The organism is Pseudomonas sessilinigenes, assembly GCF_003850565.1.
Classification (GTDB): domain Bacteria; phylum Pseudomonadota; class Gammaproteobacteria; order Pseudomonadales; family Pseudomonadaceae; genus Aquipseudomonas; species Aquipseudomonas sessilinigenes.
The window spans coordinates 3235673-3351015 of record NZ_CP027706.1 but is presented as its reverse complement, the minus strand read 5'-3'; the positions used below and the strand labels follow the sequence as shown (position 1 = coordinate 3351015).

Here is a 115343-nt window from a genome sequence, read left to right as displayed (position 1 = left end):
TGGGTTGCGATCATGCAGACAGAATCGTGCCGCAGTCCCCAGTGCGCTACCGAGGCGATGAGCAAAGGTTGTAGTGGCTGCTGCTGTCATGATCTATGTCTCGAGTCCGTAAGAACACCATATTTTCAGGTATACGACACCTTTGATGTTTTAGCAAGGGACATGGCGTAAAATGCCATGCCACCCATCACGTAGGACACTCTCATGGCCACACACAACGTCATAGTCCCCAACCCCATGGAACAGTCAATCGACCAGCTGGTAAGGGATGGCCGCTACCAGAACTTCAGCGAGGTCGTGCGCGCCGGCCTTCGAATGCTGCTCGAGCATGAAGCATCGGAGTCCGCCAGGCTCGAAGCCCTGCGCAACGCTACATCGATCGGCATCATGGAGCTTGAGTCTGGGCAGTTTGATGCTGTAGCTGTTGAGGATCTGGAGGCTTACTTCGAGAACCTGGGCCAGCTGGCAAGCGAAAAAGAATGAGCCAGCTCCAGGTACACATTTCGAAGCAGGCCCGAACTGACGTCATAGACATCCTACGGTACACAGAAGTGAGGTTTGGCGAGGGTGCCCGTCGTCGGTACCAGAGTCTCCTGCAGAACACTTTTCGATCCCTTGGAGAGGAGCCTGAGAGGTTGGGCAGCGTCACTCGCGAGGAGATCTCGCCAGGCCTGCGAAGCCTGCACCTGTTCTTCTGCCGATCGGAGAATACCGAAGGCCGAGTGGTAAGGCCCAGGCACATCGTGTTCTACCGCTCCAATGAGGATCAGGTCGTTGAGGTCGTGAGAGTCTTGCATGACGCAATGGAGCTCACACGACACTTGGGCTACCTGCAGAAGCCCTAAAATCGAGCTGGGCGAGTGTGTTTTGAGGTTGTTTATAATTTTTTCCTGCTCGATCCTGTAGGCCAAAGCGGCCTGTTCCTACCGACAAGGCCCGCGCATGGCGGGCTTTTGATCGGCGGCGAACTCCTACTTGTTCGGGCTTTCGCAGATTCGATGAAGTGACAGGGCACTACCCAACACAACACCGAGGTAAACGGCGCCATTTGCACCAAGTGGCAGGTCAAGGCTGAGGCCGAAAAGGTGCATAACCCCAAGTGCAAGGGCCAGGACGACACAGCCGAACATCAGATACATCAGTGCTTTTGCCATCACGAATTCCGTTATTGGGTGTACCTGGGCGAATTCCCTTAACTTGCGACCTTGGCGGCGATGCCTGTCGAAAACTGTTCTGTGCAAGCATCATCTTTGAACTGAACGTGGGTGCCGTCGAAGCTGAATGGCAAGCTGGAAACGTTATTGGGTTTTCCCAACTCGGAAACCAAGTGCTTGCGAGCTAAGCCGATACCGTAATGATCCATGTCTGCAGGAAACATGCTGACCAGAACCAGCTTTTTCCCGTTCGTAAACGACTCGGCCTCAAGGGCTTGAATTGCGGAACAGATCGAAGCTCGATCCCAGTTACCGACCTCATCAACTACAACGGCAGCATGGTTCGCCCAGTCAACAGCAGACAGGTCGAACACATCACCGCTGAGGTTCACGGGCCGAAAGAGCTGTACGGAACCCTTGTGCTTTTTCACAAACCGATCAAGAAGAGTGGACTTCCCAACCCCTGTGCGACCGGTTAGCAAGATTACGCTGCATTTGTTCTTACTCACGGTTCAACCCTCTACCACTACATGTTGTGTTTGATCAGCTGGTCAGCGACACAAGATGGGGTCTACTACCTCGGCCCAGCGCAGGGGCTGGGCTTGGGCATCTCTCGCATGCGAGAAACGATTTCCTAGACATGTGGGCTTTGGGTCATCTGCGATGCCTTGAGTACCCATGCAGCAAGCTGCGCGCCTTCTCGCTGAGAGTGCTCAAGGCAGCGGGACCATTCTTGTAGGTTGCTGGGTCCGGTGGCCTTTAGCTGTTCACGGGCCTGAGCGTAGCTTTGGAGAGCGGCAATCCCTTCAGCACCTAGTGTCAGCGTCAGCGATGCCCCCTCGCAGGGAGTGATGGTGTCCTCCAGCTCGATCTCTGTTCCAGGTGCTGGGGCATTACCGTCCACAATCACAAATCGGCCACTGCCGATTTCAGCGTCATAGTCCATGAGCATGCTGTCTCGGTCCCACATCCAAAGCGAGTGGGACAAAATATCGTGCGCTGGATAGCCAGCCCCACAAGGCTTGAGCTGAAACCATCCTCGACCGGCGCCGGCCCCAGGCACGAATCGCCCTGGCAAATTGCCGTCGCCGTTGTTGGTCTTGGTCATGACCATAGTCATCGTTCTAGGCATAAACTCTCCCTTTAAACACAAGATGTTCTGTTCAATCAGCTGCTCATAGGTACTAAATGTTGTGCGCCGTGTCGGTGGCGGGGGCTTTTCAGTCGTGCAGGTAGCCGCACCCGCGCAGCGCCACACTCAGTTGAAACATCACCTGATTAACCACATTAGCGAGCTCAGTTTCCAGCGCCTCCAGCACCGAGTGATCGTAGCCAGACGGACCAAACACCAGGTCATGCACCTGGCGGTCGATGGTTTGAAAGCGCTGCACCAGCTCCACGCAACCCGGATCAATATCAATGCCCACCGCCCGCTCCAGACCCAGCCCAGGGCGGGGCTGATGGCGCGTCGACACGCCGTCGGCATCGGCCGCTTCGGCCGCTTTCTGCACGTACTCCAGTTCCACGGCTACCGCGCTGCTCAGGTAGCTGAATACAGCGCCGCTGATCTGGTTGCGCTTGTCGAGATTGGCCAGGTACGCGGTCAGCTCGTCACGCGCCGCACGCAGGTGTTGGGCGAGGTCGTGCCCTCGCTGCGGGTCCAGGCCCGCCGGTCAATCTCGCGACGGGCCGCCTGGATCACGGTTTGGCTGTCGTAGGTGGCAGGCTTGTTCAGGAAGTCGCGCATGGTGCGGGATCCTTCTATTGAGAGGGGGGAATTCATCTGCAGCTGCCCAGCAGGTGCTGGGCTGGGCGGTGAAGCTGAGAACACCCTCGCCGAACAGCTGATTCAGCGCATTAGAAAATGATTAGTTGAATAGGCTCTCATTTTTAGAGGTCGACGGGCGGAAGGCTTCAATGACAGTGAACCGTCCAGAGTTGCTCTAGTCGTGTGGTGTAGCTGCGGCTCATCATCTCTCTGCGCATGCCCCAGGCAGGTTCTTGGGAGTCCTCTAAAGGGAAATGGCCCAGGGACAAATGGAGTTTAACGGCTAATGGAATGGATCAGAATGGTAAAAGCCCTATCCAAAATGGCCGCTGCCAGCGGGTAAAATGGAAAAGCTGATTTTTAAAGGTACCGTAAGCACCTGTAATCATCTTCTTCGAAGTCCAGGCAGACCGTACCGCCGAGCACACTCCCCCCTTCGATCAACTACCGCGACTAGCCAACTTAGGTTAATAGGCGGCGAAGGCCTCAGATCGGTTCTGTGCCGGCTAAATACTCTGGCAGGAGCCCGTTGCCGCTGTACAGCGGGTAGTCTCTGCCTACGCACCGAACCTGCTGGGGGACGCTCAGCTCATGGGATGGCTTCCTGTGGACTGACCAGCATCATCTGCAGCGCCTGCAGGTGCTGTGCCGTAGCCTCCATCAAGCTCGTGGCAATCTCGTCCACATGCCGCCGCTGCCAGGATTCCAGGGGCGTGCCCTTGACCCACTGGTTGAAGGCGCCGAGCGCCGGGCCGGTCTGTACCTGATAGTTGGCCTGGTCCGCGCTTTCGCCGCTGAAGGCCAGCTTGGTCGAGTAGGCGAAGTACCAACGAAACACCCGGGCCATGCGCACCTTGGGGTTGCTTCGGGCCAGGGCCAGGTCTGCTTCGCGGCCCTGGGCCAGCAGATAGTGCTCGCACTCTTGCCAGACCTGCTCCAGCGTGCGCTTGAAGAACAGCCGCTCCAGCACGCCGCGAATGTTATGCGGTATCGCCTCGAGGCTCTCGTAATGACAGTAGAGCGCATACAGGCGGTTGGCCCGCATGGGAAACAACACCCCTCGCTTGAGTACCTGCACCCTGCTCCCCCGCTCGAACAGGTCCCCCGCCGGGGCATAGGCCATGTCGTGGATGCTCACGTCCTGCAGCATGGTCTTGACCAGGTCCGTGGCGCCCGACTCGACCGTACACTGGTTGATCGACCCGGTCAGGATGAAGTCGGCCCCCATCGCGAAGGCCGCCGCCGCGGCTGCGGGAGTGCCGATGCCCCCAGCCAGGCCGAGGCAGATGGGCTCGGCATACCCCGCCCGGGCTTGCAGTGCGTCGCGCAACTGCAACATTGCCGGCAGCACGATGGTCGGGATACCGCCATCGGTATGCCCGCCGGAATCGGCTTCGACGCAGATGTCATGGCTCATGGGTACCTGCCGAGCCAGTTCGGCCTGCTCCTCGGTGATATCCCCGGCCCTGCGCAGCGCCGCCACCAGCGCCTCCGGCGCCGGGCTCATGAAGGCTTCGGCCACCTCGAGCCGCGAGACCTTGGCCAGCACCCGGTGCCTGCACACCAGCGTGCCGTCGGCGTCGCGCGCAAGTCCGCGCAGCCGGAACAGCACCAGCGGCAATGTGATCTCGATGAAGGCCGCCGCCTCGATATTGCGAATGCCGCGGGCCAGGTACATCTCCACCGTCGCTCGCTCATGACGAGGATCGTCGTACTCCGCCAGCAGGTTCAGCCCGTAGGGCTCGCCCGCCGGCAGCGCGGCTTGCAGCGTGCCGATCGCCTGTTCGATCTGCGCCAGGCTCAAGCCTCCGGTCCCCAGGTAGCCGAGCAGGCCGGCCCGGCCCAGGCGGATCACCAGCTGCGGTGAAGCAGTGCCGCGATACATGGCTCCGGCGACATAGGCGTACTTCAAGCCGTAGCGCCGGCGGAACAGCGCACTGCCCAGGTCCTGCCCGCCTTGGCGCCGTTCGCTTGTCGCGGTGCCGACCATCCGTGTCATTGGGTCGGGAGCATTTCCCATATCCATGTCCTCGATCAAAGTCAGTTCCTAGATCAACCCGGCATTGGCCAGTTCCTTCAGGTAGCCCGAAATGAACTTCCGATCGATCGGCGCCAGCCAGTCCTGGGCCACCGGACCGTCGATGAGCGAGCGGGTGCGTTCGGCAAATCTGTGGCTGTCGAACTCGGGCTGGTTCAATACCTCCTGTAATTCGTCCAGTTGATAGATCGATGAATACAGGCTGTAGGATCTTGGCCGGGCGTCCAGCGCTTGCAGGCGGGCCACGAACTCCTGGCTCCAGGCTTCGGAGCTTCCCAGCTTCTCGAGCGGATAACCCAGCTCCCGTACCCAGTCCACCAACACGTCCAGGCTGGGGGCGTCGGGCGCGTTGCTCTGGACGTGGTAGATGGAGTACCCGGCCTCCACGCCCAGGCTGATCTGGGCAATCGAACGTGCGGCCGCATCCACCGGCAACCCGCGAAATATCGGGGTCATGGAGCGGGAACTGTCTAGATGGAAAGACGGCGGAGCAATAGCGGTTTGCACCAAGCTGACCAGAAAGCGCGAGAAGATGTCGGCGAAATTGACGAACCCAGGCTGGGTACTGTGGGGCAACAGCATGCCGCAACGGAACACCTTGACCGGTATCGCCCACTTCTCCCATGCCTCCTGCAAGAGTACCTCCCCGGCCCACTTGCTGGCCGCATAACCGGCGGCGTAGCGCCCTGCTCCAAGGCAGTGGTCATACAGGTCCAGAGCCTTCTCACTCTCGTGGATCGGCTCGTTCCGGTGCACCGCACTGCCCACGGCGATGCTCGAGATGAAGTTGATGGCCTTCTTCTTTCCCGAAAGCGCCAGACGTATCACCTCGGCAGTGCCGTGGACATTGGTCCCGTGCAACTGGTTGTAGGCCAGCATGTGATTGACCAGGGCGCCGTTGTGCACGATGGCCTCGACCTTGTGCACCAGCATGTCCCAGGTCGGTTGCGCAAGGCCCAGGCGCGGCTTGGTCAGGTCGCCCGCCAAGACCACCAGACGTCCGGACCGCTCCAGCGCGACCAGGCGTTGTTGCAGTTCGGTGGACGCCGCCAAGCTCTCGAGCAGGCGCTGCCGCGCTGCTGCATCCGAAGTTGCCCGCACCAGGCAATACAGGGTCCCCGCGCGTGGAGCCAAGCCTTGCGCCAGGTCCAGGGCAAGGAAGCGCCCGGCGAACCCACTGGCCCCGGTCAACAGGACCTGGCTTGGTGGTAGATCGGTGGGTTGCGCAAGTTTCGCTGCCGCGCGCAGGATGTCCGAACCGATCAGGGTGTCCAGTCGAAGCTGGTTCGCCAATACCCGCGATGGCGATTCAAGCTGGTGGCCGGCGGGTGATGCCATCGCAGCCGATACCGGAGCCGGATCAAGCGATGGCTGAGACGGAATCGCTGCTCGCTGGGGCGCGCTTGCCACCGGCTGCGGCGTACCCGGGACAACGGGCGACTCGGTGCCTCGTAGTTGGCCGACCAGGGCCGCCAGCTGTCTGATAGTCGGGTGTTCATAGACCTGGCTGGTATTGATCGAGATCGAGTAACGCTGGTTTATCTCGCGGATCCACTCCACGGCGATAATCGAATCCAATCCATGTTCGGCGAGCATTTCCTCGGGATCGATTTCCTGGCTGTCGATGCGCAAGGACTGGGCAAGGCTTGTCGTCAATTCCTGCTCCAGCGCACCCTGGTCGATCTGGTTCCGCAAGGAGGCCGAAGCTGGCGCGGCGACCTGCGGCTGCGACTGGATAGCGATCGTCGCTGCGCGCTCCATCTGCGTCGCCCCCAAAGACTGGCCGGAATCCTGCTCGTCGGCTGCGGTATTCAAGGCAACCGCCCTCGGGCGTTCCCTGGCTTGTTGCACCAACTTGGCCATCTCGCGAATCGTCGGGAATTCATACACCTGGCTGGTGTTGATCGAGATCGAATACAGCCGATTGAGTTCACGAATCCACTCCACGGCGATGATCGAATCAAGACCATGTTCAGAGAGCATCTCGTCAGGGTCGATTTCGTTGACGTCAATCCGCAGCGCCGCCGCCAGGGTTTCCTTGAGAGTCCGCTCCAACTCATCCAGCCCAGCGTTCTGCTGATGGAGATCCGCTACGGTGTCGATATCGGAGATGCTCCGGGGTGCCTGCGTGAGCGCATGGGCTGCGGCCACCTGCACCGTGGAATGCCCGCTCGACGCCCCGCCCTGGGAAGCTACGGCCCGTAGCTCGGCGCGCTCTTCCGTCGCCCGCAGGCGCAGGCCCCGTGGCTTGCCGGGCAACGACGCAATCGGCGCAGGCTCGCGGTGCGGCTGGCTAGCGCGCGGTTTGGCGGATGCTTGCACCCAGCATCGCTCCAGGGCGAAGGGGTAGGTCGGTAAGCTGATCCGCCGCGGCCGCTGCTGGCCATACAGGCGCGTCCAGTCGATCTCCAGGCCCAATACCCACCACTGCGCCAGTCGCCCCAGCTTGCCCTGGGCGATCAACCTGCTGGCGGTTTCCTGCAGGTCCTCGTCCGCCTGGAAGATCATTTGCAGGCCCGGGTCGCGCTTGATATCGCCATGGAAAATCTCGCCCTGCCCACCCTCTTCGCCCAGGTAAGCCCGCAGCCGGCTGCGCAGGTTATCAACGGAATCCACCACGCAAGCCAGGCGCACCTTCATCGCCTCGCGCCCTACCTGCAGGGTGTACGCCAGGGATTGCAGGTCCACTTCACGGTGCTCCATAAAGGCCAGCAGTTGCTCGACCCGCGCCTTGAGTCCTGTGGCGTTCCGGGCCGAGAGCAGCACCAGCACCGGCTTGGCTTGGGCCGTTTGGGCCGGGAGCGACTGCGGCCGATACTCCTCCAGCACCACATGGGCATTCACCCCGCCAAAGCCGAACGAGCTGACCCCGGCGCGCCTGGGCAGCACGTTGCCCCGGCCATCGACGAGCGCCGGCCAGGGCCGCTTGGCATCCACCACATAGAACGGACTGCCCGCGAGTTCGATCTGCGGGTTCAGCGGCAGGCTGTGCAGGCTCTGGACCAGGCACCCATGGCGCATCTGCAATAGCACCTTGACCAGCCCCGCCACTCCGGCCGCCAGTTCCAGGTGGCCGATGTTGCTCTTGATGGTTCCCAGGCCGACGCTGTGCTCGGCCAACGCATCCTTGCCCGCCAGCTTACGGAACGCCTGCTTCAGGCCCTTGATCTCGATCGGATCGCCCAGCTCGGTGCCGGTGCCATGGGCCTCGATGTAGCCGATGCTAGCCAGGTCCACCCCGGCTTCACGCAGCGCCGTTTCGATCACCTTGGCCTGGGCCTGCGGATTGGGTGCGGTCAGCGAGTTGGCCTGGCCGCCGTGATTCTGCGCGCTACCAAGGATCAAGCCATGGATGTGGTCGCCGTCACGCTCGGCCGCGGACAGTGGCTTGAGCATCAGCATTGCCACCCCTTCGCCCCGTACATAGCCGCCAGCCTGGGCCGAAAACGCCCGGCATCGCCCATCGCCGCTCAGCACCCCGGCATGCATGAAGCTCTCATGGGCCTCTGCTGAAAGCAGGGTGTTGACGCCACCCACCACCGCCTGGTCGCACTGCCCAGTACGTAACAAGGTCACGGCCCGATGCACGGCCACCAGGGAACTCGAACAGGCGGTTTCGATGGGCTCGCTCGGCCCATGCCAGTTCAGCCAGTAGCTCATGCGATTGGGGCCCATCGATCCAGCGGTGCCCACTGCCAGTGCCGCGGTCACGGCCTCGCCGGACTGGGCCAGCAGCTGGGCATAACCCGTGGCGCAGGTACCCACCAGCAGCGCAGTATTGCTGCCCGAGAGGCTTTGCACCGAGTACCCCGCATCCTCGATCACCTTGTAGACCTGCATCATCAGCAAGCGGTGCTGGGGGTCCATGCCCTGGGCCTCGCGGCGTGAAATATTGAAGAAGGCCGGATCGAACCCATCCAGGTCTTCCAGCACTCCGGCATGGCGCAAGGTAGGCTCTGGCCCGGCGCCAAACCGCCCCAGGGGCAACTCACCGATGCAGTCGCGGCCCGCCTCAAGGTTGCGCCACAGCGCGTCGATGTCCTCGGCCTCAGGGAAACGCCCGCTCATGCCGATCACGGCGATCGGTTCGGCGCCCGCCTTGGTCAGGCCGGGCTCGCCCCCCGGGCCTTGGGCTACATGATCGACCCTGGGTGCGGCAACTTTCGGCGCGCTCGCCTCGGACGCTCGGGGCGCCTGGGCCGGGGCAAAGAGCGGCTGCAGTTCGGCCCGGTACTCCTGCGCCAGGTAGCTGGCCAGCGCGGCAATCGTCGGGGTCTCGAAAAACTCCGAGGGCGCCATGTCCAGGCCATAACGCTCATTGAGCAGCCGGGTAAACGCCGTCGAAGCGATCGAATCGAAACCGAACTCGCCAAAGGGCGTATTTCGATCCAGCTCTTCACGGGCGATCTTCAGGTAGTCGGAAATCATCTGGGTGATCGCCGCTTCGACCTGGGTCGCCAGTTCCTGGGCATCCAGGCCGGACGGCGCCGCAGGCGGCTGGGCGCCTTGCGCTTCAGTCGTGGGCCCGGCAGGTGCGGCGGAAAGCGGTTCGATAGGCGTGACGGCATGGCGCACGACGCCGTCGCTGATGGCCAGGATGATTTCCTGGCTCAGGGCCTGGGTCGTGCCGCACGGGATGTCCACGCCATAAAATCCTTGTGTTTGCAGCACGCAGCGCCAATTGGCGGGAGTCAGCATCGGCGTGCCCGGGATACGCAGCTCTGGGTCCTCGGCCAGCCACCACCCGGGCAGCAGGCCGAACGTCAAATGCCCGAACAGGTGTGCCTGGGTGGCCTCGTTCAAGAGCAACAGTCCGTTGCCCTTGAGCAAGCTCTTGACCTGTCCCAGGGTCTGCGTGATGTCTCGGGTCGCGTGCAGCACGTTCGCCGCCACTACCACGTCATAGCCTCCGGCCTGGAAACCCTGGCTCGAAGGGTCCCGCTCGATGTCCAGCAAGCCGGTTCGCAGGTAACCAGCCCGGGGCGCGTAGTGCTGTTGGGCATGCTCGAGAAAGACCGGCGACACATCGGTATAGGCGTACTCGTCGATCTGTCCGGCGTATGGCGCCAGGCGCGCCAAGAGCCCGGCACTGGTACCGCCGGTCCCGGCGCCGACCTCCAGGATCCGCAGGCGCGCCTGGGGCTCAAGGCGCAAGCGCTGCTCGACATAGGCCTGCAGGCGCTCACCCAGCACTGCGTTGAAGTGATCTGCCACCGGGTGATCCCGATACAGGGCTTCGACCCCATCCAGTCGCCCTTCGGGGAACAGCACCTGGGTCGCCTCCCGCTCGCCACGCAATATCGCCGGCAATGCCCGCAGCATCTGGTCGAGCAGGCGTACCTGGGTCTCCAGGCCGCGCGGCTCGGTTCCTGCCAGTACCTGTTCGCAGTAGGCCTGCCACTGCGACCACTGCCGGTCCCAACCGGTATCCGCCTCGGGATGGCCGGCCAGGCGCAACGCCGCTGCACGCCAGCGCTGGTATTGCGGTGCCAGTCCCTGCTCGGTTGCCAACCAACCGTGTTCTTGCAGCAGGCTGTACAGCAGTGGCTTCAGGCGTTGCTCCAGCGCTTGCCAGGCACTGGCCGCAGTGACCGGCGGGGCAAGTAGCGGCGGTACCGGCAGCGACACGACAGGCACCGCGGGCATGAGTTCTGCCACTTCATCGCTGGCGATGCCCCAGGCGGGGGCAACCCTGGCCAAGTCCAGCTTGGCGAACCCAAGACGCTCCAGTGGGCCGGCCAGCCAGTTTTCCAACCACGCCATGGCCTGTGGGGCCTCGATCGAGCCGATTCCGACCTGGGTCATCCGCGCCCGGTAGTCGGGCGATGCCACCACGCCGACCCCACCCCAGTAACCCCAGTGCACCAGTTTTACCGGATAGGGACGTTGCGCATTGCGGGCAAATTCATCGACGAAGCAACAGCCAGCGGCGTAGTTTCCCTGCCCCGCCATCCGCGCGAAGCTTTGCAACGACGAGAAGTACAGCATCAGGTCCAAGGGTTCGTTGCCGAAGACCGCGTCCAGGTTCAGCGCCGTTTCCTGCTTGGCCGCCAGCGCCGCCTCGAAGGTCTGTTCATCCATCTGTGCCAGGCTGCGATCGGCCAGCACCAGCGCGGCGTGCACCACGCCATGCACGGCGCCATAGCACCCGTGGATTTCGCTGAGCGCCGCTTCCAGGGCGGCGCGATCGCGGCCGTCGGCCTGCAGGTACAGGGGCGCCGGGCCCAGCGCCGCGAGGCGTGCACATTGATCGGCTATCGCCTGGTCCTCGCTGCGCCGGCCCAGCCATACCACCTGGGCCTGGTACTGGCGGATCAGGTACTCGCTGAACGCCACGCCAATGCCACCGGCGCCGCCGAGGAGTACATATACCCCCGCCTGGCGGAAGGCCGGTTGCGCCGGTGCGGCGAGCTGGCAGACCAGCAAGCGTTGGCGATAGCCACGGCCCTGGCGATAGGCCAGGGTTTCTCCGGCCACGCCTGGCGTGCGGCCGAGCAGCGCCGACCAGGGAATCGGGTCTTGCGGCGCCAGGTCCACCAGGTCCAGGCGCCAATTGGGGTATTCCTTGGCCAGGCTACCGATCAGACCGTGCACACTGGCCTGGAAGGGATCGCCCAGCTCCTGCGGGCGTACGCCCAGGGCTTGGCGGGTGACGACGCAAAGACCCAGCGGCCGCCCGCCGTGTCCCAGCTCCAGCAGGGCCTTGATCAACAGGAAGGCGGCCTTGGCGGCCCAGGGCTGGCCTGGCGGTACGTGCCAGACCAGGTGTTCGAACGGCTCCTGCTGCTGGAGCCAGGATTGCCAGGCGCCCTGGCCGCCGGCGGTCAATTGGCCTTGCTCCACCTCGCCGCAGATTTCTACCATCCGGCCCCCAGGCCGCGAATCGCTCAGCGTGTTGCCCGGCTGCTCGAGGATTGGCTCCCAGGCCGGCATCAGGCTCAGTTCCTGGAGCGGGTCGGTGTCTGTCGCCTCCAGCGGCGATTTATCCGCCGGCGCCCGGCTGCTGAATCCGCTCAATCGCACCATGACTCGTCCCTCGCTGTCTGCCAGATCGATATCGATCCCGCGTTGTTTGCCCCGGTGGTTCGTAGCGGGTCGCAAGATCGCCCACACCTCATGCGGCAGCGCATGCCACTGCTCGAGCCGCTGTAGCGCAAAAGGCAATGCCAGGGCGTCTTGCGCGGCCAGGCCCAGGCTGGCCTGCAGCGCGCCATCGATCAACGGCGCGGGCAAGCCGACTCCAGGGGGCGTACTAGCGCCGCGCAATCGCGCAAGCACCAGATCGTCAGCCAGCTCCAGGCCCTGCAGCACCTGGAAACTCGGGCCATAGTCCAAGCCAATCCGGGCGAAGCGCCCATAGCAGGCGGCACCGTCTAGCTGACGGCCACACCCCGCGCGCAGTTGCTGGAGGTCGACCCGTGGTTGCTCAGGGCTGCTGTCCAACCGCGCCCGGCCCTGGCTGTGCACCAATGGCTCGCCCTGATCATCGCTGAAGATCCGATAGGCAACAGTGCCTTCGCCCTGCTCCCGCAGGCCGACATGTACTTGCAGCGGCGAGCGGAGCGCCAGGGGGCGCAGCCAAGCGATTTCCTCCAGCAGCACGGGATGCTCGGCCGGCAAGCCACGGGCCTGGGCCATGGCCGCGCGCGCCCATTCCAACTGCATCGCCGCGGGCACCAACGGCTGCCCCGCGACCTGGTGATCGCGCAAGAAGAACTCGTCGCCCGTCAGGGTCGTGGAGAAACGCTGTTCACCTGCCAGCGAGCCGCTGTACTGGAACAGGGGCTGCAACGAGCTATGCAACGTCGGAGGCAGCGGCCCGGGCTCGTCGCCCGCATCCGGGGGCTGCTCGATCCAGTAGCGCTCCCGGGCGAACGGATAGGTCGGCAGGGCCATACGGCCCCCGGGCTGCTCGGCGTAGAGCGACCGCCAGTCGATCTGCGTGCCTTTGACCCACTCCCTGCCCAGCTCCAGCAAGGCCAGCCCGTCGGCCCCAGACAAAGCCTTGGCCGGGTCGACATCCCCCGTGTGCGCAAGGGTCTTGCGAACATCGCCCACCATCACTTGTTCGAGCGCTTGGCCTTCGATGAAGGCTGCGAGTGTCGCGATGACCTGCCCAGGCGCGGTGGCGACAAAGGCCAGCCGTTGCTCCAGCGGCGCCCGCCCCGCCTGGAGCGTATGGGCCAGGGCCGGCCAGTCCACATCCGTAGTGTTCTCGAGGAACGCCTTGAGCCGTGCGGCGCAGCTCTTGAGCTGTGCGGGGCGTTTGGCCGACAGCACGATCAGCAGCGGGTGCTGCTCATCCAGTTCCACCCTGGAGCGACTGGCCTGGGGCCGGCGATACTCCTCGAGCATCAGGTGGGCATTGGTGCCGCTGATGCCGAACGAGCTGACCGCCGCGCGCAATGGCACCCCGCTGGTAGGCGCCCAGGGTTGGCCCGAGGTACAGACGAAGAACGGCGACTGTTCCAGCTTGAGGTCGAAATGCTCGTTGGGGCTGCTGTAGTTGAGGGTCGGTACCAGTTGCCGATGGCGCATCTGCAACAGTACCTTGTGCACACCGGCCACACCGGCGGCGGCCGAGGTGTGGCCGATGTTGCTCTTGACCGAGCCCAGGCCGCAGAAACCCGATTCCCTGGTGCCCTCGCGAAATACCGTGGACAGGGCATTGAGTTCGATCGGATCGCCCAGCTTGGTACCCGTGCCGTGCATTTCCACGTAGCTAATGCTGGCCGGATCGATGCCGTGGCGCTGGTAGACTTCGCGCAACAGCGCGGCCTGGCTGTCCTGGTTGGGCGCGGTCAAGCCATTGCTTCGGCCGTCCTGGTTGATCCCCGAGCCGATGATCAGCCCGTGGATCGGGTCGCCGTCGCGCTCGGCATCTGCGAGCCGCTTGAGCACCAGCGCGCCCACGCCCTCCGCGGGCACGAAACCGTCGGCCTGGTTATCCAGGGTCCGGCATTTACCCGTAGGTGAAAGGACTCCGGCTGCGCACATGCAGACGTACAGCTCCGGCATCAGGTACAACGCCACCCCACCGGCCAGCGCCAGGTCCACTTCGCCGTTGCGCAAGGCCTGGCAGGCCAGGTGCATGGCCACCAGCGACGACGAGCAGGCGGTATCCACCGGAATCGCCGGTCCCTTGAGGTTGAGGAAGTAAGCGATGCGGGCCGCGGCGATCGCCGGGCTGCTGCCAATCATGTCCACCAGGCCCAGGCGCTGCTGGACCAGGGTGCCGTACTCGCTACCGCTGATGCCCAGGTACACGCCGCAGCGCGACTCGCTCAGTTCCTGTGGCGCTCGCCCAGCATCCTCGAAAGCCCGGTAGCCCTCCTCCAAGAACAGGCGCTGCTGCGGATCCATCCGTTGCGCCTCGGTGGGGGCGATATTGAAGAACAGCGGATCGAAGCATTCGATGGCCTCCAGGCTGCCCAGCCACTTGCTGTAGGCCTTGCCCGGCGAAGGTATGGCCGGGTCGAAATAGGCATCGACGTCCCAGCGCGTGGCTGGAATCTCGCCCACGCAGTCGCGGCCGTCCACCAGGTTGCGCCAATAGGCCTCCAGCGAGTCCGCCCCGGGATAGCGGCCGGACATGCCGACGATGGCGATGGCTGCCTGCTCTGGGCAGGCCTGGAGCAATGGCTTGGCGGCCTGTTCGCTGGCGCCAGGCGTGGCGGTGGTTTCGTCCTGCGGCGATCGTGGGTCCATGAATCGACTCCTTCAGTTGTCTGGCAAACCATCCATTGTTCGCGGCCACCCATGGGCCCAGGTCCTTACTGGACCCATTCGTACTCGCGGTGGAATTCCTTGATTTCCCGCAGAACCAGCTGTGGACGGTCCGCACGTGGCAACTGCGGATGCACGCTGCAGGCGTCGTCGATCCGTACGTTGCGGGTGCCGAAGCGCACCTGCGTGTTGCTCTGCAACAGCCCTTCGTACTCGCTCATCGACAGCCGGTAGCGGTTATCGAGCTGGCGCTCGATCTCCTGGGCACGCAGTTGCTCCTGCCCCAGGTGGCGCACCACGCCGCTGTAGAACTCCGAACAGCAGCCCGAGCCATAGGAGAAGCAACCGATGCGTCCCGGCGATTCGAAGCGGCCATTGGCGATGGTGCTGGCCAGCGATAGCAGCACGGTGCCGCCCATGATGTTGCCGACCCGCTGGCAATAGCTGAGTCCCGGCGTCACCCGGCGCTGGAAATCGGCCTCGATGTCCGCCGGCGCGGCCCGGACCTGCTTGCGCATCATGGTGCGATGTGCGCCCTTGATCATCCCGCCGAAGGGCGTATGGAACGCCAGGTAGCGAAACGAGCCGACATAGTCGACGTCGCCGACGCGCTTCTGGTACTCGAGAAATGCGTTCTCGCAGCAGTCCAGGTAGGACAGCAGCGACAGGTCGGAGTCACCGGCCTCGGTATCCGCGGTTGGCCGGCAGGTGTCCATCACTTCGTAGCCGTAGTAGCCGTTGGCGCCAACGTCGATGTCGAAGACCCGCGGCTGGTCACTGACCAGCATCGCCACGGCGCCGGCACCGGTGCTGGGCTCGGCGAAGGACCAGTCCTCGGTGAGGGCGCTGCCGCCGGTGGTCATGTGCCGGGCCAGGTCGGTGGAGATCACCAGCGCCTTGGCCCCCGGCGAGACCTGGGCCAGGATGAAGTTCACCGCCATCTGCAAGCCCGCGGTGCCCGAATAGCAAGCCTGCTTGAGCTCGAACAACCGACAGTTGCGGTTCAGTCCCAGGTGGTGATGGACGTAGGTGCTCAGCGACTTGCCGAAATCGATCCCCGATTCCGAGCAGGTGATCAGCAACTCGATCCGGGCCTTCTCTTCGGCCGACAACGCCTCCACCAAAGGGTGTGCTGCGTTCACCGCATAGGTCACCGGGTCCTCGTCCAGCAGCGCGACGGTCTTTTCCTTCATCAGCAGATTATTGAAGCGCGCCGTATCCAGCTGGCGGTGCGCGGCCAGTTCGGCAACGTCCAGGCAGGCTCGACCGCCGAACACATTCATCGCTTCGATTCCTACGGATAGCATTGGCTTTCTCCTTGGTTGTTCATCGCTCATGACGCGTCAGGCACAACGCGGTGTTGATGCCGCCAAAACCCATGCTCAGGGTCAGGGCGTGCTCTATCGAGTGCGGCCTTGCCGCATCCCGGATCCAGTCGAAGGACGGATCGATCGGCGTGTCCAGGTTACGGCTCGGGTGCAGGCGCCCTTCGCACATCTGCACCAGCGTGGCAATTACCTCCACGGTGCCGGCGGCGGTGAGCCCATGGCCAAGCAGCGACTTGCTGGTGTTGAGGCGCACGTGGCCCAGGCCGCTGTCGCGCAGGGCAGCCAGCTCCACCACATCGCCCAGGGGCGAGCCGGTCCCGTGGGGGTTCACATAGTCGATCTGCCCCGGGGCCAGGCCCGCGCGTTCCAGGGCTTGGGCGATGGCGCGCATCTCGCCCTCGCGCGATGGGTCGGGATTGCGGTTGGCATCCATGGTCCAGCCCCAGCCGGACAATTGCGCATAGGGCCGGACGGTGCTGCGCGCGGGGTTGGCCAAGCGTTCCACCACCACCGCACCGCAGCACTCGCCATAGATGAAGCCGTCACGGTCGCGGTCGAACGGCCGGGCCGCCTGCATCGGCGCATCGGCATAGCGCTCGGAGCCCATGGCCCCCAAAGAACGCAACGCCTGGCACTCCCAATGCGACAGATCCATCAGGGCGCCCAGCGCGATCGCCACATCCACCTGTCCCGACTGCACCGCCTGTAGCGCCTGGATCACCGCGACCTGGCCGCTGGCCGAGGCGCCGCCCACGGTGCAGGCCATGCCCTGGATGCCGAACTGCTGGGTACACAACCCGCACAAGTCGCTGTCCATGAACTCGACGCCATGACCCGGCCGCACGAAGGCCTCGCGCCCGGTATAGCGCTCATGGAGCTGGGCCAGTTCACGTTGCTGCAGGTTGCAGCCACCGACGACCAGGCCGACGCGCTGCGGGTCCACGTCCTCCAGGCGGGCGTCCTGCCAGGCTTCATGCAAGGCCACCAGGGCCGCTTCGGCAGTCAGCGACAACTGCCGGAACAACCGTGGCGAACGCTCCGGCGGCAGTTGCAGGGGGCCGAGTTCGGCGCCGAGAAAACGGCTTTGCCCCTGGCGCCCGGGGCGTTGCAGCACGCCGAAAGCGGCGTCGCCGGCCAGCAGTGCGCGGGTAAAGGCCTCCCGGCCCTGGCCAATGGCGGAAACGATACCGACACCGGTGATCGCAACGGGTAGTGGTCGAGTGGCAAGCATGTTGGCACCAGGATTGTCGATTCGGGCGAAGGCAACGGGCCGGCCCATGGCTGCATGGATGGCTACAACGCCTGGATCTCGTCGAGGGCGAAGTAGCCGTTGTGGCCTTGCAGGTAGACCGCCGCCCGGTGGCCCAGCAACACCAAGGCGGTGCTGCGGGTCAGCTGGTCGCCGTCGACCCGTAGCGAGCGCACCCGAGTGCCGGCGGGATGCCGGGCATTCCACTGGGCGACCTGCTCGATGGCGCTGTGCAGCGCCGCTTCGCGAGGCCCAGGCGCTGCGTCCCGCGGCGAAACCGCAACGCCAGGCACAGGCAGGCGGCTGCCAGCGCGGATCTTCTCCACCAGCTTGGTCAACACCTCGCCATGGCCGACCTCTTCGAATTGCACCTCGCCCTGGGCCAGCAGGTATTGAATGCTCTCGCACCATTGCACTGGATGGGTCAGTTGCCGGACCAGGTTGTCGGCGATCGCTTCCTGGCTATATGGCTGGGCCGAAACGTTGGCGATTACCGGCTTGTTCGGCGGCGCCAGCTCCAGGCCTTGGAGATACGCGCAAAATGCATCGGCGATCGGTTGCATGTAGCGCGAGTGGAAGGCGCCACTGGTATTGAGCGGATACAGCATGCCGCCCGCTGCCTCGACCGCGCTTTCCAAGCGCGCCAGCTCGGCCTTGGGCCCGGCGATCACGCTCTGCAAGGGTGCGTTGTGAATCGCCAGGTCCACACCATCGGCCTGTTGCGCCTGCAAAAGCTCCACCAGCGCGTGGCGCCGCAGGTTCATGATCGCGGCCATGCCCCCCTCCCCGCCACTGACCTGGTTCATCAGCTCGGCGCGGCGCTGGACCAGACGCAGGCCCTGGGCGAAATCGAAGCACTGCGCGGCCAGCAGAGCGTTGAATTCACCCAGGCTGTGGCCGGCGAAACCATCCGCCTGGGCGCCATCGCGCAGCCGCTGGAAATAGGCCAGGGCGTTGACCACATAGATCGCCGGCTGGGTGTAGCGGGTCTGGTCCAGCAGGCCATCCGGGTCATCGAGGCACAGGGCCTTGATCGAATAACCGAGTATGTCGCTGGCGGCTTCGGTCAGCTCGGGGAACTCATCGAACAGCTGGCCACCCATGCCGCGCTGCTGCGAACCCTGGCCGGGAAAGATGAACACCTTCATTGGCACCTCCGTTGTGCGTTACCTCTGGCGGCGCGCCAGACCTGGCGCGCCCTGCCCGGTCCATCCGTGCTACACCGCCCGCGCCTGGAGCCGGGTGTGGATCAGGTCCGCCAGTTCGCCGATATTGCCCGGGCCGAACAGCTCCACCCGCGGAATGCTCAGGGACAGCGACTCCAGCACCAGCATCACGATTTCCGCGCGATCCACCGAGTTCGCACCCAGGTCACGCAAGCGGTCGCCCCGGCTGAACGCATGGCTGGCAAGGGTAGGAATCACTTGCCGGACGTGACGGACGATCAATTCGAATACCTGTTCTCTGGTCATGCTTGTGCCTCGCTCTTGAAGGAATATCGCACCGGGCAACGGCTAATCAGTTGCCGAACAGTGCCTTGATACGCTCTCGCACCTCGGGGAGATGAAAGGTTTGCTCGTGCATCTGCACCTCGCGGGCCGTGATCGCGGGCAACCGCGCGCGCAGGCCAGAGGTCAGGTGCTCCTTGAGTAGCACCAGTGAATGCCGGGGTTTCTCGGCCAATTGCGCTGCCAGTTCATGGGCGTGGGCCAGCACGTTCGCCCGTGGCAATACCGGGAACGGGATGCCGCGGCCGGCCAGCTCGTCGCCGCGATAGTTCTCGGCGGTCATCAACAGCTCCTGGGCCAGCGCCAGGCCGAGCTTTTCCTGCAGCACCAGGGTCGAGCCGAACCCCGGGGTGAAGCCATAGCGCATGAAGTTCGCCGCATATACGCTCTCGCGGCTGAGCACCGCCAGGTCGGCGAACAGGCCGAATACCAGCCCGCCACCAATCGCATGCCCCTGCATGGCCGCCACTACCGGAATCTCGCAGGTCAGCGGCAATTCGTAGATCGGATAGTCGGTGTACTGACCGCCCCCGGCGGCCAGCTCGAGTAGCATTTCCTGGGTGCCGCCGGTGCAGAAGTAGGTGTCGTAGCCGGTCAGGACCACCACCTTCCACGCCGGATTGCTGCGTACCGTCTCGAAGGTGCGGATCAGTGCCTGGGCCAGGCCAGTGGAGAATCCGTTCTTGTGGACGCGATCGGTCATGGTGACCTGCACGATCGCTGGCGTTACCTGTTCGAGCTGTACCAGATCGTCGCTCATCTCACACCTGCTCCCACGGGAACGCGCCCGTCTCGACGTAACGCACGATGTTCGAAAGGTTCTGCGGATCGCTGAACGCCTGTCGGTTGGCCGCCAGCGCGGCGTCGCGATCGAGTCGTGGGGCGCCGCACAGCGAGCCACGAAATTGCTTGTAGCGCGCCACCCCGGCCGGGACAGGCGCCGCAAGCGCAACAGGTGCTTGCGTAGCAGGTTGTCGCCATCAGCCTCGCTGGCATCCACCAGGCCCCAGGACAGGGCCTGGTCGGCGCCTATCGCGCTGGTCATCAAGGTCATGTAGTGGGCGCGCTGCGGGCCGATTCGGCGCTCCAGGAACGGCAATACGCAGGCCGGCATCAGTCCGAACAGCAACTCCGAAAGGCTGAAGGAGGCGCTCTGGTCGGCGATCACGATATCGCTGGCGGCGACGAACCCGACGCCGCCGGCATTGACCTTGCCGCGCACGTAGGACAGCACCACGAACGGCCCGGTCGCCAGGCGCAGCCAGAGGTCATAGAGGGTGGCCGGGTCGAGCACGCTGGAACTGGCCTGGGGTCCTTGGCCAGCTTGCGCACCAGCGCGAAGTCCATGCCGAAGCAGAACACCTGCGGTAGCCCTTCGAGCACCAGTACCGTCACGCGCTCATCCAGTCGTTCCAGCAGGTCGGCCAGCTCGGCGACCAGGCGATCGTCGATGGTGTTGTTGGCCTCGGGCCGATACAGCTGCACGAAGCAGATGTTGTCCTCGTGGCGCACACGCAGGGTGTGGTATCCGGTTTCGATCATTGCCGCCTCCACTGCGGGCTATCGCCATATCCATGGCGGGTGCGAGATGAAAATGCAGTCAAGCACAGGAATCCGCACACGGATTTTGCCTCCCGCTCTCTGGTGCTGCCTGCACATGCATGGCGATAGCCTGCTCCAAGTGATCGGGCGCATTTAGCGGCGCGGGTTCTTCTACGATACCCGGCGCATTCGACTCGAGCTGAGCGGACACCAAGGTGACGATGCCGGCCAGGGTCGGATGCTTGTAGACCGCGGTCGCACCGATGGCCAGCCCGTAGCGCCTGTTGATCTCGCGACTCCACTCCACGGCGATGATCGAATCCATGCCCATCGAGGCGAAGGGCTTGTCCGCCTGGATTCGTTCCACGTCGATGCCCAGCGCCCGAGCGAGGCTCTCGGACAGCTCACGCTCCAGCGAGTAGCGGTCAATTCCGGGTACCTGCTGGTTCTGCTGTACCGCCGGGACGGCAACCGATACCGGCTCGGCAACGGCTTGTAGCGTTGCGGGTGGCAGCTGGACGGGGACGACTGCCGAGTCTTCCGGTTCGGCAATCGTCCGCAGTGGCCGCAACTGCAGGGTGGGACCATGTTGCGCCGGCGGTGCGACCTCGGTTGCGATGCTGTCCAGGGCTTCCAGGTCTTGCTCCAGGGAGCGCAACTTGAGACGGCCGGATTTGGCATGGGTTGCCGCAGCTGGCTTGCTGGCGCTGACCTGCACCAGCGTGGCGGGCGCTGCCGAGGGTTCGGCCTGGACTGACGCCAGTTGCGCCTGAACAGCGGCCTGCCGGTCCTCTTGCTCCTTGCCGGACGGCCAATAGCGCTCTTTCTCGAAGGGATAGGTCGGCAATGCGACCCGGCCCGGCCGCTGTCCCTGGAATAGTCGCGCCCAGTCCAGCTCGATACCCTCTACATACAGTTGCGCAAGTGACAGCAGCGCACCGCGGAGCACCTCGGGATTGGCCTGCGCGCGGCAGTCCTGCAAGCACTGGTCGGCCACGGCCTGAGCCTTGGTGGAGGCTTCCTGGGTACCGTCGACGATCCCACTGTAGCCGTCGACCAGTTTGCCAACATCCAACCAATGCGCCAGTTGCGTGCGCAGTGCATACACGTCGCTGGTGACCCAGGCCAGGCGCTGTTCGAGGTGGCGTCGGCCCAACAACAGGGTGTGGCTCATGGCACTGGGCTCGACGGGCTCATATTGCAGGTGGGCGAGCAGGTTCTTTGCCTGCAGCCGTAGTTGCCCAATGGTCTTGGCCGACAACACGACCAGATGCAGCGGGCTGGCCGATGGCCGCACCGGCCGCTCGGGCGCTTCGGCGATCACCGCATGGGCGTTGGTACCGCTGAAACCGAATGAGCTGACGGCCGCCAGCCGCTCCCCGGCCACGGGCCGGTGCCACTGTTCGGTGCGGGTGGGGACATGGAACGGACCATGGGAAAAATCGATGTGCGGATTGGCACTGACGAAATGCGCCGACGCCGGGATCTGCCGATGCCGCAACGCCAGCAGGACCTTGAGTACTCCGGCGATGCCGGCCGCTGTGGCCGTGTGTCCCACCGTGCTCTTGATCGAGCCAAGGGCACAAGGTGCGCCACTATGGCCACCTTGGGCGAAGGCATCGGCCAGGGCCCTGGCCTCTATCGGGTCACCCAGCACCGTCGCGGTACCGTGGGCCTCCACCAGGCCGATGTGCTCGACCTCAATGCCGTGGCGCCGGTAGACCTCCAGCTCCAGCCGGGTCTGGGCAGTGGCATTGGGGGCCGTGATGCCGTTGCTCGCGCCATCCTGGTTGACTCCCGTGCCGCGGATCACGCCGTGGATCACATCGCCATCGGCCAGGGCCTGGGAGAGTCGCTTGAGCACGACTGCGCCAACGCCCTCCCCTGGGACGAAACCATCGGCCTTGGCATCGAAGGCATAGGCACAACCGCTGGGCGAGAGCATGCCGGCTTGCTGGGCCTGGAGATGGAACTGCTCGGTGCTCTGCACGAACACGCCGCCAGCCAAGGCCAGGTCGGCATCCCCGGTACGCAGCCCCTGGCAGGCCTGGTGCAGTGCCACCAGCGAGCTGGAGCAGGCGGTATCGATCGCCACGGCCGGGCCCTGCAGGTTGAGGTGATAGGCGATGCGCGCTGGAATCACCGAACCGGAATTGCCCCAGAACGCCTGCGCCGGCGCGTCGCTCTCCAACAGTCGCTGGTAATCACCCGCCGCGCAGCCCACATAGACCCCGCAGCGCAAGCCCTCACCGCTAGCGCCCGCATACCCGGCGTCTTCCAAGGCACGCCAGGCTTCTTCGAGGAACAGGCGCTGCTGCGGGTCCATGACCCTGGCCTCGCGCCCGGAGATATTGAAGAACAGCGGATCGAAGCAATCGATATCGCGTAGGAAGCCGCCACGCCGGCAATACGGGGCATAGGCGGGAAAATGTCGCGACAAGTCCCAGCGCGTCACGTCCTCCAGCAGGTCCTGGCCCTGGAGGAGGACCTGCCAGAGGTCGTCCAGGTTGTCGGCACTGGCGAACCGGCCGCTCATGCCGATCACCGCGATCGGCTCCGGCCGGCCCGGGTCGCTGGCAAGCTGCGGCGCAGGCTCCGGAACGACTGTCGCTTGCGGCACCCGGACCACCACCTTGCCGATGTTGCGCCGGTCGGCCAGCCAGCGGTAGGCGTCCTGCACATCGCTGAAATCGAAGACCCGGCTCAAGGTGGGCCGGATCACCCCGGCCTCCAGCAGCCTGGTCATTTCATCGGCCAACTCTTGCAGCAGCACCGGGTTGTCCCGGGTCTGCTTGCGCAGGTCGATACTGATGAACGACTGGTTGTCGTTGAGCCGCGACAGGTCGACGCTACGGGCCGATTTCAGTGCAGTCATCGCCAGTTCGACATAACGCCCACCAGGGGCCAGGCAATTGAAGCCTTTTTGCAGTGCATCGTCGGCCAGGGTATTGATGACCACGTCCACGCCCTGGCCCTGGGTCAGCCGCGACACCGCTTGCGCGAAGTCCTCCTCGCGATAGTTGATCCGGTGGGCGACCCCCAGCCCCGCCAGGTAGTCGAGTTTTTCCTGGGAGCCGGCGGTGGCGTAGACCTGCGCCCCCGCATGCTGCGCCAGTTGTACGGCGATCAACCCGGTGCCGCCGGTGGCGGTCTGGATCAGTACCCGCTCGCCGGGCTTGACCTGGGCCCGGGCGAAGCTGGCGATCATGGTCAAGGCCACTACCGGCAGCGCGCAGGCTTCCTCGAACGACAGCCCCTGCGGCAAGGCGAACACCCGGTCCTGGGAGCAGGTCATGACGCTGGCGTGGGCACCCAAGGCTTCGCCAGCCAAGGCGAACACCGCATCGCCGAGCGCAACCCGCGACACCTGCGCCCCCACCTCCAGCACCACGCCGCTGGCCTCGAAACCCGGGGTGAAGGGATATGGTGGCTGGGTGGGATACAGGCCGCTGACGCACAGCAGGTCGCCGAAGTTCAGGGCGAAGGCGCGTACCGCGATCCGCACTTCGTCCGGCTCCAACGGCAGCAAGGGCGCATCGATAGGTTGCAGCTCATCGATCCGCCCCGGGCCCTCGATTCGCAATTGCCGGCACACCTGCGGCACTTGCTCCACCACCTCAGCTAATGGCGGTACCTCGACCCGGACAGGCTCGGCGCTGGCCGGTGCGCGCCGGCGACTGGGCTCGGTTACGGCCACTGGCGGCACCGGCAGCCTGGCGGCAGGCGCCTCGGCACGGTTGGTTTGTTGTTCCAGGGACGGGTACGTGCGCTGGATATGCTCGGCCAGCGCCCTGAGCGACGGAAAATCGAACAGCGCCGTGACCGGCAGACGCAGGCCGAGCTTCTGGTTGAGCGCGTTGATCAAGGTGATGCCGGTGATCGAGTCCACACCGTAGTTGGCAAAGGCCTGGTCCTCCTGCACCCGGGCGCGGTCGAGTTTCAGCACTTCCAGCAGCGCCTCGTGGATCGCCTGGCGCACCGGCATTCCGCGCTCTTGCGCCAAGTCCGTTGGCTGCGAGCTCGGCGCCGGACTTGCTGGGCGAGTTTCCCGGGCAGCACTGTCGCCGCTCTCCTGCCCCGCCTGCCGCGCCGCCTCGCCCTGGGACTCGATCACCCCATCGCTGATGCCGGTGACGATTTGCTGGCCCAGGCCATGGGCCACTGCCGCCGGCTGGTTCAGCGAGCCATAACCTTCGAGCTCCAGTACGTGCCGCCAGGTCGATGGCGCCAATGCCGGGGTCCCGGGAACCCGCAGCGCAACGTCGGTCGCCATTCGCCAACCATCGAGCAAGCCGAAGGTCAGGTGGGTGAACAGGCTGGCCTGGGTCAGTTCGTTGAGCAACAGCAGGCCATTGCCCCGTAGCAGGCTCTTGACGTGCCGCAGGGTGCGGCGGATGTCTTGCGTCGCGTGCAGGACATTGGCCGCTACCACCACGTCGTAGTGCCCGGATTCGAAGCCTTGGCTGCGTGGATCGCGTTCTATGTCCAGGTTACCGGTACGCAGGTACGACGCCTGCTCCCCGTACTGCTCACGCCCATGGGCCAGGAATGCCTCTGACACATCGGTGTAGCAGTACTCGTCGATCGCCTGCACATAGGGCGCCAAATGCTGCAACAGCCGCTCGCTGGTGCCGCCGGTTCCCGCGCCGATCTCGAGGATCCGCAACCGTGTTTGGGGATCAGCGGCCAGGCGCTGCGCCACATAGGCCAGCAGCTGTTCCGCCAGCACGGCGTTGAAGTAGTCGGCCAGCGGATGACCGCGATAGATACCCTCCACCCGCTCCACGCTCCCGCCCGGGAACAGCACTGCGGTGGCCGCGCACTCTGCACGCAGTACTCCGGGCAATGCCGGCAGCACGGCATCGAGCAAGCGGATCTGGTTGTGCACCACAGCCTGGTCGGGGCCTTGCAGCAGGCGCTCGCGGTCGGCTTCCCATTGTCGCCAGGCGCCAGGCCAGTCCGTCGCCGCCTGCGCCTGGCCACTGGCGTCCAGCAGGCGCAGGGCATCCTCGCGCCAACCGACGTAGGCCGAAGCCAAGCCTGCAGGGCCATGCTCCCAGCCCTGATGGGCCAGCAGATTGCGTAGCAGTTGCGCCAGGCTACGCTCCAACTCGGCCAGCACCGGGGCCGCCCGCTGTGGCAGGCCGAGCGAGGAGTCGCCATTCAAGATCACCGGGGCCACCGGCGCGCTGATCTGCAACTGGCGATCGTCCGCCACTGCCCATTGGCTCGCAGCTTGCGCATGTCGGGCCTTGAAGAACGCCAGCTGTGACAGTGGGCTGGCCAGCAGGCGCTCCAGCAGCGCCATGGCCTGTGGTGCTTCGATCGAGCCGATCCCGGCCGCCTCCATTCGCTGCCGATAGCTGGCCTTGGCCACTATGCCGACACTGCCCCAATAGCCCCAGTTGACGATCTTCACCGGGTATGGCCGTTCCCTCAGGCCCAGGGCAAAGGCATCGGCGTAGCAGCAACCGGCGGCGTAGTTGGCCTGGCCCGGGGCGCGGATGAAGCTTTGCATCGATGAGAAAAACAGCATGAAATCCAGGTCTTGCCGGCCGAACACCGCATCGAGGTTCTCGCTGGTGGCCGCCTTGGCCCGTAGCGCGGCATCGAATACCCCCGGGGCCATCTGCGCCACGCCGCGATCCTCCAGCACGATGGCGGCGTGCACCACGCCATGCACCGCGCCATAACGGCGGCGAACGGTCTGCTCGGCGGCTTCCAGCGCCGCCCGGTCGTTGGCGTCCGCCCGCAGGTAGAGCGGCATGGGGCCAAGGCTGCCCAGGCGCGTCCGTTGCGCCTCGATCGCCTCATCGGCCTCACGGCGGCCCAGCCATATCACCTGGGCCTGGTAGCGACGGATCAGGTATTCACTGAAGACCGTGCCCAGACCGCCGGCACCACCGAGGATCAGGTAGACCCCCCGTTCGCGCAGCCCGCTGTCGACGACGTCCGGCAGTACGCAGGGCACCAGGCGCTGGCGATACCATTGGCCGTCGCGCAGGGCCAGGGTTTCCCCCGGCAGTTCTGGCACATCCGGGCCAGCCTGCGCGGAAGGCCATGAGTCCTGGCCGGCGAGGTCGAGCACGCGCACCTGCCAATGACTATATTCCTTGGCCACCGAACCCAACAGCCCGTGGACACTGGCCTGTTCTGGATCGCCGGTTTCTGTGGCCAGAACAGGCAGCGCCTGGCGGGTGACGACCGTCAACGCCAGGGGCCGGCTACCGTAGTCCAGGGCCAAAAGCGCCTGGACCAGTTGCAGGCCGATTCGTGCGACCCCGGGCTGACCCTGCGGCACATGCCAGAGCAGATGGTCGAACCCGGCCCAGGCGCCCAACCAGCTGGCACAGGCTGCAGCCCCATCGGGCGTGCCCCATTGGCGAGCGATTACCTCTGGAACTTCCAACAGGTGCTGGTCCTGGGTATCGGCGATGGTCTTCACGGCCTCTAGCGTTTGCCAACGTGGGGCCAGGGTCAGCTCTCCCGCAAGCCTTGGTTGCGCGGGCGTGCGACAGCAAAAGCCGCTCAGGCGCACCGCAACCTGGCCATCGGCGTGCGCCAGGTCGACATCGAAGCTCTGCCCTGCGCCCTGCTCCCCGCTGGCACGCTGCACCACCGCCCATGCCAAGTCCGGTAGCGGGCCCCACTGTTCGACCCGGGTCACGGCAAATGGCAGTTGCAGCGCCGGTTTGGCCAACCAGCCAGTAGCGGCCTGCAATGCGCCATCCAGCAGGGATGGCGGCAAGGTATAGCCCGGCGCCGCGCTGGCCACAGCCAGGCTCGCCAACGCTGTCAGGGGGCCGCTGCGCAGTTCCTTCAGGGCGCGAAACCCCACGCCGTACTCCAGGCCCTGTTCGGTGAAGCGCGCATAGCAGCTCGCTGCGTCCACCCGCGACTCGCATGAGGCACCTACGGCGGCCAGGTCGACCTGCGGCGCTGGTTGCCCGCTCGCGGGGCGCACCCAGCCTTGGCTATAAAGCTGTTTTTGCGCGCCGGTGCCGCTATGGATCTCATAACGGACCCCGCGCCCCGGCTCTTCGACCAGGCCGATATGCACCAGTAGCGGCTGGCTGACCACCAGCGGGCGCAACCAGGCCACCTCCTCCAGCACCATCGGCTGCCCCACTGGCAGTTCGCTGGCCAGGGCCGCCGCTGCGCGGGCCCACTCCAGTTGCACCACCCCCGGCACCACCGGTTGCCCGGCCACCCGGTGTTCGCGAACGAACCATTCTTTACCCGAGAGTCGGGTGCTGTAGCGCTGTTCGTGCAGGGTCGAACTATTGCAGTGGAGCAATGGGTGCAGGACCGCCCGCTCATCTGGCAATGAGCCGGACGCCGCCTGGGGCGTTACCCAATAGCGCTCCCGGGCGAAGGGATAGGTCGGCAGCGACAAGCGGCGCGGACGATCGGCGCCATACAAGCACGACCAGTCGATCACCACCCCTCTGACCCAGAGTTCGGCCAGCTTCTGCAGGCGCCGTTTCTCCAACAGGCTGACCAACAGCTGCTGGAACTCCTCCTCGCCGGCCAACACCGAAGCGGCGTCTTTGGCCGTCGCCACTTCGCCGCTCAGCAGGCATGCCGATGGCGTACCGCTGATGAAGTCGCCCAGCGCCTGGCGTACCTGTTCCAGCGAGGTAGCGACGAAGGCCAGCCGCTGCCCCAGGGCCGCGCGGCCGGTTTGCAGGCTGTAGGACAGGGCCGCCAGGTCGAGTCGTGGTTGCTGCTCGATGAATTGCAACAGTGCCTTGGCGTATTCCTGCAAACGGTCAGCGCGTTGCGCGGACAGCACCAGCAGCGCCGGGGCACCCGCCTCGGCGGCCGGCGGTACGACAGCCGGCTGGTAGGCATCGATCACCACGTGGGCATTGGTCCCGCTGATGCCGAAGGCGCTGACCGCCGCGCGCAGCGGCTGGCCAGCGGCGACTAGCCAGCCCTGGTGGTGGGTATTGACGAAGAACGGCGAGCGGGCGAAATCAAAATGCTCGTTCGGCGTGGCGAAGTGCAGAGTCGGTGCCAGTTCACGGTGGCGCATCTGCAGCAGTACCTTGTGCACCCCGGCGACCCCGGCTGCTGCCGTGGTATGGCCGATGTTGCTCTTGACCGAACCCAGGCCGCAGAAATTGCGCTGCTCGGTCCGCTCACGGAACACCGTATCCAGGGCTGTCAGCTCGATCGGGTCGCCCAGCTTGGTTCCCGTACCGTGCAACTCGACATAGGAGATGCTCCGCGGATCGATGCCGTGGCGGGCGTACACCTCGCGCTCCAGGGCGATCTGGCTGCTGGCGCTGGGCGCAGTGATGCCGTTGGTTTTGCCATCCTGGTTGATGCCCGACGCAACGATCACTCCGTGAATACGATCGCCATCGCGCTCGGCATCGGCCAGGCGCTTGAGTACCAGGGCGCCGACGCCCTCGCCGGGCACGATGCCATCGGCGGCGTTGTCCAGGGTCCGGCATTTGCCCGTGGGCGAGAGCATGCCGGCCTGGCACATGCTCATGTATATCTCGGGCGACAGGTACAGGGTGGCGCCGCCCACCAGGGCCACATCCACTTCGCCGCTGCGCAGCGCCTGGCAGGCCAGGTGCGTGGCCACCAGGGACGACGAGCAAGCGGTGTCCACCAGCAGCGCCGGCCCCTTGAGATTGAGGAAATAGGCCAGGCGCGCGGCGGCTATCGCCTCGCTCCTGCCGGTGATTTCCGCCGCGCCGCGCTGCTGTTGGGCCAGCCAGCCGTATTCACTGGGGCCCATGATGCCCAGGTACACCCCGCAGCGGGCATCGCTCAATTTCTGCGGCGGATACCCCGCGTCCTCGAAGGCCTTGTAGCCCTCCTCCAGGAACAGGCGCTGCTGAGGGTCGATCCATTCCGCCTCTGCCGGCGAGATATTGAAGAACAACGGATCGAAACAGTCGATGTCATCCAGCCGGCCCAGCCACTTGCTGTAGGTCTTGCCCGGCTTGCCGGCCTCGGGATCGTAGTAGTCGTCGATGCTCCAGCGCGCTGGCGGGATCTCCTCGACGCAGTCGCGACCGGCCACCAGGTTGTCCCAGTAGGCATCCAGCGTCGGTGCTCCCGGATAGCGCCCGGACATGCCGATGATGGCGATACCTTCGCTGGCCGTTACGATCCCGGCCGCACTAGGTGCAGGCGCGGCTGGTATTGGCGCTGTCTCTGGTTGTGCAGGCGGTTCTGGGCTGGCCGCAGCCCTGGCGACAATCGGCTGCGGGGTAAGCGAAGCCGATGACCCTTGAACCTTGATCGGTGCCTTGGGCTGCAAGGCCTGCTCGACCAGGGCGGCCATGCGCCTGACGCTGGAATGCTCATAAACCACCGGTGCGTTCAGCGCCAAGCCATAGCGCCGGTTGAGATCACGGACCCATTCGACACCGATCACCGAATCCAGGCCCAGGTCGACGAACAAATGATCCAGGCCGATCTCGCCAGGATCGAGGAACAGCGCGGCGGCGAGGCTGGTGGTCAGCTCGCGCTCAAGTAGCGCGCGCCGCTCGGCCTGCACATGGGGGGCAAGCTCCGGGGCACGGGCCGCTGCGACCGGTTGGGCGGCCATGGGCGAGTCTTGCGCGGCTACCGGCTCTGCCTGCTCCTGCGCCGCCGGGGGCTCGATGGCTGGTCCATCCTCCAGGGCGCGCAACTGCAACTTGCGCGGCTTGCCGTCATCGAGCCCGGACTGGGACGAGCCGCCCGCGAAGGCGGTGGTTGGCGACTGTGGGGGTTGACGCTCCATAGTGATGCTCCCTGTTGTGCTTCCATGCAATACCGAGCAGAGCTGGCGGGCGAACGGATAGGTCGGCAAGTCGATCCGGCGTGGCAACGGCGTTGTGTAGAGTTGCGTCCAGTCCACGACGGCTCCCTGGACCCAGCGTTGCGCCAGGACTTGCAGCCGATCCTGGGCTACGTTGGCCGGGGCATCGGCAGGCGGCGGGTGATCCTGGGAGGCTTCGCCCAGCCACAGCTCGCCAGCCTCGACCCCGGGCTGGCCCAGCCCTGCCAGTTTGCTGGCCAGATCCGGCAATGAACGGGCCAGCAACGCCAGACGATGGGCCATGGCCTCACGCCCAACCTGTAGGGTGTAGGCGATATCGCGCAACTGCGCCGGGGCAAAGCGGCCATCCGCCACCACCACGCGCAAGCGTTCGGCGCTAGCCAGCAGGCGGTCCCGGGTCCGCGCCGAAAGCAGGATCAGCACTGGCTCAGCAATATTCGCTACAGCAGGTGGCGGTGGTTCACAGGCTTCCAGCAGCACATGGGCGTTGGTGCCGCTGAAACCGAAGCTGCTGACGCCGGCAATCCGCCGGCCGGCGAACCACGGGCGAGGCCGATCGACCACCTGCACCGGCAGGTTGGCCCAGTCCACCTGCGGGTTGGGTGAGCGAAAGTGCAGTTGCCCGGGGATCTGCCCCTTGCCCATGGCAAGAATGACCTTGATCAGCCCCGCCACACCGGCTGCGGCTTCCAAGTGGCCGATCTGGGTCTTGACCGAGCCGAGCAACAGCGGACGCTGCGCTTGCCGGCCGGCTCCCAATGCCTGGGCGGCGGCCTGTACCTCGATCGGATCGCCCAAGCGAGTGCCGGTACCGTGGGCTTCCAGGTACTGCACCTGGTGCGGGGCCAGGCCGGCCTGGGCCAGCGCGGCTTCGATGACCGCGCGCTGGGCCGACTGGTTCGGCACGGTCAGCCCGGCGCTGGCACCATCGTGATTGATCGCACTGCCTCGGATGACAGCCCATATCGGGTCGCCGGCAGCCAGGGCGTCGGCATGACGCTTGAGCACCAGAAGCCCGCAGCCTTCGCCCCGGACATAACCATCAGCGGCCTCATCGAAAGTGCTGCAACGGCCGCGCGGCGAGAGCATGCCGGCAGCGCGAAAGGCCTCGGACTCCGCCTGGTCCAGCAGCAGGTTCACGCCACCGGCCAGGGCCGCCTCGCACTTGCCGCCCAATAGGCTTTCACAGGCCAGGTGGATCGCCACCAGCGATGAGCTGCAGGCGGTATCCACCGACAGCGCCGGTCCGTGCCAGTCGAAGAAGTACGCCAGCCGCCCGGCGGCGACCGAAGCCGCGTTACCCGTAGTAAAGGCTGGCCTGGCTTCATGGCCCTCCCCTGTCTGGCGCAGGAGCAGGTCATAACCGCGCCCCATCATTCCGACAAAGACCCCAGTGTTGGAACCACGCAAGGTGTGCGGTGCAATCGCGGCTTGTTCCAGGGCTTCCCAGGCGGTTTCCAGCAACAGGCGCTGCCGGGGATCGAGCAGTTGCGCCTCTCTGGGCGAGATGCGAAAGAAGCGTGGGTCGAACTCCTCGGTGCCCTCGATGAAACCACCAGACGCCGGCTCATTGTTCAGGGAGCTACGCTGGCTGACCGCGTCGACGCCTTGTTGTAACAGCGTCCAGAAATCTTCCGCAGAAGCCGCTCCGCCGGGAAAGCGACAACCCACTCCCACGATGGCGATGCCCCCTGGGCCGGAAACAGGGGGCGCTGAGTCGCTTGACGGCCGAGGCGCTTGCGCCACCGTGCAACTAACGGGAGCGTGGAGATTTTCCAGATAGGCGATGATCGCCGCGGGGGTTCCGTGCTGGAAAAAAAAGGTGGCCGGCAACGGGCAGGCCAGGCGCTCGGCCAAACGATGGCGTAAGTCGAGCATCTGCAGCGACGTCAGGCCCATCTCCATCAACGGCACATGTTCGCCATAGGCGTCGGCCCGGGCCTCGCCCAACACCCCTAGCAACAGTTCGCCAACCGTTTCCCTCCAGTGCCCGTCCTGGGCGGCTTCCGGAGTCTTCGTCGGTACCGTACAAACCGGTTGCCCGGCTCGTAGGTCTGGGTATTCCACCAGGACTCCCGCGTCATGGTTGACCTCATCCCCCGGTCGATACCCGTCCAGCACCTCGCGCACCTGAGCACCGTGGCTTTCGTGGAAACACAGCATGGGTTCGAGCAAACGCCCGCAAGCCTCGTCTCTGCGACGGATGTAGTCCTGCAGTGAAGGAGCGCCGGGCTGACGGGCGTCGTAGTGATGACAGCGCGTCACCCCGACCACGCTGCGTACCTCACCCAGGCTGGCCAGGTACACCAGCATAAAGTCGATCAGTTCGTCGGCCAGCCCCTCGCCTTGGCGCCCCGGGTGCACACAGATGCCCAGCAACTGCGCGATGGGGCCGGCCGGATCATGCCAGGCTTCGATCCGCAGGCAATCGCTATGGCGCAGCCGTTCTACCGAGTCCAGGCGTTGCGAATAGATCGCCGCCACGATCTGTCCTTCGCACTCCATCACCAGTTGACCCTGGGGATAGATCTCCAGCCGCCGCAGCAACACCTGCTCGGTAGCCCCCAGCCCGCTGGGCCAGCAGGCCAGTTCCAGTGCTCGCAAATGTGGCAGGTCCCTGGGCAACGGATGGCGGATGCGATAGTGCCTTGGCAACAGCCGATTCAGGCTGGCTTGGGTGAACGGCTCGCCATGGGGAAAGCCCTGGGCGACGGCCCGGTCCGGAAACAGTCCGGCTTGCGCCGCAGCCATCAGCAACACCGGTGCCTCGTACAACTGGTGTCCTGCAAAACCATGACAGGCATCGAAGTGCAATGCACCGCTGTGCCCGGCATGGCGCCGGGCGCTGGCAGGATCCAGACAATGGGCCGCCAGCAGCATCAAGCCATGGTGCGCAGTTATCGCGTGCCAGCGCGCAAGGTGCTCGACCATGCCCTGCAAGGCCACTGCCGGTTCGATGTACTCTCCAGAGCGACCCACATGGACGCTGACCGGTGGCGTATGGCGCTGATCCTCGATTCCCTTCACCGAGACTGGCGCCTGCCAGGCCCGCCGATGCTCCTGGAATGCGTGGATATGCAGGACGCTCTCCGGATCCTGGATACCGTTGTCGCCCAGGCTGTCGAGCAGGCCCCGGGGATCACTGATGTCCCCGGTCAACACCAGGTGCGGGAGGCCCTCCAGGGTTTGTCGCGCCCGTGCCTGATCGGTGCTGCTGGTAGTCACGCCGATCAGCAGCAGTGGGTAGTGCTGAAGATGCCGGCCGCGCAGACTACGACTGGCGATGGCAACATGCAGGCGACGTAGCAGCACGCCATCCGTACAGCCCATCTCGAGGATGTAGCGTGGTTGCCGGTCAAGCGGTGGCTGATCGAACTGCGTGACAATCGCGGTCTCGAGTGCAGCCATGTATTCGACTGGCCAAAGTTCCGCCTTCGCCGGGGCAAGTCCATGGAGCGAGCTGGCGTCACCGAACAGGAGTGTCTGTAGATCGCCCAGCAGCGGTTGGAAGTCCAGGCTCGATCGTAACCGTGCACTCCCCTCCAACAACGAGCGGCCGCTGTCGCCCAAGCGAAAGCCGCCCCCTTCCCGGCCCCCCCAGGCGCGCTGCTCGAAGTAACCACGCAGCGCCTCTTGGACACAACTCGACAGCTCGGCGCATGCAACCTCGCCTTCGAGTACCGGCGCTCCCCCAAGGTGCTCCAGCGCCATCAGTAATGGAGCCAGCAGCGCCCCGTCCAGGCAGGTCGCCAACGGCTCTCCGACCCCCTCCCAGCCACCGGCGGATCGCTCCAGCCAGGAGCGCAGGTTGTAACCGGCGGGCTCGCCCAGTGCCTGCGACATCGCCAGGCGGGCCAGCGCACCGGAGTCAGCCGGGATTCGGAGGTCGGTATGCGGCGCTATCGCGTAGTGACCGTTGGCCAGCTGCACCAAGCAGCCCATCTCCAGCAAGAGTCGCAAGGCCACACGAAGATGGCCCTCGTTCGCGGCGCAGGCCTGGGCCAGACTCTTGACGCTGACACCAGCTGGAGCGAGTTCCAGGGCCCGTAACACGTCATGTTTGTCCAGGACCTCAAGCACCAGCAGGGTCAACCAGCCATCGGTGAAGCGGTTGAGTAGATCGGTCACGACATACCTCCAGTGGTATCGGAAGCTGCAAGCGGCCAGATCCTCTCCGGCATCGGGTTGATACGGGGATGCGAAACGGGGCATTGGCCCCGTTAGAGGATTTGTTTCCAGTGCAATGAAGGATCGCGAGGCTCGACGCATCCAGGTGCGCAGCTATCGCGGTGAGTCAGTCGCCGGTCCGGTCCACCAAGTGGTGAGCCTCAAGGACAGTCATGCCGAGCATGCGAAAATATGCGCGCCAGAATTCCACCGCTTCCTGTGCCGTACCTACATCCTGTACGCATTCGATTTCAAAGACATCGCCGCTCGCCAGTTGCGGCCGGGCAGGCCAACGGGCCAGTGCGGGGTCGCTGGAGCAACGAATGAAATTCAGGAGCTGGGGTTCGCAGGCGCCAGGATCGTCGACCGCGTAATCGACGAACAAGCGGCTGTCGGGTCCATGGCAGACGCCAAAGATGTGATACGAACCGTCCATGGTAGGTTTCATGTCTTGTCCTCCTGACAAGGATTGCCTTCCCCGTGTGCAAGGCGGTCTCGGTTACAGCGGTACTGGCCGGCGCCAGAGTCGAGAGGTGCGGCCTGTGTATTGGCTGGCACCAGAAGTAGGGAAAAGCCTAGACAGCCCATTTGATCGCGCCAATTCCGGCTGTCGAAATCCGATGAATAGACACTCCTATCAACCGGCTCCATACCGGCAGCGAGGGAATGGCTACGATGACCGCGCCCGGGATTTCCTGGCCATCGGCGGCTGCTACGCGAGCGGTCCCGGGTCCGCCCCAGGTGCCTCTCTCGATGATCGAAAACCCCTTGACCTTAAAGTTAACTTAATAGTTAAGGTTAAGCCGCGGCCTAAAGCACAGGAGCATTCCAGCCTGTCTGTCAGCCTCAACCGGTCCCAAGGTCGCAGGTGAACACCGATTCGCTAAGCTTGATGAACCCACCGTGATCGAGGTTCGCCTACAGGCTCCACGCGGCCTTTCTTCAACAACTCAACGATCCGAGGACACAGCATGCAAACCATATTGGGAGCCAGCGGCCAGATCGCCGTGGAACTGGCACGCGAGTTATCCCGTAGCCACACCGATGACCTGCGGCTGGTGAGCCGCAACCCCAGCAAGGTCAACCCCACCGATACCCTGCTGCCGGCGGATCTGCTCGATGCCGAGCAGGCCGCCAAGGCAATCAAGGGCAGCAGCATCGTGTACTTCACCGCCGGCTTGCCGCCGGACACCCAGTTATGGGAAAGGCAGTTCCCGCTGATGCTGCAAAATGCCCTGCAGGCCAGTCGCGCAGCCAACGCCAGGTTTGTCTATTTCGACAACACCTACATGTACCCACAGAACGATCGCGTGCTGACCGAGGACGCGGCGTTCGAGCCGGTTGGACGCAAGGGCAAGGTCCGTGCCGCGATGGCATCGATGGTGTTGCAGGAAATGGCCCGCGGCGAGATTCCCGTGGTCATCGGTCGGGCACCCGAATTCTATGGCCCGGGCAAGACCCAGAGCATCACCAACAGCCTGGTCATCGACAACCTCAAGGCTGGCAAGAAGCCACGCGTACCGGTCCGGGACGACACGCTGCGGACACTGATCTGGACTCCCGATGCCAGCCGCGCACTGGCGGGCCTGGGCAACGCACCGGACACCTATGGGCAGACCTGGCACCTGCCCTGTGACGACAATCGCCTGACCTACCGGCAGTTTGTCGCCCTGGCATCGGAGCTCTCGGGCCGGGCCCCCTCCTACAAGGTGCTGGGTAAATGGATGCTGACAGCGGCCGGCCTGGTGAACAGCCAAGTTCGTGAGCTCCGGGAGCTGCTGCCGCGGTACGAGCACGACAACCTGTTCGACTCCACGAAGTTCAAGCAGCGTTTCCCAGAGTTCCAGGTCACGTCCTATCGCCAGGGGCTGGCACAGGTCCTCAACGAATGAAATGAGAGGTGGGCCTGGGTACCGCCGGCCGGGGTGTCATTGGGGTTCTGGGGCAAACAGGTAGGTTCGGACAAAGTCCCCCAGCGCTGCAGCAGCATGATTGGCGTCGCTGCTCAGCCCCAGGTTCAGCTCCAGCCACAGGCCACTGAGCAGGGAAAACACCAGGCTTGCAGCCCCCTGGGGAGAAAGGCCCTGGCGGACCCAGCCCTCGCGCTGGCCAATGGCCAAAAGCTCGCTCAGGTCCTTGCGCATCTGCCGGTCCACTTCGACGATGCGGGCCTGCTCATTACTGCGCGCCAGCTCCAGCCAACTGTCCAGGCTGAGGTCGAATTCGCCGGGGTACAACAGCTCCTGTACCAGCTCTTGTACGCCGATGTCGGCCAACTGGTGCAAGCCCTCCTTGCTGAGCAACTGCCGGGTTTGAGTGATGTAGCGTTCGGTCTCCAGCTCGACGATCGCGTCGATGATCTCGCGCTTGTCCTTGAAGTAGCGAAACACGGCTCCAGCACTCATGCCGGCCCCGAGGCAAATGTCCTCGGTACGGGCGCCATGGAAGCCTTTTTCCTTGAACACCCGGGCAGCGGCCAGGAGGATCTGTCCGCGGCGTTGTTCATGCAGTTGTTCGTTACGGGTACGGGCCATGGTGATCTTGATGGATAAGCGGATTAATGAGGCGCGATACTATCAACCTCATGCCGGTCGTCAAACCAGCACGCGAGAGTATGCCGAGGCGACTACCAGATCTTGTAGGTGCCTGGCCTGAATAAGTCCGTTATAAAAAAATGCTTTCTCTATCGCCAAGGAAAATCCAGCCATGCACATGGAAGAGCACACGCTGAGCGAGATGAGCGACGAGCTGAAATTGATGCTGGGCCGCTTTCGATACGAACAGTTCGTGGAAAAACTCGGGTGGCGCTTGCCAGCCCATCCCCATCCTGGCCTGTGTGAATGGGACCAATACGATACCGAACAGGCCCGCTACGTCCTGGCCATCAATCAACGGGGAGCCATCGTCGGCTGCTCGCGCCTGATCCCCAGCACCTTCCCTACCCTGCTTGAAGGCGTCTTCAGCCAGACCTGCTCCGGTACGCCACCACGGGATCCGGCTGTCTGGGAAATGACCCGTTTCACCACCAATGAACCTCAGCTGGCGATGCCGTTGTTCTGGAGAAGCCTCAGGATCGCCAGCCAGGCGGGAGCGGACAGCATCGTCGGGGTGGTCAACAGGACCATGGAGCGTTACTACCAGATCAACGGCGTGCATTACCAACGATTGGGCCCGCCCGCCGTGCACCAGAACGAGAAGATCATCGCCATCCAGCTCTCGGCGCACCGCGAGCACCATCGTCACGCCCTCGCATCTGCTACCTTCACCCGTAGCCTTCCACTGCAAGAGATCGCCTGACAAGCGCCGAGTCGCCCTATCGGTCGGCTCGGCAACTTCCTCAGATGTAGCCCAGGGCAACCGCGTAGGACACGGCCTGTACCCGATTACTGGCACCGATCTTGCGCTGGATATTGCGGTGGTGGTAATTCACCGTATCGGTGCACACCCCCATGATCACGCCGATTTCTTCCGAGGTCTTGCCGTCGGCAGTCCAGCGCAGCACATCGCACTCCCTGCCACTGAACTCGACCTGGACATTGAGCGAGCTGTCATCGTTTTCCAGTTCAGAGAGCTTCTCATGGGCCGCCATGGCGAATGCCTTGGTCACCGGTTTCAGCGCTTCGAATTCCTCGGCACTGATGGCCTTGTTCCGGCGAGCCAGGCTCAACAGACCCACCCGCCCCTGGGCGTTGAACGAAGGTTGCGCCAAGCCATGGCACAGGTTCGAATCCCTGGCCTCGGACCACAACTGCGGGCACTCGCGGAACAACTCGTTACCCCACAGGATCGGCGCCGATGAGAGCTTGCTGTGCTTCACTGTCGGGTCGATCAGGGCATAGTTCTGCGCCTGATAGCGCTGCACCCAGGGCTCGGGGTAGTTGCTATATATAGATGTCTTGGGGCGCATGAAGGGGGTCACGCTACAGGTGCCGTAGGCAAAGAAATCAAAATCCAGTTCCTGCAGGGCTCCCATCGCAATGCCCTTGAACTCTTCCGTATCCGAAGCTTGTGAAAAGATACTGTAAAAATACGCATCCCATCCAAACAGCTGTCCTAATTCCATTTTGAACACCACCAACGTTTGAAGGAGGTCGTGAGACTAGACCAAACTGAACTCATGTCAACCGTTAACACTGGAGGGCCATAGACCACTTTGCGCTTACTCTAGAATTGTACCATCTAGTTAAACTAAGTAGCCGTAAGCCAGCATCACCTCCCGATGTTATAGAGCCATTACTAGTCTTCCTTTCGACGAACGTACCTGTTCTCTTCACGATACTGAAACAGTCCATCGGGCCGGGGCTTTCGCGGCCCTCGCTACAAGATCTGGTAGTTCCAACAGCCAGAAACGCAAGTGTATAAACATCCCCCGTCTGGAATCCCGACAACAGCACATCGGTTAAACGCTGCAAATAGTGCTGGTCGGACTTCTTAACCGAACACCTAGTTTAATTTAGAAAACATCAGCTCTAACAAGTGAGGATGCTGTCCATGCCTACGCCATCTAGCGAATTCAATGATCAACTTGAACTTCGCAAAAAGAACCGAGCCACCGTTGAACAGTACATGCATACCAATGGCAAGGATCGCCTGCGCCGTCATGAACTGTTCACTGAGGACGGCAGTCTTGGTTCCTGGAATACCGAGAGCGGCGAGCCTATGGAGTTCACCGGGCATGACAAACTTGAAGCGCTTGGGGCCTGGATCGAGAAGTGCTTTCCGGATTGGCAGTTCCACAATATCCGGATCTTCGCCACCCCCAATCCCAATCATTTCTGGGTAGAAAGCGATGCTCGCGGCAAGACCCGGGTACCTGGTTACCCCGAGGGTTATTGCGAAAATCACTACATCCACTCCTTCGAACTGGACAACGGCAAGATCCGCCAGAGCCGTGAGTTCATGAACCCCTTCAATCAACTTCGCGGCCTCGGCGTTGCTGTGCCGAAGATCAAGCGCGAAGGCATTCCTGCCTCATAAATCCCCCCTCACGTTTACTGGAGAATGAGTATGCCAGCTAGTGCAGCCCGACAACTAAACGAACACGATACTGCAGAACTTCGGCGCAAAAACCGCGCCACGGTAGAGCAATACATGCACACCAAGGGCCAGGATCGCCTGCGCCGCCACGAACTGTTCACCGAAGACGGCTCCGGCGGCCTGTGGACCACCGATACTGGGGCGCCAATTGCCATCAACGGCAAGGCCAAGTTGGCTGAACATGCGGTCTGGTCGCTCAAGTGCTTCCCGGATTGGGAGTGGTACAACATTCAGATATTTGAAACCGATGATCCCAATCATATTTGGGTGGAATGTGATGGCCACGGCAAGATCCTGTTCCCCGGGTATCCCGAAGGTTATTACGAAAACCACTTCTTGCATTCTTTCGAGTTGCAGGACGGCAAGATCAAGCAAAACCGTGAGTTCATGAATGTCTTCCAGCAGTTGCGCGCCCTGGGTATTCCGGTGCCGCAAATCAAGCGTGAAGGCATACCTACTTAATTCCCCCTAGGGAGAGTGATCGCATCATGGAAGACTTACTGAAACGGGTTCTTAGTTGTGAAGCGTTCCAGCAACCTCAATGGAGCGAACCCTCGCAATTGCACGACGCGAAGACCTACCTGCGAGACAGCGCGTCGCTGATTCGAGTCGAGGATGTCCTGGTATTGCGTGCCACCTTGGCCAGAGTTGCGGCCGGTGAAGCGATGGTCATCCAGTGCGGTGATTGCGCCGAAGACATGAATGAAAGCTCTCCCGGCGATGTCGCCCGCAAAGCTGCCGTGCTGGATATGCTGGCCGGCGCTCTGCGCCTGGTGACCCAACAACCGGTGGTACGGGTGGGGCGAATTGCCGGGCAATTCGCCAAGCCGCGGTCCAACAACAGTGAGCGCATCGGCGATATCGAGTTGCCGGTGTATCGCGGCGACATGGTCAACGGCCGCGAGGCCCTCGACATTCATCGCCAGCACGACGCCCAGCGCCTGGTCCGCGGCTATAGAGCGGCACAGGACATCATGCAGCACTTGGGGTGGAACCAGTCCGCGGACCAGAAGCCACTCACCGGCTCCCCAGCCTGGACCAGCCACGAAATGCTGGTGCTCGACTACGAACTGCCCCAGGTTCGCCAGGATGAACAGGGCCGGGTCTTTCTCGGTTCGACCCACTGGCCATGGATCGGCGAACGCACCCGGCAATTGACCGGAGCCCACGTGGCGCTGCTCAGCGAAGTGCTCAACCCGGTGGCCTGCAAGGTCGGCCCGGACATCACCCGGGACCAGATCCTGAGCCTGTGCGACCGACTGGACCCGCGGCGCGAGCCGGGTCGCCTGACCCTGATTGCCCGCATGGGGGCACACAAGGTCGGCGATCGCTTGCCACCGTTGGTGGAGGCCGTGCGCAGTGCCGGGCACAAGGTCATCTGGCTGAGTGACCCCATGCACGGCAACACCATCGTCGCCCCTTGCGGCAACAAGACCCGCATGGTGCGCACCATCAGCGAGGAAATCATCGCCTTCAAGCACGCCGTGACCGCGGCGGGGGGCGTGGCGGCCGGCCTGCACCTGGAGACCACCCCCGATGATGTCAGCGAGTGCGTTTTCGATGCCAGGGAGCTGGATCGGGTCTCCAACCGCTACGAGAGCCTGTGCGATCCGCGGCTGACGCCAGGGCAAGCCGTCACGGCGGTAATGGCCTGGCAAAACTCGCCCTCCCCCGCCATTTATTGACTGGAGTTCGTTGCCATGACCGGCATTCCATCGATCGTCCCCTACGACCTGCCCACTTCCCGCGACTTGCCCGTCAACCTCGCGCAATGGCAGATCGATCCCGAACGCGCCGTACTGCTGGTGCATGACATGCAGCGTTACTTCCTGCGGCCTTTGCCCGAGCCCCTGCGCGAAAGCGTAGTGGGCAATGCCGCACGCATTCGCCAATGGGCCATCGACCACCAGGTACCGGTGGCCTACACCGCGCAACCGGGCAGCATGAGCGAAAAACAACGCGGGCTGCTCAAGGACTTCTGGGGCCCAGGCATGCAAGCCAGCCCCGGCGACCGCGAGGTGGTCGAAGCCCTGGCGCCGCGTCCCGGCGACTGGCAACTGACCAAGTGGCGCTACAGCGCGTTCTTCAATTCCGACCTGCTCGAGCGCATGCGCGACAGCGGTCGCGATCAGTTGGTGCTCTGTGGCGTGTATGCCCATGTAGGCGTGCTGATCTCCACCGTGGATGCCTATTCCAACGATATCCAGCCGTTCCTGGTGGCTGATGCCATCGCCGACTTCAGCAAGGAGTACCACTGGATGGCCATCGAATATGCCGCCAGCCGCTGCGCCATGGTCGTGACCACCGATGAGGTGGTGCTATGAACCAGGCCAACACCCCGCTCATCGAGCGCATCCTGCAACCGGCACCCGGGCCTTTTGCCCTGCTCTACCGTCCGGAATCCAATGGTCCCGGCGTGCTGGACGTGCTGTCGGGGACGATGTCGCAACCGCAGCGCCTGGCCGACATCGAGCTGCCGGCCACCAACATCGGCGAGCCGCGCCTGGACGTACTGACGCTGATTCCCTACCGGCAGATCGCCGAACGTGGCTTCGAGGCGGTGGATGACCAATCGCCATTGCTGGCGATGACCATCACCGAGCAACAGTCCATCGGCATCGAGCAATTGCTGGGGTTGTTGCCCGATGAGTCGATCCACTTGGGCAGCGAACGCTTCGACCTCAGCGACGAAGCCTATGCCGAGATCGTCAGCCAGGTGATCGCCAATGAAATCGGCTCCGGGGAAGGCGCCAACTTCGTGATCAAGCGCACCTTCCTGGCGGAAATCAGCGAGTACGGCCCGGCCAAGGCCCTGTCGTTCTTCCGTCACCTGCTGGAGCGGGAAAAAGGCGCCTATTGGACATTCATCATTCACACCGGTGACCGTACCTTCGTGGGTGCCTCCCCCGAGCGCCATATCAGCGTCAAGGATGGCCTGGCGGTGATGAACCCCATCAGTGGCACCTATCGCTATCCGCCTGCCGGCCCCAACCTGGCCGAGGTCATGGAATTCCTGGCCAATCGCAAGGAAGCCGAAGAGCTGTACATGGTGGTGGACGAAGAGCTGAAGATGATGGCGCTCATCTGCGAAGACGGTGGCCATGTGCGTGGTCCCTATCTGAAGGAGATGGCCCACCTGGCCCACACCGAGTACTTCATCGAAGGCAAGACCCGTCGCGATGTACGCGACATCCTGCGCGAGACCCTGTTCGCCCCCACCGTCACGGGCAGCCCGCTGGAGAGCGCCTGCCGGGTGATCCAGCGCTACGAGCCCCAGGGCCGCGGCTACTACAGCGGCATGGCGGCGCTGATCGGCAGCGACGGCAAGGGTGGGCGCTCCCTGGACTCGTCGATCCTGATCCGCACCGCGGACATCGATGACCAGGGCCAGGTACGAATCAGCGTCGGCTCGACCATCGTTCGCCATTCCGACCCGCTGGGCGAGGCGGCCGAGAGCCGGGCCAAGGCTGCCGGCCTGATTGCCGCGTTGAAGAACCAGACGCCATCGCGTTTCGGCAATCATCTGCAGGTGCGTGCCGCGTTGGCCAGCCGCAATGCCTATGTGTCGGACTTCTGGCTGATGGACAGTCAGCAGCGCCAACAAGTGCAAGGCGACTTCAATGGCCGCCAGGTGCTGATCGTCGATGCCGAGGACACTTTCACCTCGATGATCGCCAAGCAATTGCGCGCCCTGGGCCTGGTGGTGACGGTACGCAGCTACAACGATGCCTACCGCTTCGACGGTTATGACCTGGTGATCATGGGCCCGGGCCCTGGCAACCCCAGCGAGGTCGAGCAGCCGAAGATCAACCACCTGCACCTGGCCATCCGCACCCTGCTCAATGAACAGCGGCCTTTCGTGGCGGTCTGCCTGAGCCACCAGGTGCTGAGCCTGTGCCTGGGCCTGGAGCTGCAGCGCCGGGCGATTCCCAACCAGGGCGTGCAAAAGCAGATCGATCTGTTCGGCAATACCGAGCGGGTGGGTTTCTACAACACCTTCGCCGCCCAGAGCGGCAGTGATCGCCTGGATATCGACGGCATTGGTACCGTCGAAATCAGTCGCGACAGCGAGACCGGCGAAGTACATGCCCTGCGCGGGCCGGCGTTCGCCTCCATGCAGTTCCACGCCGAATCGCTGTTGACCCAGGAAGGTCCGCGGATCATGGCCGACCTGCTGCGCCACGCTCTCATCCATACCACCGCCGGCAGCAACACTTCGGTAGCCGGGAGATAACCATGCACGAATACGTCATCATCGACGCCTTTGCCAGCGTCCCGCTGGAAGGCAACCCGGTCGCGGTGTTCTTCAACGCCGACGACCTCAGCGCAACCCAGATGCAACGCATCGCCCGGGAAATGAACCTGTCGGAAACCACCTTCGTGCTCAAGCCACGCAATGGCGGTGACTGGCTGATCAGGATCTTCACCCCGGTCAATGAGCTGCCCTTCGCCGGCCACCCATTGCTGGGTACGGCCGTTGCCCTGGGTGCCCACACCGAAAATCATCGGCTGTACCTGGAAACCCAGATGGGCACCATCGCCTTCGAGCTGGAGCGCCAGAACGGCACCGTGATCGCCGCCAGCATGGGCCAGCCGATCCCGACCTGGAAGGCCCTGGATCGCGATGCCGAGTTGCTCAAGGCCCTGGGCATCGAGTCTTCGACCTTTCCCATCGAGATCTATCACAACGGCCCGCGCCACGTGTTCGTCGGCTTGCCGAGCATCGAGGCGTTGTCCGCCCTGCACCCCGACCACCGTGCCCTGTCGAACTTCCACGACATGGCCATCAACTGCTTTGCCGGTTCGGGGCGCCGCTGGCGCAGCCGGATGTTCTCGCCGGCCTATGGCGTGGTCGAGGATGCGGCCACTGGCTCTGCTGCAGGGCCCCTGGCGATTCACCTGGCGCGTCATGGCCAGATCGAGTTCGGCCAGCAGATCGAGATTCTCCAGGGTGTGGAAATCGGCCGTCCTTCGCTGATGTTCGCCAGGGCCGATGGCCGTGCCGATCAGCTGACGCAGGTGGAAGTTTCAGGTAACGGCGTTACGTTCGGAAGGGGGACCATCGTTCTATGAGCAGTTCAGCACAAGGCAATCCACTGTTGGGCAAAGGCATGTCGGAATCGCTGACCGGCACACTGGATGCGCCGTTTCCCGAGTACCAGACCCTGCCGGAGGACCCCATGGGGGTTCTGCGTAACTGGCTGGAGCGTGCCCGCCGGGTAGGCATCCGTGAACCCAAGGCCCTGGCCCTGGCCACCGCCGACAGCCAGGGGCGGCCTTCGACGCGCATCGTGGTGATCAGCGAGATCACCGACAAAGGCCTGGTGTTCAGCACCCACGCAGGCAGCCAGAAAGGCCGCGAGCTGACCCAGAACCCTTGGGCCTCCGGGGTACTGTACTGGCGCGAGACCAGCCAGCAGATCATCCTCAACGGTCGGGCCGTACGCCAGCCGGATAGCAAGGCCGATGCGGCCTGGCTGAACCGGCCTTATGCCACGCACCCCATGTCCTCGGTCTCGCGTCAGAGCGAGGACCTGAAAGATATTCAGGCCATGCGCGACGCCGCTAACCAGCTGGCCGACATCGAAGGACCGCTGCCTCGTCCCGAGGGCTATTGCGTGTTCGAGCTGCAGCTTGAGTCCCTGGAGTTCTGGGGTAACGGGCAAGAGCGCCTGCATGAGCGCTTGCGCTATGACCGCTGCGATGCGGGCTGGCAGGTGCGGCGTTTGCAACCCTGAATGATGCAAGTGTTTGTACGGGATCTGCCGCGTTGAGGAACGGCGTTGGGGAGGACATGTCCGTTGCTGCGTTTTTCACTTGGCACGAGTCACTTGAGACTTCCCGGCGGCCTTGCGCGGTTCAATGACTAATAACAGGAGTTGCTAAATGTGCGGTCTCACAGGATGGGTAGACTATACGCGCAGGCTCGACGGGGAAGACCCGGCGATTCGTGCCATGACCAATACGCTCGCGCTGCGCGGGCCGGATGCCGAAGGTGTATGGAAACACCGGCACGCCCTTCTGGGTCATCGGCGGTTGGCGGTCATCGACTTGAGCGGTGGTACCCAGCCAATGGTTTATCGTTTTTCGGATGGCCAGGAGGTGTCGCTGGTCTACACCGGCGAGGTCTACAACCACGACGCGTTGCGCAGCCAGCTAAGGCAGATGGGCCATGAGTTCCAGACCCGCAGCGATACCGAAGTGGTGCTGCATGCCTACCTGGAATGGGGCGAGCGTTGCTGCGATCACCTGATCGGCATGTTCGCCTTTGCGGTGTTCGACGGACGCGACGGCCACCTGCTCCTGGTGCGCGATCGCCTGGGGATCAAGCCGCTGTTCTATGCAAAACACCGTGAAGGGTTGCTCTTCGGCTCGGAAATCAAGGCCATCCTGGCTCACCCGGAGTTCAGCGCGGGGCTGGATGTGACCGGGCTGGTCGATGTGCTCACACTGTCGAAGGGAACGGCCCAGACGCCTTTCAGGAACCTGGTGGAGTTGCTTCCCGGCCATCTCCTGTCCTGGCGCCCCAATGGGCAGATCAAGGTCCAGAGCTACTGGCAGGTACGCCGCCAGGAGCACCAGGACGACCTGCAGACGACCGTGCAAAGGACCCGCGAACTGGTCACCCATGCAATGGGTTCGCAATTGCATGCCGACGTTCCGGTGTGCTCGCTGCTGTCCGGCGGGCTCGACTCCACCACGCTCACGGCTATCGGGCAGCGTCTGGAAAAGGCCAGGACCGGTGGGGACATCAATTCATTCTCGGTGGACTTCACTGGCCAATCCGAGCAGTTCAAGAGCGACGACCTGCGTCCCGACCAGGATCAACCCTTTGCCCTGTTGGCCGCCAAGTTCATCGGCAGCCGGCACCAGACGGTCGTCATCGATAACGAATCACTGATCTCCGACCTGGCGCGCGCAGAGGTGTTCCGCGCCAAGGACGTGCCTTTCACCTTCGGCGACATGGATACCTCGCTGAACCTGTTGTTCAGGGAAATCCGCAAGCACTCCACGGTGGCCATCTCGGGCGAAGGTGCCGATGAAGTCTTCGGTGGCTATGGCTGGTTCCGCGATCCTAAAGTCGTGGCCGGCGCGAGCTTTCCGTGGTCGTCGCGGGTGAAATTGCCGGCGGGCTTCATCAATGCCGACTTCAACGGCCAGTGCGATCTGGAGCAGTACCAGCAGGCGAGCTATCAGGATGCACTGCGCCAGGTCGAACACCTGGCCCAGGACAGCCCGCAAGAACGGCGGATGCGCGAGCTGTGCCACATGCACTTGAAACGCTGGATGGTGATGCTGCTGGATCGCAAGGACCGTCTGAGCATGTGCAACAGCCTGGAAGTACGCGTGCCGTTCACCGATCACGAACTGGTCGAGTACATCTATAACGTGCCGTGGTCGATCAAGAGCAAGGATGGCGAGGAGAAATGGCTGCTCAAGCAGGCCTGCGCCGACTACGTGCCGCAGGAGATTCTCAATCGTCGCAAGAGTCCTTATCCGACCTCCGCCGATCTGGGCTATGAACGCTTCCTGCGGCGCAGCGCCCAAGAGTTGCTCAAGGACACCGGGAACCCTGTGTTCGGCATCGTATCCCAGGCCCATATCACCGAGGAGTTGCGCAAACCCGAGGGCCATTTCAATACACAGATAAGCCGGCACAGCCTGGAAACCGCGCTGGCACTGGATGCCTGGCTGCGCTTGCACGGGCTTTCGGCCTGATAGCCACCTGGGACGGCCGGTTCACCGGTTGAGTATTCCGGCCACCCCGCTCCACCTTGGCCTGCACTTGCCTTGCGGCAAGTGCATCGCCAACCCGGCAAGCCTCTTGCACTCCGGCACCGATAATTACCGTCACTTCGCACCTGGCGCTCCAGGCAAGCCCAGGGCGTGGCCGTCGTTCACCTGGCGAACTGTTCCTGGGCACAACGCGAGCCATCCATGGCAGCCATGGGCTATTAGCACATCTGCCCTAATCGACCGGTATCCTGGCGCCTGACTATAGTTATCTACTTGCGCGGTCGATGGACCGACGATTCATCAATCAAGGAACGAAACATCATGGAGAGCCCACTGCGCTGCGCCAGGCAGGTGCTGTTATCACTCGGTTTGCTGTGCACCAGCACCGCCGCCCTGGCCCAGGGTACCGGGGACTACTGGATCGTCTACGGCAAGGGCGAGCGTTATAACAACGAAATCTTCATCGCCAATGCCGATGCCATCCAGCAACAACCCAAAGGTGTGCAGCTGGCCATGATGATGCAGATTTTCGAGGACCGGAGGATGCCGGAACTTGCGGTCTACGAGATCCAGTACAAATGCAAGGAACGCCAGGTGCGTTTCGACAGCGCCAGGGCCATGAGCCGCCTCGACTACGCCATCAAGGACGTGACGACTATCAAGGGCTGGATCGACCCGGCGAAATCCGACTACTGGCTCCAGCGTACCTTTGCCTTCGTCTGTGCCCCCGGCAATCGCAGCAACAACCAGATGCTGCCACTGGGCAAGATGACCAACGCGCAGATGGTCGCCACCGTCAAGGAAATGTTCATGCATCTGCGCGGCGTCCAGGCCAACAGCCAGGCAGTGCGCGACCTGGATACGATGCTCGGCAACAGCGCGCCATGAAATCCACGACAATGATCCGCTACCGACTGCTCCCGGCGCTGCTCCTATCACTGCTGGCCGGTTGCAAGAGCCTGCCGGAACTGCAGGCCAGCCATCATTGGAACGGTCGCGACGCGAAGGAAATCATCCAGTTCCTCGGTCCTCCCACGGACATGCAACCCTCCGCCGACCGCAGCCTGGTGACGATGCAGTGGTATCGCAATACCAGCTACGTGAGCAAGGAAGTGGTCGGCAGCACCAGCGAAATGCAAGGCAACGTGATGGTCAATACCAACTACTGGGACGATGTCAACCATCCGGGCAGTTGCACCCTCTCGGCCATCGTCGACAAGGCGCGGCTGATCAGGGACTTTTCCGCCAGTGGCCGCTGTTACGGCGTGGCTATGGAGCCCTAGGCAGGCGCCAACGGCAACCTCGGCTCAGCGTCGTAACGTCACCAGAACCAGCCACCGCGCGACAGTTCCTGCTCACAGCTCTTGTACTGGGCACCGAACAGCGAAGCGCGAGCCTGGACCTTCTGCGAAACGGTCTTGAGCCACGGCTTGGCGTCATAGCTGCGATTGCGATAGCCGCCCCAGCCCTCGTGGTAGTTCAGGTATTGGCCGTAGGCGTCCCACTTGGAGGTGCGGTTGACGTTGTAGCTCTTCTGCATGTACCAGCCCATGAAATCCAGGGCATCGGCGAAGTTGTCGCGGCTCGCCCCCCAGCCACCGGCATCCTTCTTGTAGTCGGCCCAGGTCTCGTCCTTGGCCTGGGCATAGCCGTAGGCGGTGCTGACCCGGCCCCAGGGAATGAACCCGAGGAAGTAGTAGCGCGGCGGCAAGGCGTCGTGCTTGAAGGAAGATTCCTGGTACATCATGGCCATGGGCACCTGGATCGGTGCGCCCCAGCGCTGGTTCATCTTCAACGCCGCTTCGTGCCACTTCGGTTTTTCCCGGAAGATCTCGCAGAGATTTTCGGGGTTTGCCGGAGGCTTGGTAGCGCACCCGGCAAGGGCCAGGAGCAGGACGAGAGGCAGGAGCCGATGCATGGAGGGAGTTTTTCCTTTGGCGCGGGCATGGAGTGCTGCCCTTCGGGCCAAGCTTTATACACACTTTGCCATCAGCCGGCGATACGCCAGCTCAAACAGCTGTGTTGCAACTCGCGACACAGCTTGCACGGCCCCATCCGGCACCACGGGCCAATCCCTGTCATGCCGATGGTCCTCTACCGACCAGGCACTGCATCCGCTTCAGCGTGAGATCGCCATCCAGCCGGCACAGCCGGTCATGACCCCGGCCGAGGTCCGGTTCAGGCGCCGCATGGCCCTGGGCGACTGGATCGCCCGCTTGAGCCGCGCTCCGGCCAGCAGGTAGGCCAGTTGGATACTGAGGTCGATACCGACGCCCAGTGCGGTAATGAAGATCACTTCGGACCAGGACAACGTCGTCAGGTCGAATGCATGGGGCAACACGGCACCGAAGAACACCACGGCCTTGGGGTTGCTCAAGGTCAGCAGCGCACCGGCAAGCAAACCTCGGCTGGCCGAACGCTGCGGTGGTTCCTGGGGTTGTGCGGTGTTGTTCGACCACAGTTTCCAGGCGATGAACAGGATGAAGGCCACGCCGAGCCATTTCACGGCGATGAACAGGTATTCGAAGCGTAACGCCAGTGCGGCCAGCCCCAGGGTGGCGACCAGCAACCACAGTGCGTTGCCCATGACCATGCCGCCGATGAAAGGCAAGGTCGACCTGGCCCCACGGGCGACCACCTGCCCCAACATCGCTGCCTGGGCAGGACCGGGAATAGCCGCCGCAATCGCGAATGGCACGGCGAAGAACCAGATTGAAGCCGTCACGCTCATGTGTGAAATCTCCCAGGCACTGTCATGTGGTCCCGGATCCTCGCATTGAGCCGGCCACTGGATCAATGCCCCTCTCGGCTCCACGCTTTAGTAAAACTGCAGCATGCTGCTTGAGAACATATGGCTTGTAGCGGCTCGCGGCGCTCGGATTACATGGGCGCCCCATCAAGCCCGATGTCCGGGCCAGTACCAGGAGCACAACCGTGCCAAGACTTGCAGGATTACCCAGGGCGCTCGCCGGCATCGGCCTGGCGCTTGCCGCGGCCTTTGCCCATGGCGCCGATAACGCCGGCCAAACCGGCCGTTTCGTGGTGCATCGCCTCGCCCAACACCTGTATGCCCTGGGCGAGCCGGGCTACTACCAGAAGAACTACTCCTACCTGTTCATCGGCAAGGATCGGGCGTTGATGTTCGATGCCGGGGCCAACCAGGGAGAAGAGATCATCCAGGTCATTGGCCAACTGACGGACAAGCCGGTCTCCGTCCTGCCCTCGCACCTGCACTTCGATCATCTGGGGGGCCTGCCCCATTTCAGCAGCATCTACCTGCCCGACCTGCCGTTCACCCGCAGCTTGCAACGCAGCGACGGCCTGTACCAGGTTCCCGAAGCCGTGCACCTGGGCCAGTTCGACAATCTGGTGCTCCCCCCCTTCAAGGTCGAACGGTTGATCCAGCCTGGACAAGTGATCGACCTGGGCGGCCTGCAGCTGAGGATGCTCAGTGTCCCCGGGCATACCCGGGATGAAGTCATGCTGTATGACCAAAACCATGACATCCTGCTCACCGGCGACCATCTCTACCCATCCTGGCTGCTGGTCGGCAACCTCGATGACTACCTGGCGTCCCTTGACGCGACCTTGCAGTCGATCGACCAGGACACCGTCCTTTATGGCGCTCACGCCGGTGATGACCCCAACCGGGTGCCACGCATGGATCGCGACGAGGTCGTGAAGATCCGCGATGCCATGCAGCGAATCCGTGCCGGCCAGGACCCTGGCCAGGCATTTGCCGATCCCGAACTCATCCGCCGGGCCAAGCTCCACGAGGTGGACAAGGGCGTCAGCATCCTGACGGGAATCCAGTTCACCGACGGCCGGGAGTTTGGCTACTGATCCTGCGCCCAGTCGGAGCTCGATGCCCGGGACTGCACGGTGCTGGCCAGCCACTCGATCAGTCCCATGACCTCGGGGCGGGCTCGCTGGCTCTCGGCGCAAACGCAGTAGTAGTTGTGCACGGCAGCCGACGAGATAGCCAGGGGGGCGACCAGTCGCCCTTCTTCAAGGTCACGGACCGAGACCAGCTCATCGCTGAGGGCTACGCCAAACCCCTCTCGGGCGGCCTGCAGCACCAGGCCGAAATCTTCGAAATAGACATCGGACAATCCACCCAGGGTCGCCCCCGCTTCCGCCAGCCACTGGCCCCACTGGGCACCGTTGTCCTCATGGAGCAGGCGATGTCGGGCCAGATCCGCCACGCTGCGGATGGCCCGTGGGCCCCGAAGATACTGCGCACTGCACACCGGCGCCAGGCGAATGCCGTGGAGCAAGCGCCACCAGAACCCCGACCAGGGCGGCGTACCATAGACCACCGCGATATCGGCCTTGCGCCAATCGACCTGGTTGAAGTAACTGGCCGAGATGACCTTGAGCTTGACCCCGAGGTTCTGCTCCATGAAGTGGAACAACGCGGGAGTCAGCCAGGCAATGCCCTCCAGCGGTGGCAGGGAAAGGGTCAGCTCGATCACGCCGGGCATCGCTTGCGCAGGAGCCTGCAACACCGCCACCGCATCGCCGATATCCGTCAGGGCATGGGCGATACGTTGATGGAACACTCGCCCGGCGTCGGTCAAGACCAGTTGCCGGCCACGCTTCTCGAACAGCTCGACGGCCAAGGCGCCCTGTAGCGTCTTGAGCTGCTGGCTCACCGCTCCCGCCGTCACATGCAGCTCGACCGCTGCCGCCGCCAGGTTGCCCAGGCGCGCGACCGACTCGAAGACCTTGATGCTGTTCAGTGGCGGAAAAGCCATGGCTCACCAGTACGGCAATTGGGGGGGCTGATGATATCGCTGCCGGGCCGTCGGATCGATCAGCAACCGTCCAGGTAGTCCCGGGCACACTGCAGCAGAGCGTCGATCACCGCGGACTGCGCCGCCGAGCGTGTGGCCAGGCCCAGGGTCGCCCTCGGGCTGGCCAACGCCAGTGCGCGAAAGTTGAGCCCGGGGCGCGTCATTCTCTGCATGGATGCCGGCACGATCGCGATACCCATGCCCGCCGACACCAGATTGACCGCCGACGAGACCTGTGGCGCCTGCTGATGGATCTTCGGGTTGAATCCCCGGGCCCGACACTCGGTGACGATGTCGGCGCTCAAGCCATAACCGGACTTGCGCGAATAGAGGATGAAGCGCTCGTCACGCAGGTCCTCCAGGCTCAGCTCCTGGCGCTCCAGCAGCTCGTGGCCATCAGGGAGCACCACCATGAGCGGCTCCTGGCTGAGCACCTGGAAGGCGATATCGCCGACTCCGGCAAAAGGCGGCCGGACAATGGCAGCGTCGATCTCCCTGAGCAGCAGGCGGTTGACCAGGGTTTCACTATTACCCTCGACCAGGTTGATCTGCACATGCCGGTAGCGTTGCTGGTAGCGGCTGAGCAACGAAGTCATCCCCTCATTGAACGAGGCCGACTCGGTAAAGCCCAGCGTCAGGGTGCCGATCTCGCCCCGCGCGGCCCGTAGCGCCCTGCCCTTGGCTTCGTCGGCGCGGGCCAGGATATCCCGGGCGCACTCCAGGAACACCTTGCCAGCATCGCTCAGGACTATCCCGCGGCCTTGGCGATGGAACAAGGGCGTGCCGATCTCTTCTTCCAAGGCACGTATCTGCTGGCCCAGCGGTGGCTGGGCGATGTGCAGTGCCTGTGCAGCCTTGGTGAGGCTCTGTGCCTGGGCTGTGGCCACGAAATAACGCAGGTGCCGGAGTTCCATGAAATGTAAAAGGTTCCAATAGTGAATAAATAGAATATTAGACATAGCCATTAGCCAAGTCCAAGCTCGCCTCATCCATTGAACAAGACAGTTCGACCTTGGGAGGCCCCATGAAAAGCACGAAGAAACTGCGTGACCTGCTAGCCCTTGGCGAATGCCTGGTCGCTCCGGGTGCCTATGACGGGCTTACGGCCCGGTTGGTGGAGTTGGCCGGGTTCTCGGCGGTCTATGCCAGTGGCGGCGCCATTGCCCGTTCCGCAGCCCTGCCGGACATCGGCCTGCTGAGTTTCAGTGAAGTCCTGGAGCGCGTCGAAAAGATCGTCGACGGCTGCGCCCTGCCGGTGATCGCCGATGCCGACACTGGGTTCGGTGGCACCGCCAATGTCGCCAGGACCGTAAGGGCCTTCGAACGCGCGGGCGTGGCGGCGTTGCACCTTGAAGACCAGTCGTTTCCCAAGCGCTGTGGGCACCTGGACGACAAATCCCTGATCGACAGCGCGCAGATGTGCAGCAAGATCCGTGTGGCTCGCCAGGCCCTGGACGATCCGGACCTCTTGCTGATCGCCCGTACCGATGCCATTGCCGTGGAAGGGTTCGAAGCGGCACTGGAGCGCGCGCAGCGCTATATCGACGCCGGTGCGGACATGATCTTCGTCGAGGCGCCCGAGACCGTCGAGCAGATCCGGCAGATCGCCGCACGCATCCCCGGCCCCAAGCTGATCAACATGTTCCATGGCGGCAAGACGCCCATGATGCCGGCCGCGGAGCTGGCAGCACTGGGCTATCAGCTCATCATCATTCCTTCCGACCTGCAGCGCGCAGCGATCCATGCGACGCAGCAGGTGCTGGCGCAGATCCGCAGCACCGGCGACAGCTCGGCCCTGGCCAGCCGGCTCACCAGCTTCAAGGAACGCGAGGAGATTGTGCGCACCCGCCACTACCTGGAACTGGACCGCGGCTGACGCGGACGTCGGCCCAGCAACCTGTAGCGATCCCACTGGTAGGGTTGCAGGTCGAGGGCTGGCCGGCGTACGGCGATCAAGTCGCTGACGATCCGTGCCGAACCGCAGGCCATGGTCCAGCCCATGGCGCCATGGCCACAATTGAGCAGCAGGTTGCGGACCGGACTGGTGCCAAGGAACGGCAGGTTGTCCGGGGTCATCGGGCGCTGCCCGACCCACTTCTGCGGCGCCAGGGCCTCGATATCCGGGCAAACCTGGGCGGCGAAGCGTTGCAGTGCGGCAAAGCGCTTGGCCACCGTCGAATCGCTGGGAATCCCCACATCGGCGAAACCAGTGAAACGCAGTGTGTCGTCAAACGCGGCCCAGGCCACCTTGTGCGCAATCGATACCGCCCCCACGCTCGGTCGCGCTTGGCCACCTTGCCGATAGGAAATCGAATAGCCGGTGACGGGATGGATCGGCAGGTGCAAGCCGATGGGCGCCAATAACCTACGCGAAGCCAGGCCGGCGCTGACGACAATCGCATCGCCGCGCCTCTCGCCGTGGTTGGTGTGCACGGCCCTGGCGACGCCATGGCTAATGTCGAACCCCAACACCTTCTCGGCAAAACGCACTACCGCGCCCTGCGCCACGGCCTGCTCGAGTGCCGCCGCGGTATAGCGCGCCGCATCCCCGGTGCCGTCTCCCGGACAATAGACACCCTTGGCGAAGGTCACCCGCGCACTGCGCAACAACGGCTCGCGTTCCAGTAGCATGGCGGCATCCAGTTCGCGGAACGACTCTCCTGCCTCTTGCAGCAAGCTGGCGTCCTGGGGACCGGGCTCCTGCCCCTGGCCGTACAGATAAAGAATGCCGTCCTGTCGACCGCCGTAGCTTTTGGGTAGGACTAGGTTCGCACTGAACTGCAAGTCACGAGAGTAACCGGCCAGGGCCAAAGCAGCCCTGGAATTGGCCAGCCAGCGTTCAGGCCTCGCCTCGCGGGCGAACAGGGTCGCCCATCTTGCAAGGGCGCCGGTCCAGGGACCATGAATGCCAAAACCGTCGCCAAAGCCCAGGAGGGACTTCAACGCGACGCTCACCACACCCGGCTCGGCCCAACTAAAGCAGTGGCCGGGGGATACCAGGCCGGCATTGGCGAAGCTGGCACCGGTCGCGGGGGCTGGCGCGGCCTCGATGATCTCCACGCTATGGCCCTCGCCAATCAGCGCCAGTGCGGTGGCGGCCCCGGTGACACCGGCGCCTACAACGATGATATGCATGTCAGGTCCTTAGGCTTGGGCAGAGACGGCCCGCGCTTTCATGCCGCGGCAGTTCAAGACATAGAGGATCGAGATCGACAGCGTCCAGACGGCCCCGGCATACAGCGAAACCCGAGTCTCGGATTCGTAGCCCAGCATGAACACGACGAAGCCGACGAACAGCAGACAAGCAGCCGGCGCTACCCGGGACAACGGCAGGGGAAACTCGCAGACCCAGCCTTCGCGCTTGCCGCGCTTCTGGAACGCCAGGTAGGTCGCGGCGATCATGCCCCAGGTCGAGGCCACGTTGAATGCCAGCAGCGACATCATGTAGCCGAACGCCTGGTCGGGTACCACATAGTTGAGCACCACGCCAAAAGTCATGCAGGCCACGGTGGCGAAGACCGCACGCGCCGGGATGCCATTGGCCCGGACCTTCTGGAACAGGCGCGGCGCCTGCCCTTCGTCGGCCAGCTTCTTGAGGATGCGCGCACCGCTGAACAGGATGCAGTTGAAGCTGGACAACGCGGCGGTGATCACCACGAAATTGATGATGCCCGCCGCCTGGCGAATGCCCAGGCGCTCGAAGGTCGTGACGAACGGGCTACCTTGGGTACCGATCTGATTCCACGGATAGATCGCCAGGATCACTGCGATCGCCGCCACGTAGAACAGCAGGATGCGCCACACCACCGAGTTGATGGCTCGTGGAATGGTCTTGCGCGGATTGTCCGATTCGGCGGCGGCGATACCGATCATCTCCGCGCCGGCAAAAGCATAGGCGACGATGGGCAGCGCCACCAGCAAGCCGCTCGCGCCGTTGGGAAACCAGCCGCCGTGTTGCCATAGGTTCGACAGCCCCAGGGGCACGCCGTCGTTGCCCCAACCGAAGACGATCATCATGCAGCCACCGGCGACAAGGGCGAGGATGGTCGCGACCTTGATCAGGGCGAACCAGAACTCGACTTCACCGAAGGCCCGCACTGCCAGCAGATTCAGCGCACAGATCGAAGCGATCGAGGCGCCGACCCACAGCCACTGCGGCACCTCGGGGAACCAGGTCTTCATGTAGATGCCCACCGCCGTGGACTCCGCGACCCCAACCCCAACCATCAGGATCCAGTAGTTCCAACTGGAGAGGAACCCGGCATAAGGCCCCAGGTATTCATGGGCATAAGCGGCAAAGGAGCCGGATACCGGGTTGTGCACGGTCATTTCGCCCAGTGCCCGCATGATCAGATAGATGATCCCTCCGCTGAGGATGTAAGCCAGGAGGACCGAGGGGCCCGCGGACTTGATGGCCGAGGCCGAGCCCAGGAAGAGCCCTACGCCGATGGACATGCCCAGAGCCATGAACGATATCTGGCGCGAGCTCAGGAGTTTGTTTGCCATTTTGTTGGTTAGCCTAATTGTTATTGGTCATTAGCTGTTGGCTGCCCGCAGCGCCGTCTGCTCGACTTGCGCCCTGCGGCTGCCTGCACGCCCGGTCCTTGGCTGCCCTGCTTTCCTTTTTGCCATGCCAGGGGCAACGGCCCTGGCATGGCCAGCACCGTAGCCTCGGATCAATGTCTTTCTAAATTTGCGTATACGCCAATTGAATGAGACTACCTCTGGATGTTTTTTGCAAACATTTTTGCGTATAAGAAAATTCATGCACGTATTCCATGCACTCGTGGGGCCTGGATCACGTAAAGGAAGAAGTGGGCGCAGCGCACTGGAATGGCGCAGCAAACAGCGGGCGCCGGACGGGCCCGCTCAGGCGTCAATGCCCCGGCAGGTCGTGCCCTTGCCGGGCAAGCAGGATCTGGTCGCTTTCGGCGGTGATCACCCCGATGACCTTGGCCAACTGCTTGCTGACACAGATGTAGGCATGGCCGATGCGACTGTCGAAGTACAGCGAGTCGCCCTTGTCCAGGGCCGCTACTTCGCCGGTTTCGAAATGCACCTCGATCCGGCCTGAAATCACATAGACGAACTCTACGCCGGCATGCCGGGAGAAATCCTCGGGGCTGTTGATCCGGCGCGCATGGATGGTGCCCAACACCGGGTTGATGGGCTTGCCCTTGGCGGCAGTGGCGAGGAACTCGTAGGTAAAGGACAGGCCACGATAGGCGACCCCCTCTCCAGAACGGGTAATGACCGGCCCCTGTTCGGCCGGTGGCTGCTCGTAGTCATGGGAGAACAAGGTGCCCATGTCCAACTGCAGGGCCTGGGCCAATGCGGCGACATTCTCATAACCCAAGGCCAACTGCCCGCGCTCGGCCCGAGAGATGGTGGTAATCGAGACATTGGAGCGCTCGGCGACCTGGGCCAGGGTCCAGCCACGCTGCTTGCGAGCCGTGCGCAAGCGTATGCCAAGCATCTCGGGGTTCAGCATGTGCGGAGCTACTGGAGCTCGGGAGGTCTTGTTCTTCACGGCGTCTCCTTTGAAGGCCGGCATTCTAGCACCTATCTCTCGTCCGGGCCGGAGCTTCGCGAAAACGCAAAGGCCGATGACTCAAGCATCGGCCAGGCACTGGATAACTATGAATTTATTTCTCTTTATGCAAATAGTCATGCGTCTTTTCGAAGGTCGCCGGTGCCAGCGGCGATAGCCTTCAGCAAGGCCACGACCTGCATGGCCGTGGCCCTGGCCGACTGTGGGTTTTGCCCCGTCACCAGGCGGCCATCGCTCACGACCTTCGAGGTGAACGGCAGCCAGCCTTTCTCATAGTGCGCTCCCCGGCGGCGCATCTGCTCCTCGACGTTGTAGGGCACTTTGCCCGCCACCCCCGCCAGTACCTCCTCGATCCAGGCATATCCGGTCAGCCGGCGTCCCTCGACCAGCAAGCGCCCATCGCTCAAGCGAGTATTGAGTAATCCGCAATAGCCATGGCACACCGACGACACCACCCCGCCCTGCTCGAAGATCTCGCGAGTCAGGCGCTGCAAGCCCGCGGAGTCGGGGAAATCCCACATCACGCCATGACCACCGGTGAAATAGATCGCAGCGAAATCCGCTGCTGCCAGCTCGTCCGGGTGTGCGGTACTGGCCAGGCGCGCCATGCTCGCCGGGTCTGCCAACCAGGACTTGGCCGTGCTGTCCAAAAGCGGCCACTTGAGTGCCCGGGGTTCCAAAGGGGATGCCCCACCCGCCGGGCTTACCAGGCACTGCTCGTACCCCCTGGCAGCAAATACCTGCCAGGCATGGGTCAACTCTCCCAGCCACAGGCCGGTTGGTTGGTCGGGATCGGCGTAGTGAGCGACATTGGTCACCACATGCAATATGCGCGGGGTCATTTGGGAGGTGCTCCGGGTGCATGGCTCATCCGCTGAGCGACAGTGATACCCCACACGTTAGCCCAGCCTGGGCGCCTGGGACGGCCCTTGTGCCCTGCCTGGCCATCAACGCCTGTACGGTGGACAGATGGGCGCTTGACATTAAGGTTAAGTTGAACGTTAGGGTTTGTTCACGCCCCACCAGGCGTACCCGAGCATGGCGCCGCAGCGCGATACCGGGTCACAAGCATCGAGCGCGATGCCATTCTTTCTGGAGAACCCAACGTGAAACTCGGAACTGTCGCTGCAATGGCTGGTGCCCTCCTGGCCCCTTTGGCACATCCCGCCCTGGCCGGCTCACCAGACGCTCCCGTCCCCGCCGGTACTACAACGATCGACATTGCCGGCCACTCGGTGCCGGTCCTCAAGGGCGGCCTGTACGAGCGCTATCGCTCCAACCCGCCGCTGTCGGTGATCGAGGCCGAGGCGCCAGGGCTCGACTTGAGCTGGTTCAAGCAACTGCCCAAGACCCGGGTAGACATGGGGTTCGAGTCGTACTCGCCGAACTTCTACTACAAGAACAGCCGGATCACCGCGGTCTACACCGCAGACCTTGCGCGGCTGCGCGAGTTGATGCCGGCCCAGGTACTGGAACAGGTGCAGCCGCTGCAGGTATGGCCTGGACGCGGCCTGGTGGCCTTCACGGCCTATACCTACGACTACTGCGACAACGACAGCTACAACGAGGTGGCGCTATCGATCATCACCAACAAGCCGGGGCAATCCAACCTTGGCCCGCTGACCCTGGTCGGCCAGGCCATATCGAAGGACTTCTGGGGCTATGTCCTCAAGTTGCCGGTCAATACCGAGCTGGCCAGGGTCCGGGGTGTCGTGGGCTACAACCTGCCCAAGTGGCTGACCGACATCAGCCGTCGCGAGGAAGGCGCCAGCCTCTCCTACGACATCATCGATAGCCAGACCGGCAACGTGGACGTGATCTTCAAGGCGAAAAAACTCGATGACCTCTCCCACGACGTGGGCATGGTGACCAACAGCTTCACCAACCTGGACCATAACGGCCAGCTGACCTACGGCTATGCCACGTCCCGGCAGACCCGCCACGCCTCCAGCTCCAGTGCCGATGCTGCACGCCTGATACTCGGTGACGGCAGCCTGTCGACCTACATCCGCTCATTGCAGTTGGGCAAGCTGGTGAAGTACGAGTACGTCCCTGAATTCCAGAGCGCGCTCTATGCACCCAAGCCCCTGGCCAGCCTGAAAGACGTTCACTGAGGTCATGCCGATCGCGGCCGGTCGGGGAATCTCGGCGCAGGAAGCGGGGTCATGACCCCGCTTCCTGCCGGCGAATGAACCTGGCCGGCACGGGCGAGCGGCTCACTCGATCCGCAGCGTTCCCGATCCTGGCAGGCGGGTCACCAGCTCAGCCCCCAAGAGCTTCGCCGGGGTATAGGCGCCGGCACTGGGCCGCGCCTGCAGCAGATGCTCCACCACCGCCAGGGCGCCGGTAATGGTCAGGCTGTACACATTGGCGGTATGCAGGCGAGCCACCTTGCGTTCGCCTCGGGCATTGCGTGCTTCTCCCCAGACGAAGGTGCCCTGGTCGGCGCGCTTGGTATCGTCCGGGCCGACCACGGTCTTGCTGATGCGCGCCTTGAGCCACTTCTGTACCCAAGCCAGGCCGAGCAAGGGACGCACCAGGTTAGCCAGCCTGGCGCCACGGACCATGCCGGCAGAACCCGGGATAAAGACTTCGATGTTGGCAATGCCAGTGGTGTGATAAGCGGTGGAGACATCGCCCCAGGGAATGGTCATGGCGAGTTTCTCTCCGGCGCCGAAATCGATGCGCCGCACCTGATAGGCCAGCGGCACCGAGACGATCTTGCCATCGCGCCGTACCTTGCCGCCTTGCGCCAACCCCTCCACCGATGTCTTGGCGGTCCCCGGGGAAAAACTCGAGCGCGAGTCGAACCCCAAGGCCAGGTACGTGGCATCGGGCAGTGCTGCCTTGAGCGCAGCGGCCACGCAATCGGTAGGAATCACATCGAAACCCACGCCCGGGCAGATCACCACGCCGGCTTCCCGGGCCCGCAGGTTCAGGGCTTGGGCCTGTTCGAAGACGGCAATCTCCCCTGTGATGTCCAGATAATGCGCCCTGGCCTCAAGGCAAGCCTGCATCATCGGCGCCGCCGTTGCGGAGAATGGCCCGGCGCAATGCAGGACCAGGGCTTGCCCCTGGAGCTCCGTGGCCAGTTGTGCGGCATCATCGAGGCCGAATATCTGCATCGCCAGCCCCAGTTCACGAGCCAGTGGCTCGACCTTGGCACGGCTGCGGCCGGCAAGCACGGGGCGCAATCCGCGCTTGACCGCCTCCCTGGCAATCAGTTCGCCGGTGTAGCCATAGGCGCCATAGATCATCCATGACGTGGGTTCGGGGCTGGCGTGCTCGTTCATGATGCTGCTCCTGACAGGGTGGTGAGGCGGCATTGGCGCCCTCCTCGATCAGTCACCGACGCTAACGTTGAAGCCTGGTTCAAGGTCAAGGTGCAATTGCCAGCGCCGCCTCCTGCGTGGCCAGCTCATCAAGGTAGGCCTCGACTTCGGCGGCCAGCCAGCTGGAGAAGGCCGCTTGCTTGGCCTTCGAATGCTCGCGATCGGGCAGCACCTGCCAGTAAGGATAGGGATAAGGCGCCGTGACCTGGCCCAACTGCACCAGCTCTCCACGCTGGATGGCGTCATGCACCAGGCTGCGGCGCTCCAGTGCGATACCCTGGCCGAGGCGCACCGCCTGCAGCACCAGGTTCGAATCATTGCTGCACAGCCCGGTCCGCGGGATATCGACGTCCAGCCCTGCGGCCTGGCACCAGGGCTGCCATGACTCCATGCTGAAGACGATCCTGCTGTCGATGATCTCTTGCGCCGTTCTGGGCAGGACCCCGTCGTTGAACCGGGGCGATGCGACCACCAGCGTTTCATCGTGGAACAGCACCTGCTGCTCCAGCCCTTCCCAATCACCCTTGCCCATGCGGATGGCGAGGTCCACGGACTCCCGGTTCAGGTTCGATACCGCCAGTCCTGCCTGCAGGCGCACATTGATATGAGGATGCAATTGCTGGAAGCGCGGCAAACGCGGCAACAGCCAGTTCAGCCCGAACGATGGCAACACGGCGACCACCAGCTCGGTGGACCTAGGCTGGGTCTTGATCATTCGGGTCGCTTCGTCGATGCCGCCCAGTGCCTCGCGGATCTGCAAGGCATACAGGCGCCCGTCTTCGCTGACCCGCACACCACGCCCTTCGCGAACGAACAAGGTCACGCCAAGCAACTCCTCCAGGACCTTGATCTGCTGGCTGATGGCCGAGTGGGTGACGTGCAGTTCCCTGGAGGCGGCGGTGACGCTGCCTAGCCTGGCAACGGCTTCGAAACTGCGCAGGCAGGAAATCGGCGGGATGCTCGACATGTAAGCTCTACTTACCATTGATGAAGGGAAATACCGATATTCTAGTCGGCCAAATTCTCCTAACGTAAGAAACAGTGAAGCTGTGGCCTGAAATGTGACACAGCGCGCCATACAAACCAGGGAGAGTGACGAATGAAACTGATTGGCATGCTGGATTCGCCTTATGTCCGGCGGGTGGCTATTTCATTGGAGCTGTACGGCGTGGCGTTCGAGCATGAGCCGTTGTCGGTGTTCAGCACCTTCGAAGCTTTTTCCAGGATCAACCCGGCGGTGAAGGCCCCCAGCCTGGTGCTCGACGACGGTAGCGTGCTGATGGATTCGACACTGATCCTCGACTACTTCGAAGCCACCAGCCCTGCCTCCGGCAAGCTGCTGCCCCAACAACCCCAGGCCTTGGCCAAGGCCCTGCGTACCTTGGGCCTGGCATTGGCGGCTTGCGAGAAAACCGTCCAGATCGTCTATGAACACAACCTTCGGCCAGCCGAAAAACTGCATCAGCCCTGGCTCGAGCGTGTCACCCGGCAACTGCTGGCCGCCTGCACCGAGCTGGAACAACAGCTTCTGGCCGAGCGGGCTCAAGAGCCACGCCTCGACCAGGCCGCCATCACCAGCGCAGTGGCCTGGTCCTTCATGCAGTTGATGCTCCCGGATGTGGTCAAGGCCGATGACTTCCCAAGCTTGGGAGCCCATGCCGAGCGGCTGGAATGCAGCGACCTGTTCAAGCGTTATCCCATCGCCTGAATCGTCGGCGCGGATCGAGCCAGCCTGACCGCGCCGCCCTGCCTATTCCCGGCCATGGGAGCCATCACCATGTACACCCTGTATTTCGCGCCGACGGCCAATGGCCACAAGATCCTGATCATGCTGGAAGCGCTGGACGTTGCTTATCGAATCCAGCGCTTGGACCTCGCCTTGGGCGACCAGCATCGGGCGGACTTCGCACGCTTGACGCCCCATGCAAAGATTCCGTTGCTTGTCGACCACGCACAAGCCTTGGTCCTCCCGGAGTCAGGCGCCATCCTGCAGTACCTGGCGGAGACTCACTCGCGCTTTCTGCCAGCGGTGGGTACGCAACGTTATGCGGTATTGCACTGGCTGGCCTGGCAGATCAGCAGCCTGGGCCCCATGGCCGGGCAGCATTATCATTTCCTCCAGCTCGATGCCCAGGCCCACCATTACGCCCGCGACCGTTACTTGAAGCAGACCGCCGCCTTGTTCGATACGCTGGAAAACGCCCTGCAGGACCAGGATTTCATCTGCCACGACTATTCCATTGCTGACATGGCCATCTATCCCTGGCTACGCATCCACGCCCAACTGAATGTGGATATCGACGACCTGCCCAATATCACCGCCTACCTGCAGCGCCTGGCTGCGCGGGAGGAAGTCATCAGCGCCTATGCCAAGGGCGCGCAAGCCTGAGCCGCCGTTTTCCCGAGCGTTGCGAGGGTGCTCGCCGCCAAGTGATGTTTCTCGCCATCATCGCCACTAAATCATTACAGTGACGCCAGATGCCCTAAGCGAGTGCGAGGCCCGAGATGATGACTGGCAACCACCGAGGCTCAACCAATGGCATGGACCACCTGCAGTTCGGGCGCGTATCGGTGTTCCTGGGCGAGCGCAACGGCAAATACCCGGACGGCAACCAGGTGCTGATCAAGGGCACGGACACCCTGGCAGCCCTGGATACCCCGATCAGCTCCAACAGCATCGGCCCCCTGTTCGACGCGACCGAACTGGTCGTCCTGGGCCATGCCCATGAAGACCACATGGCCGGCCTGCATCGGCTTCCCGATGCGCAAGTCCATGTGCACCAGGCAGACTTGCCGGCAGCGCGCAGTTGGGAAGGAATGGCCGCGGCCTTCGGCCTCAGCGAGGCTTGTGCCATCCAGCAGATGCTCAAGCGCTTGCAGGATGAATTCTTCTATGCCCCACGCCCCGATGCCCTGGGTTATGAGGACGGTGCATCCTGGGACCTGGGAGGCTCCAGCATCCATGCCGTTCACCTGCCCGGCCATACGGCAGGCCACACCGTGCTGCTGGTGGAGCCGGAAGGCGTGGCCTTCATTGGTGACATCGACTTGAGCAGCTTCGGCCCCTATTACGGCGATGCCAGTTCGAACCTGGTGGATTTTCGACGCAGCCTCCAGCGCCTGCCGCAGATTCCCGCCAGGACCTGGGTGACTTCCCACCATCGCGGTGTCTACACCGACCGCCAGCGCTTCCTGGAGGATCTGCAGGCATTCACCGCCAAGATCGACGAGCGAGAGAGGCGCCTGTTGGGTTGGTTGCAGGAGCGACCCTTGAACCTGGCCCAGATGGTCGAGAAACGCCTGCTGTACCCGACAGGCTTTACCGGGACCTGGGTGACTGCTGCCGAGGCTCGGACCCTCTTGCAACACCTGGACGAGTTGCAGCACGGCGGCCAGGTCCAGCGCGACGACCAGGGGTTCTATCACCTCGGCTAATGCCCCACTACAGGCCGCGCAACCAGGGTCTGTAGCAGCGCTGACCCGGTTTGCCCAGAGGGTTACCAGCAGGTGCTTTAGGACAGATTTTTCTATGCTGGTGCCTTGTTCATCCGGCCTCCAGTGGAATTCATTCCTTGCTTTGCGACCTGATCAGCGCCATAGGCGACGGCTGGATGATCGCCAAGCCCATCGAGCCAAACAGTTCTCCGGTGCCCGCAACAGGCGTTGCTCGATGCCCTGTTGCCCCTGGTCAAGCCCCTTCCGAGCGGGAAATAGAAGAGTCGCACCGTGAATATCCAGCGTGAACCGGATAGGGCTTCAGGACGCGATCGCGACGGTGATACCCATCCACGCCATGGCCAGGATCTGGATGAAAAAGAACACGAAACGCAAGGTGGCGATCGTATCGCTCTGCGGCACACAGATATGCACCAGGCTCTGGGCGATCCGCGCAGCAAGCAGTACCAGGGCCAGGCTGTCCAGGGTGCCGCTATCGACCTGCGAGGCATTGATGGCCACGACAATCGCCGCGTAGACCGGCAGGTTCTCGATGCAGTTCCTGTGGGCCCCCATGGCTCGCTGGTACCACTCGCTCCCCTGGGGCTTGCCTGGCTGCCATTGGCTCACTGTCGCGCGTCCCGTGAGGATTCTCGACCAGCGATAAACGCCAACGGTGCTGAACAGGATGAATAATGTCCAACCGGCAAATGCCAGCAGGACCCATGTTGGGGTATTCACTGTGTACCTTCCTGATTGAGGGATAATATGCGGCGCGGAGCCGATTGCACTTTCAGCGGCGAAAGCCCGAATCATAATATTAGATTATTCTAATTTAGCAATTACTAATTTAACTGGACGACCGACATCCCATCCCCATGACTTCTGAACATTTCGACGATGACCAACGCTTCCTCGCCCAAGGTGCACAAAAGGCCGCCAGCCTGCTGCGTGCGATCAGCAACGAATACCGCTTGCAGGTGCTGTGCCTGTTGATCGAGCAAGGGGAAATTACCGTCGGCGGATTGCTGCAGCGCATCTCGCTGAGCCAGTCGGCGCTGTCGCAGCACCTGGCGAAAATGCGTGAGGAAGGCTTGGTGGCGTTCCGCCGCGAATCACAAACCTTGTATTACCGCATCGACAATCCGGACGTGGAGAAGATCATCGCCACGCTCAAGAGCATCTACCGTCCGTGAGTCCCAACCGCAGCAGCTACACCCGAACTCGCATGAGCCGTTCAAACAGCGGTGCTCGGAGCTGATCCTCGCGCCCGGCAAAGTAACGTCGCTCCAACTCGCCCGGATCGATGGACCGGACCTCGGCAAACCCCAAATCCAGAAGCCGCTGCTGCAGTCGCTCCGGCTCGAACCGAGTCATCCAGGGCTCGCCCCTGGCGGCGGCCAGTTGCGAAAAGAACTGCACGGCCTGTGCATCGACGCCATCAAGGTCGGTATCGGCGACGATGAAGCTGAACACCATGCGACTGCCCCTCGCGAAGGCCTGTATATCCAGCAAAGTCCTGGTGATAGCCGCTAACTGAAGGTACTGGGTAACCCCCAACCAGGAGAGGAAGGTGGGCACTTGCGGGTCGAAACCACAGGTTGCAAGCCCTTGGGACAACTTGGTGGCTTCAAAATCGAGCGGGCAGAAATGGACGTTCTGTCCAATCTCTATGCCTGCGCCACGCAAATAATCCTGCTTGCGCGCCTGGGAGGCCGGGTGGTCAACCTCGATGATCCTGACCTGGCGCGCCCATTCGGGTTGCCGATAGGCGAACGTGTCCAGGCCTGCCCCAAGCAGGATGTACTGCCCTGCCCCGGCCCTGACTGCTTCATACAGCTCATCCTCGGCGAACCGACTGCGCATGATGAACAGGGAACGGGCCAGGCACTGGATCGGGGAACGGAAATCATCGGCGCACGCCAGGAGTTCTTCCGCCCGTGACCCTTCCACCAAGCCCACTGCTACAGGATCGTCGATCACCCGGGGCGGCGGATCCAGCACCTGGTGCGCCGCCCGGGAAATCGAGGTGTAGACGGCTGTCCAACTGGCCGCTGCGTTGTCCATGCAAGTCTCCTGTCGGGCTGTATCCGATGAGTGAGGGGGAACGCCGCTAGCCCAATTGACCGCGTACGTAGTGCGCAATGGCCTGCACCGTGGGATGGTTCCAAATCAACGTTGGCGGTATGTCGATTCGATAGCGCTTCTTCAGACGAATGCGCAGCGCCACCGTGATCAATGAATCCATGCCCTTCTCCACCAACGATCGCCGGGGAGAGATGTCAGTGGGTGCACAGCGCAGCTCCGCAGCGATCAATGCCTGGATATCGTCGATCAGCCACTGGGTAAGCTGTTCGCTGGGGACTTGGGCCCACGGATCGCTTGTGATCTGTTGCGCAGCATTGTTCTCCTGGATATCCAGCAGATTGCTCAGTAGCGGAAGTGGCGGGCCTGACTCCTGGCCTCGGTGCAGGCGAAACACCGCAACGTAAGGCGCCTGGCTGGCAGAGGCGGCCTGCCAGGCTGCCAGGGCGTTGGCTACGCTGAGCAAGTCCAGGCCATTGGCTCGAGCCTCCTGGAGTGTCGCGGCAATATTGCGTGACATGCCCAGTCGATCCCAGGCCATCCAGGCGAGGCTCAAGGTCCGATGCCCATCGATTTGCCCGCGATATTTGGCAAAACCATCCATGAAACCATTGGCCGCGGCATAGGCTGCCTGCCCCGACAGCCGGGCAAGCTGGCCGCTGGATGAGAACAGCACCAGGAACTCCAAACTGCCCGGTGGGAACAGTTTCTCCAGTACCAGGGTTCCCTGCACCTTGGCTTTGAGCGTCTCCTGCAAGACCTTGCGCTCGAGTTGCTGGATCATCTGGCCGTTGAAAACACCGGCGGCATGAACGATGCCGCGTATGGGTGGCAAGCCCAGTGCCGAACCGGACAGTGCTTGTGCCACCGCCTCTTCATCGGCGATATCCAGGGCCAGCGACATCACCGTGACGCCCTGCAGTTCCAGGGTTTGAACACGGTCGATCGCAGAACGCAACGATGGCGCTTGTACCAAAGGCCAGTGTTCGCGGGCCGGCAAGGCCTGTCGGCCGATCAACAGCAGCCGTCGAGCGCCGAGGTTGACCAGATGCTGAGCAGCCTCCAGTCCCAGTGCTCCCAAGCCTCCGGTGATGGCATAGGTGGCATCGGCGGAACACTGCATGGCCTGTTCCAGGCTGGCCTTCTGCACCGGTGCTTCCTTCAGGCGCAAGACCGCTACTGCATCGGCCTCGATGGCGATAACATCTTCAGCCCCCCGCCCCAGTGCATCGAGCAAGTGGCTGAATGTGCTGTCGAGATCCAAGGCTCCGGGATCGATGTCAATCAGCCCCGACCAGAGCTCCGGATGTTCACCGGCCACGATCCTGGAAGCACCCCACAGTGCCGACTGCCCCAGCGTGGCACGTTCGTCCATGGCCCTGACACCAAAGGTCACGCATGCCATACCCAAGGCTGGCAGCCTGTCAGCTTGCCGGGCGGCCACCTGAGCACTGTGCAGCAAGCGCCAGACATTGCGCTCGACGCTCGTCGCCAAGTCCTCGCCATCCTGGGGTGGCATTCCCAGGACAACCAGGATCGTGGCTTGCTCATCCAGGATGATCTCATCCAGGTCCTGGACCAACCGGTGTGCGATCGCGGCCCGGTCCAGTCCAGCCGAGACACGGCAAGAAAGTGAGTTGTGATCGCCAATCAGCACCAACTGCGGCGCAGCAACCTCTCGGCGCGGAAGCAGGCATGGCTCCCATTCCTCGATGAACACCGTGGGTTCATTGAGCGAGGCCAGTTCCTCCTGGCGATCGACCGTCATGAACACCAGGCCCTCGATCCGTGCGGCGACGTCTCCTTGTTCGTCAACGATGACCAGGTTCGTGATGTAGCCCTCCGTGACAGACTCTTGATGCACCAGATCGGCAAACAGAGTGAACCCTTGCGGGGCGTCATGCCTGGCACAAATCCTGGCAATGGCCGCAGGCATGCGCAGCACTGCGTCGTCCGGTAGTAACAAGGGTATGACGGTCAACGCTGCGTCCAGGGCCACCGCCCAGCTGGCCGGCTGATCGTGGCTGGCCCCTGCCTCGATCAATGCCACGATTTTCCCGGCACCACGGTGCATGGTACGGATCGACCAGGAAAATCCGTATCCGCCGATTCCCCGGTTTCGGTAAAGCGGCTCGACTGTCGCCCAATCCAGATGCTCGGGACACTGGGCCAACCATTCTCGGTACCCGGGCGCAATACCGTGGCGCTGTTCAGCCCGCTCCAGGGTCGCTGTGGTGTGGGTCACCCAATCCAGCTCGCGCTCCTGCTGGGTCGGTGCAGAGCCGTCATCCAGCCGGCTCGACAGCCTGATCTCCTTGCCTTGCCTGACGATCTGGACATCCCGCGAGCCTTCCACTGCCACCGGGGTACGCAAGACCACGTTGTTCAATGAAGGCAGGCACGCATTGACGACGCCGGCTTGCATGAAGGTATTCAGGAGAACGGCGGCAGGCAGAATCTCCACGTCACAGATGGGGTGGCTACCGGGGTACGGACGCGAATCGAAGTCCAGTCGTGTACGCCAGACATCGCTCACCGGTGCGCTGTGTATCCGCTCATGACTACCCAACAGCGAATGTTGCAACGCATCGTGTCCTTTGCCGATGCTGCTACGCACCGGCTGGGCACGAGTCCAGTACCGGCGGTGATTCCAGCCCATGCCCGGTACATCGAGCAGCACACCCTGCGGGTACTGCCGCTCCCAAGCTACGCTGGTCCCCTGGCCATGCAGCCGAGCCAGGCTGCCGAGGATTTCCCGCCGCTCCGCACGGCCTTCCCTCAGGGTTGGACAGATCAGTACCTCTTCGTCGCCTCGCAAGTCAGCCGTCTCCCTGAGCGAGTGGGAGACGATGGGTTTGCTCGACACCTCGAGAAAACGCGTGTAGCCATCCTCCAGTGCTGCCGTCACCGCCTGTTCGAACAAGACCGGGTCGCGCGAATTCGCCGCCCAGAAAGCTGCGTCGCGCACCGCCTCGGCACGCGAGTCGAGCAACGTCGAGTTGTACATTGGCAAACGTGGGGGCTGGCAACGCAGTTCACTGGCCGCCTGGCGGATGTCCGCAACGACCCGATCGATATGCGGGCTATGAAATGCTACATCGGTTGCCACCCGACGCGGCACGATGCCGGCCTCGGCCCATTCGCCGGCAATGCGCTCGACTTCCATGGCATCGCCGGAAATCACCGTGGAAGAAGGGCTGGCAGCAATCGCTGCCACAACCTTCACGGATGCCGCCAGGCGCTCCTTGGCTTGTGCAAACGGCAAGTCCACCAGCAACATCGCGCCCTGGCCGGACAAGCGCTGGTAGATGGCTGCCCGACGACAGGCAAAACGTGCTGCCGATTGCTTGTCCAGAGCACCGGCCACCACAGACGCTGCTATCTCTCCGATGGAGTATCCAATCACCGCCTGGGGTTCGACTCCCTTGCTCCGCCACAGCGCCGCCAATGCCACCTGTATCGCAAAGGTCATGGCCTGGGTACGTTCGATCGAGCTGAAGTCTCCCTGTTCCAGGGCTTGCCGAGGCGAATAACCCAGCTCGTCGATAAAGATCGCGGCCAATGCATCGAGCTCCGCGGCAAATATCGGCTCACTCTCCAAAAGCTCCCTGCACATGCCATTCCACTGGGCACCATGGCCTGAGAAGACAAACACCGGGCCCAGCCCCTCGGCCTGGTTTCCCGGGCCCGGGTACCATCGCTCGGAGTCCGAGCCCTGTGCAGCAGCGCGCAGGGTCTCGATCAGTTCAGGGCGCGTGGCAGCAACGACAGTGCCTCGATGCTGCAGATGGTCCCGCCGCCGGCTGAGGCTATACCCCACATCCTCGAGGGCTACCTCGGGGTGTGCTTGCAGCCAATCTGCAAGACGCGCTGCATTGTGCTTGAGGCTCTCCTGGGAATGGCCAGACAGCGGGAACAGCAGGTCCCCGGGGCAAACGGCCGTGGATGAGGCTTGGCTCGCTGTCGGTGGCGCTTCGACAATTACGTGAGCAATCGTGCCCCCCACCCCGAAGCAAGAGACACCGGCCCTCCTAGGGCCCTGGCTCACAGGCCAGTCCTGCAACCGGGAGACGATCTGGAGCCCTGAATCTTCCCAGTCGATTTCACCGGTCAAAGTGTCGTACAGGCTCCGGGGTATCTGGCCATGGTCCAGTGCTAGCACGGTCTTGATCAGGCCAGCCATGCCAGCCCCCGCTTCCAGATGACCGATATTCGGCTTGACCGAGCCGACCAGGCAGCGGTTTTCCGGACGGCGGCCAGCACCGAAGACCCGGGCAATGGCCGTCAGTTCGGCTTTGTCACCCAAGCGGGTACCAGTGCCATGGGCCTCGACATACTGGACCGACTCGCAAGCGATACCGGCCTGTCGATAGACTTGGCGGAGCATCAGTTCCTGAGCCTCGCCATTGGGCGCCATCATCCCGGCAGTGCGCCCGTCCTGGAAGACACCGGAGCCGCGAATGAGCGCCAATACCCGGTCCTGATCGCGCACAGCATCGCTGTATCGCTTGAGAATCAACACCCCGGCCCCTTCTCCACGCCCATAGCCATTGGCGGCGTTATCGAAGGATTTGCAATGGCCGTCTGCAGCCGTCGCCCCCATTGCGTCCAATGCCAGGGTCATGCCGGGAAAGGACATCAGGTTAATCCCGGCGACCACGGCCAGGGGCGTGGACTGGTCCAATAGACTCTGACAAGCCAGGTGAACAGCGGTCAACGATCCGGCGCAGGCGGTATCTACCACCAAGCTGGGACCGTGCAGATCGAATAGGTAGGAAACACGGTTGGCAATACCAAAGAGCATCCCGCCATTGAGGGCCCAGGGCTCGATATGACACAGATCGGAGAACATCCGATGGCCGTAGTCGAAAGAATTCCCTGCGGCGAACACTCCGGTTTCGCTCCCCCTGATCGTGCTCGGACGGATGCCTGAGTGTTCAAGCGCCTCCCAGGTGAGTTCCAGAATCATCCGCTGCTGTGGGTCCAGGGACTCGGCCTCACGGGGGGAAATACCAAAGAACTCGGGGTCGAAACGATCGATGTGCTCCATGAAACAGCCCAGACGCGTGGCTTTTCTCAAGGTTGCCGCCACTTGCGGACTGCTCGATTCATAGTCGTCCCAGCGGCCATTGGGAATCTCACGCACCGCACATCGTTCCTGTACCAGGAACTCCCAATAGTGCTCGAGACTGGAAAGTTGCGGGGCAAGTCGACAACTCATGCCAATGATTGCAATTGGCTCATGATTTACCGTGTTGTCCGGACCAACTGTAGAGCACTTGTTATCTTCCATGAAGTACCTCGCCAAACATCCATATCATTAGTCGGGCCTAGTAGTCCTCCTTGTCTCCAGCAAGGAATTACGAGCACGTGCAAGTGCCTGGGATATCCCACGAAAGAACACCTACTCACTCTGGAGACCGCTAGAAAGAGACCTTCAAGGCGAGCCAAACGCTAGCAGAGAACCCATGCAATACAAGGCTTCGTAGAATCCAGAAAGTTCAACTTATACCTTTTCAAGATTGCCTATATTTCAATTCCATCGAACGATGACGCTCCATATATTATTTTGAAAATTCAGGCAGGCATCATTAAAGCGAAAGGCATCAAAGCCGCCACCGCTGAGAATTTCACCCGAGACTTACTTAATTGCTGGCTATATAAAAAATTCAGACTTTTATGACCGGCGGTAATGTTGATCAAGCGCCCATGGCGAAGCGACTGCGATAGCTTCCCGGGCTGATGCCCATGCGCTCACGGAACAGGCGCGAGAATGAACTGACATCTAGGTAACCCACCTGGATGGCGATCTGGTCGATGTTCTGATCCCCCAGTTCCAGAAGCGCCCGGGCCGCATCGAGCCTGAGGTTTTGCAGATAATTCAGCGGTGTCATCTCCAATGCTGACTTGAAACGCCGGACCAGGGTCTTTTCACTCACGCACAAGGCCTTGGCCAGCTGCGTCATGCGGATTTCATGCTGCATGTTGCCTTGCAGCCAATGCTGCGCCTGGCTGACCAGCGAATCGCCATGCTCGCGCTCCACCAGCAGTGGCAAAAAAGCGGTCTGGGTGTTCTGGCTGACATCGATCAGCATGGTCCTGGCCGTTTGCGTGCTGATCGCCCGACCGGAGAAACGTTCGATCATCCGGATGGCCTGCAACAGGTAGGAAGCCTGGGCGCCCGCGCACACCAGTCGGTCGGCTTCGGTGAGGATCGGTCGCAGTTGCAGGTCCACCCGCGGGAAGCGCTCGCGGAACTGGCGCTCCAGCCACCAGGTGGTAGTGGCCATGCGCAGGTCCAGCAACTGGCTTTGGGCGAGCAGGAAGGTTCCGGTGCAGTTCGCGGCGATCCAGGCACCGGCTTGCCACTGTTGCACGAGCCAGGTGCAGGCTGCGCGCTCACGTTCCAGAAGCTGGTCGAATGCGCGGCTCCCGGCGTAGTGGATGCTGGGAATGAACACCAGGTCGAAGCGTTCCCTGGGCTTGATCTTCTGTGTCTGGATAGCCAGGCCATTACTGGTGGTGACCAAGCCTCCGCACAGCGACACGAAGCGCCACTGATAGCCGTGCGCGCTGCTCCCCTGACGCTGCAGGTGCGAGTTGGCAACCTGCAGGATGTCTGCGAAGCCGGTGGCACTGGATGCGTAGCAGCCATCGAAGGCCAGGATTGCAGCACAAGGCATGGAGTGTCCGATCTCGCATAGAAATTGTCTTTATAGACAATATACAGGGTCAGGCAGCCTGCCTAGAGTGGCGCGATTGCGGTTCTTCTCAACGATTGGATAGCGCTATGCCTCAAGAGACTCAGGAAATCGTGGTAGCAGGTGCGGCAAGAACGGCCATCGGCAGTTTTGGTGGCGCCTTGCGTGATCAGTCCGCTTGTGACCTGGCCACCCTGGTGGTCAAGGAAGCCATCGCTCGTGCCGGGGTGTCGCCGGCACAGGTGGGGCAAATCGTGTTGGGCAACGTGCTGCATACCGAGCCACGGGACATGTATGTGTCACGCGTTGCCGGCCTGCAAGCGGGCATGGACCAGGCTTCGACCGCTCTGACCCTCAACCGCCTGTGTGGGTCCGGGCTGCAGGCCATCGTGACGGCGGCCAACGCCATTCGCCTGGGTGAATGCGAGATTGCCATCGGCGGTGGGGTCGAGACCATGAGCCGCTCGCTTTATGCATTGCCAGCCGCGCGTTGGGGCGCGCGCATGGGCGATAGCCAACTGATCGACATGATGACCGGCGCGCTCACCGACCCCTTCGGCGCAGGCTCCATGGGCGTCACGGCGGAAAACGTCGCAGGCCTGTATGACATCACCCGCCAGCAGCAAGATGCATTTGCCCTGCAAAGCCAGCGCAAGGCCAACGCCGCCATCGCCGCCGGGCACTTCCGCTCGCAGATCGTGCCGGTACACATCAGCTCGCGCAAAGGTACGGTGGTGTTCGATACCGATGAGCACCCGAAAACCGACGCCAGCCTGGAGTCCCTGGCCGCATTGCGCCCGGCGTTTCGCAAGGAAGGCTCGGTGACTGCCGGCAACTCCTCGGGCATCAATGACGGTGCGGCCGCCTGTGTGCTGATGACCGCCGCCGCAGCCCAACGCCACGATGTCCAACCCCTGGCGCGGATGCTCGGCTATGCCGTTTCCGGCGTCGATCCTGCCGTGATGGGGACCGGCCCGATCCCGGCGGTGCGGCAAGTGCTGCAGCGCACCGGGTTGAGCCTGGACAGCTTCGATGTGATCGAGTCCAACGAGGCCTTCGCCGCACAGGCACTGGGCGTTTGCCAGGGCCTGGGGTTGGACCCTGCGCGCACCAACCCCAATGGCGGCGCCATTGCCCTGGGCCATCCCCTGGGCGCCAGCGGTACCATCCTGGCGGTGAAATGCATCTATGAGCTGCAGCGCATCCAGGGACGTTACGGCCTGGTCACCATGTGCATCGGTGGTGGCCAGGGCATCGCCGTGGTCTTCGAGCGAATCTGAACCGCGCCCCGTGCAGCGAAGGGCGGCCCTGCCCTTCGCTGACTCCTCGCCGGCAAGCAGATAGCACCATCACGCCAGGAGCGCTTGTCACAGGAAACATCCATCTAGACTCAAATGAATCAACAAAGGCTCAATTGTGAATTACAATGCTCGGATGCAAGCAAAAGTAATTTTCTGTTAAAGCCCTTCCCGATCTGTCTGGAAATGAATGATCCCATGGCCCCTGATGATGAACGCCTTCTCAAGTTGCTGACCACCGCGATAGTCAACCACCCCCGTGCGACCATGAAGGATCTTGCCGTGCTGGCCGGCGTCAGCAAGGCGACGCTGAACCGCCACTACGGCACTCGAGCGAACCTGGAGTACCAGCTCGAGGCGCACGCCAAGGGCGTGTTGGCACAGATCACCCGCACCGCCGAGCTGCACAGCGCCGAGCCATTGCACGCCCTGCAGTACCTGATCAAGGAGCATCTCACCCACCGTGACATGCTGGCCTTGCTGCTATTCGAGAACCGCCCGAAGACTCCCCCCCTGGAAAACGAAGAGTCCTATGCCAAGGACCTGGATGCATTTTTCCTGCGGGGGCAGCACCTGGGAGTGTTCCGCATCGACATCAGCGCCGCCGCCTTTACCGAGCTGTTCATCAATCTGGTCTACGGCATGGTCGACGCCGAACGCCGCGGGCGCGCAGCCAGTTCCAGGTCGGCCAGCACCCTGGTGCAGATATTCCTCCACGGCAGCGTCGCCTCGGCCGCCAGCAACCTGCCGGAATGAAAATGGCCGGCGGGGTCGCCCCAGCCGGCCATGGTTTGTCATTTATTTGAGCAGCGGTACTTGCTGCCCGGTCTGCAGTACTTCTGCAGCATCCAGTTGCGCCTCGATCTGCAGGAAACGCATGGCGATCTTTGGCGACATCTGCTGTGCGACTTCATCAATGTAGCGATACAGGACCTTCTGCTGCTTCTCGTGCAGGGCCTTGTAGGTCTTGATCATTCCTGCCGCCTCCTCATTGCTCACCGCCCCGGAGCCGTAGGCCCGCGCATACTCCACCAGCAGCTGGAACGAGTCCTTGTTCAGCCCGTCCATTTCATTGCGATAGCGTGTGTAGATCGGCCAGAAGGCCTCGGCCTGTTCGCTATCGAGTTCCATGTTTGCCTCCACCATGCGCTTGCGCTTGTAATTGAGGGCTTCGATCTGGTTCTTGATCTTCTCCTTGTTCTCGCTCATTACCTCCTGGACCGAAGGCAAAGGCTCCTGTGCCTGTGCGGCGAAACACAGGCCGGCGGTGAACAGTGCGGTACACAACAGGCGCCTGGACATGGCGTGACTCCTTTTACATTGGCTTGAAAACAGCTTGATCACCGCGAGGCTTCCTTGAGCGCGATCTTCGGTGCCCATTCCAGCCATTCATCATTGACGGCATCGAACAGGGCAAAGGTCTGCCCTGGCCTGGCCTGTTCGCCCATTTGCGGATTGTCCGGCGTGGCGAAGGCAATACCGCCCGCCACCAGCGCCTCCAGGGACTCGGTGCGCACGGACACCCCCTTGAACAGACCCGCCTCGATGCCTACCCCGCTGGCGTTCCAGAAGCGGCTTGCGGTGTGCACCAGCGGTGCATAGCGCGGCTCGATAAGAATGCTGATCAGCACCCGGTCCGCTTGTTGTCCCAGGCTCATGTCGATGACTTTGCCCACCGGCATCTTGCGATAGGTCACCGGGCTGCCGAGCTTGATCGAGCCCTTGTCCGCAGCGCTCAGGGTCAAGCGCAAGCCATTGCCAAGCCCGAGCAGGTTCGGGGCTTCTTCCTGGATCTGGAAGCGCGTCTGGCGCTCTCCCGGACGGCTCGCCGGCAAGGCCTCGATGTAGGGACCGCTAACCAGGGTGCCGAGATTTTCCGTGCGCAACAGCCCGAGTGCCGGCCGTACGACCCAGAAGCGCGTGCCGCTGCGGGCGAACTGCTCGCCATTGGCCCCCAGGCGCGCCTTGAGCAACACCCCGGACAGGTCATTCTTCAAGCCGATGCCTTCGACCTTGCCGATCACCAGCCCCTTGAACCGAATCGGCGTACCTTCGCGCAGGCCTTCGGCGTCCTCGACACCCAGCTGGAGCTCCACACCACGGGCCATGGCGGCCTCCTCACTGTCATAGAGGGCGAATCGGCGGTCCTTGCCCGAGGACGACGCCTTGGGGTCCAGGGTGTCGAAGGCGATGCCGCCATTGATCAAGGTCTGCAGCGACTCGCTCTTGACCTTGACCCCGGTGAAGTCGCCACTCAGGGTCACGCCACTGGCGTTCCAGAAGCGCGTGGAGCTGTTTACCAGGCGCGCGTACTCGGGCTCGACATGCACCCCGATCATCACTTGCTGGTTGTCCGCCGACAGCTGGTAGCTCTGCACGCTACCGACACGGATCTGCCGGTAGAGCACCGGCGCCCCGACCTCCACCGAACCGCGCCGGTCACTGGTCAGCACCAGGTGCAGGCCCGGTACGTTCATGTCCATGGGCGGCGCCTTGGAGCGGGCGCTGAATTCCCGGCGCGGCGCCCCGCTCTTGGCAAAACGCACGGCGATGTAGTTGCCCTTGACCAGGGCATCCAGGCCAGTGATCCCGGCCAGCGAGATATTCGGCTTTACGGTCCAGAACTCGGTGCCCTCCAGCAGCAGGGCCTCGACCCGCGGGTCCATCGCCAGCTCGGCGGTGGCGCCACTGAAGTCCTGGTTCATGTCGACGGTCTTGACCAGGCCGACCTGCACGCCGTTGTACATGACCGGGGTGCGCCCGGGCTCGATTTCACTCAGGTCCTTCATCTTCAGCTTCACCCGCAGGCCGACCTGGGCCGCGTCGTAGTCCTCATACAGGCGAAACGGCTTGGTCGGATCGGTGGGTGGGCTGTCGCGGTGGTTGTCCGCCGTGGCGAAGGAAATACCGCCCGCGGCCAGGGTCAGCAGCGATTCGCTGCGCACCTTGAAGCCCGACAGGCTGCCGGAGATCGAGATGCCGCTGGCGTTCCAGAAACGCGTGTGCTTGCGCACCAGGTCGGCGTAGGCCGGCTCGATATGCACCTTGATCTCGATGGTGCGCTGGTCCTCGCCGAGCTGGAAGCTTTTCACCTGGCCTACCAGGATCTGCTTGTAGAACACCGGGCTGCCCTGCTCCAGGGAACCCAGGCGGTCGGCTTTGAGGGTGATGTGCAGTCCGGGCACCTTCTCGGACATCGGTGGCGGTTCAGCCAGGGCTGTATAGGAGCGCACGCCTTGATCGCCCTTGTCGCCCTTGGCCGGATCCACCGCGATATAGACCCCGGAGACCAGGGTCTCCAGGCCTGTCACGCCCGCCAGGGACACCCGCGGCTTGACCAACCAGAAACGCGTATCGTTGTTCAGGAACTCCCGGGACTCCTTGGTCAACTCGATGGAGGCGATCACCCCCTTGATGTCTTCGCTGACACTCAGGTCCACCACCTTGCCGACCGAAATGCCCTTGTACAGCACCTCGGTCTTCTTGGCCTGGATGCCGTCGCCGCTCTCGAAGCGGACCTGGATCACCGGGCCGGCTTCGTCATAGGCGCGCCAGGCCAGCCAGGCGCCGATGACCAGGGCGAGCAATGGCAGGATCCAGATCGCCGACCAGTTGCTGGTCTGGTGTTTTTTGGGGGCAGGCAAGTCACTCATTTTCATTATCCAAGTGGGTGTTGTCCCATATCAGTCGTGGGTCGAAAGTCACTGCTGCCAGCATGGTCAGCACCACTACGCTGGCAAAGGCGGCGGCACCGAGATTGGCCTCGATCCGCGCCAGGTGGCCAAAGTTCACCAGGGCCACCAGGATCGCGATGACGAAAATATCCAGCATCGACCAGCGCCCGACCCACTCGATGAAGCGGTACATGACGATTCGCTGGCGAGCGGACATCGGCTGGTGGCGTTGCACCGAGTAGAGCAACAGCGCAATGCCCATCAGCTTGAAGGTGGGCACGACGATACTGGCCACGAACACCACCAGGGCGATGGGGGTCATGCCCAGTTGGACCAGGCTGACCACGCCACTCATGATCGTGGCCGGCGACCCGCTGCCGAAGATGTTGACGGTCATGATCGGCAACAGGTTGGCGGGGATGTACAAAATCATCGCGGTGATCAGCAAGGCCCAGGTGCGCCTGATGCTGTTCGGGCGGCGCGCATGCAACACCGCACTACAGCGGCTGCAGCGCGGTGATCGCTCCTGGCTGGCCGGGTTGAGTTGATGACATTCACCGCAGACCCAAATGCCTGCATCGATTGCACGCATCAATGACCCTCCTTGACCGGCACCTGCCCAGGCGACCCCGGGTAGGCGCCGGCACTCGATCAGGGCTGCGCCTGGCGTTGCGCCAGTTGCTGGTCCTGGTTGTCTTTCCAGCCGCCGCCCAGGGAGCGGAACAGATTCACCAGGGCGATCTGCCGTTGGGTACTGGCCTCGATGAACGCGGTTTCATTGGCGAAGCTCGCACGCTGGGCGTCGAGGTAGCGCAAGTGGCTGTCGATCCCTCCCTCGTAACGTGCCTTGGCCAGCTTCAGCGATTCGACACTGGTATTGGCCAGGGCGCGGCGAGCGGCTTCTTCCCGGCGCAGGGTGTCGGTAGCGGCCAGGGCGTCCGCCACTTCGCGAAACGCGGTCTGGATGGTGCCCTCGTACGCCGCGACGGCCGAGTCCTTGCGGGCCTCGGCCAGGCTCAGGCCTGCACGATTACGCCCACCATCGAAGATGGGCAACGATAGGGTCGGTATGAAGCTCCAGGAACGTGAGCCGCCATCGAACAGGCCGGACATCTGCGCACTGGAGGTGCCGAAGCTGCCGGTCAAGGTGATCCGCGGGAAGAACGCCGCCCGCGCAGCGCCGATGTCGGCATTGCGCGCTTGCAGACGGTGTTCGGCGGCCAGGATGTCCGGACGTCGCTCGATCAGCGACGACGGCGAACCCGCAGCGATGTCCTGTACCAGCAACAGCTTGTCTTGCTGGGTCTGGGGAATCGATGTCGCTGCATCCGGGGTACCCAGCAGCAGCACCAGGGCATTGAATGCCTGCTGTTTCTGCCGCAGGGCGGCCTCTTCGTCGGCCCGGGACTGCTCAACCAGCCCCAGCGCTTCCTGGTAGTCCAGCGCGGTGGCGTTACCCACGGAACGATGCCGACTGATCAGGGCGAAGGAGTACTCGCGACTGATCAGGGTCTGCTGGGTCAGGGCCAGGCGGCGCTGGGCGCCGTCATGGACCAGGTACGCCTGGGTGACCTCGGCGATCAGCGCGATACGTGCCGAGCGCCCCGCCTCCTCGGTGGCCAGGTATTGCTGCAGGGCCGCATCGCTGAGGCTCTTGACCCGACCGAACAGGTCGACTTCGTACTCAGGCAGCGACAGGCCGACCTGGTAGGTGCTGGCCACGCTGGATTGCCCCTTGCTGGACAGGTCCGCCGGCAGGCGCTGGCGGTTGCCCGAGGCCCCCGCGCTCAGCCCCGGGATACGATCGGCCCGCTGGATACGGTACTGCGCTCGGGCCTGTTCGATGTCCAGCAGGGTCTGGCGCAGCGAACGGTTATTGTCCAGGGCGGTACTGACCAGCTTGCGCAACTGCGGATCGACAATGAAGCTCTGCCAATCCAGTTCGCTGGCCTGGCGCCCCTGCTGGGCGGACGCGCCGCTCCAGCTATCGGCGACCGGCGCAGCCGGACGTTCATAGGTCGGGGCCATGGAGCAACCACCCAGGGCCAGGGCGATCAGCAGCGCCGATACGGTAAAAGCAGGAATACGCATGCTGATCACTCCTGGGTCAGGGCTGGTTGTTCGGTAGCAGGCCGTTTGGTACGCAGCACCGACAGCAGCCAGACGAAGCAGATAGGCACGAACAGCACGCCCAGGAAGGTGGCGCTGAGCATGCCGCCGATCACGCCGGTACCGATGGCGCGCTGGCTGGCCGCACCGGCACCGGTGGCGATGGCCAGGGGGACCACACCCAGGATGAAGGCCATGGACGTCATGATGATCGGACGGAAGCGCAGGCGAGCGGCCTCGATAGCGGCATCACGCAGGCTATAGCCTTTCTCCCACAGTTCCTTGGCGAACTCGACGATCAGGATCGCGTTCTTCGCCGACAGACCGATGATGGTGATCAAGCCGACCTTGAAGTACACGTCGTTGGGCATGCCCACGAGGATCACCGCCAGCACTGCACCCACAGCGCCGATCGGTACGATCAGCATCACCGACAACGGGATCGACCAGCTTTCGTATAGCGCCACCAACAGCAGGAACACCACCAGGATCGCCAGGGCGAACAGGCCTGATGCCTGGCCCGCGGAAATCTTCTCCTGGTAGGACAGGCCGGTCCATTCGTAGCCGATGCCCGGTGGCAGTTGCGAAGCCAGGTGTTCCATTTCGGCCATGGCCTGGCCGGTGCTGTAGCCCGGGCCTGCGTCACCGGCGATACGGATCGACGGATAGCCGTTGTAGCGCACCAGTTGCACCGGACCCTCTTCCCACTTGCTGGTTACGAAGGCACTGAGGGGTACCTGATTACCTTTGTTGTTGGGTACGTAGAGCTTGAGCACGCTTTCCGGAGTCATACGCGCGCCCTGCTCGGCCTGGATTACCACCCGTTGCTGGCGACCGGCATTGGTGAAGTCGTTGACCACATTGGAACCGAAGGCCGAGGACAAGGTAGAACTGATGATCTCGAAGTTGACGCCCTGGGCCCGGGCTTTCTCACGGTCGATCAGCAGGCGCAGTTGTGGCGCCTCGGCCAAGCCTTCTGTCATGCCATAGAGAAACTTCGGATTGCCGTTGACCTGGCTCAGCAGCGTGTCCCGTGCTTGCAGCAGGGCCTCACGCCCCAGGCCGCCACGGTCCATCAGGCGCAAAGCAAAGCCGCCGGAGTTACCCAGGCCATCGATAGGTGGCGGCGAGACCGCCATGATGGTGCCGTCGCTTGGCAATGCAAAGTGCTGGTTCAACGCGGCGACCTCAGCGGCAACAGACTCTTCCTTGCCGCGTACCGACCAATCTTTAAAAACCGGGAATGCGAGTGCCGCGTTGTCCCCCTGGCCGGAGAAGCTGAAACCGGAGACGAGAAAGACCGCGTCCACGGCATTGCGCCCCTTGAGGTACTGTTCCAGCTCCTTGCCCGTGGTGTCGGTCCGCATGCGGCTGGCGCCGGGCGGCAGTTGCACGTCGACGATCATGTAGCCCAGGTCCTCGCTGGGTACGAAGGCTTCCGGCAGGCGCAGGTAGGTGTAGCCCAGCAGTGCGACGATACCGGCGTACACCAGCATGAAGCGCCCGGCACGCTTGACCAGCCCGGAACTGAGCACCGAATAGCGCTCGGTCACGCGGGCAAAGCCACGGTTGAAGGCACCGAAGAAACCACGTTTTTCGTGATGCCCTTCGGGGACCGGCTTGAGCAGCGTGGCGCACAGCGCCGGGGTGAAGGTCAGGGCCAGGAAGCCGGAGAACAGGATCGAGATCGCCAGGGATACCGAGAACTGCTGGTAGATGACGCCCACCGAACCGCTCATGAAGGCCAGCGGCATGAACACCGCGGACAGTACCAGGGTGATACCGACGATGGCGCCGGATACCTGTTTCATCGCCTTGATCGTCGCGTCGGTCGGGGACAGCCCCTCCTCGGCCATGATCCGCTCGACGTTCTCCACCACCACGATGGCGTCGTCCACCAGGATGCCGATGGCCAGCACCATGCCGAACATGGTCATCATGTTCACCGAGAAGCCCAGCAGGTACATCACGGCCAGGGTACCGAGCAGACACACGGGTACCACGATGGATGGAATCAGGGTGTAGCGCACGTTCTGCAGGAACAGGAACATCACCAGGAACACCAGGACCATGGCTTCGAGCAGGGTATGGATCACCTTCTCGATGGCCACGTCGACGAAACGCGAGGTGTCGTAGGGTACGGAGTACTGCATGTCGCTGGGGAAGAACTGCGACAGTTCGGCCAGGCGAGCCTTGACCAGGGTCGCGGTCTCGATGGCGTTGGCGCCTGGCGACAGCTGGATGGCGCCGCCTACGCCTGGAGTGCCGTTGAGGCGCGAGGAGATGTTGTAGCTTTCGCTGCCGACTTCCAGGCGAGCGACGTCAGCCAGCTTGACGGTGGAGCCGTCGGGATTGGAGCGCAGGACGACCTGGCCGAACTCTTGTGGGTTGTCCAGGGTGCCCTTGACTGCCAGGGTCGCGGTCAGCTCTTGTTCACTGGTGCCTGGCGCACTGCCGAAGGCGCCCGCTGGTACCTGTACGTTCTGCCCGCGGATGGCGGTGCTCACGTCCTCGATGGACAGGCCATAACCCACCAGTTTCTGCGGATCGATCCAGACCCGCATCGCGGCTTCGGAGGAGAAGAACTGCAGCTTGCCGACGCCCGGCAGGCGACGCAGTTCGTTGTTGATGTTACGCGCGGCATAGTCGCCCAAAGCCGTGGTGTCGCTGCGCTCTGCGCCTTCCTTGTAGTTCAGGGCGTAGATCAACAGGAAGCCGGCGCTGGTCTGCTCGACCTGCAAGCCCTGGGTGAGTACAGCCTGGGGCATGCGCGCCTCGGCTTTCTTCAGGCGGTTCTGCACATCGACCTGGGCCAGGTCCGGGTCGGTACCGGGCTGGAAGGTCACGACGATTTCGGCCGAACCGTTGGAGTTGTTGGTCGATTCGAAATAGAGCAGGCCCTTGGCGCCGTTGAGCGACTCTTCGAGCACGCTGGTCACCGACTCCACCAGCACTTTGGCCGAAGCACCCGGGTAGGTCGCGCTTACCGTGATCTGGGGTGGTGCAACACTGGGGTACTGCGCCACCGGCAGCTTGGAAATGATCAGCAGGCCGGCCAGGGAGATGAACAGAGCCACCACCCAGGCAAAATTCGGGCGCTTGATGAAAAAATCAGACATCAAAAAATCCTCGTGTCGTGGCCGAGCTTATTGTTTCTGCCCGGTTGGCGTTGCCTGGGCCTGCGTTGGAGTCACCTTGACCCCCGGTTGCACAGCGGCCAGGCCGCCAACGATCACCTGATCCCCGGCCTTCAGGCCTTCGGTGATCTGCCAGCGCGAACCCTGCATGGTGCCGGTGGTTACGCTGCGAGCCTCGGCCCGGCTGTCCGCCCCCACGACCATCACGTGGGAACTGCCGTCATTGGCACGCTTGACGGCACGCTGCGGCACCAGGATGGCGTGGTTGTCAGTGCCCTGTGGGGTGTTCACCCGCACGTACATACCTGGCAGCAGGACGCCATCGGCGTTGTCGAACTTGCCGCGCAAGGTGATCTGGCCGGTACCAGGATCGACCGCCACATCGGCGAATTGCAGTGCGCCCTTGCGCTCATAAGAAGTGCCTTCGACTCGAATCGTCAGGGCCTTGCCATCCCCTTCGGCCAGGCTGCCGCTCTTGAGCGACTCACGCAGGCGCAAGGCGTCGGCAGCGGTCTGGGTGAAGTCGGCATAGATGGGATTGAGCTGCTGGATACGCGCCATCAAGGTTGCATCCCCCTGCCCCACCAAGGCGCCTTCGGTCACCAGGGCACGGCCCACCCGGCCGGAAATCGGCGCAGTAACCGAGGCATACCCCAGGTTCAAGCGCGCGGTCTCCAGATCGGCCTGGGCCGAGCGAGTGGCCGCCTGGGCGCTGTTCAGGTCGGCGCTGGCCTTGTCGTAGTCCTGTTGGCTGACGGCTTCGATCTTCACCAGTGGCTCGTAGCGCTTGACTCGCGCCTGGGCTTCCTTGAGGCCGGCCTGAGCCCGTGCCAGGTCGCCTTCGGCGCGGGACACCGCGGCCTTGAGCGGCGCGGGGTCGATCTGGAACAGCAGGTCCCCGGCCTTGACGTCGGCGCCCTCTTCAAAGCGCTTCTTCATGACAATGCCTGCCACCCGGGCGCGCACTTCGGCAACCCGTATCGGTTCGATACGTCCTGGCAACTCCGAAGTCAGAGCCAGGGACTCGGTCTTCACTGCAACGACATCCACCGGCAGCACCATTTCCGCCTGTTGTGGTTGCTCGGCCGAGGGGCCGCATCCTGCCAACGCAATGACAGCTGCCAATGCACTGATCCTTCCTATTGCACGCAAATCGACCATGGCACACCCAACTATTGATTGATAATGTCCAGAATGGTACTTTCAAACCATAAATGAGTCAATAACGTCTCACATGAGCTTTTTTGTCTCAACTCTCTTTAGGAAGCACTACGAAATTCTTGCCCACGGATGTGCACTGCAAGATTCAACTGGGACCTGCTGATGACCCTGACGCCCCATGACGAACGATTCATCAAGGCGCTGGCCGTTGCCATCGTCGACCATCCGCGAGCCACGCTTAAGGAGCTGGCGGAAGCCGCCGGCATGAGCCGCGCTACCCTGCATCGCTTCTGTGGAACCCGTGACCACTTGCTCGAGATGCTCGAGTCCTATGGCGAGGACGTGTTGCACCAGATCATCGAATCCTCTTGCCTTGAGAGTGCCGAGCCCCTGGCGGCACTGCATGACCTGATCAAGGAGCATCTGGCCCATCGCGAAGTGCTGATCTTCCTGGTGTTCCAGTACCGCCCCGACTTCCTCGACCCCGAGTTCGATGGCGCCCGCTGGCAGCCCTACATCGACTCACTGGATGCGTTCTTCCTGCGCGGGCAGCATCGCGGAGTATTTCGCATCGACGTTACCGCCGCGGTGTTCACCGAGCTCTTCCTCACCCTGGTCTATGGCATGGTCGATGCAGAGCGACGCGGGCGGGCAGCCAGCGCCAACTCCACCCATACTCTCGAACAGATGTTTCTGTATGGCGCTTCCAGCCTGCCACCCGCTTAAATCCAGGCCATGCCCTGACAGGATCCATTCAATGCCGCACCCCAAGCCCACCGGTTTGCCCAATCTGCCTCTGCAGGACCTGATCGCTTGCCATGAATGCGACCTGCTCATGCGCCGCGAACCTCTGGCGGCCGGTGAAAAAAGCTGCTGCCCGCGTTGCGGTTACGAATTGGCCGCGCACCGCCATCAGTGGCGGCGTCGCTGCTTCGCCCTGGTCCTGACTGCGCTGCTCCTCTACATACCGGCCAACTTCCTGCCGATCATGCACCTGACCCTCCTCGGGCAGACCCGTAGCGACACGCTCTGGACAGGCGTGGTCGGGCTCTATGACAGCGGCATGCAGGGAGTCGCCATCCTCGTGTTGCTGAGCAGCATGGTGATCCCGTTGCTCAAGTTGCTCTGCCAACTGCTGGTGCTGCTCAGCCTGCATTTTCGTATCGCCCTCCGGACCGGGATGCTGCTCTACCGCAGTTACCATCACTTGCGCGAGTGGGGCATGCTCGAGGTGTACCTGATCGGCATCCTGGTCTCCATCGTCAAGCTGGTGGATATCGCCGACCTGAGCCTGGGTATAGGCCTGGCTTGCTTCGTGGCACTGCTGCTGACCCAGATCTGGCTCGAGATGAGCATGTCACCGCATCAGGTTTGGGACGCATTGACCGAGGAGACCGGCGAACCTGCACGTTGACCCACCCGGGCCTGCTCCCCATCAGAAGTGCTTTATCACCTCACTGATCCCGGCAACCGGCGAATGGAGATGAGATGTACGGTCCAGTTGCGCATCATTGGTATGACCCGGGGTCTTTGGAGCCAGGGAATACAGGCCTCCCGAGCACACCATGATGAAAAGTAGAGAGAGCATGACTTTACGCATGGAGACCTCCGTCACCCGAGTCGAAATCGAGTGCAGTGTTTTTGTTATTGGTCTCTTTAGTCTGCCTCTCTCGGATCACCAAAAGCTTAGCTTCCCATGCCATGGAATTAGCACTTCGTGCCAATCCCAAACTGTGCTGCGAGCGTAGCCGACGCGACCTGAATCAGCGCTGACCATCGCTTTGGATGGCCTCCTGCTCCAAGGGTGATCCAAGGCCAGGCGCGCATGGAAAGACTGCGCTGTTGATGAACGGCGCCTCACCAGGCGGCACCTGGCTCTCGCACCAGTGCGGCTTGCCTGCCCACCATCGAAGCTATCTTCGGCCTGGAAGTCATTCATCCTGTCATCGCAGGTTTGGCAGCATCGTGCGCTACGCTTTGCCTTTGAACGTTTTCCCGGCGCCTTCATGGATACATTGAGCAAACTTGAAATCGAGACGGCCCTTGCACAACGGCTGCCCAACTGCTCAGTCAGTTGTACGATCAATCCCGACGGTCATCTGTCGGTGGATGTCCTTGCGCCGGGCACCAACCAGTTCACCATCGCCAATATCGACCGCACCCACTATCACGGTGAGTCAGGCATCAACCGGCTGGTGCGCGAGATACTCGAGGAAATGGTCGTCTCGCGACAGTCATCCCACCTTCCCTGAGCCACGTAATGAAGGGCTCGACCTATTGGATAAGCCGATTCTTCAATTGAAGGTTGGTGCAACGACCAACCGATTTTTTCGCTGATTATTTTTGCAGTCCTCCCCTGGACCTGCCGGTCAGATTATTACCAATGCACGACATCGGCCTTGCAAGCCGCGGTTCCAGCGCTGGTCGCGACCAGCAGGACCTGCCGTGTAAAGTCAAACCGCAGACAAGGGACGACATCATGTACAGCATCCACCAGCGCCTGCAGGCCCGTGCCTGCCGCAAGCTTGCCCTCGAACAGAACCAGCGCCTGCTCAAACAAGCCCATGCCCTGAACAACCAGGCTTACGCACTCCTCGACAAGGTCCGGCCCGACCTGGATACCTTCGAGCAATACCACCTGCTGCGTAACAAGGCCGAGGAGAAATTCCAGGAAGCCAATGAGCACCTGCAACTGGTCAACCGGGAGTTCGGCGAGCCCCAGGCCTCAGGCTTTGCTCCTCTGCTGCGCACCTCCCCGCCCAAACAGGCATCCCGGAGATCGCTTCTACAGCGCACCGGGCGCTAGTTCCCGAAATACGCCATCAAGCCACCCAAATGCCTGCATTGTCAGGTCTTGCGCCCGGCCCAGATCAACGCCACGCAAACGTTGGCGATCCCATAGAAATACGCCAAGGATGCATCGAGACTCTCTGGAACAGGGGCCCTACGAAACGACTACCCGCCTTGTGCTCGCACACAAAACACTCAAGGGGTAAACGAAGAACAACTCATCAACTGGCCAGGGCTTGCCCCGTGATCCCCAGGCACCTCCCCCAGGCACCACCCTGCCCGTCCCGGCAAACCATCAACGGCCAAGCGCACCCTGCGCGCTTGGCCCTGACAGTTACAGCACGATCCTCACGGACTTTTTGTGGGTGAAAGTAAGGTAGCTAAAACGTCCATGGTATTCGCCCATGCCCGAAGCACCGATGCCGCCAAAAGGAAGGTACGGGGAGAACGCGTGCAGCAACACGCCATTGACCTGCGCATCACCGGACTGGATCTGGTCGATAATGCCTTTGGCAAGGTCAATATCCTTGCCGAACACATACACCGCCAACGGCTTCGGGTGATGCTTGTTGATCAGGCCTACAGCAGTGGGCACCTCATCGTACTCGAGCACCGGCAAGATCGGCCCGAACAGCTCTTGCGCCATCAGCGGGTCGTCCCACTGGACATTGTCCACCACCGTGGCACTGAACGAACGTTTCTCCATGTCGGCCCGGGCACCGACCAGGACCTGGCCACGGGTTTCCTCGATCAAAGCAGCCAAGCGTGCGACCTGGTGCGCGGTCACGATCTTGCCGGTGGAGTCGACCTCCGGCAGCTCGACCTTGACCCTTTCCACCAAGCGTTGCAGCAGGGTGTCTTTGACGCTGCTATGGACATAGAGGTAATCAGGGGCGATGCAGGTTTGGCCGCTATTGATGAATTTGCCGAACATCAACTGATCGACCGCCTGGTCGATGTCCGCATCAGGCAGGACGATCAGCGGGCACTTACCCCCAAGCTCCAGCACAACTGGCGTCAAGTGCTCCGCCGCCGCCTTCATTACCACCTTCCCCACGTTTGGACTTCCTGTGAAGAAGATGAAGTCGAAGGGCAGGCTCAACAGATGAGTATTCTCGTCTCGCCCGCCTTGAACGACCGTGACGTATTCAGGGGCGAATGCGGCAGCGATGATTTTCTCGATGACCCGCGATGTCTCGGGCGTGGCCTCCGAGGGTTTGATGATGCAGGTATTACCGCCCACGATGGCGCCGACCAGAGGCGTCAGGGTGAGGTTCAGCGGATAGTTGAACGGGCCGATGATGTAACTGACACCGTAAGGCTCCTGGACGATGTAGCACTGCGATGGAGCGATGATGTCCGGAGTCGGAACAAGCTCGGGGACGACCCATTCATCCAGGTTCGCCAAGGCGAAATCTATTTCATGCAGAACCTCGCCGATTTCGGCCAGGTCCACCACGTCCTTGGGCTTACCCAGATCTTCGGCCAAAGCGAAGTAGAGGGCCTCCTGGTTCTCGACCACCGCGTCGCGGAGCCGCTTCAAGGCCGCCTTTCTAAAGCCGACATCCGCTGTCGCGCGGGTGGCGAAGAAAGCCTTCTGGGCTGAAAAGAGCGAGTCGATCATCGTCGGGGACAGATAGTTCATGGATGTATATCTCTTGGTGTTACAGGTTCGATTGGTAGCGACCGGAGCCAGGGAGACCCGCTTGAAAACAGCAAGCTGTTGTCACTCTCCGTGCCCAGGAGATGGGGCCTTGCCCAAAACTCCCTCGCAAACATGAGCGATTCCAGGCAAGCACGTGCCGCTACGGGTCTGCAGATACTGATCCGCTCAAAGGCGGGCCCCGTGAGATAAGCGCCGCATATCGCGCATTCAAACTCACTTGGGCAGCCGAACCCTCAAAGCAAGAGCTGTTCCAGTTTTTTGATAAAGAATTTATTCGTTAAATTTCAATCAGTTACATGTTTTTTAAAAACTCAATCTGGCACTTTGACCGATCGCTCGTTGCATATTTGAAACACCGGTTTCACTATAGAAAAAACTATGGATGCTGGACATGCACAACCAAGAGTACCTGCCCAGGGTGGTCGCGCTGATCACCCACCTTCGCCTGCCTGAGGGCCCTAGCCGGATGGCGCGGATCGTCGAGCAGGTGATCCCGGACTATTACGGTCGAGCTCGCATAGAGGTTGTCGAGACCACGGTCAACCAACTGCTGGAAACCGGGCGCGCCCTTGAGGCCAGGGGGGATGTCGATGTCATCATCGGTTCGGGAGCAACATCCGAGTACCTCAGGCGACATCTCTCGACCGCCGTCCTGTCGATTCGCATGGGGGAGTACGATCTTATTCGCGCGCTCGACCTGGCCCGGGCACGAGCCACCAAGGTGGGCATCGTCAGCTTCCAGCACGAGCATCCCGCGCTCCAGGCCATGTCGTCGCTGTTCACCGTCGACATCCGTCAAGTCACCTACAGCAGCTACGAGGACGCCCGCCAACAGATCCATCACTTGGTGGATGACGGTTATCGCCTGGTGGTGGGTTCTTCGACAGCAGTGGAAACGGCCGAGGCAGCGGGTGCGCAAGGTGTCCTGGTGCTTAACGCCGATACCGTGCGACGCGCCATGGAGGATGCCCTGGCGATTTGCCGAAGCCGCCAGCAAAGCCTCATTCAGCAACAACGCCTCAATGCGGTGTTACGCAATCTATCCGATGGCGTGATCGCCGTGGATGCCGAGTGCGCCGTCCAATCGCTGAATCCACGCATGGCGTCCCTTCTGGGCATCACCAGCGATTGGGCGCGGGGACGGTCGCTCAGCGAAGTCGTTCCCGGTCTCGACATCAGCAATCTCCAATTCAGCGACGACACACAAGAAAGCCACATCCTCAAGGTCGGCGGCCGAACACTGGCAGCCAATGTCACACCCATCATCGAAAACGGCAGGCCCGATGGCCTGGTGATTACCTGCCAGGAAGCGAACGCGATTCAGCGCACGGAGCGACGCATTCGTAGCCAGATCAAGCCAAGGCAGTTCACCGCCCGATATCGCTTCGAACAAATGCTCGGCCAGGCCCCGAGTTTTCGCATCATGCTGGACCTTGCCCAACGCTATGCAGGCGCCGACGCCACGGTGCTCGTCCAGGGTGAAAGCGGAACCGGCAAGGAGCTCCTGGCTCAAAGCATACATAACGCCAGCCCCCGCCAATCCGGGCCCTTCGTTGCCATCAACTGTGCGGCGTTTCCAGAGTCACTGCTGGAGAGCGAGCTCTTCGGCCACGAAGAAGGCGCCTTTACCGGATCACGCAAGGGCGGCAAGGCCGGCCTGATAGAAAACGCCCACATGGGGACCCTGTTCCTCGATGAAATAGGCGATATGCCAGTGACGCTGCAGACACGCCTTTTGCGGGTACTGCAGGAGCGTGAAGTACTGCGCCTGGGGGCAACCGAACCGACCCCCATAGACATTCGCGTGATTGCCGCCACCCATCGGGATCTGCGCACACGGGTCCGCGAAGGTGAGTTCCGCGAGGACCTCTATTACCGGGTGAACATCTTGCGCCTGGCCATCCCCCCGCTGCGCGAACGCCCTGAAGACATACCGATGCTCGCCCAGTTCCTGCTGGCCAAGCTATCGCCGCGAACAGCGGCCAGCACGGCCGCCCACGCGCTGCTCGAGCGGCTCATGCCCCATCTTCAGCAGCACAGCTGGCCAGGCAACATTCGCGAGCTGGAGAACATCGTCGAGCGAGCCGTGTTATCGGCCAATGTGCTCCAGGACGGCAACACTTCGCTGGACCTGCGGATGCTATTCGACGAACTGTTCGAGCCGTCGCCGGCCCAACCTTCCACAATGGCCGGGCCGCAGCCAGCGCAAGACTTGCGCAGCCTCAGCCGTGCACAAGAAAGCGCTCGCGTCAGTGAAATGGTCGAACGCTGTGCCGGCGATATGGAGGAAGCCGCCAAGCGCCTGGGCATCAGCCGCACCACACTCTGGAGACGGTTGCGCGCTAAAAAGTCCAACTAGCAGATAAACAGGCCCTTTCAACCCTGAACTTTATTTCAGAAATGAAATGGAAAACGCGCCACGCACACCTGCCTAGCGTTGAGCGCTCATTCAAGAAATAACTCAACTCAATGATTTAAAAAGGGTTATTCCAAAAATAAAAATACGCCCGACATATTGGCATGTCGCTTGCTCCTTGCAGTTTCGGCTTGGCATCCTCGTGTGCCCAGCCCTACTCAATACAAAAACAAGGCAGGAGGTGCCGATGCTGGGCATGATGATGAACTTCAACCTGAGTATCACCGCCATCATGCGGCAAGCGCTCATGGTTGCCGCCAATACCGAAATTGTCTCGCTGCTCCCCAACGGCCAAGTGCATAGATACACCTATGCCGAGGCGTTCGCTCGCGCAGGCCGCCTGGCCAATGTACTGGACACCCTGGGCTGCCCTTCGGATGCACGGGTCGGAACCCTGGCCTGGAATAATCACCGGCATTTTGAGTTGCACTATGCAATTCCGTGTTCAGGGCGCATCTGCCACACCATCAACCCCAAGCTGTTTCCCGAACAGGTCAGCTACATCATTCGCCATGCCGAAGACGACCTGCTATTCGTCGACCCGCAGTTCGTGCCGCTGCTGGAAAGCATCCAGCATGAAATAAGCAGCGTGCGCCGCTACATCGTGCTGTGCACGGCTGACGCATTACCTGCCAGCACGCTGCCCAATCTCGTTAGCTACGAAGCGTTGTTGCAGGCACACGATGAAGGCTATGACTGGCCCGATATCGATGAGCATCGAAGCAGTGGGCTGTGCTACACCTCCGGGACCACGGGTAATCCCAAAGGCGTGCTGGCGAGCCATCGCAGCACCGTTCTGCATGGCATGGCCCAGAACATGGCCGACAATGTCGGGTTGCGGGCACTTGATGTGGTCATGCCCATGGTGCCAATGTTCCACGTCAATGCCTGGGGCATGCCCTACAACGCAGCGATGGTGGGTGCCAAGCTGGTGTTGCCAGGACCATGGGTCGGCGACGCAGGTGCCATGGTCAAGTTGATCAATGATGAGAAGGTCAGCCTCTCTCTTGCAGTACCGACCCTCTGGGCCAACATCTCTCAGTATCTCGATACCCAGGGCGGCACGATCCGTTCGTTGCGACGCGCCGTCAGTGGTGGCGCCGCATGTCCGCTTTCACTGATCCAGGCCATGCAACGCCACGGTGTGACGTTGGAAAACGGCTGGGGGATGACCGAGCTGAGCCCAATGGGCAGCTACAACCGACGCCAGCCCTGGTATGACGCGTTGACCGAGGAGGCCCAGGCAAAGCAGTTGCTCAAGTCGGGAAGGGCATTGTTCGGCATCGAGATGCGCATCGTCGACGAAGCCCAGCGCGCCCTGCCCCACGACGGCCAGGCCGCGGGTTCGCTACAAGTCCGGGGCCCCTGGGTTCGCAATGGATACTTCGGAGAAGAGCCCTGCGAAGGTTGGTTTGATACCGGCGATGTGGCGACGATCGACCCGCGCGGCTACACGTTGATCACCGACCGCATCAAGGACGTGATCAAGTCGGGCGGGGAATGGATCTGCTCCGTGGAGATCGAGAATGCCGTCATGGCCCATCCCCAAGTGGCCGAGGCCGCGGTCATCGCCATCCCGCACCCTCGCTGGAGTGAACGACCACTGTTGATCATCGTTCCCAAGCACGCTGCAACCGCCCCCACCCATGAAGAACTCTTGGCATTTCTGGACGGCAAGATTCCGAAATGGTGGATGCCGGATAGCTGCGAGTACCTGGACAAACTCCCCCATACCGCCACCGGCAAGGTCAGCAAGAAGGCGCTGCGAGAGCACTTCGCCAGCTAGGCGCCCCCACTCGGCAGGCAGAGGGAACGTCCGCCGGCCTATGGCGTCGTCTCCTTGAATGCCTCTGACCCATAGGTCGCTTGCAGCGACAAGGAGCCCCCATGCCAGTCGATATCAGTCCCTTCATGATCACCACCCCGGTTGCCAGTTCCCCAAGCAACCCGGTGGCCCTGGAACTGATGGGCGCCCAGGCCCTGGCCCAGGTGCCCCAGGTCATCAGCCAATTGCCCGACGGTTCGATCCGCATGAGCGCGCCGACCCGTGGTGCCTCCAGCAAGAGCACCCACCGCACTCGCTGCGAGTGGAAGGAGCCGCTGTACTGGTCCCTGGCCAGTGCTCGGCTGCACAGCAATCGCCAGGTCATGCGCCTGGAGCAGGTCAATTCGGCGCAAAAGGTGGTGATCTCGCAGATGCACGTCAAGGACGACGACAGCCCGGCGGTCAAGGTGTTCTGGAACAAGGGCCGGATCACCTGGGGCTTTCGCGCCAGCTTCGACCAGGGCGAACCGGCCACCAGCATCATCGCCACCAACGTTGCGCTGCACACTCCCTTCGAGATCACCCTGAGTGCCACGACAGGCGGCCTGGTCCTGGTGCGGGTGACCTGCAATGGCGTCACCAGCACCAGTACTCCTGGGCAACTGGACAGCAGTTGGAACGACCACCGTTTCGACTTCCACGGCGGGATCTACAACCAGGTCGACTACAGCGACAGCACCCCCGCCAGCGAAGGCTCGGTGTGCATCATCAGTGAGCTGCAAGTCAGCCATACGCTGGCTTGAAGCGGGCCCCACGGGCTTCACCATCTGGGTTGCGGTGCTACGGGTCCCGGCACCATCTCCCTACCGGCGTCCCCCCTCGGTGGTGCACCTGGCCTCGGGTGCTTGGGCAGGACGCCGCCGGACATCAGGACCATGGCGAGCCGGGTGACCATCCGGGCCTCCAAGGATCGCGCCGGCGGCGTCCCATGCAGGCGTTGCACTGGCCTGGCACTCACGCGCGCTGCCAGACCACCGGGAACCAGTCTTCACGCATGCGATCGCCGTCGTTCAGATCGATGCCGGGAAATGGTGGAGAAGTACGCCCCGGGCGCTGGATATAGCGCACATCGTCGCCCATGAACCGGGTAGAGAACGCCCGCCGACGGCCACTCCCAGTATTGCCGGCAGCACCATGCACGGTGCGAAAGTCGAAGACGATGGCGTCTCCCGGCTGCAGCTCCGGGGAGAGTATCGGGTACTGGCCGTTGTCCACGTCCGGCATATCCATGAACAGGCTCTCGCCCGTGTCGTTGTCAGTGGCGCCGTAGAAGTCCTGGTTACTGGCCCAGCTCTTGGGTCGTACCGGCTTGGGCCAGCGATGCGAGCCCAGGACCACACTCAAGGTGTTGCTGCGGGTCACCGGGTCCAGGGGAATCCAGTAGCTGGCCGTCTGCAAGCCGTCGACGCAGTAGTAAGGCAGGTCCTGGTGCCAGGGCGTGGGCTTTGAAGTGCCAGGCTCCTTGACCAGGATGTGGTCGTGGAAGACCTGTACCCGTTGCGACTCCATCAACTGCCCGGCAATGGCCGCGGCTGGTGAGTTGAGAACGAAATCCTCGAAGGCTGGAATGCGCTGCCAGTTGCAGTAGTCCTCGAAGAAGCGCCCGCCTTCGCCGCTGCCGACGTTCTCGATGGCAAAGGCGCTGGGTTCGGCCAGGTTCTGCTCGAAACCTTCGCGCAAGCGCTCGATCCAGTCGCCAAAGACCCCACGCAGGACAATGGCGCCATTGCGTTGAAACTCCTCGATCTGCGGATTCATCAAGTCAACCTCTTGTTGTTCTAATGAATCCAAGTATTGAGGCGCTGAACTTTCTGCGTAAACGACAGATTACTTATTCATCAATATAGGCACTTTATATAGCCGACCGGTTGCCAGCCCTGGTGTTTGCCCGGTTAATAACCCTGCCTGCCTTCCCCCTCAGCCACTGCCGGACCAGGAACACCGGCCCCCGCATTTCATCATCGGCAGTTGACGTCCGAATAATAAGAACAACCAGGAGTGACTTGAGATGAGCGACAAGCAGCCTTCCATGCGGCGGGGCCTGAGCACCCGTCATATTCGTTTCATGGCCCTGGGTTCGGCCATCGGTACCGGGTTGTTCTACGGTTCCGCCGCCGCGATCCAACTGGCCGGGCCTTCGGTGCTAGTGGCCTACCTGATCGGTGGCGCGGCCATCTACATCATGATGCGCGCCCTGGGCGAAATGGCCGTGCACAATCCGGTGTCGGGGTCATTCGGCCACTACACCAGCCAATACCTGGGACGCTTCCCCGGTTTTCTCACCGGTTGGAGCTATGCCTTTTCGATGCTCGTGGTGTGCCTGGCCGATGTCACGGCCTTCGGTATCTACATGGGCTTCTGGTTTCCCGATACGCCACGCTGGATCTGGGTCCTGGGCATCGTGTTCTTCATCGCCGCACTGAACCTGTGCAGCGTCAAGGTCTTCGGCGAGATGGAGTTCTGGCTGTCCCTGCTCAAGGTCACCGCCATTATCTCGATGATTGTCGGCGGCATCGCGATCCTGCTCCTAGGCATCCAGCCCGGTGGCTCGGACCAGGTCCAGTCCGGCTTCAGCAACCTGTGGAGCCACGATGGTTTCTTCGCCAACGGTGCCAGCGGCCTGATCGCTTCGTTCACCGTGGTGATGTTCGCCTTCGGCGGGGTCGAAATGATCGGTGTCACCGCCGGCGAGGCCAGGGAACCACAGCGGGCGATCCCCAAGGCCGTGAACTCGGTGCCGCTGCGTATCCTGCTGTTCTATGTGCTGACCCTGTTCGTGCTGATGGCGATCTACCCCTGGTCGAAGATCGGCAGCGAGGGCAGCCCCTTCGTGCAGATCTTCAGCGCCCTGGGCATCGATTCGGCGGCGGCCTTGCTCAATGTCGTGGTGATCTCGGCGGCGATTTCGGCGATCAACAGCGACATCTTCGCCGCCGGACGCATGATGTATGGCATGTCTGGCAATGGCCAGGCGCCGGCGAGCTTCGCCAGGTTGTCGCGTTTCGGGGTGCCATGGATGACGGTCGCGGTCATGTGCGTAGCCTTGCTGATCGGGGTCCTGCTCAACTACCTGGTACCTGAGAACCTGTTCCTGATCCTGGTAGCCGTGGTGACCTTCTCCATCGTCTGGGTCTGGCTGATGATCCTGCTGTCGCAAGTCATGATGCGCCGGCGCCTGTCCCCTGCCGAGGTCGCCACCCTGGCCTTCCCGGTACCGTTCTGGCCCGTGGGTCCGGCCCTGGGTATCGCCTTCATGCTGTTCATCTTCGGCGTCCTGGCCTGGTTCCCCGACACCCGCACCTCGTTGTTCGTCGGGCTGGGCTGGCTGGCCCTCTTGTCCATCGGCTATTGGCTGTTCATCGCCCGGGACGCCAAGCAACCGGCTGCCGCCGACAAGCCGGCCCAGGCCGACGCAATGCCCTAGGGGGTGAACTGCGCAGTGGCCCAATCCAGGAACGCCTGGGCCACTGGCGAAGGTCGCATGGCGCTGGATTGGGCCAGTACTACCGGCTGCGGGCTGACGGCCTCGAGCAACGGGCGACAGGCCAGGGGTTGCCCGTCATAGCTGCGATCGCCCTGGGGCCGGGTACAGGACAATGCAACACCGTAGCCGTGGGCCACCAGGCCGCGCTGCATCTCGAAGGTCTGGGTCAGTTGCAATGACGCCGGCTGCAGGTCGCAGGCCCAGAACAACGACAGGAAGTACTCCCGGGTCCTGGCGATGTCTTCCAGGATCAGGCACTCGGCGGCCAGGTCCACCAGCGACACCTGCTCCTGGGCGGCCAGGGGGTGATCCACTGGCAACAGGGCGTAGGGCATCAGGCGCTCCAGCACCCGGGCCTGGATGTTCGGGCTCAGGCCCATTCCATAGGTCAGGGCCAGCTCTGCCTGCCCTTCCAGCAAGCGTCGATTGACGCCCGCCAGGTCGCTCTCGAACAGGGTGATCGAGACGTCAGGGTGACGCTGGCGAAAGCCCGCCAGCAGCCGTGGGGCGAAGTACGGCCCCAAGTCCTGGAAACACACCAGGCTCAAGGTTCCGCGCAACTGGGCCTGGCAATCATCGGCGCCCACCATGATGGCGGCCCTGGCGAGAATCTCCCGGGCCTGCTCCAGCAACTTGCGCCCTGCTGGACTCAACTCCAGGCCCCGGCTGACCTGGCGATGAAAGAGCTTTTCGCCAAGTGCCGTCTCCAGTTGCGCGATCGCCAGGGACACCGAGGGCTGGGAGATGTGCATGGCCCTGGCAGCGGCGCTGACGCTGCCCTGCTCTGCGGCAGCGACAAAGTACTCGAGCTGGCGAAAAGTGAACCCGATCATCGGCCTGGCTTCCTGATTATTGTTTGCGCCGATGATACAGCGGCCCCGGCATCTATCGGCAACACGCCCTCCTCCCCGCCCATCCATGTCCAAAGTACACAGCGCTGGCGTTGATTCGTGACTTCAAGTCAAAGGACTTTGGTGCGCCGACGGCTTAATCCGCCACCGGGCGATGGCCATACTACGCCCCATCCAAGCGATCGCTGAGCCGCGGGCCATAAGCTGCGGCAGCCAACGCACCGATCATCGTACGCATCAACCACCAGGAGCAGATCCATGAGTATTCCATCCTTTGGCCTCGGTACCTTCCGCCTGACCGGCCAGGCTGTCATCGATTCGGTGAAGTCCGCGTTGGCCCTGGGCTATCGCGTGATTGATACCGCGCAGATCTACGGTAACGAAGCCGATGTCGGCCAGGCGATCGCCGAAAGCGGCGTAGCCCGCAGCGAACTGTTCATCACCACCAAGATCTGGGTCGACAACTACGCCGCCGACAAGCTGGTTGCCAGCCTGCGCGACAGCCTGGCCAAGCTGCGTACCGACTATGTCGATCTGCTGCTGATCCATTGGCCGGCCCCAGGCAATGGCATCGAACTGGCCGAATACATGGAGGCCCTGCTCGAAGCCAAGAAGCTGGGCCTGACCCGCCAAATCGGTGTTTCCAACTTCAACATCGAACTGACCAAGCAAGCCATCGCCGTGGTCGGCAAAGAGCAGATCGCTACCAACCAGATCGAGCTCAGCCCCTACCTGCAAGGCAGCAAGCTCACTGCGTTCCTCAAGGAACAAGGGATCAGCGTCACCTCCTACATGACCCTGGCCTATGGCAAGGTACTCAAGGACCCGGTGCTGGCCGAGATCGCCGCCAAGCACAAGGCCACCGTGGCCCAAGTCGCCCTGGCCTGGGCCATGCAACTGGGCTACGCGGTGATCCCGTCGTCCACCAAGCCGGAGAACCTGGCCAGCAACCTGCTCGCCCGCAGCCTGCGCCTGGACGAGCAAGACATGGCGCGTATCGCCACCCTTGAACGCAATGGCCGCGAAGTCAGCCCTGACGGCCTGGCGCCAATCTGGGACTGATGCCATGACCACGCCCCTCGAACGCCTGACCGCCGGTGGTTTCAGCATCGGCCTGGAAGCACCGCTGGACCATGACTGGACCCCGGCCGGCGACCAGGCCCGGCGCCAAGCTGGCCGCCTGCCCGGCGAACCCGACCTCAAGCAGCATGCCTACCTGGCGCAACTGGCTGACCGCCTGGGCTTTCGCGCCCTGTGGATCCGCGACGTGCCGCTGTACGACCCGTCGTTCGGCGATGCTGCCCAGGTGTTCGAGGTGTTTTCCTACCTCGGCTACCTGGCCGGGGTCACCCGCGACATCCTGCTGGGTACTGCTGCCGTGGTCTTGCCGATCCGCGAGCCGTTGCTGACCCTGAAGTCGGCCAACAGCCTGCAACGCCTGAGCGGCAATCGCCTGCTGCTGGGCGTGGCCAGCGGTGACCGGCCGGTGGAGTACCCACTGTTCGGGCGGGATTTCGAGGGGCGCGGCCATAACTTCCGCGAGCAGGTCGCCCTGCTCAAGGACGGTGCCAACGGCCACCTGCCCGAGGGCATGGCCGTGCTGCCAGCCAGTACCTCGTCCCTGCCCTTGCTGGTGGCGGGCCTGGCCCAGCAAAGCCCGGCCTGGATCGGCAACCACATGGATGGCTGCCTGGCCTACCCGGGCACCCCCGACGACCACCAGCGGCGCGTTGCCGACTGGCGCTCGGTGGCGGGCAACAAGCCCTACAGCAGCTTCATCCACCTGGACCTGGCCGAGCGTGCCGACGAACCCATGCGCCGCTGGCGCTTCGGTTTTCGTGGTGGTCGCAACGCGCTGATCGCCGAGCTCAATGCCCTGCGCGCAGCCGGTGTCGACCATGTCGGCCTGCATCTGCGACGCAACGTGCGACCACTGGACGAAACCCTGCGGGAGATCGCCGAGTACGTACTGCCACAATTTCATGCCACTGCTGCGACTGCATCACACCCACAACCGGAGGCCATTTCATGAGCAGTTCCCCCCAGATACCGGCCTTCGCGGGCCGCAGCTTCCAGGTCGCCTACGACGGCCTGGTGGCCCATAACATCTATGCAAGCGATGGCCTGAGCATTCGCTACGCCATCGTCTCCGGCCCCTACGCCGGTGCCAGCGGCGAAGCCGCGTGCCAATGGCGACAAATCGCCGATGGCGTCTACGTGATCTCCTGGCAAGAAGCCGACGGCGCCACCGTGGTACATGTCGACGACTTCGCCCGTGGCCATTCCCAGGCCTTCTTCACCGCCAGCGACCTGAGCTTCTATCGCATGGAGGGCCCCTTGACCGCCCTCTCCAGCCAGGAGTACGCGCAATGAAACCCGGACGCGTTCTCTTCGCCCTGGCCATCGGGGCCTTCGGCATCGGCACCACCGAATTCACCCCCATGGGCCTGTTGCCAGTGATCGCCGAAGGCGTCGGTGCGAGCATTCCCAGCGCCGGCATGCTGGTCACCGCCTACGCCATCGGCGTGATGGTCGGCGCGCCGATCATGACCCTGTTGTTCAGCCGCTTCGGCAAGCGTGCGGCGCTGATGATGCTGATGGGCATCTTCACCATCGGCAACCTGCTCTCGGCCCTGGCGCCGGACTACTACACCCTGCTGGCCTCGCGCCTGGTCACCAGCCTCAACCATGGCGCCTTCTTCGGCCTCGGTGCCGTGGTGGCAGCCAGCGTGGTCCCCAAGGAGAAACAGGCCAGTGCCGTGGCCACCATGTTCATGGGCCTGACCATTGCCAACATCGGCGGCGTGCCGGCGGCCACCTGGCTCGGCCAGCAGGTCGGCTGGCGCCTGGCCTTCGCCGGTACCGCGGTGCTGGGCCTGCTGGCCATCGCCGCGCTGTGGTACGCCTTGCCCAAGGGCGAGCGTGGCAGCGTGCCCCATGTCCGTCGTGAACTGGCAGTGATTGCCCGGCCCAACGTGCTGTTGGCCATGGCCACCACGGTGCTGGGCGCTGGCGCCATGTTCACTCTCTACACCTATGTCGCCCCGGTCCTGGCACAGCTGACCGGTGCCTCGGACAGCTTCGTCACCCTGGGCCTGGTGCTGATCGGGGTCGGCTTCACCCTGGGCAACAGCCTCGGCGGGCGCCTGGCCGATTGGTCGCTGGATGGTTCGGCGCGAATCTTCCTCGGCGTGCTGGCCGTGATCATGGTGCTGATGCCCCTGGTGCTGGGTAACCACATCACCGCGGCCCTGGCGCTGCTGGTGTGGGGCATGTTCACCTTCGCCGTGGTACCGCCACTGCAAATGCGCGTAATGATCGCCGCCGCCGAGGCCCCGGGCCTGGCCTCATCGATCAACGTGGGTGCCTTCAACCTGGGCAACGCAGTGGGCGCCGCCCTGGGCGGTGCAGTCATCAGCCAGGGCCTGGGTTACGCTGCGGTGCCCGTGGCCGGCGGCTTGCTGGCTGCCGCCGGGTTGTTGCTGGTATGGCTGGGCGGACGCCGCAAGGTCAGCGATGCCGCCGTCAGCGACGCGGCATAGCAACTGACCGGGGTGAAAACCCACTCCAGCCTCCGGGGGATGTACTCCGGTCGACATGAGGCGCCCAAACCTCATGGGCGCCTCGAAGACAGAACCCGGGGATTGCCTGCGCAATACCGCGAGATTTGTGCCTGATCCTGCAAATGAGCACAGAAGCGGATCTATCTACGGATAAGATCTGCGGGTCAGCTCAACAGGTCGTGATCAGCCATGAACACCAGCGCGCTCAAGGAAATTACCCAGCTCATCGCTCGCCATGCCGTCGACGAAGGGGCCAGCAGTACGGCCAACCCCAGTCTGGAAGTGGCGCGCCATACCACGCGCCAGACGGCGATCAGGTGCCCACAATCGCCGTTCTTTGGCATGGTGGTGCAAGGCCGCATGAGTATTCAGCTAGGAGAAACGATTCGGCACTTCGCCCAGGGCGACTATCTGTTCGTGTCATTCAGCGTCCCTGTGGCCTTCCACATCATCGAGGCCAGCGAAGACCAACCCTGCCTCGGGTTTGGCATGGCGATCACCCCGGAGCGCCTGCAAGAGGTGCTCGCCCGCATGGACATTCCGCCACATCCGGCGGCCACCCATGAGGCCTGCAGCGTAGTAGTGGATCGATTGAACCCTGAGCTGCTCGACGCGACGCTGCGCCTGCTGCGTCTGCTGGATGCTCCTGGCGATATCCAACCCCTGGCGCCCCTGATCGAGCAAGAGATCATCTACCGGCTCTTGTCCAGTCCCTACGGCTGTCGCTTGCTGCAACTGGCAGTGGCAGACAGCTCCACCAATGGCATCACCAAAGCCATCGACTGGCTGCGCAAGCACTACGTGCAACCCTTGCGCATACCGGAGCTGGCCGACCAGGCAGGAATGAGCGAATCCTCGCTGCATCACCACTTCAAGGCCATTACCGGCCTTACCCCAATGCAGTATCAAAAACAGTTCCGGCTGCACGAAGCGCGGCGGCTGATACAGATAGAACGCCATAACATCGGTAATGCAGGTTTTGCCGTTGGCTACCAGAGTCGCTCGCAGTTCACCCGTGAATACAGTCGATTCTATGGGGTGTCGCCATTGCAGCATCTCAAAGACCGCGAGGCATGACCGGGCTTCCCGGCAATACCGCACTCGCTCTGCAGCGGTGGCCGGGCTGCCCGAGCATCAAGGCCGGTTGAGCGCAGGTTGCGCCAACCGGCTTTGGAGCAGCGCTACACGTCGTCGGTGGTTGCCGTCCGCACGTGCTCCATGCTGCTCTGGCCATGCTGGATCAACTGGCGACCAGACAGCTTGCGCAGGCCAACATAGAACACTGGCGTCAGGAACAGACCGAACAGCGTGACGCCAATCATCCCGGCAAGCACCGTAATGCCAGTCACTGAGCGGACTTCCGCGCCGGCACCGTGGGAAAACACCAGTGGGATGGTACCGGCGATAAAGGCAACCGAGGTCATCACGATCGGCCGCAGGCGCAGGCGGCACGCCTCCAGGGCCGCCTCGACGATCTCCCGCCCCTGGAACTCCAGCTCCCGGGCGAACTCGACGATCAGGATCGCGTTCTTGCAGGCCAGCCCCATCAGCACCACAAGCCCGACCTGCACGAACGTATTGTTGTCACCACCGAGCAACTTCACGCCGAACAATGCCGAGAGCACGCACATCGGCACGATCAGGATCACTGCCAGCGGCAAGGTCCAGGACTCGTACAGCGCAGCAAGTACCAGGAAGGCCAGGAGAATCGCTACCGGAAACACGACCAACGCAGCCTTGCCCTGGGTGGACTCCTGGAAGCTCATGTCGCTCCACTCGAAGTCAAAACCATTGGGTAGTACCTTCCTGGCGACCTCGGAGATCTTCTCCATCGCCTGGGCCGAAGACAACCGCCCGGGATCGGCCTCGCCCGAGAAGTCCGCCGCCGGATAGCCGTTGTAGCGCAGCACCGGGTCGGGTCCGTAGGTCTGGCTGACCTTCACCATCGAAGCGATCGGCACCATTGCCCCCTGCTCGTTACGCGTCTTCAGGTTGCCGATGTCCTCGACGCGCTTGCGGTAGTCGCCCTCGGCCTGGGCGTATACACGCCAGGTACGACCGAACAAGTTGAAGTCGTTGACATAGCTGGAGCCCAGGTACACCTGCAGCGTCTGGAACAGGTCTGCCAGCGCCACGCCCTGGGTCTTGGCCTTGACGCGATCGACCTCGACATCGATCTGCGGCACGTTGGACTGATAGCCCGAGAACGGAAAGCCCATGCCCGCTTCCTTCATCAGCGCCCCTTGCAGCGCCCCGGTGGCTTGTTGCAAGGCGCCATAACCCTCGCCGGAGCGGTCCTGGATGAACAGCGAGTACCCCGCCCCGGTACCCAGGCCAAGAATGGGCGGCGGGTTGATCACGAAAGCCATGCCCTCCTGTACGCCATTCATCTTGGCCTGGATGTCGCCCATGATTTGCTTGGCGCTGCGTTGGCGCTCGTTGAAAGGCTTGAGGATCACGTAGGCCACCGCATAGTTCGGTGTGTTGGTCTGCTGGATCGGGTTGAAACCGGCAAACGTGAGTACATGGGCGACACCATCGATGGCCAGCGCCGCTCGTCCCAGTTCATTGATAACCGCATCCGAGCGGGTGATCGAGCTGCCCTCGGGGAGCTTCGCGATACCGACCAGGTAGAGCTTGTCCTGGGTCGGGATAAAGCCCCTGGGCACGTTATCGAACAACAGGCCCGTACTCGCCAATAACAGTCCATAAACCGCGAACGCCGCACCGCGCTGCCTGAGGATACGTGCCACGGCCCCTTGATACTTGTTCGAACTGGCGTCGAAAAAACGATTGAACGGTGCGAACAGCCACCCGAAGGCCCGGTCGATACCCCGTGAGAGCGCATCCTTGGGGGCATCGTGACCCTGCAGCAGCCTGGCCGCGAGCGCCGGTGACAGCGTCAGCGAGTTGATCGCGGAGATCACCGTGGAAATGGCAATCGTCACGGCGAACTGCTTATAGAAAGTCCCGGTGACACCGCTCAGGAATGCCATGGGTATGAATACCGCGCACAGGACCAGGGCGATCGCGACTATCGGCCCGGAGACCTCCTTCATCGCCTGGTGTGCGGCAGCCAGCGGCGTGAGACCTTCAGCGATATTGCGCTCGACGTTCTCGACCACAACGATCGCGTCGTCGACCACGATGCCAATGGCCAGCACGAGGCCGAACAAGGTCAACGTATTGATCGAGAACCCCAGCACATGCAACACCGCGAACGTACCCACCACCGACACCGGCACGGCTATGAGCGGAATGATCGAGGCTCGCCAGGTCTGCAGGAACAGGATTACCACCAGCACCACCAGCACAATGGCCTCGGCCAGGGTCTTGACCACGGCGTCGATGGCCTCGCGTACGAAAATCGTCGCATCATAGTCCGATCGGTAGTCCATGCCGGGAGGAAAGCTTTTCTTCAACTCCTCCATCTTGGCGATCACGTTGTTACGCACGTCCAGCAGATTGGCCCCCGGCGCCTGGAACACCCCGATCACCGGGGCCTCCTGGCCATCGAGCCGGGTGCGCAGGGTGTAGTCGCTGGCGCCGAGTTCGATACGCGAGACATCGGCCAGGCGTACGATCTCACCGTTCGAACCACTCTTGAGCACAATGTTGCCGAACTCATCGGGGGTGCGCAGGCGCCCCTGGGCATTGATCGCAATCAGGAAGTCACTGCCCCCGCGGACCGGTTCGGCACCGAGCTGGCCGGCCGAAACCTGCAGGTTCTGATCCTGTATCGCACGCAGGACATCGCCTGCGGTCATGTTTCGCGAAGCGACCTTATCTGGATCGAGCCAGACACGCATCGCGTAATCGCCGCTACCGAAGAAACGCACCTGGCCAACGCCCGGTATACGGGCGAGCTGATCCTTGATCTTGATGTTGGCGTAGTTGCGCAGGTACAGGCCGTCGTAGCGTCCATCCGGAGCAACCGGGGTGATCATCAGGGCGAAGCTGGGTGACTGCTTTTGCGTGGTCACGCCAAGGGCGACCACTTGCGCAGGCAAGCGCGGTTGAGCCTGGGCCACCCGATTCTGCACGTCCACCTGGGCCTTGTTGGGATCGGTGCCGGGTTCGAAGGTGATCGTCATCATCAAAACACCATCGGAGCCGGCCACCGACTTCATGTACATCATGTTCTCGACGCCATTGATCTGCTCTTCCAATGGCACCGCCACAGTCTCGGCGATCACCTTGGGGTTGGCACCGGGATAGGTGGCGGTGACGACCACCGTCGGCGGCACCACCTCGGGATACTCACTGACCGGTAGCAGGGGAATGGCGATGAGCCCCACCAGGGAAATGACGATGGAGAGCACCGCTGCGAAGATGGGTCGATCGATGAAAAACCTGGAAAAATTCATGGGCTGTCGTCCTCACTTCGCCGTGATCGAAGCGGGGGCGCCCATGGCCACCGTGCTGGCATCCACCGGTGCGCCGGGGAAGAAGATCTTTTGCAGGCCGGCGACGATGACCTTGTCCTCTGTTGTAAGCCCGGCCTGCACGATGCGCAGGCCGTCAGCAAAACCACCTAGGGTGACGTCCTTGCGCACGGCCTCGTTTTTCGTCCCCACTACATAGACGTACTTGCGATCCTGGTCAGTGAGGATTGCCTTGTCGTCGATCAGCATTGCGTTGAATTCAGCGCCGGCCTCAAGTTGCACCCGGGCATACAGCCCTGGAGTCAACAGACGCTCGGCATTGGGCACCACCGCGCGCAAAGCGATGGTGCCCGTGCCCGCGTCGACCTGGTTGTTGACGAAGTCCAGCACGCCGACGTGGGGAAAACCCGTCTCATTGGCAAGGCCGATACGCACCGGGTTGGCTGAGTTGCGTCGCTGGCCGGTGCGGGCCAGCGCCATGTAGCGCAGGTAGCTCTGCTCGTCCGGCTGGAAGTAGATATAGACCGGGTCCTGGGAGACCACGCTGGTCAATAGGCTCAGATCAGCCTGGACCAGGTTGCCGACCGTGAGCATGGCCCGGCCGACTCTCCCGGCGATGGGCGAGCGAACCTCGGTGAAGCCCAGGTCGAGCTGCGCCCTGGCCAATGCCGCCTCTGCTGCGCGTACATCCGCGGCGCCCTGGGTGGAGGCCGCGCGGCGGGTGTCGAACAACTCGCGTGAAATCGCATTGGCGGCCACCAGCACCTGGGCACGCTGCTCTTGCACCCGGGCAAGCTCTGCCGTTGCACGGGCTCGAGCGAGCTGTGCCAGCGCGTTGTCATAGGAGGCCTTGTACGGCCGCGGGTCGATCCCATAGAGCAGATCGCCAGGCTTGACCTCGTCACCCTCCTTGAACGCGATGCGCTCCACATACCCGCTGACCCGCGCCCGCACCTCGACCGCATCGGTGGCGGCGATGCGCCCACTGAACTCGTCCCACTGCCGCACCGGCTTGACCACGACCTGGGCCGCACTGACCTGGGCCGCCGCGGGGGCTAACGCTTGGCTGTTATCGTCGCTGCAGCCGGCAAGTGCAGCAGTGATGGAGGCGATGATAGCCAGGGAAGACCCCGGCCCCAATGAGATCCAATATCGCTTTAGCTCAGGCACAACCATCTCCTTTGATTGATTTCAGAGTGCATCTCGCCATGCGTTGGCTCAGCAGACTCAAGGTCTCTGCGAGGCGCACACGGGCGTTGAAATCGAAAGAGGGAATGAAAAATAAGTTGCACAGGACGCAACTTGCACGATCCGAAAGCCTGGCTGCTGGCTTCAGCTGGCCTGCTTTGACTTCCGGCATGTGCACGATGCCATCCAGGTCCTGGAGGGCGTTACATTGATCCCACGAGAGCCGTGCCTGATCCTGCAAGCGGATGCAGGCGCACGCTTAGCGCCAATGGCGCGGGCCGGACGAAGGCAAGGCAGCCTTCATCCTGAGCGAGCATGGGTGAATTGGCTTGGAGGGCCGGCCCGGGCACAGGTGCCGCCCGGATCCGCAGGTTTTGCATTCAGGCCACTCAATGCCCGATAGCGCTGGCTGGCGAAGCGCCCAGCCGGGTGATGTAGTCGACCAGGGCCTGGCGCTCGCTGTCCTGGCGAACCTGCAGGGAAATCCCGCGCATCCAGATACCCAGTGTCCCGGCATGTTCTTCGCTGCCACGGGTGCCCTGGGCATAGTGCTCGAGCTGGCGGTGCAGGTACGCGCCGTCGAGAATATTCAGCCTGGGCGTCTTGAGGTGGGCAAAGCCCTGGGCCTGTGGGCCATGGCAGCTCGCGCAGGTTCCCTGGTACAGCTCCCGGCCCTGGGTGACGTCTGCAGCGCTGGATGCCCCGGGCGAGGTGAACGCCAGTCCAGAGTAGTACGTGGCCAGGCTGGCAAAGGCGCTATCGTCCAGGCTCGCCACCACTGCGCGCATCTGCGCCCCATGGCGGTCGTTAGCGTCATAGCCACGACGCCCCGCCTTGAAATCCCTGAGTTGCACCAGCAGGTATTCGGCCTGCTGGCCCGCCAGGCGTGGTGCCCCCACCAGGGCGTTGCCCTCGCCCTGGGCGCCATGGCAGGCCGTGCAGGTCTCGACTTGAGGTGGTGTAGCGGCCTGGGCATTGCACAGCGCCGCAAGCAGGAGTAGCCCGGCGCAGAGGCTTGTCTTCATCGATTCAGGTTCCGTGTTGTTGTTCTTGCTGGGCGATCCGCTGCAACAGCCGGTTGCGGACCTGCTCGACATCAGCCGGCACGGTTCGCCGCCAGGCCTGTACCTCGGCCTCGGTGTATGGCTTGAAATCATCGGGCAATTGAGCGGCACTGAAACGCGCCAGCATCCAGTTCAAGACACCGGCCAGGGCCTGATCGGACAGGCCCGAAAGCGCGGAACCCGGCACCTGTACCAGATACTCCCGCCCCCCCGGGACCTGAAGGAACTTGCCCAATTGCCCGGGGAAACCCGGGACCTGGCGCTGCGGATTACCCTCGCCCCCCGGCAAGTGGCAACCCTGGCAGTTGAGCATGTAGTCCAACTGTTCCTGCCCGGTAGCCTGGGCCGTAGCCGCCAGCAACAGGCCCGCCCAACCTGCGCAACAGGCCAACAGCCTGGCCCGGCCGCTGGCCATCACGGCTCCTTGACCCCGATCACCACCGACAGTGAGCAGTGATAAGGCATGTCCGCGTGGCTTCCCGAGCACCAGTTCAGGTCGTTGGAACTCTGTGGCCGATACAGCGGGGTATCGCCCTGGTCGCGCTGGCATACGCAGCGCCCACAGCTGCTCTTGCCACAGCAGTCGTTGTAGGAGATCACATAGTCCCGACCGTCTGCCGGATTGCGGCACGTGCCGATCCAGGTGATATCCGAGCGCACGGTGCCGGGCGGGCAACTATTGACCGTGCCGCCGCAACACCCGCAAAGAAAACCGTCGATGGCGCAATAACGCCAATAGTCGCAGCTGTTCGGGTCACCCGATTCCACCAGGCCCGAGCCCTCCTGGGCAAAGGCGCCACTGCGAAACACTGGCAGCAGGGTGGTCGCCCCGACACCGATCATCAACGTGCCCAGGCCACCGAGAAAACCTCGCCGAGAACTGCCACGGGCGACTCGCCGGGAGAACATCTCGGCCGCGTCGTCGAACCACTTGATCGCCATGCTCAGTGCACCTCTTTGTAAAGGGCGTCATTCGGCGCGTTGAGTGCCGCCTGGTAGGCCTGGATCGAGGCATGCCCCAGGTCCTGGGCCTCCAGCAAACTTTCCAGGTGCTCGCGGGAATTGATCAGGCCATGGGCCGCTACCGCTCCGCTGGCGTCGATCAGCACGCCGTAGGGCAACTTGCTGATCTGGTAGGCCAGCCCCACTTCCTGGGAGAGCACGTAGGGAAATGCCCACAGTTGCTGGGCTTCGATGAAATCTCGATGGGCCTGCAGGTCGCCATCACTGGCCAGGACAATCCGCAGCCTGGCCCGCTCGTGCTGGGCCATGGACTTGAGCACCGGCAACAGGGTCTTGCAGACCGGGCAAGTCTCGGAGAGAAAAAACAGCAGGGTCGACTGCCCCGCCGTGCTGGCCCCGCCGAGGTTGACCGAACCACCGGTCAGGCTGGGCAAGGTGAAACGTGGCGCGACCTCACCGGCCTTGATCGCCTTGCCCAGGGACAAGGCGCCCACGGGCCTGATCCTTTCATGCAGTACCCCTACCTGGCGGGCCAGAGCCCATACTGCGAGCACCAGGGCCAGGGTCATCAGCCAGGAAAACACATTGGAAATCATCAGCGCCTGGGTCATGTTCATCACAACTCCTTCAACAAGGCGTGGTTGGAAAGCAGCAGGTGCGCCAACAGGTAAAGCGCCGAGCCCACCATAAGCACCAGGACCAGGACCAGGGCGTCGAACCAGGACAGCGGCCTGGCATCCATCGGCAGCAGCAGGTTCAGCGCCAGCAGGATCAACAGCAGGTTGCGCCAGACCAGCGCCCGGCTCGGCGGTTGAGCGGTGGCTCCAAAGTGGCAGCCACAGTCTTGGATCGACCCACCGCGCTTCAGGCTGGCGGCCAGTACCAGGGCGTAAAGGACTAGCAAGGCAAGCGCAGGGAGCGCACCGGCGGGCAGCCAGGGGCTGCACAGCAATCCGGCGGCGGCCAGCAGTTCCATCGGCGGCAGCAGACGCTGCACGACGCGACGCAGGCCAGGCCCCAGCCAGCGCCCCAACCCCTTGGCATAGCCCTCGAGTACCAGGACGAACCCCTGGGGATGGCGCAGTTTCTGCAACCCACTCGTCGCCAGCAGCAGCGCCAGGGCACAGGCACTGGCCATATGCACCAACGGGTCTTGCAGGTACGTGGTGATCACCATGGCATCACCACATTCATGAAGCCGAGCGGAATGTCATCGACACTGCGCAGATGCTGGCCACTGTCGGCGTCATAGAGGTTGATGTTCTGGCGCAGCAGCGGATTGAGCCCCGCATCGCCTGCAGTGAAATAGACCCAGAGCGTGAACAGCTTCGGCAGCGGCACCACCCAGTCCAGGCTGTACAGCCGCGGATGTGGCCCCTGGCTGACCCCAATGGCGGTGCTCTGCTCCTTGAGCTCGATCCGCGCCAACCGCTGGTGGCTGCGTACGTCGTAGACCCACACCTCGCTGCCGGGCTTCTGGTAGTTCTCGGGCGTGTCCTTGTGCATCAGGACGAACAGCCGGCCGCTGTCAGCGTGCAACGCCGTGCCGTGATTGCCCGCGATGCTCCAGCCGTCAGCACGTTCTGCGTCGCTGACCAGCGACCATTGATCGGCCAGCATCACGCCCTGGGCATCCATGCGCAGGCTGTAGCCATTGTTTTTCTGCGAAACGAAGAACCAGTTGTCGCCCCTGCGCCAGCCAGTGGTCAGCAACAGGTCCTTGAGAGGGTCGAACACCGGCGCGGTGCGCTCCTGCAGGACGACATGCCCCTGCTCGTCGAGACGCAAGTGGAAGAATCCACCATTGCCGCAAATGGCATGAAAATCCCGGGGGCCAGCCGGATAGATAGAGGCGCAACCGGGGATCGCCACCTCCTCCACGAATCGTCGGTTCTCCAGGTCGACGATGGAGATCGACTGGGCCGGCGTGAAGTTCAGGACCAGCAAAAAACGCTCGTCATCGGACAGTACGCTCAAGCCCGTGGAGATCAGCGCGGTCATGCGCTTGGGCGGGATCGGGATCTCGAACTTGGGGCCCAGGGTCCGGGCATCGTAGACACTGACCACATCCGAGCGCTGGCCGCGCACGCCCCGGCTGAAGTAGATCTCGGTGGAATACAGCTCGTCGCGCCGGGTCGACATCACCAGGCCATTGGACCAGGTTCCAGTGCTCAAGAGGCCCAGGCTGCGGCCGTTGTCATCGAAGAGATAGGCCCGGCCATCGACCATGTTCGGGGCGTTGCTGCCCCAGATCCAGAACCAGTTCTGGCCGCGGTGGTCCCCCAGGACCTCGACCCCGGCTTGCTCTGGAACGAACTCGGCGGTAGCCGTGGAAGCGATGGCCGTGAGCGAAACGGCACACAACAAGTAGCGCAATGAACGCATCAGCATAAGAGAAAGATTCCGTGGCGCCGGCCCTTGGTGGGCGATCTGTTTTGCCGGAGTCTATCGATGGCGATCGGGCGGCGACTTGACTGGCGATGACAGCCGTCTTGCCATCCGGCGCCAGTCTCGCAACGCACTACACTTTCAAGGCTGCGGGCACATCCTTCGGCCAAGGTCGCGCCCAGAAGCGGGACTTGACTTGCCTCGCAGATCGCTGTGCAGTGTGGCGCACAAGAACAAGGGGGCGACATGACGGTAACCCGCAAGACCAAGACTTTCCCGGCGCAACCTGCTCCCCGACCTCCCACCCAGGCCTTGTCCGTACGCACCGTATGGTCCGAGAATTTCTTCCGCCGCTTCAGATCGGTATTCGCACCTCATCTTGCAGCACTGGGGATCGACACCCGTCTGTTGGAGCAGGCCGATGTGGAAATACCCGGCGAGCACTACATCGCACTCTGGGAAGCCGCAGGAGGAGACAATCCCAACATTGGCATCGAGCTGGGCAGCCAGACCGAAGCCGATGACTTCGGCGCCCTGGGCCATGCCCTGCATTGCGCTACCAGCGTCGAGATGGTCTTGCGGACCCTGCAGCGCTTCATCGTGGTCTTCGCCCAGGAGTCGATGATCGACTTCGAGTTCGATGTGCGCCCGGCGTATGTCGAGTACCGGGTCAATGCCCCCACGATCCTCTATCGCCGCCAGGACTCGGAATTCGCCATTGCCTCGATCCTGCGCCAGCTGAGCCTGATCACCGGAGCCTGCATCAAGCCGGTACGGGTGGACTTCGAGCACGACAAGCCCGCCGACACCTCGATGCACAAGCGCGTCTTCCAGTGCCCGGTGCATTTTCGCCAGGCCTCGAACCGCATTTACTTCACCGGCGATACCCTTCAGTTGCCGGTGGTCAGTGGCAACGAGCGCCTGTACCAGGCCCTGGTGCCTTATCTGGAGCGGGAACGCCAGAGCCGCAGCATCGGCGATGAGATCCTGCCTCAGGTCACGCACATGATCGCCGCGGGAATGAGCAGCGGCGCCCTGTCGCTGGTAGACATCAGCCAACAACTGGGGCTTAACCGACGGACCTTGCAACGTCGCCTGAAGGACCATGGCATCGAGTTCTCGTCGCTGATCGAAGACGTACGCCGGGAGCTGGCCCTGGCCTACATGAAGGGCTCGGACTACTCGGTGACGGAAATCTCGCTGCTGGTGGGGTATGCCGAGTCCAGCTCCTTCACCCGGGCCTTTCGTCGTTGGACCGGCCACTCCCCCCAGCAGTACCGCTCCAGCTGCCAGCGCTCGTGACTCCCCGCCCCTGACGCGTTCGGCCGGTAACACTGGCACCCCCGGACAATCCAGCGGCCAGGCAGGCCGCTACCCTCGACCACACCTTTGGTAGCCGGCACTCGGCCGCCCGGCAGTGCTATCTCCGGGCGCCTGCCGATTCCGGTCGCCGACGGCCATGGCGCACCCCCTTGCACCGCCAATCGCTGCGCCGTCACCTTCGACAACGAGAACAAGAACATGACATTCGAGCGAGACTTGCGCCTGGAACACCGTTCCTTCTGGCAGCACGAGCATGGCCCATACTCAGCCAATCCCCCGCTGAGCGAGAACCTGGACGTCGACATCGCGGTGATCGGTGGCGGCTTCACCGGGCTCAATACGGCCTGGCAGTTCAAGCAGGACAATCCCAATGCCCGTGTGGTGGTGCTTGAGGCGGCCGTCATCGGCTTTGGCGCCAGTGGCCGCAATGCGGGTTTCAGCACCAAGCTGTTCGGCCTGGAACCGGAGTTGGTGCTCTTGCGCTGGGGCAAGCAGAAGATGATCGATGCCCATCGCTACCTGCAACTGGCGGTGGCACATACCCGGCAATTGATCCAGACGCACGCACTGGATTGCGATTATCGCCACACCGGCCTGATGCGCATCAGCTACTCGCCACAACAGTCGGTGCGCATGGGCAAGACCTACCAGCTGTTCCAGCAACTGGGCCTCGACGGGGACATGCACTGGCAGGAACAGGCCCAGGTTCGCCAACAGTTCAACTCCCCGCGCTTTGGCGCCGGCATCCATGAGTCCGATACTGGCTACCTGAACCCCTGCAAACAGGTGCGGGCACTCAAGGCCCTGGCGGAATCGGCCGGGGTCGAAGTCTACGAAATGACCGCCGTGACCCAAGTCGAAAGAACCGCGGCGGCCATCCTGGTCCACACTTTGGGCGGCAGGATCAAGGCCGACAAGGTGGTCCTGGCTACCAACGCTTATTCGCGCGAGCTTCCCGGGCCGGATGGGCTCAGGGAGCGCCAATATCCGCTCTGGACCTATCAAGTCGTCACCGAACCCTTGAGTGACGAGCAATGGCAAGAGATTGGCTGGCGACAACGCGAGGCCTTCGGTGACAACCGGCAGATGCTGCACTACTTCAGGCCGACGACCGATGGGCGGATCGTCATGGGCGGCGGTGATGTGTTGCCCCAGAAGGGCCTGGCCCGGGAAGAAACGCCCTCGCCCGCGACCTGGCAGCACTGCGAAGCCCACCTGAAGTGGATCTACCCGCAATTGGCGAACACCCGGATCGACTATCGCTGGGGAGGACCAGTGTCGGTGAACCTGGACATGGTGCCCGAGATCAGTTTCATCGGCGATGAGCGCATCATCTACTCGGGTGGCTGTTTCGGGCACGGCGTGGCCCTGACCCACCTCAATGGCCGCACCATCGCCGACCTGCTCAACGGGCGCAAAACCGAATTGAGCGAGTTCTGGATCGTCAACCGCAAGTCGTTGCCGATGAACAGCGACACCTTGTCATTCTGGGGTGGCAAGGCTGCACGCCAGGCCCTCAAGGCCTGGGATTGGTGGGAGGAACGCCGTCTCGAAGCCTGACCGTATGGCGGGTGAGGATTGACGGCGCCGAGGCGACCTTGATAATGCGACCAAATAGTCGCATTATTTTCAAGATCGCCATGACTCATGACCGTACCGCCTGACTACAGGGACTACGCCGCGAACAGGTTCTGGTGGCGGCCATCCATATAGCAGGGAAACGTCATGGCGTGCATCGGACGCTATCTGTTTACCCTCAACCCCAATCACATTCAGGCCTGCAATATCATGCTCAACGACACCGCTTCAAAATGCCCTTCTACGATGGGCTTTTTTTTGCAAAATAATGAGACGGAGCACTCCGTTAATTTAATGAAAACCCTTTTCAAGGGCGGTCGCCTGTTGTTGCTGGTGGCCGGCGCCTTGCTGGTCGGCGGGTGTGGCAGCCCGCCCGTAATACGCTCAGGCCAGGCCTTGAGCTACCAGGGCCTGCAAAAGACCGGCGAACGCGGCATGGGCATTACCCCCAATGCCGCTCACCACGGCCAGTACGTCCAGGTGCTGGTCAAGCCGATACAGATAACCTCCGCGGTCGCGAGGGACACCTCGCCTGAGGTTTCGCTTGAAGTGGACAGGGCGCTGCAACAACGCCTGGAGGCCGAGTTGAGCCGTCACTTCATGCTCTCCCCGCGCGCCAATGGCAGCAACACGCTGGTGGTCAGGGTACGAGTGATGCGGATTGCCGAAGCCTGGCCGGTGATCAATGCCCTGGCCACGCCACTGCTGGGACCGGTGAAGAACGGCGGGCTGTCAATCGAAGTCGAGGCGCTCGATGCCCGTACCGGCCGCCAGGAGGCCCTGCTGTTGTTGGCCGACGACGCCGGCTTCTTCGACATCCTCGATAGCTACCAGCGCGCGGCCCATGCCAAGGCCCTGGCACAGGAGTTCGCCACTGAAGCCGCGACGTTCCTGGCCCCACTGGGACATGCCAGGCGATGAAACAACGCCTGCGAGACCCGTCGCACGCCACTGCAGTCATTGAAGAAGAGAGATGAGCATGTCTGGAAACCCATTGGGCTTCAGGAAAAAACTTGGCCTGTCGTTACTGGCGGTGGTGTTGCTTTACTGGATTGCCCTGCCTATCTTGCCGTTCCTCGATATTCCCCAAAAGACCCTGGTGATCTCTGTATTGGCAATAGGCGGCGAGTTGCTGACCCTGCTGGTGATCGCCATTCTCGGCCAGGAATACTGGGCACAGATCAAGCAATGGTGCAGGCAGCAGTTTGAGTGGGCCATGCGCAAATTCAAACGTGGTGAGTGAGAACATGACACAGGCAAGTGCCCTGAGCGCACGTGAGGTCTGCCAGCGGTTGCGCGATGCTGCCCTTGGCATCCACCTATTGCAACGAATCGAGATGGCAAATGCCGGCGACCAGGTCCTGGTGGACATCGCCGGCTGGTGCCTGCTCCTGGACCTCGATGGCCCACGCCTGCTGCACTGCCTGTGCTGCACCACGGTCGAAGGAAGGCAATGGCGGCTCGATAACCGCCAGCGCTTCGGTACAGACCCGGTCAGTTTGCTCAGTACCTGGGAGCTGGCCCGGATCGAGCAAC

General features: G+C 62.8%; 90 protein-coding genes and 1 pseudogene (2 of these 91 running past the window's edge). 41 read left to right on the top strand and 50 right to left on the bottom strand.

The genetic code is table 11. The features are described from left to right. Positions 1-90: the start of a hypothetical protein gene (locus C4K39_RS15365; RefSeq protein WP_124346874.1), read on the bottom strand. It extends 261 nt beyond the left edge of the window; 90 of the gene's 351 nt are visible here — the first part of the coding sequence; it begins with the start codon at positions 88-90; its stop codon lies beyond the left edge, outside the window. Positions 91-204: 114 nt separating this feature from the next. On the opposite strand from C4K39_RS15365, the gene C4K39_RS15360 reads away from it, so the two are divergent. Both C4K39_RS15360 and C4K39_RS15355 read left to right on the top strand, forming a co-directional pair. Beyond that, on the top strand, positions 205-483 hold the full coding sequence (locus C4K39_RS15360) for a type II toxin-antitoxin system ParD family antitoxin (protein WP_124346873.1): 279 nt from the start codon (positions 205-207) through the stop codon (positions 481-483). Then, positions 480-845, top strand: coding sequence for a type II toxin-antitoxin system RelE/ParE family toxin (locus C4K39_RS15355; RefSeq protein WP_124346872.1), 366 nt, complete (start codon positions 480-482; stop codon positions 843-845). Before C4K39_RS15360 ends, C4K39_RS15355 begins: the two co-directional genes overlap by 4 nt. A 126-nt stretch (positions 846-971) precedes the next feature. Here C4K39_RS15355 and C4K39_RS15350 read toward each other — a convergent pair whose 3' ends face one another. The 16 genes and pseudogenes from C4K39_RS15350 to C4K39_RS15280 all read right to left on the bottom strand — a co-directional run bounded on the left by C4K39_RS15350 (position 972) and on the right by C4K39_RS15280 (position 34718). After that, on the bottom strand, positions 972-1154 hold the full coding sequence (locus tag C4K39_RS15350; protein ID WP_124346871.1) for a hypothetical protein: 183 nt from the start codon (positions 1152-1154) through the stop codon (positions 972-974). A gap of 38 nt (positions 1155-1192) precedes the next feature. Further along, on the bottom strand, positions 1193-1663 hold the full coding sequence (locus C4K39_RS15345; RefSeq protein WP_124346870.1) for a P-loop NTPase family protein: 471 nt from the start codon (positions 1661-1663) through the stop codon (positions 1193-1195). Between the two features lie 125 nt (positions 1664-1788). After that, on the bottom strand, positions 1789-2262 hold the full coding sequence (locus tag C4K39_RS31675; protein ID WP_178083970.1) for a hypothetical protein: 474 nt from the start codon (positions 2260-2262) through the stop codon (positions 1789-1791). 112 nt (positions 2263-2374) lie between these two features. Beyond that, complete coding sequence (locus C4K39_RS15335; RefSeq protein ID WP_124346869.1) at positions 2375-2680, bottom strand: hypothetical protein; 306 nt, start codon at positions 2678-2680, stop codon at positions 2375-2377. Between the two features lie 77 nt (positions 2681-2757). Continuing rightward, positions 2758-2901: a hypothetical protein gene (locus C4K39_RS31520; protein ID WP_164487291.1), complete on the bottom strand. Its 144-nt coding sequence runs from the start codon at positions 2899-2901 to the stop codon at positions 2758-2760. Positions 2902-3068: 167 nt separating this feature from the next. Beyond that, positions 3069-3152: pseudogene (locus C4K39_RS15330) on the bottom strand (DUF4113 domain-containing protein); the annotation flags it as partial. 359 nt (positions 3153-3511) lie between these two features. Continuing rightward, on the bottom strand, positions 3512-4942 hold the full coding sequence (locus C4K39_RS15325) for a PfaD family polyunsaturated fatty acid/polyketide biosynthesis protein (protein WP_217884143.1): 1431 nt from the start codon (positions 4940-4942) through the stop codon (positions 3512-3514). Positions 4943-4969: 27 nt separating this feature from the next. After that, positions 4970-14668 (bottom strand): thioester reductase domain-containing protein, encoded by a 9699-nt coding sequence (locus C4K39_RS15320; protein ID WP_124346868.1) that lies wholly within the window; start codon positions 14666-14668, stop codon positions 4970-4972. Positions 14669-14733: 65 nt separating this feature from the next. Next, entirely contained in the window at positions 14734-15993 is a 1260-nt protein-coding gene (locus tag C4K39_RS15315; protein ID WP_124346867.1) for a hydroxymethylglutaryl-CoA synthase family protein, read from the bottom strand. Between the two features lie 19 nt (positions 15994-16012). Then, on the bottom strand, positions 16013-17245 hold the full coding sequence (locus tag C4K39_RS15310) for a beta-ketoacyl synthase N-terminal-like domain-containing protein (RefSeq protein WP_124346866.1): 1233 nt from the start codon (positions 17243-17245) through the stop codon (positions 16013-16015). A gap of 62 nt (positions 17246-17307) precedes the next feature. After that, on the bottom strand, positions 17308-18411 hold the full coding sequence (fabD, locus tag C4K39_RS15305; protein WP_124346865.1) for an ACP S-malonyltransferase: 1104 nt from the start codon (positions 18409-18411) through the stop codon (positions 17308-17310). 69 nt (positions 18412-18480) lie between these two features. Further along, on the bottom strand, positions 18481-18735 hold the full coding sequence (locus tag C4K39_RS15300; RefSeq protein WP_124346864.1) for an acyl carrier protein: 255 nt from the start codon (positions 18733-18735) through the stop codon (positions 18481-18483). A gap of 46 nt (positions 18736-18781) precedes the next feature. Then, the gene (locus tag C4K39_RS31990) at positions 18782-19993 is read right to left on the bottom strand and encodes a polyketide synthase (protein WP_280530845.1); all 1212 of its coding nucleotides are present in this window, start codon (positions 19991-19993) and stop codon (positions 18782-18784) included. Then, positions 19936-20313, bottom strand: coding sequence for an enoyl-CoA hydratase-related protein (locus C4K39_RS31985; protein ID WP_280530840.1), 378 nt, complete (start codon positions 20311-20313; stop codon positions 19936-19938). Before C4K39_RS31985 ends, C4K39_RS31990 begins: the two co-directional genes overlap by 58 nt. Before the next feature lie 58 nt (positions 20314-20371). Next, a complete protein-coding gene (locus C4K39_RS15285; protein WP_164487290.1) occupies positions 20372-34231 on the bottom strand; it encodes a beta-ketoacyl synthase N-terminal-like domain-containing protein in 13860 nt (4619 codons plus the stop codon). Between the two features lie 166 nt (positions 34232-34397). Continuing rightward, a complete protein-coding gene (locus C4K39_RS15280) occupies positions 34398-34718 on the bottom strand; it encodes a hypothetical protein (RefSeq protein ID WP_124346861.1) in 321 nt (106 codons plus the stop codon). 523 nt (positions 34719-35241) lie between these two features. On the opposite strand from C4K39_RS15280, the gene C4K39_RS15275 reads away from it, so the two are divergent. After that, positions 35242-36162, top strand: a complete 921-nt coding sequence (locus tag C4K39_RS15275) for an SDR family oxidoreductase (RefSeq protein WP_124346860.1) — start codon at positions 35242-35244, stop codon at positions 36160-36162. A gap of 36 nt (positions 36163-36198) precedes the next feature. Here the strand turns inward: C4K39_RS15275 and C4K39_RS15270 are convergent, their stop codons facing one another. Further along, complete coding sequence (locus C4K39_RS15270; RefSeq protein WP_124346859.1) at positions 36199-36804, bottom strand: TetR/AcrR family transcriptional regulator; 606 nt, start codon at positions 36802-36804, stop codon at positions 36199-36201. A gap of 172 nt (positions 36805-36976) precedes the next feature. On the opposite strand from C4K39_RS15270, the gene C4K39_RS15265 reads away from it, so the two are divergent. Beyond that, entirely contained in the window at positions 36977-37567 is a 591-nt protein-coding gene (locus C4K39_RS15265) for an acyl-homoserine-lactone synthase (RefSeq protein WP_124346858.1), read from the top strand. A 40-nt stretch (positions 37568-37607) separates the two neighbouring features. Here the strand turns inward: C4K39_RS15265 and C4K39_RS15260 are convergent, their stop codons facing one another. Then, positions 37608-38333: an autoinducer binding domain-containing protein gene (locus C4K39_RS15260; protein WP_124346857.1), complete on the bottom strand. Its 726-nt coding sequence runs from the start codon at positions 38331-38333 to the stop codon at positions 37608-37610. 419 nt (positions 38334-38752) lie between these two features. Between C4K39_RS15260 and C4K39_RS31670 the strand changes: the two genes are divergently transcribed. The 10 genes from C4K39_RS31670 to C4K39_RS15215 all read left to right on the top strand — a co-directional run bounded on the left by C4K39_RS31670 (position 38753) and on the right by C4K39_RS15215 (position 48327). Beyond that, a complete protein-coding gene (locus C4K39_RS31670) occupies positions 38753-39247 on the top strand; it encodes a PhzA/PhzB family protein (RefSeq protein WP_437179374.1) in 495 nt (164 codons plus the stop codon). A 30-nt stretch (positions 39248-39277) separates the two neighbouring features. Then, a complete protein-coding gene (locus C4K39_RS31665) occupies positions 39278-39769 on the top strand; it encodes a PhzA/PhzB family protein (RefSeq protein ID WP_178083967.1) in 492 nt (163 codons plus the stop codon). Positions 39770-39795: 26 nt separating this feature from the next. Beyond that, a complete protein-coding gene (locus tag C4K39_RS15250; protein ID WP_124346856.1) occupies positions 39796-40992 on the top strand; it encodes a 3-deoxy-7-phosphoheptulonate synthase in 1197 nt (398 codons plus the stop codon). 15 nt (positions 40993-41007) lie between these two features. Beyond that, on the top strand, positions 41008-41631 hold the full coding sequence (locus tag C4K39_RS15245) for an isochorismatase family protein (protein ID WP_124346855.1): 624 nt from the start codon (positions 41008-41010) through the stop codon (positions 41629-41631). Continuing rightward, entirely contained in the window at positions 41628-43541 is a 1914-nt protein-coding gene (locus C4K39_RS15240; RefSeq protein ID WP_124346854.1) for an anthranilate synthase family protein, read from the top strand. The genes C4K39_RS15245 and C4K39_RS15240 overlap by 4 nt, the downstream gene beginning before the upstream one ends. A 2-nt stretch (positions 43542-43543) precedes the next feature. Then, positions 43544-44380 (top strand): PhzF family phenazine biosynthesis protein, encoded by an 837-nt coding sequence (locus C4K39_RS15235; protein WP_124346853.1) that lies wholly within the window; start codon positions 43544-43546, stop codon positions 44378-44380. Beyond that, positions 44377-45045, top strand: a complete 669-nt coding sequence (gene phzG, locus C4K39_RS15230) for a phenazine biosynthesis FMN-dependent oxidase PhzG (protein WP_124346852.1) — start codon at positions 44377-44379, stop codon at positions 45043-45045. The genes C4K39_RS15235 and phzG overlap by 4 nt, the downstream gene beginning before the upstream one ends. A 148-nt stretch (positions 45046-45193) precedes the next feature. After that, a complete protein-coding gene (gene asnB / locus C4K39_RS15225) occupies positions 45194-47026 on the top strand; it encodes an asparagine synthase (glutamine-hydrolyzing) (protein WP_124346851.1) in 1833 nt (610 codons plus the stop codon). A 339-nt stretch (positions 47027-47365) separates the two neighbouring features. Then, positions 47366-47932, top strand: coding sequence for a hypothetical protein (locus tag C4K39_RS15220; protein WP_124346850.1), 567 nt, complete (start codon positions 47366-47368; stop codon positions 47930-47932). Then, on the top strand, positions 47929-48327 hold the full coding sequence (locus tag C4K39_RS15215; RefSeq protein ID WP_124346849.1) for a hypothetical protein: 399 nt from the start codon (positions 47929-47931) through the stop codon (positions 48325-48327). The genes C4K39_RS15220 and C4K39_RS15215 overlap by 4 nt, the downstream gene beginning before the upstream one ends. A 38-nt stretch (positions 48328-48365) precedes the next feature. On the opposite strand, the gene C4K39_RS15210 is transcribed toward C4K39_RS15215, so the two are convergent. Beyond that, positions 48366-48962 (bottom strand): transglycosylase SLT domain-containing protein, encoded by a 597-nt coding sequence (locus tag C4K39_RS15210; protein ID WP_068576893.1) that lies wholly within the window; start codon positions 48960-48962, stop codon positions 48366-48368. A 201-nt stretch (positions 48963-49163) separates the two neighbouring features. Continuing rightward, complete coding sequence (locus C4K39_RS15205) at positions 49164-49775, bottom strand: LysE family translocator (protein WP_068576891.1); 612 nt, start codon at positions 49773-49775, stop codon at positions 49164-49166. 203 nt (positions 49776-49978) lie between these two features. Between C4K39_RS15205 and C4K39_RS15200 the strand changes: the two genes are divergently transcribed. Then, positions 49979-50887: an MBL fold metallo-hydrolase gene (locus C4K39_RS15200; protein ID WP_124346848.1), complete on the top strand. Its 909-nt coding sequence runs from the start codon at positions 49979-49981 to the stop codon at positions 50885-50887. On the opposite strand, the gene C4K39_RS15195 is transcribed toward C4K39_RS15200, so the two are convergent. Both C4K39_RS15195 and C4K39_RS15190 read right to left on the bottom strand, forming a co-directional pair. After that, complete coding sequence (locus C4K39_RS15195; protein WP_124346847.1) at positions 50881-51801, bottom strand: LysR substrate-binding domain-containing protein; 921 nt, start codon at positions 51799-51801, stop codon at positions 50881-50883. The genes C4K39_RS15200 and C4K39_RS15195 overlap by 7 nt on opposite strands. Positions 51802-51860: 59 nt before the next feature. Beyond that, positions 51861-52754, bottom strand: a complete 894-nt coding sequence (locus tag C4K39_RS15190; protein ID WP_068576885.1) for a LysR family transcriptional regulator — start codon at positions 52752-52754, stop codon at positions 51861-51863. Positions 52755-52864: 110 nt separating this feature from the next. Between C4K39_RS15190 and C4K39_RS15185 the strand changes: the two genes are divergently transcribed. Further along, positions 52865-53716, top strand: coding sequence for an isocitrate lyase/PEP mutase family protein (locus tag C4K39_RS15185; RefSeq protein WP_068576882.1), 852 nt, complete (start codon positions 52865-52867; stop codon positions 53714-53716). Here the strand turns inward: C4K39_RS15185 and C4K39_RS15180 are convergent. From C4K39_RS15180 to C4K39_RS15165, 4 genes are all read right to left on the bottom strand, one after another. Further along, entirely contained in the window at positions 53692-54975 is a 1284-nt protein-coding gene (locus C4K39_RS15180; protein ID WP_124346846.1) for an FAD-dependent oxidoreductase, read from the bottom strand. The two genes, C4K39_RS15185 and C4K39_RS15180, sit on opposite strands and share 25 nt — an antisense overlap. 9 nt (positions 54976-54984) lie before the next feature. Next, entirely contained in the window at positions 54985-56346 is a 1362-nt protein-coding gene (locus tag C4K39_RS15175) for an amino acid permease (protein ID WP_124346845.1), read from the bottom strand. Between the two features lie 370 nt (positions 56347-56716). After that, the gene (locus tag C4K39_RS15170) at positions 56717-57370 is read right to left on the bottom strand and encodes a helix-turn-helix domain-containing protein (RefSeq protein WP_217884140.1); all 654 of its coding nucleotides are present in this window, start codon (positions 57368-57370) and stop codon (positions 56717-56719) included. 137 nt (positions 57371-57507) lie between these two features. Then, on the bottom strand, positions 57508-58233 hold the full coding sequence (locus C4K39_RS15165) for a type 1 glutamine amidotransferase domain-containing protein (protein WP_068576881.1): 726 nt from the start codon (positions 58231-58233) through the stop codon (positions 57508-57510). A 288-nt stretch (positions 58234-58521) separates the two neighbouring features. On the opposite strand from C4K39_RS15165, the gene C4K39_RS15160 reads away from it, so the two are divergent. Beyond that, a complete protein-coding gene (locus tag C4K39_RS15160) occupies positions 58522-59505 on the top strand; it encodes an acetoacetate decarboxylase (ADC) (protein WP_124348357.1) in 984 nt (327 codons plus the stop codon). 102 nt (positions 59506-59607) lie between these two features. Here the strand turns inward: C4K39_RS15160 and C4K39_RS15155 are convergent, their stop codons facing one another. Both C4K39_RS15155 and C4K39_RS15150 read right to left on the bottom strand, forming a co-directional pair. Beyond that, positions 59608-60684, bottom strand: a complete 1077-nt coding sequence (locus C4K39_RS15155; RefSeq protein ID WP_124346843.1) for a saccharopine dehydrogenase family protein — start codon at positions 60682-60684, stop codon at positions 59608-59610. An 85-nt stretch (positions 60685-60769) separates the two neighbouring features. Then, on the bottom strand, positions 60770-61690 hold the full coding sequence (locus C4K39_RS15150) for a LysR substrate-binding domain-containing protein (RefSeq protein ID WP_068576875.1): 921 nt from the start codon (positions 61688-61690) through the stop codon (positions 60770-60772). A 132-nt stretch (positions 61691-61822) separates the two neighbouring features. Between C4K39_RS15150 and C4K39_RS15145 the strand changes: the two genes are divergently transcribed. From C4K39_RS15145 to C4K39_RS15135, 3 genes are all read left to right on the top strand, one after another. After that, positions 61823-62431: a glutathione S-transferase gene (locus C4K39_RS15145; protein WP_068576873.1), complete on the top strand. Its 609-nt coding sequence runs from the start codon at positions 61823-61825 to the stop codon at positions 62429-62431. A 69-nt stretch (positions 62432-62500) separates the two neighbouring features. After that, positions 62501-63112, top strand: a complete 612-nt coding sequence (locus C4K39_RS15140) for a glutathione S-transferase family protein (RefSeq protein ID WP_124346842.1) — start codon at positions 62501-62503, stop codon at positions 63110-63112. Positions 63113-63228: 116 nt separating this feature from the next. Further along, positions 63229-64158: an MBL fold metallo-hydrolase gene (locus C4K39_RS15135; RefSeq protein ID WP_124346841.1), complete on the top strand. Its 930-nt coding sequence runs from the start codon at positions 63229-63231 to the stop codon at positions 64156-64158. Positions 64159-64479: 321 nt separating this feature from the next. On the opposite strand, the gene C4K39_RS15130 is transcribed toward C4K39_RS15135, so the two are convergent. Next, entirely contained in the window at positions 64480-64899 is a 420-nt protein-coding gene (locus tag C4K39_RS15130; protein ID WP_124346840.1) for an MAPEG family protein, read from the bottom strand. 137 nt (positions 64900-65036) lie between these two features. On the opposite strand from C4K39_RS15130, the gene C4K39_RS15125 reads away from it, so the two are divergent. After that, positions 65037-65354: an ArsR/SmtB family transcription factor gene (locus C4K39_RS15125; RefSeq protein WP_068576864.1), complete on the top strand. Its 318-nt coding sequence runs from the start codon at positions 65037-65039 to the stop codon at positions 65352-65354. A 16-nt stretch (positions 65355-65370) separates the two neighbouring features. Here the strand turns inward: C4K39_RS15125 and C4K39_RS15120 are convergent, their stop codons facing one another. The 3 genes from C4K39_RS15120 to C4K39_RS15110 form a co-directional block, all read right to left on the bottom strand. Beyond that, positions 65371-66225: a class I SAM-dependent methyltransferase gene (locus tag C4K39_RS15120; protein ID WP_124346839.1), complete on the bottom strand. Its 855-nt coding sequence runs from the start codon at positions 66223-66225 to the stop codon at positions 65371-65373. 46 nt (positions 66226-66271) lie between these two features. Beyond that, positions 66272-71536, bottom strand: a complete 5265-nt coding sequence (locus C4K39_RS15115) for a type I polyketide synthase (RefSeq protein ID WP_124346838.1) — start codon at positions 71534-71536, stop codon at positions 66272-66274. Positions 71537-71942: 406 nt separating this feature from the next. Beyond that, a complete protein-coding gene (locus C4K39_RS15110) occupies positions 71943-72926 on the bottom strand; it encodes a GlxA family transcriptional regulator (RefSeq protein ID WP_124346837.1) in 984 nt (327 codons plus the stop codon). Between the two features lie 107 nt (positions 72927-73033). Here C4K39_RS15110 and C4K39_RS15105 point away from each other — a divergent pair, with 107 nt between their 5' ends. Next, complete coding sequence (locus C4K39_RS15105) at positions 73034-74224, top strand: acetyl-CoA C-acyltransferase family protein (protein WP_124346836.1); 1191 nt, start codon at positions 73034-73036, stop codon at positions 74222-74224. Between the two features lie 216 nt (positions 74225-74440). Beyond that, positions 74441-74998, top strand: a complete 558-nt coding sequence (locus C4K39_RS15100) for a TetR/AcrR family transcriptional regulator (RefSeq protein ID WP_068576857.1) — start codon at positions 74441-74443, stop codon at positions 74996-74998. 42 nt (positions 74999-75040) lie between these two features. Here the strand turns inward: C4K39_RS15100 and C4K39_RS15095 are convergent, their stop codons facing one another. Genes C4K39_RS15095 through C4K39_RS15070 form a run of 6 tightly spaced genes read right to left on the bottom strand, consistent with a single transcriptional unit; the run spans position 75041 to position 84323 of the window. Beyond that, entirely contained in the window at positions 75041-75544 is a 504-nt protein-coding gene (locus C4K39_RS15095; protein WP_124346835.1) for a transcriptional regulator, read from the bottom strand. Between the two features lie 38 nt (positions 75545-75582). Next, positions 75583-77895, bottom strand: coding sequence for a PqiB family protein (locus C4K39_RS15090; protein WP_124346834.1), 2313 nt, complete (start codon positions 77893-77895; stop codon positions 75583-75585). Next, positions 77888-78508: a paraquat-inducible protein A gene (locus C4K39_RS15085; protein ID WP_124346833.1), complete on the bottom strand. Its 621-nt coding sequence runs from the start codon at positions 78506-78508 to the stop codon at positions 77888-77890. The genes C4K39_RS15090 and C4K39_RS15085 overlap by 8 nt, the downstream gene beginning before the upstream one ends. Positions 78509-78567: 59 nt before the next feature. Then, positions 78568-80007 (bottom strand): efflux transporter outer membrane subunit, encoded by a 1440-nt coding sequence (locus C4K39_RS15080; protein ID WP_124346832.1) that lies wholly within the window; start codon positions 80005-80007, stop codon positions 78568-78570. A 5-nt stretch (positions 80008-80012) separates the two neighbouring features. Beyond that, positions 80013-83144 (bottom strand): multidrug efflux RND transporter permease subunit, encoded by a 3132-nt coding sequence (locus C4K39_RS15075; RefSeq protein ID WP_124346831.1) that lies wholly within the window; start codon positions 83142-83144, stop codon positions 80013-80015. 27 nt (positions 83145-83171) lie between these two features. After that, complete coding sequence (locus C4K39_RS15070) at positions 83172-84323, bottom strand: MexC family multidrug efflux RND transporter periplasmic adaptor subunit (protein ID WP_124346830.1); 1152 nt, start codon at positions 84321-84323, stop codon at positions 83172-83174. A gap of 162 nt (positions 84324-84485) precedes the next feature. Here C4K39_RS15070 and C4K39_RS15065 point away from each other — a divergent pair, with 162 nt between their 5' ends. The 4 genes from C4K39_RS15065 (at position 84486) to C4K39_RS15050 (ending at position 87129) form a co-directional block, all read left to right on the top strand. After that, positions 84486-85049 carry a TetR/AcrR family transcriptional regulator gene (locus C4K39_RS15065; protein ID WP_124346829.1) on the top strand — a complete coding sequence of 188 codons (564 nt, stop codon included), beginning with the start codon at positions 84486-84488 and terminating at the stop codon, positions 85047-85049. Positions 85050-85080: 31 nt separating this feature from the next. Further along, positions 85081-85737, top strand: a complete 657-nt coding sequence (locus tag C4K39_RS15060; RefSeq protein ID WP_124346828.1) for a paraquat-inducible protein A — start codon at positions 85081-85083, stop codon at positions 85735-85737. 592 nt (positions 85738-86329) lie between these two features. After that, the gene (locus C4K39_RS15055) at positions 86330-86575 is read left to right on the top strand and encodes a DUF1652 domain-containing protein (RefSeq protein ID WP_124346827.1); all 246 of its coding nucleotides are present in this window, start codon (positions 86330-86332) and stop codon (positions 86573-86575) included. Between the two features lie 227 nt (positions 86576-86802). Next, positions 86803-87129: a hypothetical protein gene (locus tag C4K39_RS15050; RefSeq protein WP_124346826.1), complete on the top strand. Its 327-nt coding sequence runs from the start codon at positions 86803-86805 to the stop codon at positions 87127-87129. Positions 87130-87447: 318 nt separating this feature from the next. Here C4K39_RS15050 and mdlD read toward each other — a convergent pair whose 3' ends face one another. Further along, entirely contained in the window at positions 87448-88758 is a 1311-nt protein-coding gene (gene mdlD / locus C4K39_RS15045; protein ID WP_124346825.1) for an NAD(P)-dependent benzaldehyde dehydrogenase MdlD, read from the bottom strand. Positions 88759-89170: 412 nt separating this feature from the next. On the opposite strand from mdlD, the gene prpR reads away from it, so the two are divergent. The 3 genes from prpR (at position 89171) to C4K39_RS15030 (ending at position 93763) form a co-directional block, all read left to right on the top strand. Next, positions 89171-91138, top strand: a complete 1968-nt coding sequence (gene prpR, locus C4K39_RS15040) for a propionate catabolism operon regulatory protein PrpR (RefSeq protein WP_124346824.1) — start codon at positions 89171-89173, stop codon at positions 91136-91138. 244 nt (positions 91139-91382) lie between these two features. Then, complete coding sequence (locus C4K39_RS15035; protein WP_124346823.1) at positions 91383-92981, top strand: long-chain fatty acid--CoA ligase; 1599 nt, start codon at positions 91383-91385, stop codon at positions 92979-92981. 101 nt (positions 92982-93082) lie between these two features. Further along, positions 93083-93763: a polysaccharide lyase family 7 protein gene (locus tag C4K39_RS15030; protein ID WP_124346822.1), complete on the top strand. Its 681-nt coding sequence runs from the start codon at positions 93083-93085 to the stop codon at positions 93761-93763. A gap of 211 nt (positions 93764-93974) precedes the next feature. On the opposite strand, the gene C4K39_RS15025 is transcribed toward C4K39_RS15030, so the two are convergent. Next, on the bottom strand, positions 93975-94778 hold the full coding sequence (locus C4K39_RS15025; RefSeq protein WP_068576163.1) for a phytanoyl-CoA dioxygenase family protein: 804 nt from the start codon (positions 94776-94778) through the stop codon (positions 93975-93977). Between the two features lie 250 nt (positions 94779-95028). Between C4K39_RS15025 and C4K39_RS15020 the strand changes: the two genes are divergently transcribed. Further along, a complete protein-coding gene (locus C4K39_RS15020) occupies positions 95029-96444 on the top strand; it encodes an amino acid permease (protein ID WP_124346821.1) in 1416 nt (471 codons plus the stop codon). Here the strand turns inward: C4K39_RS15020 and C4K39_RS15015 are convergent. Next, positions 96441-97337: a LysR substrate-binding domain-containing protein gene (locus C4K39_RS15015; RefSeq protein ID WP_068576159.1), complete on the bottom strand. Its 897-nt coding sequence runs from the start codon at positions 97335-97337 to the stop codon at positions 96441-96443. The genes C4K39_RS15020 and C4K39_RS15015 overlap by 4 nt on opposite strands. A 276-nt stretch (positions 97338-97613) precedes the next feature. Here C4K39_RS15015 and dkgB point away from each other — a divergent pair, with 276 nt between their 5' ends. The 5 genes from dkgB to C4K39_RS14990 all read left to right on the top strand — a co-directional run bounded on the left by dkgB (position 97614) and on the right by C4K39_RS14990 (position 101995). Continuing rightward, entirely contained in the window at positions 97614-98417 is an 804-nt protein-coding gene (dkgB, locus tag C4K39_RS15010) for a 2,5-didehydrogluconate reductase DkgB (protein WP_053129602.1), read from the top strand. A gap of 4 nt (positions 98418-98421) precedes the next feature. Continuing rightward, positions 98422-99387, top strand: a complete 966-nt coding sequence (locus C4K39_RS15005) for a TIGR03571 family LLM class oxidoreductase (protein ID WP_124346820.1) — start codon at positions 98422-98424, stop codon at positions 99385-99387. Next, the gene (locus tag C4K39_RS15000) at positions 99384-99728 is read left to right on the top strand and encodes a MoaF-related domain-containing protein (protein ID WP_124346819.1); all 345 of its coding nucleotides are present in this window, start codon (positions 99384-99386) and stop codon (positions 99726-99728) included. The genes C4K39_RS15005 and C4K39_RS15000 overlap by 4 nt, the downstream gene beginning before the upstream one ends. Further along, positions 99725-100897, top strand: coding sequence for an MFS transporter (locus C4K39_RS14995; RefSeq protein ID WP_068576153.1), 1173 nt, complete (start codon positions 99725-99727; stop codon positions 100895-100897). Before C4K39_RS15000 ends, C4K39_RS14995 begins: the two co-directional genes overlap by 4 nt. A 210-nt stretch (positions 100898-101107) precedes the next feature. Then, positions 101108-101995, top strand: a complete 888-nt coding sequence (locus tag C4K39_RS14990; RefSeq protein ID WP_068576152.1) for an AraC family transcriptional regulator — start codon at positions 101108-101110, stop codon at positions 101993-101995. Positions 101996-102099: 104 nt separating this feature from the next. Here C4K39_RS14990 and C4K39_RS14985 read toward each other — a convergent pair whose 3' ends face one another. The 8 genes from C4K39_RS14985 to C4K39_RS14950 all read right to left on the bottom strand — a co-directional run bounded on the left by C4K39_RS14985 (position 102100) and on the right by C4K39_RS14950 (position 110909). Continuing rightward, positions 102100-105285 (bottom strand): efflux RND transporter permease subunit, encoded by a 3186-nt coding sequence (locus C4K39_RS14985; protein WP_068576150.1) that lies wholly within the window; start codon positions 105283-105285, stop codon positions 102100-102102. A 12-nt stretch (positions 105286-105297) separates the two neighbouring features. Next, complete coding sequence (locus tag C4K39_RS14980; protein ID WP_225926501.1) at positions 105298-106473, bottom strand: efflux RND transporter periplasmic adaptor subunit; 1176 nt, start codon at positions 106471-106473, stop codon at positions 105298-105300. Positions 106474-106880: 407 nt separating this feature from the next. Next, entirely contained in the window at positions 106881-107516 is a 636-nt protein-coding gene (locus C4K39_RS14975; RefSeq protein ID WP_068576146.1) for a c-type cytochrome, read from the bottom strand. A gap of 4 nt (positions 107517-107520) precedes the next feature. After that, positions 107521-107970, bottom strand: coding sequence for a hypothetical protein (locus C4K39_RS14970; protein WP_068576144.1), 450 nt, complete (start codon positions 107968-107970; stop codon positions 107521-107523). Then, positions 107970-108491: a methylamine dehydrogenase light chain gene (locus tag C4K39_RS14965; protein WP_416220684.1), complete on the bottom strand. Its 522-nt coding sequence runs from the start codon at positions 108489-108491 to the stop codon at positions 107970-107972. The genes C4K39_RS14970 and C4K39_RS14965 overlap by 1 nt, the downstream gene beginning before the upstream one ends. An 8-nt stretch (positions 108492-108499) precedes the next feature. Beyond that, complete coding sequence (gene mauD, locus C4K39_RS14960; RefSeq protein WP_225926500.1) at positions 108500-109135, bottom strand: methylamine dehydrogenase accessory protein MauD; 636 nt, start codon at positions 109133-109135, stop codon at positions 108500-108502. Beyond that, a complete protein-coding gene (locus tag C4K39_RS14955; RefSeq protein WP_124346817.1) occupies positions 109135-109695 on the bottom strand; it encodes a MauE/DoxX family redox-associated membrane protein in 561 nt (186 codons plus the stop codon). The genes mauD and C4K39_RS14955 overlap by 1 nt, the downstream gene beginning before the upstream one ends. After that, positions 109689-110909 carry an amine dehydrogenase large subunit gene (locus C4K39_RS14950; RefSeq protein WP_124346816.1) on the bottom strand — a complete coding sequence of 407 codons (1221 nt, stop codon included), beginning with the start codon at positions 110907-110909 and terminating at the stop codon, positions 109689-109691. Before C4K39_RS14950 ends, C4K39_RS14955 begins: the two co-directional genes overlap by 7 nt. Before the next feature lie 243 nt (positions 110910-111152). On the opposite strand from C4K39_RS14950, the gene C4K39_RS14945 reads away from it, so the two are divergent. From C4K39_RS14945 to C4K39_RS14925, 5 genes are all read left to right on the top strand, one after another. Continuing rightward, entirely contained in the window at positions 111153-112208 is a 1056-nt protein-coding gene (locus C4K39_RS14945; RefSeq protein ID WP_124346815.1) for an AraC family transcriptional regulator, read from the top strand. Between the two features lie 219 nt (positions 112209-112427). Further along, a complete protein-coding gene (locus C4K39_RS14940; protein ID WP_124346814.1) occupies positions 112428-113789 on the top strand; it encodes an NAD(P)/FAD-dependent oxidoreductase in 1362 nt (453 codons plus the stop codon). A gap of 312 nt (positions 113790-114101) precedes the next feature. Continuing rightward, positions 114102-114728, top strand: a complete 627-nt coding sequence (locus tag C4K39_RS14935; protein WP_164487288.1) for a DUF3313 family protein — start codon at positions 114102-114104, stop codon at positions 114726-114728. Positions 114729-114786: 58 nt separating this feature from the next. Continuing rightward, complete coding sequence (locus C4K39_RS14930) at positions 114787-115050, top strand: transporter suffix domain-containing protein (RefSeq protein ID WP_068576184.1); 264 nt, start codon at positions 114787-114789, stop codon at positions 115048-115050. A 4-nt stretch (positions 115051-115054) separates the two neighbouring features. Beyond that, on the top strand, positions 115055-115343 hold the 5' portion of the coding sequence (locus C4K39_RS14925; protein ID WP_124346812.1) for a DUF7693 family protein. 20 nt of this gene lie beyond the right edge of the window; 289 of the gene's 309 nt are visible here — the first part of the coding sequence; its start codon is at positions 115055-115057; the stop codon falls past the right edge of the window.

Excerpts from the sequence above, each read along its gene's own strand:
- prpR (WP_124346824.1), top strand. The coding sequence starts at position 89,171 with ATGCACAACCAAGAGTACCTGCCCAGGGTGGTCGCGCTGATCACCCAC.
- C4K39_RS14955 (WP_124346817.1), bottom strand. The coding sequence starts at position 109,695 with ATGGTGATCACCACGTACCTGCAAGACCCGTTGGTGCATATGGCCAGT.
- C4K39_RS15020 (WP_124346821.1), top strand. The coding sequence starts at position 95,029 with ATGAGCGACAAGCAGCCTTCCATGCGGCGGGGCCTGAGCACCCGTCAT.
- C4K39_RS15270 (WP_124346859.1), bottom strand. The coding sequence starts at position 36,804 with ATGGCCCGTACCCGTAACGAACAACTGCATGAACAACGCCGCGGACAG.
- C4K39_RS15110 (WP_124346837.1), bottom strand. The coding sequence starts at position 72,926 with ATGCCTTGTGCTGCAATCCTGGCCTTCGATGGCTGCTACGCATCCAGT.
- C4K39_RS15070 (WP_124346830.1), bottom strand. The coding sequence starts at position 84,323 with ATGGTCGATTTGCGTGCAATAGGAAGGATCAGTGCATTGGCAGCTGTC.
- C4K39_RS15005 (WP_124346820.1), top strand. The coding sequence starts at position 98,422 with ATGACCACGCCCCTCGAACGCCTGACCGCCGGTGGTTTCAGCATCGGC.
- C4K39_RS14940 (WP_124346814.1), top strand. The coding sequence starts at position 112,428 with ATGACATTCGAGCGAGACTTGCGCCTGGAACACCGTTCCTTCTGGCAG.
- C4K39_RS14935 (WP_164487288.1), top strand. The coding sequence starts at position 114,102 with ATGAAAACCCTTTTCAAGGGCGGTCGCCTGTTGTTGCTGGTGGCCGGC.
- phzG (WP_124346852.1), top strand. The coding sequence starts at position 44,377 with ATGAGCAGTTCAGCACAAGGCAATCCACTGTTGGGCAAAGGCATGTCG.
- C4K39_RS15315 (WP_124346867.1), bottom strand. The coding sequence starts at position 15,993 with ATGCTATCCGTAGGAATCGAAGCGATGAATGTGTTCGGCGGTCGAGCC.
- asnB (WP_124346851.1), top strand. The coding sequence starts at position 45,194 with ATGTGCGGTCTCACAGGATGGGTAGACTATACGCGCAGGCTCGACGGG.
- C4K39_RS31675 (WP_178083970.1), bottom strand. The coding sequence starts at position 2,262 with ATGACCAAGACCAACAACGGCGACGGCAATTTGCCAGGGCGATTCGTG.
- C4K39_RS15150 (WP_068576875.1), bottom strand. The coding sequence starts at position 61,690 with ATGTCGAGCATCCCGCCGATTTCCTGCCTGCGCAGTTTCGAAGCCGTT.
- fabD (WP_124346865.1), bottom strand. The coding sequence starts at position 18,411 with ATGAAGGTGTTCATCTTTCCCGGCCAGGGTTCGCAGCAGCGCGGCATG.
- C4K39_RS15075 (WP_124346831.1), bottom strand. The coding sequence starts at position 83,144 with ATGTCTGATTTTTTCATCAAGCGCCCGAATTTTGCCTGGGTGGTGGCT.
- C4K39_RS15125 (WP_068576864.1), top strand. The coding sequence starts at position 65,037 with ATGACTTCTGAACATTTCGACGATGACCAACGCTTCCTCGCCCAAGGT.
- C4K39_RS15260 (WP_124346857.1), bottom strand. The coding sequence starts at position 38,333 with ATGGAATTAGGACAGCTGTTTGGATGGGATGCGTATTTTTACAGTATC.
- C4K39_RS15300 (WP_124346864.1), bottom strand. The coding sequence starts at position 18,735 with ATGACCAGAGAACAGGTATTCGAATTGATCGTCCGTCACGTCCGGCAA.
- C4K39_RS15250 (WP_124346856.1), top strand. The coding sequence starts at position 39,796 with ATGGAAGACTTACTGAAACGGGTTCTTAGTTGTGAAGCGTTCCAGCAA.
- C4K39_RS15180 (WP_124346846.1), bottom strand. The coding sequence starts at position 54,975 with ATGCATATCATCGTTGTAGGCGCCGGTGTCACCGGGGCCGCCACCGCA.
- C4K39_RS15175 (WP_124346845.1), bottom strand. The coding sequence starts at position 56,346 with ATGGCAAACAAACTCCTGAGCTCGCGCCAGATATCGTTCATGGCTCTG.
- C4K39_RS15245 (WP_124346855.1), top strand. The coding sequence starts at position 41,008 with ATGACCGGCATTCCATCGATCGTCCCCTACGACCTGCCCACTTCCCGC.
- C4K39_RS14945 (WP_124346815.1), top strand. The coding sequence starts at position 111,153 with ATGACGGTAACCCGCAAGACCAAGACTTTCCCGGCGCAACCTGCTCCC.
- C4K39_RS15000 (WP_124346819.1), top strand. The coding sequence starts at position 99,384 with ATGAGCAGTTCCCCCCAGATACCGGCCTTCGCGGGCCGCAGCTTCCAG.
- C4K39_RS14930 (WP_068576184.1), top strand. The coding sequence starts at position 114,787 with ATGTCTGGAAACCCATTGGGCTTCAGGAAAAAACTTGGCCTGTCGTTA.
- C4K39_RS15155 (WP_124346843.1), bottom strand. The coding sequence starts at position 60,684 with ATGAACGAGCACGCCAGCCCCGAACCCACGTCATGGATGATCTATGGC.
- C4K39_RS14970 (WP_068576144.1), bottom strand. The coding sequence starts at position 107,970 with ATGGCCAGCGGCCGGGCCAGGCTGTTGGCCTGTTGCGCAGGTTGGGCG.
- C4K39_RS15275 (WP_124346860.1), top strand. The coding sequence starts at position 35,242 with ATGCAAACCATATTGGGAGCCAGCGGCCAGATCGCCGTGGAACTGGCA.
- mdlD (WP_124346825.1), bottom strand. The coding sequence starts at position 88,758 with ATGAACTATCTGTCCCCGACGATGATCGACTCGCTCTTTTCAGCCCAG.
- C4K39_RS31985 (WP_280530840.1), bottom strand. The coding sequence starts at position 20,313 with ATGATCGAAACCGGATACCACACCCTGCGTGTGCGCCACGAGGACAAC.
- C4K39_RS15220 (WP_124346850.1), top strand. The coding sequence starts at position 47,366 with ATGGAGAGCCCACTGCGCTGCGCCAGGCAGGTGCTGTTATCACTCGGT.
- C4K39_RS15355 (WP_124346872.1), top strand. The coding sequence starts at position 480 with ATGAGCCAGCTCCAGGTACACATTTCGAAGCAGGCCCGAACTGACGTC.
- C4K39_RS31665 (WP_178083967.1), top strand. The coding sequence starts at position 39,278 with ATGCCAGCTAGTGCAGCCCGACAACTAAACGAACACGATACTGCAGAA.
- C4K39_RS15050 (WP_124346826.1), top strand. The coding sequence starts at position 86,803 with ATGTACAGCATCCACCAGCGCCTGCAGGCCCGTGCCTGCCGCAAGCTT.
- dkgB (WP_053129602.1), top strand. The coding sequence starts at position 97,614 with ATGAGTATTCCATCCTTTGGCCTCGGTACCTTCCGCCTGACCGGCCAG.
- C4K39_RS15085 (WP_124346833.1), bottom strand. The coding sequence starts at position 78,508 with ATGCGTGCAATCGATGCAGGCATTTGGGTCTGCGGTGAATGTCATCAA.
- C4K39_RS15160 (WP_124348357.1), top strand. The coding sequence starts at position 58,522 with ATGGCTGGTGCCCTCCTGGCCCCTTTGGCACATCCCGCCCTGGCCGGC.
- C4K39_RS31520 (WP_164487291.1), bottom strand. The coding sequence starts at position 2,901 with ATGCGCGACTTCCTGAACAAGCCTGCCACCTACGACAGCCAAACCGTG.
- C4K39_RS14995 (WP_068576153.1), top strand. The coding sequence starts at position 99,725 with ATGAAACCCGGACGCGTTCTCTTCGCCCTGGCCATCGGGGCCTTCGGC.
- C4K39_RS15135 (WP_124346841.1), top strand. The coding sequence starts at position 63,229 with ATGATGACTGGCAACCACCGAGGCTCAACCAATGGCATGGACCACCTG.
- C4K39_RS15090 (WP_124346834.1), bottom strand. The coding sequence starts at position 77,895 with ATGAGTGACTTGCCTGCCCCCAAAAAACACCAGACCAGCAACTGGTCG.
- C4K39_RS15115 (WP_124346838.1), bottom strand. The coding sequence starts at position 71,536 with ATGGAAGATAACAAGTGCTCTACAGTTGGTCCGGACAACACGGTAAAT.
- C4K39_RS15190 (WP_068576885.1), bottom strand. The coding sequence starts at position 52,754 with ATGGAACTCCGGCACCTGCGTTATTTCGTGGCCACAGCCCAGGCACAG.
- C4K39_RS15325 (WP_217884143.1), bottom strand. The coding sequence starts at position 4,942 with ATGGGAAATGCTCCCGACCCAATGACACGGATGGTCGGCACCGCGACA.
- C4K39_RS14985 (WP_068576150.1), bottom strand. The coding sequence starts at position 105,285 with ATGAATTTTTCCAGGTTTTTCATCGATCGACCCATCTTCGCAGCGGTG.
- C4K39_RS15240 (WP_124346854.1), top strand. The coding sequence starts at position 41,628 with ATGAACCAGGCCAACACCCCGCTCATCGAGCGCATCCTGCAACCGGCA.
- C4K39_RS15055 (WP_124346827.1), top strand. The coding sequence starts at position 86,330 with ATGGATACATTGAGCAAACTTGAAATCGAGACGGCCCTTGCACAACGG.
- C4K39_RS15120 (WP_124346839.1), bottom strand. The coding sequence starts at position 66,225 with ATGGACAACGCAGCGGCCAGTTGGACAGCCGTCTACACCTCGATTTCC.
- C4K39_RS15280 (WP_124346861.1), bottom strand. The coding sequence starts at position 34,718 with ATGAAACCTACCATGGACGGTTCGTATCACATCTTTGGCGTCTGCCAT.
- C4K39_RS15350 (WP_124346871.1), bottom strand. The coding sequence starts at position 1,154 with ATGGCAAAAGCACTGATGTATCTGATGTTCGGCTGTGTCGTCCTGGCC.
- C4K39_RS15195 (WP_124346847.1), bottom strand. The coding sequence starts at position 51,801 with ATGGCTTTTCCGCCACTGAACAGCATCAAGGTCTTCGAGTCGGTCGCG.
- C4K39_RS15035 (WP_124346823.1), top strand. The coding sequence starts at position 91,383 with ATGCTGGGCATGATGATGAACTTCAACCTGAGTATCACCGCCATCATG.
- C4K39_RS15145 (WP_068576873.1), top strand. The coding sequence starts at position 61,823 with ATGAAACTGATTGGCATGCTGGATTCGCCTTATGTCCGGCGGGTGGCT.
- C4K39_RS31670 (WP_437179374.1), top strand. The coding sequence starts at position 38,753 with ATGCTGTCCATGCCTACGCCATCTAGCGAATTCAATGATCAACTTGAA.
- C4K39_RS15025 (WP_068576163.1), bottom strand. The coding sequence starts at position 94,778 with ATGAATCCGCAGATCGAGGAGTTTCAACGCAATGGCGCCATTGTCCTG.
- C4K39_RS15100 (WP_068576857.1), top strand. The coding sequence starts at position 74,441 with ATGGCCCCTGATGATGAACGCCTTCTCAAGTTGCTGACCACCGCGATA.
- C4K39_RS15235 (WP_124346853.1), top strand. The coding sequence starts at position 43,544 with ATGCACGAATACGTCATCATCGACGCCTTTGCCAGCGTCCCGCTGGAA.
- C4K39_RS14990 (WP_068576152.1), top strand. The coding sequence starts at position 101,108 with ATGAACACCAGCGCGCTCAAGGAAATTACCCAGCTCATCGCTCGCCAT.
- C4K39_RS15140 (WP_124346842.1), top strand. The coding sequence starts at position 62,501 with ATGTACACCCTGTATTTCGCGCCGACGGCCAATGGCCACAAGATCCTG.
- C4K39_RS15210 (WP_068576893.1), bottom strand. The coding sequence starts at position 48,962 with ATGCATCGGCTCCTGCCTCTCGTCCTGCTCCTGGCCCTTGCCGGGTGC.
- mauD (WP_225926500.1), bottom strand. The coding sequence starts at position 109,135 with ATGAACATGACCCAGGCGCTGATGATTTCCAATGTGTTTTCCTGGCTG.
- C4K39_RS15185 (WP_068576882.1), top strand. The coding sequence starts at position 52,865 with ATGAAAAGCACGAAGAAACTGCGTGACCTGCTAGCCCTTGGCGAATGC.
- C4K39_RS15320 (WP_124346868.1), bottom strand. The coding sequence starts at position 14,668 with ATGGACCCACGATCGCCGCAGGACGAAACCACCGCCACGCCTGGCGCC.
- C4K39_RS15015 (WP_068576159.1), bottom strand. The coding sequence starts at position 97,337 with ATGATCGGGTTCACTTTTCGCCAGCTCGAGTACTTTGTCGCTGCCGCA.
- C4K39_RS15030 (WP_124346822.1), top strand. The coding sequence starts at position 93,083 with ATGCCAGTCGATATCAGTCCCTTCATGATCACCACCCCGGTTGCCAGT.
- C4K39_RS15265 (WP_124346858.1), top strand. The coding sequence starts at position 36,977 with ATGCACATGGAAGAGCACACGCTGAGCGAGATGAGCGACGAGCTGAAA.
- C4K39_RS15215 (WP_124346849.1), top strand. The coding sequence starts at position 47,929 with ATGAAATCCACGACAATGATCCGCTACCGACTGCTCCCGGCGCTGCTC.
- C4K39_RS15165 (WP_068576881.1), bottom strand. The coding sequence starts at position 58,233 with ATGACCCCGCGCATATTGCATGTGGTGACCAATGTCGCTCACTACGCC.
- C4K39_RS15360 (WP_124346873.1), top strand. The coding sequence starts at position 205 with ATGGCCACACACAACGTCATAGTCCCCAACCCCATGGAACAGTCAATC.
- C4K39_RS15095 (WP_124346835.1), bottom strand. The coding sequence starts at position 75,544 with ATGTCCAGGCGCCTGTTGTGTACCGCACTGTTCACCGCCGGCCTGTGT.
- C4K39_RS15060 (WP_124346828.1), top strand. The coding sequence starts at position 85,081 with ATGCCGCACCCCAAGCCCACCGGTTTGCCCAATCTGCCTCTGCAGGAC.
- C4K39_RS14975 (WP_068576146.1), bottom strand. The coding sequence starts at position 107,516 with ATGAAGACAAGCCTCTGCGCCGGGCTACTCCTGCTTGCGGCGCTGTGC.
- C4K39_RS14950 (WP_124346816.1), bottom strand. The coding sequence starts at position 110,909 with ATGCTGATGCGTTCATTGCGCTACTTGTTGTGTGCCGTTTCGCTCACG.
- C4K39_RS15105 (WP_124346836.1), top strand. The coding sequence starts at position 73,034 with ATGCCTCAAGAGACTCAGGAAATCGTGGTAGCAGGTGCGGCAAGAACG.
- C4K39_RS15310 (WP_124346866.1), bottom strand. The coding sequence starts at position 17,245 with ATGCTTGCCACTCGACCACTACCCGTTGCGATCACCGGTGTCGGTATC.
- C4K39_RS15080 (WP_124346832.1), bottom strand. The coding sequence starts at position 80,007 with ATGCGTATTCCTGCTTTTACCGTATCGGCGCTGCTGATCGCCCTGGCC.
- C4K39_RS15205 (WP_068576891.1), bottom strand. The coding sequence starts at position 49,775 with ATGAGCGTGACGGCTTCAATCTGGTTCTTCGCCGTGCCATTCGCGATT.
- C4K39_RS15065 (WP_124346829.1), top strand. The coding sequence starts at position 84,486 with ATGACCCTGACGCCCCATGACGAACGATTCATCAAGGCGCTGGCCGTT.